This is a genomic window from Streptomyces sp. NPDC089799 (assembly GCF_040684755.1).
GTDB lineage: Bacteria > Actinomycetota > Actinomycetes > Streptomycetales > Streptomycetaceae > Streptomyces.
The window spans coordinates 57,388-139,875 of record NZ_JBFBGR010000022.1 but is presented as its reverse complement, the minus strand read 5'-3'; the positions used below and the strand labels follow the sequence as shown (position 1 = coordinate 139,875).

General features: G+C 72.9%; 77 protein-coding genes and 1 riboswitch (1 of these 78 only partly in view). Of the genes, 52 read left to right on the top strand and 25 right to left on the bottom strand.

The features are described 5' to 3' along the window. Window positions 1–291: 291 nt before the first annotated feature. A complete protein-coding gene (locus AB0O36_RS23960; protein ID WP_365113831.1) occupies window positions 292–2,421 on the top strand; it encodes a primosomal protein N' in 2,130 nt (709 codons plus the stop codon). A 270-nt stretch (window positions 2,422–2,691) separates the two neighbouring features. Here the strand turns inward: AB0O36_RS23960 and AB0O36_RS23955 are convergent, their stop codons facing one another. Then, window positions 2,692–3,204 (bottom strand): hypothetical protein, encoded by a 513-nt coding sequence (locus tag AB0O36_RS23955; protein WP_365113829.1) that lies wholly within the window; start codon window positions 3,202–3,204, stop codon window positions 2,692–2,694. A gap of 321 nt (window positions 3,205–3,525) precedes the next feature. Between AB0O36_RS23955 and fmt the strand changes: the two genes are divergently transcribed. Beyond that, a complete protein-coding gene (gene fmt / locus AB0O36_RS23950; RefSeq protein WP_365113827.1) occupies window positions 3,526–4,455 on the top strand; it encodes a methionyl-tRNA formyltransferase in 930 nt (309 codons plus the stop codon). An 85-nt stretch (window positions 4,456–4,540) separates the two neighbouring features. Continuing rightward, a complete protein-coding gene (locus tag AB0O36_RS23945; protein ID WP_365113825.1) occupies window positions 4,541–5,986 on the top strand; it encodes a transcription antitermination factor NusB in 1,446 nt (481 codons plus the stop codon). Window positions 5,987–6,016: 30 nt separating this feature from the next. Here AB0O36_RS23945 and AB0O36_RS23940 read toward each other — a convergent pair whose 3' ends face one another. Next, window positions 6,017–6,583, bottom strand: a complete 567-nt coding sequence (locus AB0O36_RS23940; protein WP_365113823.1) for a dihydrofolate reductase family protein — start codon at window positions 6,581–6,583, stop codon at window positions 6,017–6,019. Between the two features lie 431 nt (window positions 6,584–7,014). Here AB0O36_RS23940 and rpe point away from each other — a divergent pair, with 431 nt between their 5' ends. From rpe to AB0O36_RS23920, 4 genes are all read left to right on the top strand, one after another. Continuing rightward, entirely contained in the window at window positions 7,015–7,701 is a 687-nt protein-coding gene (gene rpe / locus AB0O36_RS23935; protein WP_365113821.1) for a ribulose-phosphate 3-epimerase, read from the top strand. Window positions 7,702–7,801: 100 nt separating this feature from the next. Then, window positions 7,802–8,848, top strand: a complete 1,047-nt coding sequence (locus tag AB0O36_RS23930) for a sugar-binding domain-containing protein (protein WP_365113819.1) — start codon at window positions 7,802–7,804, stop codon at window positions 8,846–8,848. A gap of 66 nt (window positions 8,849–8,914) precedes the next feature. After that, window positions 8,915–9,340 carry a ribonuclease domain-containing protein gene (locus AB0O36_RS23925; RefSeq protein WP_365113817.1) on the top strand — a complete coding sequence of 142 codons (426 nt, stop codon included), beginning with the start codon at window positions 8,915–8,917 and terminating at the stop codon, window positions 9,338–9,340. Beyond that, complete coding sequence (locus tag AB0O36_RS23920) at window positions 9,337–9,708, top strand: barstar family protein (RefSeq protein ID WP_365113815.1); 372 nt, start codon at window positions 9,337–9,339, stop codon at window positions 9,706–9,708. Before AB0O36_RS23925 ends, AB0O36_RS23920 begins: the two co-directional genes overlap by 4 nt. A 98-nt stretch (window positions 9,709–9,806) precedes the next feature. On the opposite strand, the gene AB0O36_RS23915 is transcribed toward AB0O36_RS23920, so the two are convergent. The 5 genes from AB0O36_RS23915 to AB0O36_RS23895 form a co-directional block, all read right to left on the bottom strand. Further along, entirely contained in the window at window positions 9,807–10,277 is a 471-nt protein-coding gene (locus AB0O36_RS23915) for a group II truncated hemoglobin (RefSeq protein WP_365113813.1), read from the bottom strand. Continuing rightward, window positions 10,274–10,603 carry an antibiotic biosynthesis monooxygenase family protein gene (locus AB0O36_RS23910; protein WP_365113811.1) on the bottom strand — a complete coding sequence of 110 codons (330 nt, stop codon included), beginning with the start codon at window positions 10,601–10,603 and terminating at the stop codon, window positions 10,274–10,276. The genes AB0O36_RS23915 and AB0O36_RS23910 overlap by 4 nt, the downstream gene beginning before the upstream one ends. Window positions 10,604–10,688: 85 nt before the next feature. Further along, window positions 10,689–11,225, bottom strand: coding sequence for a hypothetical protein (locus AB0O36_RS23905; protein ID WP_365113809.1), 537 nt, complete (start codon window positions 11,223–11,225; stop codon window positions 10,689–10,691). Between the two features lie 70 nt (window positions 11,226–11,295). Continuing rightward, on the bottom strand, window positions 11,296–12,960 hold the full coding sequence (locus AB0O36_RS23900; RefSeq protein ID WP_365113847.1) for an FAD-dependent oxidoreductase: 1,665 nt from the start codon (window positions 12,958–12,960) through the stop codon (window positions 11,296–11,298). Between the two features lie 149 nt (window positions 12,961–13,109). Next, window positions 13,110–13,400, bottom strand: coding sequence for a UBP-type zinc finger domain-containing protein (locus AB0O36_RS23895; RefSeq protein WP_365113807.1), 291 nt, complete (start codon window positions 13,398–13,400; stop codon window positions 13,110–13,112). Between the two features lie 223 nt (window positions 13,401–13,623). Here AB0O36_RS23895 and AB0O36_RS23890 point away from each other — a divergent pair, with 223 nt between their 5' ends. The 29 genes from AB0O36_RS23890 to AB0O36_RS23750 all read left to right on the top strand — a co-directional run bounded on the left by AB0O36_RS23890 (window position 13,624) and on the right by AB0O36_RS23750 (window position 43,286). Then, window positions 13,624–14,448, top strand: a complete 825-nt coding sequence (locus tag AB0O36_RS23890) for a type 1 glutamine amidotransferase domain-containing protein (protein ID WP_365113805.1) — start codon at window positions 13,624–13,626, stop codon at window positions 14,446–14,448. 19 nt (window positions 14,449–14,467) lie between these two features. Continuing rightward, window positions 14,468–16,123, top strand: coding sequence for a thiamine pyrophosphate-binding protein (locus AB0O36_RS23885; protein ID WP_365113803.1), 1,656 nt, complete (start codon window positions 14,468–14,470; stop codon window positions 16,121–16,123). A gap of 77 nt (window positions 16,124–16,200) precedes the next feature. Then, a complete protein-coding gene (locus tag AB0O36_RS23880; protein ID WP_365113802.1) occupies window positions 16,201–16,638 on the top strand; it encodes a nuclear transport factor 2 family protein in 438 nt (145 codons plus the stop codon). A 14-nt stretch (window positions 16,639–16,652) separates the two neighbouring features. Continuing rightward, window positions 16,653–17,108 (top strand): nuclear transport factor 2 family protein, encoded by a 456-nt coding sequence (locus tag AB0O36_RS23875; protein ID WP_365113800.1) that lies wholly within the window; start codon window positions 16,653–16,655, stop codon window positions 17,106–17,108. A 10-nt stretch (window positions 17,109–17,118) separates the two neighbouring features. Beyond that, window positions 17,119–17,520, top strand: coding sequence for a nuclear transport factor 2 family protein (locus tag AB0O36_RS23870; RefSeq protein WP_365113798.1), 402 nt, complete (start codon window positions 17,119–17,121; stop codon window positions 17,518–17,520). 14 nt (window positions 17,521–17,534) lie between these two features. Next, window positions 17,535–19,160 carry a GMC oxidoreductase gene (locus tag AB0O36_RS23865; protein WP_365113796.1) on the top strand — a complete coding sequence of 542 codons (1,626 nt, stop codon included), beginning with the start codon at window positions 17,535–17,537 and terminating at the stop codon, window positions 19,158–19,160. Continuing rightward, complete coding sequence (locus AB0O36_RS23860) at window positions 19,153–19,767, top strand: DJ-1/PfpI family protein (RefSeq protein WP_365113794.1); 615 nt, start codon at window positions 19,153–19,155, stop codon at window positions 19,765–19,767. Before AB0O36_RS23865 ends, AB0O36_RS23860 begins: the two co-directional genes overlap by 8 nt. After that, window positions 19,767–20,201: a VOC family protein gene (locus tag AB0O36_RS23855; protein ID WP_365113792.1), complete on the top strand. Its 435-nt coding sequence runs from the start codon at window positions 19,767–19,769 to the stop codon at window positions 20,199–20,201. Before AB0O36_RS23860 ends, AB0O36_RS23855 begins: the two co-directional genes overlap by 1 nt. Further along, complete coding sequence (locus AB0O36_RS23850; RefSeq protein WP_365113790.1) at window positions 20,194–22,008, top strand: AGE family epimerase/isomerase; 1,815 nt, start codon at window positions 20,194–20,196, stop codon at window positions 22,006–22,008. The genes AB0O36_RS23855 and AB0O36_RS23850 overlap by 8 nt, the downstream gene beginning before the upstream one ends. Window positions 22,009–22,042: 34 nt before the next feature. Beyond that, window positions 22,043–22,414, top strand: a complete 372-nt coding sequence (locus AB0O36_RS23845) for an STAS domain-containing protein (protein WP_365113788.1) — start codon at window positions 22,043–22,045, stop codon at window positions 22,412–22,414. Further along, window positions 22,411–24,543: a glycogen debranching protein GlgX gene (gene glgX / locus AB0O36_RS23840; RefSeq protein WP_365113786.1), complete on the top strand. Its 2,133-nt coding sequence runs from the start codon at window positions 22,411–22,413 to the stop codon at window positions 24,541–24,543. Before AB0O36_RS23845 ends, glgX begins: the two co-directional genes overlap by 4 nt. 1 nt (window position 24,544) lies before the next feature. After that, window positions 24,545–24,856, top strand: coding sequence for an STAS domain-containing protein (locus tag AB0O36_RS23835; protein WP_365113785.1), 312 nt, complete (start codon window positions 24,545–24,547; stop codon window positions 24,854–24,856). Continuing rightward, the gene (locus AB0O36_RS23830; RefSeq protein WP_365113783.1) at window positions 24,849–25,334 is read left to right on the top strand and encodes an ATP-binding protein; all 486 of its coding nucleotides are present in this window, start codon (window positions 24,849–24,851) and stop codon (window positions 25,332–25,334) included. The genes AB0O36_RS23835 and AB0O36_RS23830 overlap by 8 nt, the downstream gene beginning before the upstream one ends. Then, the gene (locus tag AB0O36_RS23825; protein ID WP_365113781.1) at window positions 25,316–26,581 is read left to right on the top strand and encodes a PP2C family protein-serine/threonine phosphatase; all 1,266 of its coding nucleotides are present in this window, start codon (window positions 25,316–25,318) and stop codon (window positions 26,579–26,581) included. The genes AB0O36_RS23830 and AB0O36_RS23825 overlap by 19 nt, the downstream gene beginning before the upstream one ends. Beyond that, the gene (locus tag AB0O36_RS23820) at window positions 26,581–27,339 is read left to right on the top strand and encodes a MinD/ParA family protein (RefSeq protein WP_365113779.1); all 759 of its coding nucleotides are present in this window, start codon (window positions 26,581–26,583) and stop codon (window positions 27,337–27,339) included. Before AB0O36_RS23825 ends, AB0O36_RS23820 begins: the two co-directional genes overlap by 1 nt. Before the next feature lie 74 nt (window positions 27,340–27,413). Continuing rightward, a complete protein-coding gene (locus AB0O36_RS23815) occupies window positions 27,414–28,154 on the top strand; it encodes a type 1 glutamine amidotransferase domain-containing protein (protein ID WP_365113777.1) in 741 nt (246 codons plus the stop codon). A gap of 33 nt (window positions 28,155–28,187) precedes the next feature. Further along, complete coding sequence (locus AB0O36_RS23810) at window positions 28,188–29,672, top strand: aldehyde dehydrogenase family protein (protein WP_365113775.1); 1,485 nt, start codon at window positions 28,188–28,190, stop codon at window positions 29,670–29,672. Between the two features lie 9 nt (window positions 29,673–29,681). Continuing rightward, entirely contained in the window at window positions 29,682–30,320 is a 639-nt protein-coding gene (locus AB0O36_RS23805; protein WP_365113773.1) for an NAD(P)-binding domain-containing protein, read from the top strand. Beyond that, the gene (locus AB0O36_RS23800; RefSeq protein ID WP_365113772.1) at window positions 30,305–30,802 is read left to right on the top strand and encodes a (2Fe-2S)-binding protein; all 498 of its coding nucleotides are present in this window, start codon (window positions 30,305–30,307) and stop codon (window positions 30,800–30,802) included. The genes AB0O36_RS23805 and AB0O36_RS23800 overlap by 16 nt, the downstream gene beginning before the upstream one ends. A 3-nt stretch (window positions 30,803–30,805) precedes the next feature. Further along, a complete protein-coding gene (locus tag AB0O36_RS23795) occupies window positions 30,806–33,208 on the top strand; it encodes a xanthine dehydrogenase family protein molybdopterin-binding subunit (protein WP_365113770.1) in 2,403 nt (800 codons plus the stop codon). Continuing rightward, complete coding sequence (locus AB0O36_RS23790; protein ID WP_365113768.1) at window positions 33,205–34,104, top strand: FAD binding domain-containing protein; 900 nt, start codon at window positions 33,205–33,207, stop codon at window positions 34,102–34,104. The genes AB0O36_RS23795 and AB0O36_RS23790 overlap by 4 nt, the downstream gene beginning before the upstream one ends. 92 nt (window positions 34,105–34,196) lie before the next feature. Continuing rightward, window positions 34,197–35,435 carry an MFS transporter gene (locus tag AB0O36_RS23785; protein ID WP_365113767.1) on the top strand — a complete coding sequence of 413 codons (1,239 nt, stop codon included), beginning with the start codon at window positions 34,197–34,199 and terminating at the stop codon, window positions 35,433–35,435. Then, on the top strand, window positions 35,432–36,901 hold the full coding sequence (locus tag AB0O36_RS23780; protein WP_365113765.1) for an ATP-binding protein: 1,470 nt from the start codon (window positions 35,432–35,434) through the stop codon (window positions 36,899–36,901). The genes AB0O36_RS23785 and AB0O36_RS23780 overlap by 4 nt, the downstream gene beginning before the upstream one ends. 53 nt (window positions 36,902–36,954) lie before the next feature. Continuing rightward, window positions 36,955–37,293, top strand: coding sequence for a nuclear transport factor 2 family protein (locus AB0O36_RS23775; protein ID WP_365113763.1), 339 nt, complete (start codon window positions 36,955–36,957; stop codon window positions 37,291–37,293). A gap of 84 nt (window positions 37,294–37,377) precedes the next feature. Beyond that, window positions 37,378–38,034: a TMEM175 family protein gene (locus AB0O36_RS23770; RefSeq protein ID WP_365113761.1), complete on the top strand. Its 657-nt coding sequence runs from the start codon at window positions 37,378–37,380 to the stop codon at window positions 38,032–38,034. Window positions 38,035–38,108: 74 nt separating this feature from the next. Next, window positions 38,109–39,416, top strand: coding sequence for a transposase (locus tag AB0O36_RS23765; RefSeq protein ID WP_365113759.1), 1,308 nt, complete (start codon window positions 38,109–38,111; stop codon window positions 39,414–39,416). An 81-nt stretch (window positions 39,417–39,497) separates the two neighbouring features. Further along, window positions 39,498–40,652, top strand: coding sequence for an XdhC family protein (locus AB0O36_RS23760; RefSeq protein WP_365113757.1), 1,155 nt, complete (start codon window positions 39,498–39,500; stop codon window positions 40,650–40,652). Between the two features lie 129 nt (window positions 40,653–40,781). Beyond that, window positions 40,782–42,233: a GuaB1 family IMP dehydrogenase-related protein gene (locus tag AB0O36_RS23755; protein ID WP_365113845.1), complete on the top strand. Its 1,452-nt coding sequence runs from the start codon at window positions 40,782–40,784 to the stop codon at window positions 42,231–42,233. A 477-nt stretch (window positions 42,234–42,710) separates the two neighbouring features. Beyond that, complete coding sequence (locus tag AB0O36_RS23750) at window positions 42,711–43,286, top strand: sigma-70 family RNA polymerase sigma factor (RefSeq protein WP_365113756.1); 576 nt, start codon at window positions 42,711–42,713, stop codon at window positions 43,284–43,286. On the opposite strand, the gene AB0O36_RS23745 is transcribed toward AB0O36_RS23750, so the two are convergent. From AB0O36_RS23745 to AB0O36_RS23705, 9 genes are all read right to left on the bottom strand, one after another. After that, window positions 43,226–45,844 (bottom strand): AAA family ATPase, encoded by a 2,619-nt coding sequence (locus tag AB0O36_RS23745; RefSeq protein ID WP_365113754.1) that lies wholly within the window; start codon window positions 45,842–45,844, stop codon window positions 43,226–43,228. The two genes, AB0O36_RS23750 and AB0O36_RS23745, sit on opposite strands and share 61 nt — an antisense overlap. A 114-nt stretch (window positions 45,845–45,958) precedes the next feature. Next, on the bottom strand, window positions 45,959–47,164 hold the full coding sequence (locus tag AB0O36_RS23740) for a histidine kinase (RefSeq protein ID WP_365113752.1): 1,206 nt from the start codon (window positions 47,162–47,164) through the stop codon (window positions 45,959–45,961). Then, window positions 47,161–48,954 (bottom strand): cation acetate symporter, encoded by a 1,794-nt coding sequence (locus AB0O36_RS23735; RefSeq protein WP_365113750.1) that lies wholly within the window; start codon window positions 48,952–48,954, stop codon window positions 47,161–47,163. Before AB0O36_RS23735 ends, AB0O36_RS23740 begins: the two co-directional genes overlap by 4 nt. Window positions 48,955–49,069: 115 nt before the next feature. Continuing rightward, window positions 49,070–49,345: a hypothetical protein gene (locus tag AB0O36_RS23730; RefSeq protein ID WP_365113748.1), complete on the bottom strand. Its 276-nt coding sequence runs from the start codon at window positions 49,343–49,345 to the stop codon at window positions 49,070–49,072. A gap of 244 nt (window positions 49,346–49,589) precedes the next feature. Next, window positions 49,590–50,540 carry a LytTR family transcriptional regulator DNA-binding domain-containing protein gene (locus AB0O36_RS23725; RefSeq protein ID WP_365113746.1) on the bottom strand — a complete coding sequence of 317 codons (951 nt, stop codon included), beginning with the start codon at window positions 50,538–50,540 and terminating at the stop codon, window positions 49,590–49,592. Between the two features lie 85 nt (window positions 50,541–50,625). Then, window positions 50,626–51,597 carry an SCO0930 family lipoprotein gene (locus AB0O36_RS23720; protein ID WP_365113744.1) on the bottom strand — a complete coding sequence of 324 codons (972 nt, stop codon included), beginning with the start codon at window positions 51,595–51,597 and terminating at the stop codon, window positions 50,626–50,628. A 115-nt stretch (window positions 51,598–51,712) separates the two neighbouring features. Then, window positions 51,713–52,717 (bottom strand): GDSL-type esterase/lipase family protein, encoded by a 1,005-nt coding sequence (locus AB0O36_RS23715; protein ID WP_365113742.1) that lies wholly within the window; start codon window positions 52,715–52,717, stop codon window positions 51,713–51,715. Then, window positions 52,714–53,748: an SDR family oxidoreductase gene (locus AB0O36_RS23710; protein ID WP_365113740.1), complete on the bottom strand. Its 1,035-nt coding sequence runs from the start codon at window positions 53,746–53,748 to the stop codon at window positions 52,714–52,716. Before AB0O36_RS23710 ends, AB0O36_RS23715 begins: the two co-directional genes overlap by 4 nt. After that, on the bottom strand, window positions 53,745–54,869 hold the full coding sequence (locus AB0O36_RS23705) for an LLM class flavin-dependent oxidoreductase (RefSeq protein WP_365113738.1): 1,125 nt from the start codon (window positions 54,867–54,869) through the stop codon (window positions 53,745–53,747). Before AB0O36_RS23705 ends, AB0O36_RS23710 begins: the two co-directional genes overlap by 4 nt. Before the next feature lie 309 nt (window positions 54,870–55,178). Here AB0O36_RS23705 and AB0O36_RS23700 point away from each other — a divergent pair, with 309 nt between their 5' ends. The 4 genes from AB0O36_RS23700 (at window position 55,179) to AB0O36_RS23685 (ending at window position 60,188) form a co-directional block, all read left to right on the top strand. Then, window positions 55,179–56,654: an amino acid transporter gene (locus tag AB0O36_RS23700; protein ID WP_365113736.1), complete on the top strand. Its 1,476-nt coding sequence runs from the start codon at window positions 55,179–55,181 to the stop codon at window positions 56,652–56,654. A gap of 10 nt (window positions 56,655–56,664) precedes the next feature. Beyond that, on the top strand, window positions 56,665–57,120 hold the full coding sequence (locus AB0O36_RS23695) for an Lrp/AsnC family transcriptional regulator (RefSeq protein ID WP_030027017.1): 456 nt from the start codon (window positions 56,665–56,667) through the stop codon (window positions 57,118–57,120). Window positions 57,121–57,615: 495 nt separating this feature from the next. After that, complete coding sequence (locus AB0O36_RS23690; protein ID WP_365113734.1) at window positions 57,616–58,422, top strand: carbon-nitrogen hydrolase family protein; 807 nt, start codon at window positions 57,616–57,618, stop codon at window positions 58,420–58,422. 59 nt (window positions 58,423–58,481) lie between these two features. Then, window positions 58,482–60,188, top strand: a complete 1,707-nt coding sequence (locus AB0O36_RS23685; protein ID WP_365113732.1) for an NAD(P)/FAD-dependent oxidoreductase — start codon at window positions 58,482–58,484, stop codon at window positions 60,186–60,188. Between the two features lie 170 nt (window positions 60,189–60,358). Here the strand turns inward: AB0O36_RS23685 and AB0O36_RS23680 are convergent, their stop codons facing one another. The 3 genes from AB0O36_RS23680 to AB0O36_RS23670 form a co-directional block, all read right to left on the bottom strand. Continuing rightward, the gene (locus AB0O36_RS23680; RefSeq protein ID WP_365113730.1) at window positions 60,359–61,051 is read right to left on the bottom strand and encodes a DUF5995 family protein; all 693 of its coding nucleotides are present in this window, start codon (window positions 61,049–61,051) and stop codon (window positions 60,359–60,361) included. A 99-nt stretch (window positions 61,052–61,150) separates the two neighbouring features. Further along, window positions 61,151–62,545, bottom strand: coding sequence for a solute carrier family 23 protein (locus AB0O36_RS23675; protein ID WP_365113728.1), 1,395 nt, complete (start codon window positions 62,543–62,545; stop codon window positions 61,151–61,153). Window positions 62,546–62,666: 121 nt separating this feature from the next. Then, window positions 62,667–63,920 (bottom strand): MFS transporter, encoded by a 1,254-nt coding sequence (locus AB0O36_RS23670; RefSeq protein WP_365113726.1) that lies wholly within the window; start codon window positions 63,918–63,920, stop codon window positions 62,667–62,669. A gap of 64 nt (window positions 63,921–63,984) precedes the next feature. Here AB0O36_RS23670 and AB0O36_RS23665 point away from each other — a divergent pair, with 64 nt between their 5' ends. Further along, a complete protein-coding gene (locus AB0O36_RS23665) occupies window positions 63,985–65,172 on the top strand; it encodes an ROK family transcriptional regulator (RefSeq protein WP_365113724.1) in 1,188 nt (395 codons plus the stop codon). A gap of 182 nt (window positions 65,173–65,354) precedes the next feature. Here AB0O36_RS23665 and AB0O36_RS23660 read toward each other — a convergent pair whose 3' ends face one another. From AB0O36_RS23660 to AB0O36_RS23650, 3 genes are all read right to left on the bottom strand, one after another. Next, on the bottom strand, window positions 65,355–66,116 hold the full coding sequence (locus tag AB0O36_RS23660) for an NAD(P)H-binding protein (RefSeq protein WP_365113722.1): 762 nt from the start codon (window positions 66,114–66,116) through the stop codon (window positions 65,355–65,357). A 37-nt stretch (window positions 66,117–66,153) separates the two neighbouring features. After that, entirely contained in the window at window positions 66,154–67,068 is a 915-nt protein-coding gene (locus AB0O36_RS23655; protein WP_365113843.1) for an RNA polymerase sigma-70 factor, read from the bottom strand. A gap of 80 nt (window positions 67,069–67,148) precedes the next feature. Further along, the gene (locus tag AB0O36_RS23650; protein WP_365113720.1) at window positions 67,149–69,506 is read right to left on the bottom strand and encodes a chitinase C-terminal domain-containing protein; all 2,358 of its coding nucleotides are present in this window, start codon (window positions 69,504–69,506) and stop codon (window positions 67,149–67,151) included. Between the two features lie 502 nt (window positions 69,507–70,008). Continuing rightward, window positions 70,009–70,138: riboswitch (FMN riboswitch) on the top strand. Between the two features lie 319 nt (window positions 70,139–70,457). Between AB0O36_RS23650 and ribD the strand changes: the two genes are divergently transcribed. The 10 genes from ribD (at window position 70,458) to AB0O36_RS23600 (ending at window position 79,210) form a co-directional block, all read left to right on the top strand. After that, window positions 70,458–71,525 carry a bifunctional diaminohydroxyphosphoribosylaminopyrimidine deaminase/5-amino-6-(5-phosphoribosylamino)uracil reductase RibD gene (gene ribD / locus AB0O36_RS23645; RefSeq protein WP_365113841.1) on the top strand — a complete coding sequence of 356 codons (1,068 nt, stop codon included), beginning with the start codon at window positions 70,458–70,460 and terminating at the stop codon, window positions 71,523–71,525. Continuing rightward, complete coding sequence (locus AB0O36_RS23640; protein ID WP_365113718.1) at window positions 71,526–72,149, top strand: riboflavin synthase; 624 nt, start codon at window positions 71,526–71,528, stop codon at window positions 72,147–72,149. Further along, window positions 72,146–72,799, top strand: coding sequence for a nicotinamide mononucleotide transporter family protein (locus AB0O36_RS23635; RefSeq protein ID WP_365113716.1), 654 nt, complete (start codon window positions 72,146–72,148; stop codon window positions 72,797–72,799). Before AB0O36_RS23640 ends, AB0O36_RS23635 begins: the two co-directional genes overlap by 4 nt. Continuing rightward, the gene (locus AB0O36_RS23630) at window positions 72,796–74,061 is read left to right on the top strand and encodes a bifunctional 3,4-dihydroxy-2-butanone-4-phosphate synthase/GTP cyclohydrolase II (protein ID WP_365113714.1); all 1,266 of its coding nucleotides are present in this window, start codon (window positions 72,796–72,798) and stop codon (window positions 74,059–74,061) included. Before AB0O36_RS23635 ends, AB0O36_RS23630 begins: the two co-directional genes overlap by 4 nt. Window positions 74,062–74,166: 105 nt before the next feature. Then, window positions 74,167–74,652 carry a 6,7-dimethyl-8-ribityllumazine synthase gene (gene ribH, locus AB0O36_RS23625; protein WP_365113712.1) on the top strand — a complete coding sequence of 162 codons (486 nt, stop codon included), beginning with the start codon at window positions 74,167–74,169 and terminating at the stop codon, window positions 74,650–74,652. A 35-nt stretch (window positions 74,653–74,687) separates the two neighbouring features. Further along, the gene (locus AB0O36_RS23620; protein ID WP_365113710.1) at window positions 74,688–74,957 is read left to right on the top strand and encodes a phosphoribosyl-ATP diphosphatase; all 270 of its coding nucleotides are present in this window, start codon (window positions 74,688–74,690) and stop codon (window positions 74,955–74,957) included. 96 nt (window positions 74,958–75,053) lie between these two features. Continuing rightward, window positions 75,054–75,902 (top strand): ATP phosphoribosyltransferase, encoded by an 849-nt coding sequence (hisG, locus tag AB0O36_RS23615; RefSeq protein WP_365113708.1) that lies wholly within the window; start codon window positions 75,054–75,056, stop codon window positions 75,900–75,902. After that, complete coding sequence (locus tag AB0O36_RS23610) at window positions 75,902–76,375, top strand: PH domain-containing protein (RefSeq protein ID WP_365113706.1); 474 nt, start codon at window positions 75,902–75,904, stop codon at window positions 76,373–76,375. The genes hisG and AB0O36_RS23610 overlap by 1 nt, the downstream gene beginning before the upstream one ends. A gap of 271 nt (window positions 76,376–76,646) precedes the next feature. After that, the gene (locus tag AB0O36_RS23605; protein WP_365113704.1) at window positions 76,647–78,161 is read left to right on the top strand and encodes a hemolysin family protein; all 1,515 of its coding nucleotides are present in this window, start codon (window positions 76,647–76,649) and stop codon (window positions 78,159–78,161) included. Next, window positions 78,158–79,210 (top strand): hemolysin family protein, encoded by a 1,053-nt coding sequence (locus AB0O36_RS23600; protein ID WP_365113702.1) that lies wholly within the window; start codon window positions 78,158–78,160, stop codon window positions 79,208–79,210. Before AB0O36_RS23605 ends, AB0O36_RS23600 begins: the two co-directional genes overlap by 4 nt. A 154-nt stretch (window positions 79,211–79,364) precedes the next feature. Here AB0O36_RS23600 and AB0O36_RS23595 read toward each other — a convergent pair whose 3' ends face one another. The 3 genes from AB0O36_RS23595 to AB0O36_RS23585 form a co-directional block, all read right to left on the bottom strand. After that, window positions 79,365–79,586, bottom strand: coding sequence for a hypothetical protein (locus tag AB0O36_RS23595; protein ID WP_365113700.1), 222 nt, complete (start codon window positions 79,584–79,586; stop codon window positions 79,365–79,367). 164 nt (window positions 79,587–79,750) lie between these two features. Further along, the gene (locus AB0O36_RS23590) at window positions 79,751–80,437 is read right to left on the bottom strand and encodes a response regulator transcription factor (RefSeq protein WP_365113698.1); all 687 of its coding nucleotides are present in this window, start codon (window positions 80,435–80,437) and stop codon (window positions 79,751–79,753) included. Further along, entirely contained in the window at window positions 80,434–81,678 is a 1,245-nt protein-coding gene (locus tag AB0O36_RS23585; protein ID WP_365113696.1) for a histidine kinase, read from the bottom strand. Before AB0O36_RS23585 ends, AB0O36_RS23590 begins: the two co-directional genes overlap by 4 nt. 207 nt (window positions 81,679–81,885) lie before the next feature. On the opposite strand from AB0O36_RS23585, the gene AB0O36_RS23580 reads away from it, so the two are divergent. Further along, on the top strand, window positions 81,886–82,488 hold the 5' portion of the coding sequence (locus AB0O36_RS23580; protein WP_365113694.1) for an ABC transporter ATP-binding protein. Its footprint extends 102 nt past the window's final position; only the first 603 of its 705 coding nucleotides appear in the window; the start codon lies at window positions 81,886–81,888; its stop codon lies off the right edge, out of view.

Genomic DNA, 82,488 nt, shown 5'->3' with positions numbered 1-82,488 from the left:
AGACCGCCGCCTACGGCCACTTCGGCCGCGAGCTGCCGGACTTCACCTGGGAGCGCACCGACCGCGTCGACGCCCTGCGCGCCGCCGCCGGCCTGTAGGCAGCACGGCACACAGCACGTCGCACACAGCACGTCGCACACCGACGGCCCGGACCGAGCACGGTCCGGGCCGCCGGTGCATCCGGGACCCGGCGCGGTCCCTCCGGCGCGCTCCGGCCCCCGGCAGGGTCCGGCACCCCGGTGAGGTCCGGCACCCCGCCGCGTTGTCGGTGCCCTTTGCGAGAATGCAGCTGTGAGCAGCGACAACGAATCCGAGGCGGCGGGCGGACCGCCGGAGCAGCTCGCGCTCATCCGCGAGGTGGTCGCCGAGGCCAAGGCGCGGAACGCGGCCGAGGAGAAGGCCAAACCGCGCACCTGGCGCGGCGCCCCGCTGGCCGAACACCTGCCCGTCGCCCGGATCGTGGTCAACAAGGGCGTCCTCCACCTGGACCGGCTCTTCGAGTACGCCGTCCCCGCCCACCTCTCCGACCAGGCCCGGCCCGGGGTCCGGGTACGGGTCCGGTTCGGCGCGGGCAAGGGGCGGGTCCGCGACGGCCGTCGCGAGGGCGGCGGCCTGGTCGACGGCTACCTCGTCGACCGGGTGGCCCGCGCCGAGTACCAGGGACCGCTGGCCGCACTCGCCCAGGTCGTCTCGCCCGAGCCGGTGCTGGGCCCCCGCATGCTCGACCTCACCCGGGCCGTCGCGGACCGCTACGCCGGCAGCCTGGCCGACGTACTGCAGCTGGCCATCCCGCCCCGGCACGCCAAGGCCGAGGACCGCCCGTCACCGGCCCCCCTGCCCCGCCCCGCCGCGCCCGAGCCCGGCGGCTGGACGCGCTACCAGGCCGGACCGGCCTTCCTGCGGGAGCTGGCGAGCGGTGCCGGTCCGCGGGCCGTGTGGACCGCCCTCCCGGGGCCGGGCTGGCCCGACGAACTCGCCCGTGCCATGGCCTCCACCCTCGCCTCCGGGCGCGGTGCACTCGCCGTGCTCCCCGACGGGCGGGCCGCGGACCGCGTCGACCGCGCCCTCACCGCACTCCTCGGCGAGGGACGGCACGTCCTGCTCACCGCCGAATCCGGCCCCCAGAAGCGCTACGCCCAGTGGCTCGCGGTCCACCGCGGCTCGGTGCGCGCGGTGATCGGCACCCGCGCCGCGATGTTCGCGCCCGTACGCGACCTGGGGCTCGTCGCCCTCTGGGACGACGGGGACTCCAGCCACAGCGACGACCGCGCGCCCTTCCCGCACGTCCGGGAGGTGCTGGAGCTGCGCTCGGTGACCGAGGGCTGCGGGTTCCTGCTGGGTGGCACCGGCTGCACCGTGGAAGCCGCCCAGCTGGTCGAGACGGGCTGGGCGAGGCCGCTGATCGCCGACCGGGCGACCGTGCGGTCGGCCGCCCCCCGGATCCGGACCGTCGGCGACGAACTGCTGGCCCGCGACGAGGCGGCCCGTGCGGCCCGGCTGCCCAGCCTGGCCTGGGAGACCGTACGGGAAGGATTGAAGACCGGGCCGGTCCTCGTCCAGGTGCCCCGCCGCGGCTACGTGCCCCGGCTGGCCTGCGAACGCTGCCGGACCCCCGCCCGCTGCCGCCACTGCTCCGGTCCGCTGCAGGCGCCCGACGAGCGGGACCTGGCCTGCGGCTGGTGCGGTCGGCCCGAGCCGTCCTGGCACTGCGAGGAGTGCGGGGCTTTCCGGCTCCGCGCCAGCGTGGTCGGCGCCCGCCGGACCGCAGAGGAGCTGGGGCGGGCCTTTCCGGCCGTGCCCGTACGCACCTCGGGGCGGGACCACGTACTGGAAGGCGTGCCCGAGCAGCCCGCCCTGGTCGTGTCCACGCCCGGAGCCGAACCGGTGGCCGAGGGCGCCGGTTACGCGGCCGCCCTGCTCCTGGACGGCTGGGCGATGCTCGGCTTCCCCGACCTGCGGGCCGGCGAGGAGGCGCTGCGCCGCTGGATCGGCGCCGCCTCGCTGGTGCGCGGCGACGGGCAGGTGGTGATCGTCGCCGAACCGACCCTGCGGCCGGTGCAGGCGCTGGTCCGCTGGGACCCCGTGGGTCACGCCCTCCGGGAGCTCGCGGAGCGGGCCGAGCTGAGATTCCCGCCGGTGTCCCGGATGGCCTCGGTGGTCGGCCGGGAGGAGGCCGTGGCCGCCTTCCTGGCCGATGTGGCCGGGGACCTGCCCGCGGACGCGGAGGTCCTCGGCCCGGTCCCCGTCCCGGGACGCCGCGGCGAGCCGTCCCCGGGCGTACGCGCCCTGGTACGGGTCCGCCCGGGCAGCGGTGCCGCCCTGGCCCGCGCCCTCAAGGAGGCCCAGGCGGGCCGGCTGGCCCGGGGGGTGTCCGCGGCCGACGCCGTGCGGGTGCGGATCGATCCGCCGGACATCGGGTGACCGGGGGGTGGGGCGGCGCGGGGGCCTGACCCGGGGGCCTGTGTGGCGTGCGGGGCGCGGAAGCCCTGTGGGACCTGTCCAGCCCGTGGAGCCCGTGGAGCACGTGGAGCCCGCCGGGCGCGGCGGGTGCCCGACATGACGGCCGCCCGGCACCCAGGGGTTTCCGGGTGCCGGGCGGCCTGTGGGTCGCGGTGCCGGGCCCTCGTGGGACCCGGCCGTCGTGGAGTCGTGGAGCGGGACGTGGTGGAGCGGGATGCGGTGGGCGGCCGGTCAGCCGTTGCGGGGGCCCGGGAACGCCCCCTGGCGGGGGCCGGCCGCCGCGGACTCCTCGCGCAGCGGCTGCGGCGGTACGGAGCGGGCCGCCGGCACCGTGGGCATGCCGAGCGTCCGCGTGGTCGTACCCTCGGCCACCGGCTCTGCCGCCTCCGCGGCCTGCGCGCGGCGCGCCCCGTAGCGCCGGTGCACCGCCTGCTTGGTCACCCCGAGCGCGGAACCCACCGCGTCCCACGAGAAGCCGAGCGAGCGGTCGAAGTCGACGGCGGCGGTGACCAGCGTCTCGACGCTGTCCCGCAGTTCCTGCGCGAGTCGGACGGTGGGCGCGGGCGCCCGCCCGTAGACGACGAAGCCCGTGGAGGGACCGGAGCGGCGCGGGCGGTAGACGTTGCCGAGCTGCGCGGTGAGGGTACGCAGAGCATCCACCTGCCGGCGGACCCGCTCGATGTCCCGCACGAGGAGGTGCAGACTGGCCCGCGCTTGGGCGTCGTGGGTGGCGTGGTCGGCCATGAACAAGCCTCTCGAACCGGTGCTGAGGAGCGGATCGGGCCGCACATGCCGTTGCCGGACGCGGCCCGTACTGGTCAATCTCTCTTGACCAACGCGCCATGCGGTGAGGAAGTCACGCACCAGGGGCGTGTCGGCATATGCGAGAGGCGCGCGTATGTGCGTACGCCCCCTGTCCGGCGGCCCCATAGGATGGTGCGCTGCTGATCACACAGCCGGGCCGGGCCGGCCCGGGACCGATCCGGCCGCGCCGTCGGCCGAGCCGCCACCGGGCCGCCGCCGCGCTGCCGCCCGGTCGCCGCCGAGAAACGAGGTAGGACCCCAGTGAAGCTCGTCTTCGCAGGCACCCCCGAGGTCGCCGTGCCCGCCCTGGACGCCCTGATCGCCTCCGGGCGGCACGAGGTCGCCGCCGTCGTCACCCGCCCCGACGCGCCCGCCGGCCGCGGCCGGCGACTGGTCGCCAGCCCCGTCGCCGAGCGGGCGGAGGAAGCGGGCATCGAGGTGCTCAAGCCGGTCAAGCCCCGCGACCCCGAGTTCCAGCAGCGGCTGCGCGAGATCGCGCCCGACTGCTGCCCGGTCGTCGCCTACGGCGCGATCCTCCCGCAGAGTGCCCTGGACATCCCCCTGCACGGCTGGGTCAACCTGCACTTCTCGCTGCTGCCCGCCTGGCGCGGCGCCGCCCCCGTACAGCACTCGATCATGGCCGGGGACGAGGTCACCGGCGCGTCCACCTTCCGGATCGTGGAGGGCCTGGACGCCGGACCGGTCTTCGGAGTGCTGACCGAGGACGTCCGCCCCACCGACACCAGCGGCGACCTGCTCACCCGCCTGGCCTTCGCCGGTGCCGGGCTGCTCGCGGCCACCATGGACGGCATCGAGGACGGCACCCTGCGCGCGGTCCCGCAGCCCGGCGACGGCATCTCCCTCGCCCCGAAGATCACCGTCGAGGACGCCCGCGTGGACTGGAAGGCGCCGGCGCTGCGCGTCGACCGCGTGGTGCGGGGCTGCACGCCCGCCCCCGGCGCCTGGACGGTCTTCCGCGGGGAACGCCTGAAGCTGGTCTCGGTGGGCCTGGTCACCGACCGGACCGACCTCGCCCCCGGCGAGATCGCCGTCGCCAAGAACAACGTGTGGGTCGGGACCGGCTCGCACGCCGTGGAGCTGCTGTGGGTCCAGCCGCAGGGAAAGAAGCCGATGAAGGGCGCCGACTGGGCCCGAGGGGTGCGCATCGCGGCGGGCGAGCGGGTGGGCTGAAGGGACACGGCCCGGGGGACCGGGCCCGAAGGGACGTAGGCTGAGGGGGTCAGTGGTTTTTTCTTGATCCCGGAGCACCTTTCCCTTGACTGAGCAGCCTCGCCGCAGCGGCCAGAAGCAGGCCAAGCCGTACCGCCGTCCCAAGAAGGACCCCGTCCGCATCCTCGCCTTCGAGGCGCTGCGCGCGGTCGACGAACGGGACGCCTACGCGAACCTGGTGCTGCCGCCGCTGCTGCGCAAGGCCCGGCAGAACGAGGACTTCCAGGCCCGCGACGCGGCGCTGGCGACGGAGCTGGTCTACGGGACCCTGCGACGCCAGGGCACGTACGACGCGATCATCTCCGCCTGCATCGACCGGCCGCTGCGCGAGGTGGACCCGCCGGTCCTCGACGTGCTCTCGCTCGGCGCGCACCAGCTGCTCGGCACCCGGATCCCGACCCACGCGGCGGTGTCGGCGAGCGTCGAGCTGGCGCGGGTGGTCCTGGGCGACGGGCGCGCGAAGTTCGTGAACGCGGTGCTGCGCAAGATCGCCGCCCGTGACCTCGACGCCTGGGTGGAGCAGGTGGCCCCGCCGTACGAGGTGGACGCCGAGGACCACCTCGCGGTCGTCCACTCGCACCCGCGCTGGGTCGTCTCCGCACTGTGGGACTCCCTGGGCGGCGGCCGGGCCGGCATCGAGGACCTGCTGGAAGCGGACAACGAACGGCCGGAGGTCACCCTCGTGGCCCGCCCCGGCCGCGCCACGACCGCGGAACTCTTCGACGCCGTCGGCGAGGAGTCCGCACTGCCGGGCCGCTGGTCCCCCTACGCCGTCCGGCTGGCGGAGGGCGGCGAGCCGGGCGCGCTGGAGGCCGTGCGGGAGAGCCGGGCGGGCGTCCAGGACGAGGGCAGCCAGCTGGTCGCCATCGCGCTGGCGAACGCGCCGCTGGAAGGCCGCGACGAGCGCTGGATGGACGGCTGCGCCGGTCCCGGCGGCAAGGCGGCGCTGCTCGCCGCACTGGCGGCCGAACGCGGCGCGTTCCTGCTGGCCTCGGAGAAGCAGCCGCACCGTGCGCGGCTGGTGGAGCGGGCACTGGCCGGCAACCCCGGCCCGTACCAGGTCATCACCGCCGACGGCACCCGCCCGGCCTGGCGGCAGGGCTCCTTCGACCGGATCCTGATGGACGTCCCGTGCTCGGGGCTGGGCGCCCTGCGCCGCCGCCCGGAGGCGCGCTGGCGCCGCCGCCCGGAGGACCTGGACGGCTTCGCACCGCTGCAGCGGTCGCTGCTGCGGGAAGCCCTGGCCGCGGTCCGGGTGGGCGGCGTGGTCGGGTACGCGACCTGCTCCCCGCACCTGGCGGAGACCCGCGTCGTCGTGGACGACGTCCTCAAGGGCCGGGGCGGCGCGGAACCGGTGGAGGCGGAACTCATCGACGCCCGCCCCCTGATGCCGGGCGTCCCGGCCCTGGGCGACGGCCCGGACGTCCAGCTGTGGCCGCACCTGCACGGCACGGACGCGATGTACCTGGCACTGCTGAGGCGGGTGGGCTAGGAGGGGGCCGCACCTGGGAGCGGCAGCTGCTCAGCGCCTGGTCTCGTACCTGGTCAGGACCACGCCGCCGGGAAACGTCCGCGTCTCCACCAGGTTCAGGTTCACCCAGCCGTCCAGCGCGGTGAAGAACGGCGTGCCGCCGCCCACCAGGACCGGGTGGGTGGCGATCACGTACTCGTCGATCAGCCCGGCGCGCATGGCGGCTCCGGCAAGCGTCGCTCCGCCGATGTTCATCGGCCCGCCGTCCCCGGCCTTGAGCCGAGTGATCTCGGCGATCGCGTCGCCGGTGACCAGGCGGGTGTTCCAGTCGACCTTGTCGATCGTCGAGGAGAACACCACCTTCGGCGTGTCCCGCCAGTTCCGCGCGAACTCGATCTCCGCCGGGGTGGCGTCGGGCTGCCGGTCGCCCGTCGGCCAGTAGGAGCTCATCGCCTCCCACAGCTTGCGCCCGTAGAGCGACAGGGCACTCGCCCGCTCGTGGTCGAGCCACCACTGGAACAGCTCCCGGCTCGGGGATCCGCTCCAGCCGATGTCGTCGCCGACCGCGGCGATGTAGCCGTCCAGGGTCAGGTTCATGCCGTAGATCAGTTTCCGCATGGCCCAGCCTTCCGTCCGTGGGTGCCCGGCGTACGGACCGCGCGGCGCGGGACACTCACCGGTAGGCGATCCGGGCTCGCCGGTACTCCTCGTGCTCGGGGCTCAGCGTGGTGCAGTCGGAGGCCGCGGGCAAGCGAGCGCTGCCGTTGCGGCCCGCTACAGCAACCGGACTCCTGCCGGGCGGGACCGGCCGGCAGGTGGGGTCGGCCAGCGGGTGGGTCGGGTGTGTGCCGGGGCTTCGCCTGGGCGGAATCGCAGGGGTGCCCGGGGGGCTCGGCGGTGGAGCGGGCCACAACGGCAGCACCGTAGCCCCCGCCCCGCCGGTTCCGAGATCGGTTAGGGGGAGTTATGTGTTCTTCGGGTTGGGTTAAGGGATGATTTGGTGTTGGGGTCGTGGCCGAGAGTCGCCCCCGGCATGGCACGCTTTACGCATGGCCGTTCAGATCAATCCCAGCATCCTGTCCGCGGACTTCTCCCGACTCGCCGATGAGGCGAAGGCGGTGGAGGGGGCCGACTGGCTGCACGTCGACGTCATGGACAACCACTTCGTCCCGAACCTCACGCTCGGCATGCCCATCGTGGAGTCGCTCAGCCGTGCCACGGACACCCCGCTGGACCTGCATCTGATGATCGAGGACCCGGACCGCTGGGCCCCGCAGTACGTGGAGGCCGGTGCCGGGTCGATCACCTTCCACGCCGAGGCGGCCGGTGCGCCCGTGCGGCTGGCGCGGGAGATCCGGGCCAAGGGTGCGCGGGCGGCGATGGCGCTGAAGCCCGCCACGCCCATCGAGCAGTACGAGGACATCCTTCCCGAGCTCGACATGGTGCTCATCATGACCGTCGAGCCCGGCTTCGGGGGCCAGCCCTTTCTCGACGTGATGCTTCCGAAGATCCGCCGGACCCGGGAGCTCATCGCCAAGCACGGGCTGGACCTCTGGCTCCAGGTGGACGGCGGGGTCTCGGCGTCCACCATCGAACGTTGCGCCGAGGCCGGCGCGGACGTTTTCGTGGCCGGCAGCGCGGTCTACGGGGCGGTGGACCCGGCCGCGGCGGTGCGCACCCTGCGCGACCAGGCGGGTGTCGCGATCGCCGCCGCTCCCTGGGCTTGCGACCACTGAGACAACGGAGGCGATCGTTGGTGAACAGCTCGGTGAACGCCTGCTGTCCGGGCTGATCAACCGTCGCCGGATCTGACAGGATGAACGGCGAGTCGAGAGTGTGAACAGCAGGGAGGAGAACGCGGTGTCTGCAATGTCGGCGGGACGGTCAGCCCTGCGGATGGGACCCGCGGAGCTGGTGCAGGCGGCGGCCATGGCCCGCCGCTTCTACCTGGAGGGCAAGTCGAAGATCCAGATCGCCGAGGAGTTCGGCGTGAGCCGCTTCAAGGTGGCCCGGGTCCTCGAAACCGCCCTTGAGCGGGATCTCGTACGGATCGAGATCCGGGTGCCGGCCGAGCTGGACGCGGAGCGCTCGGACGCGCTGCGCGCCCGGTACGGGCTGCGGCACGCGGTGGTCGTCGAGTCGCCCGCCGAGGTGACCGAGGACGCGCCCGACCCGGAGAACCTGGGTGCGGTCGCCGCGGACCTGCTCGGTGAGCTGGTCAACGAGGGCGACGTGCTGGGCCTGGCCTGGGGGCGGTCGACCATCCACATGGCCGCTGCCCTGCACCGGCTGCCCCAGTGCACCGTCGTGCAGCTGACCGGTGTCTACGACGCCGGCACGGCGGAGCGCGGGTCGGTGGAGGCGGTGCGCAGGGCCGCCCAGGTGTCCGGCGGGGACGCGCACCCCATCTACGCGCCGATGCTGCTGCCCGACCCGGCGACGGCGGCCGCGCTGCGCAGCCAGACCGGTATCGCGCGGGCGTTCGAGTACTTCGACAAGGTGACCGTGGCCGCGGTGTCCATCGGGTCCTGGGAGCCGGGCATCTCCACCGTGCACGACATGCTGTCCGACGAGGAGCGCGCGCACTACGCCTCGCTGGGCGTGGCCGCCGAGATGTCGGCGCACCTGTTCGACTCGCAGGGGCGGCGCGTGGGCCGGGACCTCGGTGAGCGGTGCATCACCGTCGAGGCGGACCGGCTGCGGCGGATCCCGGAGGTCGTGGCGATCGCGGGCGGGGTGCGGAAGGCGTCGGCGATCGGGGCGGTGCTGCGGTCGGGGCTGGTGACCAGTCTGGTGACGGACACCGCTGCCGCCGATTACCTGCTGACGGAGTCGGAGCCGGGGCTCCGCCCGGCGCTGGAGCGGGCCGACCCCGATCAGTAGCTCCCGTGTCCGGCCCTGCCGTGTCCGGCCCGCTCGCGGCCGGGTCCGGATGGCAGGATCGGGCGCATGGTCTTCCGGAAGCCGTCGCGGGCGGTGGCGGCCCTGTTCCTGTGCCTGGCCGTGTGGGCCGGGGGCGCGGGGTGCGGGAGTGACGTTCCCGCCCCGGGTGGCGTTTCCGCGCCGAGTGCCGTCGCCACCCCCGGGTGGGCGCAGGGCATGGCGGTCGTCCGGGTGGACCGGCTGCCGCGGCAGGCAAGGGACACCCTGGCGCTGATCGACCAGGGCGGGCCGTACCCGTACCGGCAGGACGGGACCGTCTTCGGGAACTTCGAGAAGGCGCTGCCCCGGCAGAAGCGGGGCTACTACCACGAGTTCACGGTGCGGACCCCGGGGGAGCGGGACCGGGGCGCGCGGCGCCTGGTGACCGGCGGGGGCGGGGAGCTCTACTACACGGACGACCACTACGACACCTTCAGGGCGGTTCTCCGATGACCGAGGATGCGCATCCGCTGGCTCCCGCACTGGCGGCCGCCGAGCAGGCGGGCTGGGCGGTCGTACGGCTGGACCTGGACGGCGTACGGACGAAGGCGCGGCTGATGGACGCGTGCGCGGCGGCCTTCGCGCTGCCGGAGTGGTTCGGGCGGAACTGGGACGCGCTGGCGGACTGCCTGACGGACCTGTCGTGGCTGCCGGGGGCCGGGGGCCGGCTGGTGGCGGTGACCGGGTGGGACGGGCTGGCCCTGGCGCGGCCGGGGGACTGGGAGGTCCTGCAGGAGGTGCTGGAGGAGGCCGCCGCGTACTGGCGGGAGACGGAGGAAGGGCCCGCGCTGGAGGTCGTGGTGGCCGCCGCGCGGGCCTAGCCCGGGTCGGGTCCGGCCCCTGTGCGGGGCCGGGTGGGCCGGCCCCGCCGGTGGGCTCGGGAGTGCCGGCTCAGGACTGGCGGTTCAGGCCGGCCGGCTCAGGACTTCGGGATCCAGGGCGGGGTCTGGCCCCAGCCCCAGACGGGGATCTTGGCCGCGTCCACCGGGGGCGGGTTGTCGCCCGAGTAGATCAGGGCCATGCGGGTGCCCCACTCGATGTAGTAGACGAACACCGCGCGGAACTCCGGGTCCGTCGGGAGGCCCACCTCGTCGGCGGTGTCGAGGAGGAGGTCGACCCAGCGGCGGCGCTGCTTCTCGGTGATGCCGCGGCCCAGGTGCTTGGTGGCCATGTGCTGGTGGCCGCCGTGGTGCGCGGTGTAGTCGGCGGGGCCGCCGAACACCTCGGACAGCCAGACGGCCACGTGCTGCGGGTGTTCCGCGTCCATGCCCGCGAACACCGGGGCCAGGATCTCGTCCCGGAGGGCGTGGCCGTAGAAGGCCTCGGTGAGGCGGGTCATCGCCTCGGCCCCGCCCATCCATTCGTAGATCGTGGGCGTGCTGCTGCTCATGACTGTTCAGGAGCCTTTCCGGTGCCGATGACATCGGTGGGGAGGTAGTGCTGCATTTCCTCGATGGCCGTGACGTACGGGCGGATCGCGGTGAAGAAGGCCGGGAAGTGCTCCCCCTTGCGGAAGCCCTGCAGGTGGTCCTCCACGGAGGTCCAGCGGATCCGCAGGATGTACCGCTCGCGCTCCTCCTGGCAGCGCGTCAGCTCGTAGTCGATGCACTCCGGCGCGGCTGCCAGGGATTCGGCGGCCCGCCGGTAGGCGTCCTCGAACGCCGGCTGGTCGTCTAAGGCGATCCGGTAGCGGATGTACTCGACGGTCGTGGTCATGGTGTGTCTCCCTGTGTTCGGCCGGCGGTGTGTACGCCGACCTGCCCAACCCTTCCCGATCAACGCTTCCCGGGACAGTGATCCCTCATTCGGGTGCGGACTTCTGGGAGTCCGGGTCCGTTACGTCCTGGTTCGGCTCCGCCTCCGGCGTCACGTCGGGGCCCTGGGCCCGGACGCGCTGGACCTGGTCGAGGGAGTCGCGGAGGTCGGCGAGCCAGGAGCCGGTGTTGCGGCCGACCAGGCGGACGCACCAGGCCAGGGCGTCGGCACGGCTGCGCGCCACGCCGCCGGCGACCAGGAGGTCCAGCACCTGGCGTTCGGACTGCCGCAGCCGGGTCATGACGGGGACGGCCAGGTGGGTGAACAGGACGCGCTCGTCACCCGCCTGGACGCCCCAGGCGACCTTGCGGCGGTAGAGCTGTTCGGCCTCGCGGGCCACTTCGATGCGCTGTTCGCGGGTGCGTTCGCGGAACGCCTTCACCGTCTCCTGCGCCGGGATGCGGCCGACGACGGTGATCTCCTCGCGGTCGACCACGACCTCCAGGAGCTCCTCGTAGACGTCCACCGGAAGGCGGTCGGCGAACCAGCCGCGGAGTTCTTCTCGCTGCTCGGCTGTAATCATGTAATCAACGTTGCATCCGTTCTGCCCTTGATCACAACCCTCCGCGGCGGCCGCCGGCCCGTGTTCGCTCTCAGCCCATCGAGCGGTACCGGTGGATCAGGGAGACCGCCATCGCCCCCTCCCCGACGCCCGAGGCGACCCGCTTGACCGAGTGGGCGCGCACGTCACCGGCCGCGAAGACCCCGGGGACGCTGGTCTCCAGCGGGTACGGGGCCCGCTCCAGGCTCCACTCGGCGGGCAGCTCGCCACCGTTGGAGATCAGGTCCGAGCCGGTGAGCACGAACCCGTGGTCATCGCGTTCCACCACGCCGGCCAGCCAGTCCGTGTGCGGGCGGGCACCGATGAAGGTGAACATGAAGCGGCAGGTGACGGTCTTGTCCGTGCCGGCCGCCGCGTCGTGCAGGGTGATGCGTTCCAGGTGGTCGTCGCCGTGCAGCCCGGTCACCGTGGTGCGGACCCTGACCTCGATGTTGGGGGTGCGCTCGATCTCGTCGATCAGGTAGCGGGACATGCTGGCGTCCAGGGAGTCCGCCCGTACGAGGATCGTCACCCGGGCCGCGTACTTGGCGAAGTGCACCGCGGCCTGGCCGGCCGAGTTCGCCCCGCCGACGATGAACACGTGCTGCGAGATGCAGGCCGAGCTCTCCGTGGTGGCCGCGCCGTAGTACAGCCCGGCGCCCTCGAACCGCTCCGCGCCCGCGGCCGGCAGCCGGTTGTACGCCACGCCCGTGGCCAGCAGCACGGTCTCGGCGGAGATCTCCGTGCCGTCGGCCAGGGTGAGGATCTTCGCCGGGTCGTCCCGGGTCAGCGACACCACCTCCACCGGGTGCAGGATCTCCGCGCCGAACCGGGACGCCTGGATGGTGGCCCGGCGGGTCAGGTCGCCGCCGGACAGCCCGGACGGGAAGCCCAGGTAGTTCTCGATCAGGCTGGAGGTGCCCGCCTGGCCGCCCGGGGCGCGGGAGTCCAGCATCAGCGTGGACAGCCCCTCGGACGCGGCGTACACCCCGGCCGCCAGGCCGGCCGGGCCCGCGCCGACGATCACGCATTCGTAGTGCGGGCGGGAGGCGGTGGTGGACAGGCCCAGCTGCCGGGCGAGTTCGGCGTCGGAGGGGGCCGACAGCACGGTGCCGTCGGGGAACCGGACCAGCGGGAGGGCGCCGTCCGGGCGGTCGGCGATCAGGGACAGGGCCTCCGGGTCGCGTTCCACGTTCAGGAAGCGGAACGGCTGCCCGTTGCGGGTGAAGAAGTCCCGTACGGCGTGCGTGCCGGGGGACACGAGGTGCCCGGCGACGATGATGCCGTCGTAGGCGGGGCGGTAGGTGGCGAGCCAGTCCGACAGCAGGTCGTCGAGGACGGGGAAGAGCCGCTCGTGCGGCGGGTCCCACGGCTTGAGCAGGTAGTAGTCCAGCCGCACCCGGTTGATCGCGGTGATCGCCGCGTCCGTCTCGGCGTACGCCGTCAGCAGCACGCGGCGGGCGTCGGGGAACCGGCTGACCGCCTCCAGCAGGAACTCCACGCCGGTCACGTCCGGCATCCGCTGGTCCACCAGGAACAGGGCCGGGTCGTGGCCGCGCTCGTCCAGGGAGTCCAGGATCTTCAGCGCGTCCGCGGCCGAGGAGGCGCCCAGCACCCGGTAGCGGTCGCCGTACGCGCTGCGCAGGTCGCGGCGGACGGCGCGGAGCACCTGGGGGTCGTCGTCCACGGCGAGGATGACCGGCTTGCGGTTCTCCACGGCGGACGCGGCCGGCGCCGCGGACGTGCCGGACGCCGCGGAGGCGGTGGAGGCCGCAGGCGTGGTGGAGGCCGCGGACGTGCCGGATGCCGCAGGGGCGCCGGCTGCCGCGGACGGTGCCCTTCCGCCCCGGGTCCCGGGGGCCGTGCTCACGCCGGCTCCAGCATGAGCTTGTCGGCGTAGCACCAGGCCCAGTCCTCGCCCGGCTCGTGGGACGCGGCGATGGGGTGGGCACTCGCCTCGTAGTGCCGGGTGGCGTGCCGGTTCTTCGACGAGTCGCAGCACCCCACGTGCCCGCAGCTCAGGCACATGCGCAGGTGCACCCAGCCGTCTCCGAGCGCCAGGCACTCCTCGCACCCCTCGGTGCCCGGCGCGACCGGACGTATGTCATCGATGTGCGTGCAGATGCTGTCCACAGGCCCCGTCCTTCCGTGGTCCATGATTCGTGGAGAAGGTAATCACCAGGCACGCGCGACGGTTCAGTGATTCGGCCGATGTCATGAAGTCCGGAGCCGACTTCATGACGTCGCCGGAGACTTCCTGAGGTGCCGCCGCCACCTCGCTTTCTACCTCACGAAGTCGCACACGGGCGCTTTGACGGAGGCCCTCCGCACGACCAGTGTGGACGACGCCAACGACAACAGGCGGCGCCTGGAGGAATCCGTGAGCAGAAAGATTCTGGTCATTGTCTCCGAACACGGTTACTGGGCCGAGGAGCTGATAGGCCCGGTGTCGAAGTTCGATGAGCGGGGCTACGAAGTCGTATTCGCAACCCCGACCGGAAAGCGCGCGCACGCACTTCCGCCGAGCCTCGACGCGAAGTACGTCGACCCCCCGCTGGGCCGCTCGGTGACCACCGAGGAGAACGCCCGGCTGGGCCGGGAGTTCGAGCAGTCGAGCCGGCTGGACTCGCCGCTCGACATCGAGGCATGGGTGCCCGAGCGCCCGTACACGAGCGACGAGGGCTATCTGCGCAAGCTGGAGCAGTACCACCGCGATCTCGACAAACTCGACGCCGACATCGCCGCGTACGACGCGATCCTCATCGTGGGCGGCAGCGGCCCCATCGCCGACCTCGCCAACAACGAGCGCGTGCACGCCCTGATCCTGGCCTTCAGGAAGGCCGGCAAGGTGGTCGCCGCCGAGTGCTACGGCGTGGCCTGCCTGGCCTTCGCCCGCGACTGGGACGACCGCAAGAGCATCATCTGGGGCAAGCACGTCACCGGCCACTGCAAGGAGTACGACTACAAGGACGGCACCGGATTCCTCGGTACCGATTTCAACATGGGCCCGCCGCCGTACCCGCTGGAGTACATACTGCGCGATGCCACCGGCCCGCGCGGGGCGTACCACGGCAATTTCGGAAAGCCCGTATCGGTGATCGTGGACTTCCCGTTCGTCACCGGGCGTTCGACCCCCGACTCCTATCTCACGGGGCAGAAGATCGTGGAAGTCCTGGAGAACGGTCTCACTCGGTACGGGTGGTAGCGGAGGGGAAAGGGAAGTCATGGGAGTCACGCCGAATACGCCGCCCAGTCCCGGACGGGAAAGGCTGATCGAGCAGTTCAAGGCCGACGGCCTGAACGTGATGTTCGGAAATCCCGGCACGGTGGAACAGGGATTCCTCGACGCGGTCGACGCGGCGGAGGACTTCCGGTACGTCCTCGCTCTCCAGGAAACCGTCGCCGCCGGCATCGCCGACGGCTACGCCCGGGCCACCGGCGGTGCCGCCCTGCTCCAGCTGCACTCCGGTGTGGGCCTGGGCAACGGCATCGGCATGCTCTACCAGTCGCTCCGCGGCCACACCCCGCTGGTGGTGGTCGCGGGCGACGCCGGGGTCCGCTACGACGCCATGGACGCCCAGATGGCCGCCGACCTGGTGGCCATGGCCCGCCCGGTCACCAAGTACGCCACCCGGGTCACCGACCCGAACTCGGTGCTCCGCACCGTCCGGCGGGCCGTGAAGATCGCCCTGACCCCGCCCCGCGGCCCGGTGTTCGTGGCCCTGCCCATGGACGTCCTGGACGAGCTCAACTCCGAGCCGGTGCTGCCCGCCACCGTGCCCCTCACCGACGTCGCGCCCTCGCCGGCCTCGGTGGGGCGCGCCGCGGAACTGCTGGGCTCCGCCCGGCGGCCCGTGGTCCTCGTCGGCGACGGGGTCTCCCTCTCCGGTGCCCAGAACGAACTCGTGGCCGTCGCCGAGCTGCTGGGCGCCGACGTGTACGAGGTCGACTCCTCCGAGGTCAACATCCCGGCCTCGCACCCGCTGCGGCGCGGCCAGACGGGCCACATGTTCGGCCCGCACAGCAAGGAGCTCGTCGGGGACGCGGACGCGGTGCTGATCGTCGGCACCTATGTCTTCCCCGAGGTGTTCCCCGAGCTGGTGAGCCCGTTCCGGGAGGACGCCCGGATCGTCCACGTCGACCTGAACGCCTACGAGATCGCCAAGAACCACCCGGTCGACCTCGGCCTGGTCGCCGACCCCAGGTCCGCGCTGCGCGAACTGGCCGCCGTACTGGAGCGCAGGCTCACCCCGCAGGCCAGGGCCGCCGCGGCCGCCCGGCTGGACGTCCGTACCCGCGAGCGGGCGCGCGCCGCGCACACGGCGGTGGACGACGGCAGTCCGATGGCGGTGTTCCTGAAGACCCTTGCCGAGCGGACCGGCGGCGACCTGATCGTCTTCGACGAGGCGCTCACCACCTCGCCCCTGGTCACCGCCCACCTGCCGGCGGAGCGGCCCGGCGACTACCACCTCACCCGGGGCGGGTCGCTCGGCGTCGGCTTCCCCGGCGCGGTCGGGGCCAAACTGGCCCGTCCGGACCGGCTCGTCGTCGGGTTCTCCGGCGACGGCGGCTCGATGTACACCTACCAGGCGCTGTGGACCGCGGCCCGGCACGGCATCGACGCCAAGTTCGTGGTGTGCAACAACCGCAAGTACCGGCTGCTGGACGACAACATCGAGCAGTACTGGCGGGAGCGGGGCATCGCCGCGCACCCCTTCCCCGGGTCCTTCGACCTGTCCCGTCCGGAGATCGACTTCGCCGGCCTGGCCCGCGCCCTGGGGGCCGGCGGGATGCGGGTGGAGAAGCCGGACGAGGCGGCCGCCGCGGTGAGCCGGATGCTCGGCCACCCCGGGCCGTTCCTCGTCGACATCCAGATCTGACCCGGTGCACGACTGGCCCCCACGCATGCGCGACCTGACCCGGCGCGCGACCCGAACCCACGCGAAACGGAGGACCCATGCCCGCCGAGCGGTTGACCGAGGACGCGATCCGCAGCTTCGCCGAACAGTGGTACGTGGCCCTGGACCGGCACGTTCCCCCGGACCAGGTGCTGGCCCTCATCACCGAGGACCTGGAATTCGCGGTCCCCGAGGACACCTTCCTCGGACCCGAGGGCTTCGGACGCTGGTACGCGGCCGTCACCGCCCGGTTCTTCGACGAGGTGCACACCGTCACCAAGGTGGAACCCGTCATCGAGCCCGGCGGGGAACGCGCCACCGTCCGGGTGCTCGTCAACTGGCAGGCCAAGATCTGGGACCCGCCGGCCGCCCGCAGCGAGTGGCTCGGGTTCGACGCCGACCAGACCTGGACCGTGGTGGCCGGCCCGGCCGGCCCCCGGATCTCCGCGTACACGGTCAACGACCTGGCCCCGATGCCCGGTTCGGGCTCGCTCTGAGAGGGGTGCGGACCATGACACGGGTGACACCGCAGCGGGTGCAGGCCGCCTACGCGGCACTGGGATCCGGCGACCGGACCCGGATCCTGGAGTACTACTCGGAGGACCTGCGCTGGCTGGTCCCCGGCAACCACCCGCTGGCCGGCTGGTACGAGAGCCTGGACGCCTTCCTGGAGCTGATGGGGCAGACCCACAAGCTCACCGGCGGCACCTTCCGCATGGACATCGAGGCGGTGCTCGTCGGCGAGGACTGCTCCGCCGACGTCTGCCGCAACACCGGCCTGCGGGCCGGCGCGGCCGAGACGACCGGCTCCCCGTACGAGCGGATGGACTACCAGGTCTTCCACTTCATGCGCTGGCACGACGGGCGGATCGTCGAGGGCCGGGACGGCCTGTTCGGCGACACCGCCGCCGCGTTCAGCCAGTTCTGGGCGCCGTTCGCCCCGGACGGCATCCGCAGGGACCGATAGGGGGAGAGCGATGGACGCCCGACAGATCCTCACGAAGTACTACGAGTACGCCAACGCCGGCGACTGGGACCGCTGGTGCGACCTGTTCGCCGACGACCAGGTCATGGACGAGCAGCTGGCCGGACACATCGAGGGCCTGGACACCCTGCGCTCGATGATGAAGGGCATGGGGACCCTCTACCGGGTCTTCCAGAACACGCCCGTCCACTTCATCGTCGACCGGCCCGCCGCCGGAGCGGAGCAGCCCGGCAGCGTGCAGGCCGCGGCCGTCTCCCACCTGAGCGCGGTCAGCGCCTCCGGCGAGACCATCGAGGCCGAGGTCATGAACTACTTCCGGATCGTGGACGGAAAGATCGCCTACATGGCGAACCACCACGACACGGTCCCCTTCCAGGTCCTGAGCCGGGACTGAGGGGCGGTGATCCGATGGACACCCGTGGAAGCGCCGAGTACGACTACGTGATCGTGGGCTCCGGCACCGCCGGCAGCGTCCTGGCCCACCGGCTCTCCGAGGACCCCGGCGTCTCCGTCCTGGTCCTGGAAGCCGGCGGCCCCCGCATCCCGCCCGAGGTCGACGACCCCTCGTCCTGGTACAAGCTGCTCGGCGGGCCCGTCGACTGGGGCTACACCAGCGTCCCGCAGCCCGGCCTCGACGGCCGCCGTACGTACGAACCCCGCGGCAAGGCCCCCGGCGGCAGCAGCAACCTCTACATCATGATGCACATCCGGGGCCACGCCTCGGACTTCGACAACTGGGCCTACCAGGGCGCGGCCGGCTGGGCGCACGAGGACGTGCTCCCCTACTTCGCCCTGCTGGAGTCCCAGGAGGACGTCACCGCCGCCACCACCGGCACCGGCGGCCCGCAGCGGATCACCCACGCGGGCCGGCACGACCCCAACCCCGTGTCCCGGGCGTTCATCGACGCCGCCGTGGAACTCGGCCACCAGGAGATCGCCGACTTCAACACCGACGGCCCGCGCCGCGGCCTGTTCGGCACCGGCTGGCACCACATCGACGTGGCCGACGGCCGCCGCCAGGGCACCCTGGCCGCCTACCTGGAACCGGCCCTGACCCGGCCCAACCTCACCCTGCGCACCGGCGCGCACACCACCCGGCTGCTGTTCGACGGCACCACCTGCACCGGCGCCGAGTACGTCCAGACCACCCCGCCCGCCGACTTCCCGGGCCGCACCGTGCTCGACGCCGCCGGAACCACCGGCGAACCCGGCACGCACACCGTCCGGGCCCGCCGCGAGGTGATCGTCGCGGCCGGCGCCATCGAGTCGCCGAAGCTGCTGCTGCTCTCCGGCATCGGCGCCCCCGACCGGCTCGCCGAACACGGCATCGCCGTCACCGCCGCGGTCCCGGGCGTCGGCGAGAACTTCCACAACCACGTGCTGACCGGCCTGATGGCCGAGGTCACCCAGGAACTGCCGCCGCCGACGCAGAACCTCTCCGAGAGCGCGCTGTTCCTCTCCTCGCAGCCCGGACTGCCCGCCCCCGACCTGCAGATCGCCTTCGTCCACGTGCCCTTCGACGTGATCGTCGGCCAGGACCACCCCCACACGGTGTCCATCCTGCCGGGCGTCGTCCGGCCCGTCTCCCGCGGCTGGATCCGGCTGGCGAGCGCCGACCCGCTGGCCCACCCGCTGATCCACCCGAACTACCTGGGCGACCGCTGGGACCTGGAGCGGATGGTGCAGGGCATCAAACTGGCCCGGGAGATCTTCGCGACCTCCGCCTTCTCGCCCTGGTACAAGCAGGAGCTCCAGCCCGGCCCGGGCACGGTCACCGACGACGAGCTGCGCGCCTTCGCGAAGCGGAAGTCGGAGAGCTACCACCACCAGGCCGGCTCCTGCCGCATGGGCATCGACGACCTCTCCGTCGTCGACCCGCACCTGCGGGTGCACGGCGTCCAGGGGCTCCGGGTGGTGGACGCGAGCGTGATGCCCGCGGTGCCGTCCGGCAACTGCCACGCCGCCATCGCCATGATCGCCGAGCGGGCGGCGGACTTCATCACCGGCCGGAACAGGGGGAACTCCCGTGTCTGACGGAACGGTCCTGCGCGAAGGCGCCCTCACCGGGACCCGGATCGCGGTCCTGGTCGAGAGCGACTTCTACGAGCCGGAGATCTTCTACTACCAGCGCCGCTTCGCCGAGGAGGGCGCCGAGGTCGACTTCCTGACCCGGCTGTGGGGCAACGACTCCATCACCTTCACCGGCCACGAGTACCGCGCCCCGTTCACCGCCGACCGCTCCCTGGAGGGGCTGTCCGACGGGGAACTGCGCCGGTACGCGGCGCTGATCGTGCCCTCGGGCATGGTCGCCGACCGGCTCCGCTACACCGAGGACGTGGACGTCCTCGCCCCCGCGACCGAACTGCTGCGCCGGGCCTTCGAGGAGCCCACGGTCCTCAAGGGGATCATCTGCCACGGCATGTGGCTGGCCTCCTCCATCCCCGGCAAGATCCGCGGCCGCAAGGTCGTCTGCCACAACAACCTCATCGGGGACGTCCGCAACATGGGCGGGGAGTACGTCGACGAGGACGTGGTGGTCGACGGCGACCTGGTCACCGGCCGCACCGGCGCCCACCACCACCTCTTCGCCCGGCGCATCATCGAGCTGATCGCCGCCGGGCGGGGCCGGGGGGCCGGCTGATGCGCTGGTCGCACGTGGGCCTCAACTGCACCGACCAGAAGACCACCGAGGAGTTCTACACCCGGTACTTCGGGTTCGCCCGGGCCCGGGTGGTGGACCTCGGCGACTCGCAGATCGTCTTCCTGCGCAAGGGGGACGCGTACCTGGAGCTCTTCCCGGCCGGCGCCGAGCCGGCCCGGCAGGCGGAGAACGACGGACCCCCGGCCCCCGGCCGGATCCGGCACCTCGCCTTCCAGACCGACAGCGTCGACTCCTTCCTCGCGGACATCGGGGACGCGGCCGACGTCACGCTCGGCCCCCTGGCCTTCGACGACTTCATCTGCGGCTGGCGGACCGTGTGGCTCCGCGATCCCGACGGGGTGATCGTCGAGGTCAGCCAGGGATACACGGACGACGACAGCTCTCACGACAAGGACGGTGCACAGCATGGCTGAAGGCTTCTCCTTCTCGGACACCATCGCCGGATACATCGACCACTTCGACTCGGAGACCCGGCAGCTGAGGCTGCACACCGCCGACGGCCGCCCGTTCGACGTGTCGCTCGCCTCGGGCCCCAGCGCCGAACTGGTCCGCAACCTGGACGAGCCCTACATCGACGCCTCCGGCCACCTCGACGAGATGCTCTCGCCCGGCCGGTTCCTCTTCGCCTACGGCGTCCACTACCCGGAGCAGGGCGGCCGCTTCGACGCCAAGCGGCTGGTCTTCCTCGGCCGCGGCGCGGAGGATTACCGGTTCGAGGAAGCCGGCTGGTGGGTCAAGCAGATCGAATCCCTCGCCTCCTTCTACCGGAAGGCGCAGTTCGGCGACGGGCCGGTGGACTTCACCGAGTACCGCACCGAGATCCGGCTCGGCGGGGACAAGACCGCCAGCCACATCCAGGAGACCGACACCATCTCCCGCCTCGTCTACGGCATGGCCTCCGCCTACCTGCTGACCGGCAAGGACGAGTACCTGGAGGTCGCCGAGCGCGGCACCGAGTACCTGCGCAAGCACATGCGGGTCGAGGACAGCGAGGAAGACGTCGTCTACTGGTACCACGGCATCAGCGTGGACGGGGACACCGAGAAGAAGCTGTTCACCTCGGAGTTCTCCGACGACTACGACGCCATCCCGATGTACGAGCAGATCTACGCGCTGGCCGGCCCGATCCAGACCTACCGGGTCACCGGCGACGTGAGGATCAAGAACGACGCCGACGCCACCATCCGGCTGTTCGACAGGTTCTTCAAGGACGAGGAACTCGGCGGCTACTACTCGCACATCGACCCGATCCTCTTCAGCGCCGACCACGAGTCCCTGGGCGAGAACGCCGAACGCAAGAACTGGAACTCGGTCGGCGACCACGCGCCCGCGTACCTCATCAACCTGTACCTGGCGACCGGGGAGCAGCGCTACGCCGACTTCCTGGAGTACACCTTCGACACCATCGCCGACCGGTTCCCGGACTACAAGAACAGCCCCTTCGTCCAGGAACGCTTCTTCCGCGACTGGTCGCACGACACCGCGCACAGCTGGCAGCAGAACCGCGCGGTCGTCGGCCACAACCTGAAGATCGCCTGGAACCTGCTCCGGATGAACTCCCTCAAGGCCAAGCCGGCCTACTCCGACCTCGCCAGGAGGATCGGCGAGATCATGCCGCCGGTCGGCAGCGACCTGCAGCGCGGCGGCTGGTACGACGTGGTCGAACGGCTCAGGAGCGGCGACCAGGAGAGCCACCGCTTCGCCTGGCACGACCGCAAGGCGTGGTGGCAGCAGGAGCAGGCGATCCTGGCCTACCTCATCCTGCACGGCACCCTCGGCGGGCAGGACTTCAGGAAGGAAGCCCGCCAGGCGGAGTCCTTCTACAACACCTTCTTCCTCGACCACGACGAGGGGGCCGTCTACTTCAACGTGCTGGCCAGCGGCACGCCGTACCTGCTCGGCACCGAGCGGCTCAAGGGCAGCCACTCGATGTCCATGTACCACTCCGCGGAGCTGTGCTACCTCGCCGCGGTCTACAACAACCTGCTCATCAACGGCCGGGAGATGGACTTCCACTTCAAGCCCGACCCCACCGACCTGCCCGGCCGCGTGCTGCGCGTCTCGCCCGACCTGCTGCCCGCGGGCTCGGTGAGCATCGCTTCCGTCGAGATCGACGAGAAGCCGTGGACGGACTTCGACGCCGGGGCGCTCACCGTCCGGCTGCCCGACGTCCAGAGCCGGGTACGGGTCCGGGTCCGGCTGCGTCCGGAGACCAAGTAGGGGCTGACGGGGGCCCCGCAGAAAGGGGAATGCAATGTCTCTCAACGTCAAGGAACGCCGGAACAAGACGGGCACCGTGGTCGTCGCCACCGGCGAGATCAACAGCGAGACCTCCGGGTCGCTGCTGGAGACCCTGCTGCCGCTGGTCCGCGAGGGCCGGCCGCTGAAGATCGACCTCACGGCGGTCACCTACGTCTCCAGCGCCGGCCTGCGCACCCTCCTCGTGGTGTACCGCGAGGCCCAGCACGCCGGTGTCGCCGTCACCCTGTACGGGGTGAGCGAGGAAGTCCGGTTCGTCATGTCGGCCACCGGCTTCCTGGACTTCTTCGAAACCGGTGAGGCCGCCGCGGCCGAGGCCAAGCGGAAGGCCGCGGCACCGGCCGGCGCCGGCAAGGCCGGCCGATGACCGAGACGCGCACCGAACAGGTCCTGCGCGTGGACGCGTACCCGACCCACGAGGTGGGCGGGTACCGCGTCCGCGCGGGCAAGCCCTTCCCCTTCGGGGCCAACGTGGTCCCCGGCGGGGTCAGCTTCTCCGTCTTCTCCGACCAGGCCACCTCCATGACCCTGGTCATCTACAAGCGCGGGGAACCCGAGCCCATGGCCGAACTGGAGTTCCCCGAGGAATTCCGCATGGGCAGCGTCTTCGCCATGACCGTCTTCGGCCTGGACCACGAGAACATCGAGTACGGGTACCGGGCCGACGGCCCCTTCGACCCGGCCTCCGGGCACCGCTTCGACGCCCGCCAGGTCCTCTCCGACCCCTACGCCCGGCTGATCTCCGGCCGCGACGTGTGGGGCGTACCGCCCGACTACAGCCGCGGCTACCAGTACCGGTCCCGGGTCTGCCTGCAGGACTTCGACTGGGGCGACGACAGCCCGCTGCGGATCCCCGCGGAGGACCTCGTCGTCTACGAGGCCCACGTCCGCGGCTTCACCCGGCACCCCAACTCCCACGTCACCGCCCCCGGCACCTTCGCCGGACTGCGGGAGAAGATCCCGTACCTGAAGGAACTCGGGGTGAACTGCATCGAGCTGCTGCCCGTGTTCGAGTTCGACGAGAGCGACAACCCGCGCAGCAACCCCGAGACCGGTGAGAAGCTCTACGACTACTGGGGCTACAACACCGTCTCCTTCTTCGCCCCCAAGGCCGGCTACGCGGCCACCGGACGCTACGGCATGCAGGGCGACGAGTTCCGCACGCTGATCAAGGACCTGCACGCGGCCGGCATCGAGGTCATCCTCGACGTGGTCTTCAACCACACAGCCGAGGGCAACGAGCAGGGCCCCACCATCAGCTTCAAGGGCCTCGACAACTCGACGTACTACATGCTCACGCCCGAGGGCTACTACTTCAACTTCAGCGGCACCGGCAACACCGTCAACTGCAACCACCCCGTGGTCCGCAACTACGTCCTGGACTGCCTGCGCCACTGGGTCGCCGACTACCACATCGACGGCTTCCGCTTCGACCTCGCGGCCATCCTCGGCCGGGCCCTGGACGGCACCCCGCTGCCCAACCCGCCGCTGCTGGAACTGCTCGCCTTCGACCCCGTCCTGCGGCACACCAAGCTCATCGCCGAAGCATGGGACGCGGCCGGGCTCTACGAGGTCGGCAACTTCCCGGCGTACGGCCGCTGGGCCGAATGGAACGGCAAGTACCGCGACACCGTACGCCGCTTCGTCAAGGGCGACACCGGGGTCGTCGGTGAGCTCGCCACCCGCATCGCCGGCTCGCCCGACCTCTACGCCGGCCGCGGACCCGCCGCCTCGGTCAACTTCCTGACCGCGCACGACGGGTTCACCCTCGCCGACATGGTCTCGTACAACGACAAGCGCAACCACGCCAACGGCGAGGACAACAACGACGGCGCCAACGACAACAACAGCTGGAACCACGGCGCCGAAGGACCCACGGACGACCCGGAGGTCAACCGGCTCCGGCTCCGGCAGATGAAGAACGCCCTCGCCATCCTGCTCGTCAGCCAGGGCATTCCGATGATCCTCTCCGGCGACGAGGTCGGCCGCACCCAGCAGGGCAACAACAACACCTACTGCCAGGACAACGAACTCTCCTGGTTCGACTGGGACCAGGTCGGGCAGAACGCCGAACTGCTCGAATTCACCCGGCAGATGATCGCCTTCCGCAAGCACCACCGGGAGCTCCGCTCCACCGAGCACCCCACCGGCGCCATCCGCACCGGCCTGGGCCTGCCCGACATCAGCTGGCACGGCACCCGCGCCTGGCAGCCCGACTGGTCCGAGGACAGCCGGCTGCTGGCCGTGGCCCGCTGCGGAGCCGGGGACGACGACGTGGTGTACGTCGCCATGAACTCCCACTGGGAGGCGCACGACCTGGAGCTGCCCGCCCTCCCCGGGGGCCGCACCTGGCACCTGTTCGCCGACACCGGGGCGCAGGCCCCGGACGACATCCGCGCCCCGGGCACGGAGACCGAGCTGGAGAACGCCGGCAAGTACCTCATCGGCCCCCGCTCGGTGGTGATCCTCGTGGGCCGTACCAATGAAGGAGACTGACATGCCGCTTTCCGTGTCCCTGAGCATCGAGGGCGACACCACCGTCATCGAGTTGACGGGCGAGCTGGACGCGAGCACCGCCCCGGACTTCCACCGGACCATCGAGAAGGCCGCCGGGCACGGCACCGCCACCGTCGAGATCCGGATGGCCGGCGTCGGCTACCTGGCCAGCGCCGGACTGCGCTCGCTGGTCTTCGCCCAGCAGAAGGTCTCCAGCGAGGTGACCATCAAGGTGGTGGGCGCGATCGAGCCGGTCGCCCGCACCATCCGCACGGCGGGGCTGGACCGCAGCATCGTCCTGGCCGATGAGTGAGAACCACCCACCGCGCAAGGGGTCCCCGCTGACCCAGCCCGCCGCCGGCGAACTGCAGGTTCCGGCCAGCTTCGGCTCGCTCTCCGCCATCGCCTCCTTCGTGCAGGCGGTGGCGGGACGGGCCGGACTGGACCGGCGGGCCGCCTACCGGCTGAGGCTGGCCGTGGACGAACTCGCCACGAACATCGTCATGCACGGGTACCGGGGCGGCGACGGACGGATCACCGTCCGCGGCCGCTCCGGTCCGGGCCGGGCGAGGATCACCGTCGAGGACAGCGCCCCGGAGTTCGACCCGGTGGCCGGCTGCCTCCCGCCGGCCACCGGACTGCCCCCTGAGCAGCGCCGGATCGGGGGCCTGGGCATCCACCTGGCCCTCACCAGTGTCGACGAGTTCAGTTACGTCCGGCACGACGGCCGGAACATCAGCACGCTGACCGTGAAGGCCGAGGGGACGGAGCCATGCCCTCCACGACCGTGATCATCCTCGCCGACCACCCGCCGCCACCGGCGGGCCTGCTGGCCGCACTCCGCACCATGGACGCGGCCCTGGTCGAACGCACCCTGGCGGAACTCCTCTCCGGCCCGCGCGAAGGGCTGCCCGCCGCCGACGTGCTGCTCGCCCCGGCCCGGGCGCCGGGGGAGTCGGTGCGCACGGCCGTGCGCCGGCTGCGCCGCCGCTACGTGGCACCCATCGTGGTGGTCTGGACGGTGGACGACTTCGCCGCCCTGGAGGAACACGTCCGGCTGGGCCACGACTACCTCGTGCCGCCCTTCCTGCCGGCCCTGGTCGGGGCCCGGCTGCACAGCTGCACCGAACGCGCCGAACTCGGCCGCACCCTGCGCGAAGCCGACGCCCGGGCCGAGCTGATGAGCTACGAGAAGGAGCTGGAGATCGGCCGGGAGATCCAGGCCGGCTTCCTCCCGGAGGCACTCCCCGTCCCCGACGGCTGGGAGATCGACGTCCGTTTCCGCCCGGCCCGCCAGGTCGCCGGGGACTTCTACGACGTCTTCGAGCTGGTGCACCGCCGCCGGCTCGCCCTGGTCGTCGCCGACGTCTGCGACAAGGGGGTCGGCGCGGCGCTCTTCATGGCGCTCATCCGCTCCCTGCTCCGGCACACCGCCGAGAACAGCGGACTCCAGCACCTGGTGGCGGCCGGCCGCTCCGGCGGCCGGATCCCCGTCGTCGGGGCCACCCCGCTGCTCAACGCGGTCACCGCCACCAACGGCTACCTCACCCGCAACCACCTCCGGCAGGGCTACTTCGCGACGCTGTTCTTCGGCGTCCTGGACCCGCTCACCGGCAGCCTGGTCTACATCAACGGCGGCCACAACCCGCCCCTGCTGATCGGCGCCGACGGGGGCGCCCCCGTCGCCCTGGACGTCACCGGGCCCGCGGTCGGCGTCCTGCCCGACTGCGTCTACACCCTCGGCTACGCCCAGCTCGACCCCGGCGACACGCTCTTCGTTTTCACCGACGGGGTGCCGGAAGCCCGCTGTCCGGACGGCCGGTTCCTCGGCGACGAGCGGATGCTCGATCTGCTCCGCGAGGAACGCGACGGCCGGCCGCTCACCGGGAAGGCCGTACTGGACCGCATGGACTCGGCGGTGCGCGAGCACACCGGCAGCGCCGAACAGCACGACGACGTCACCATGCTGGCCTTGCACCGGCCCCGTGCGGCGCGGGGGCCGCACGGTGCCGGTGGAGGGTACCGGGAGGTGGCCTGATGGCCCGGACCATCGTGGTGCACTCCCACCGCGGCGGAACCGGGAAGTCCACGCTCCTGGCCAACCTGGCGCTGCTGCTGGCCGCTGGCGGGCGCCGGGTCGGAGTGGTCGACACCGACATCCAGTCGCCCACCCTGGACCTGCTGTTCCGGTTGCCGCCGGGCGGCGGTTCGCTCACCGACTACCTGCTCGGCCGGTGCGAGATCGAAGCCGCGGCCGTGCCGGTGGCGCGGCCCGGGCTGTTCGTCGTACCCGCCCGCAACGGCACCACCGCGCTGCGGGAGATCATGGCCACCGGGTACGACGTCGGGCTGCTGCCCGAGGGCTTCGACCGGTTCGCCGACACCTACGGCCTGGACGTGCTGCTGCTCGACACGCACGCCGGCCTGAACAACGAGTCGGTGACCGCCATGGCCAGCGCCGACGTCCTGGTGCTGCTGGCCCGGGCGGACCGGATCGACCTGTCCGGGGTCGAGGAGACCCTCGCCCTGGCCGGGAGGCTGGCCTGCCGCCGGGCCCTGGTGATGAGCATGGCACCGGACGGCATGGAGCGGGAACGGGTCGCCCGGCGCGTGGAGGAGGTATACGGCGCCCCTCTGGCCGGAATCCTGCCCTATGTGCCGGAAATGGCCGCGCTGTACGGAGAACGCATATTCGCCGACGCCCATCCCGACCATCCGCTGGTCGGTGAATTCCGCACCATCATCTCGGCGCTCGGCATCGCACCGGCCGCACGTGACGAAGTATCACGTGCCTGACGTCATCCCCCTTACGCCGTTTGACACAGGGCGTGTTGAATCGGCAGCGAATCCAGAACAAGGAGATCACGGTCATGAAGATTCTCGTCGTCATGACGGCCAAGGCAACGCTCCATCTGCTGGACGGGGAGCTGCATCCCTCGGGATTCTGGGCCGAGGAATTCGTCGTCCCCTTCTCGATCTTCCGCGCCGCGGGGCACTCCGTCGACGTGGCGACGATCGGCGGCCGGGCCCCCACGGTCGACCGGACCAGCATCGACCCGGACTTCCTCAAGTGGGTCCGCCCGCAGGGCTCCGAGGACGACGACGCCGCCGCGGCGGCCGAGTACGTACGCGTCATCGAGGCCACTCCCGCGCTGAAGAGCCCCATCGCCCTGGAGTCCCTCGGCGAGAAGGACGTCGCCGACTACGACGGCATCTACATCAGCGGCGGCCACGGCGCCATCGGCGACCTGCCCAAGTCGGACGAGCTGGCCCAGCTGCTGCGCTGGGCCATCGCGCAGGACAAGCCGCTGGCCACCGTCTGCCACGGCCACACCTCCCTGCTCGCGCTCCGCGACGGCGAGGGCCGCTGGCCCTTCGAGGGGTACCGGATGACCGCCTTCTCGCACAGCGAGGAACTGGTCACCAACATGGCCGGCCGGCTCCCGTTCATCCTGGAGGCGGAACTGACCCGGCTCGGCGCCCGGTACGAGAAGGCCGAAGCCATCTGGGACTCGCACGTGGTGGTGGACCGCAAGCTGACCACCGGCCAGAACCCGTACTCCTCCAAGGCCCTCGCCGAGACCTTCTTACGCCAGCTCACGCAGGGCTAGACGCCCCGCACTCCCCGACACCGGAAGGCAGCCATGACCAAGCGCGCGCTCAGCGACCAGCCCCTGGCCAATCCCGGCAAGCTGTTCATCGGAGGCAAGTGGGTCGAGGCCAGAGGCGGCGGCACCGAGCCCGACATCAGCCCGGTCGACGGGCAGGAGATCGTGCCGGTGGCGCAGGCGGGCACCGCCGACGCCGACGCCGCGGTGGCGGCGGCCAGGGAGGCGTACGAGTCGGGCCCCTGGAGCAGGCTCTCCGCCCAGGAGCGCGCGCTGAGGCTGAACCGCGTCGGGGAGCTCATCGAGCGGGACCTCGAGGAGATCGCCCTGCTGGAGACCATGGACATGGGCAAGCCGTTCGCGTTCTCCAGCACGGTCGACGCCCCGATGGCCGCCCAGCTGATGCACTACTACGCCGGCGCGGTGACCCGGGTCGACGGCTCCTCCCGGGCGCCGGCCGGCGGCCAGCTCGCGTACACCCTGCGGGAACCGCTCGGCGTGGTCTGCGCGATCACCCCGTTCAACTTCCCGCTGCTGCTGTCCATGACGAAGATCGCCCCGGCACTGGCCGCGGGCAACACGGTGGTGCACAAGCCCTCGCCGGCCACCCCGCTGACCGCCCTGAAGATCGCCGAGCTGTTCCAGGAGGCGGAGATCCCGGACGGGGTGCTGAACGTGGTGACCGGTCCGGGCGTGGAACTGGGGGAGACCCTCACCGACCACCCCGGCATCGACAAGATCGCCTTCACCGGCTCCACCGCCGTCGGCCAGTCCATCATCCGCAGGGCCGCCGGCACCCTCAAGAAGGTCACGATGGAACTCGGCGGCAAGTCCGCCAACATCGTCTTCGCCGACGCCGACCTGGACGCGGCCGAGGAGCTCGCCTTCTTCGGCATCTACTACAACAAGGGCGAGATCTGCACCGCCGGCTCCCGCCTGCTGCTGCAGCGGCCCGTCCACGACGAACTGGTCGAACGGCTGGTCCGGCGGGCCGCCGCGCTCAAGCCCGGCGACCCGCGCGACCCGGCCACCCTCTTCGGGCCGCTGGCCCACCGCGGCCAGTTCGAGAAGGTCGGCTCGTACATCGAGATCGGCCGGAAGGAAGGCGCGGACCTCCGGGTCGGCGGCGAGGGCTGGATCCCCGAGGGCGCCTCCGCCGAAGGCCTGTACTTCCTGCCGACGATCTTCACCGGCGTGGACAACGGCATGCGGATCGCCCAGGAGGAGATCTTCGGCCCGGTCCTGTCGGTCATCCCCTTCGACACGGAGGAGGACGCCGTCCGCATCGCCAACGACAGCGCCTACGGCCTCGCCGCCGGGGTGCACACCAAGGACCTGCGGCGGGCCCACCGGGTGGCGGCGCAGATCAAGGCGGGCACGGTCTGGGTCAACTGCTACAACCAGTACGACCCTTCGGTGCCCTACGGCGGTTACAAGGCCTCCGGCTTCGGCCGCGAGTGCGGACCCGAGTCCCTGGAGAGCTACACCCAGACCAAGTCGGTCTGGATCGGCCTCGACTGAGGAGAGAGCATGAGCACGGGCATCATCGGCACCGGGCGGATCGGGTCCGTCCTGGCCCGCATCCTGGTCGCCGCCGGCCACCGGGTGGTCCTCGCCAACGCGAGCGGCCCGCACACCATCGGCCCGCTGCTGGCCGAACTGGGTCCCGCCGCGCGGGCCGCGACCCCCGCCGAGGCCGCCGGCCTGACCGACGTCCTGGTGCTGATGGTGCCCTTCGACAGCGTCCGGGGGCTGCTCCCGCCGGACACGGTCGGAGGCAAGGTGCTCGTGGACGCGACGAACGCGTTCGGCGGCCGGGGCGAACCCCGCGATCTCGGCGGGCGCGGCTCCAGCGAATTCGTCGCCGACTGGTATCCCGGCGCGCGGCTGGTGAAATCCCTCAACACCATGCATTTCGAAACACTCGCCCGCGGCGGATCCGTCGGTGAACACGGTGCGGGGCGGAACTCCGGCGAACGGCTCGCGCACTACACGGCGGGCGACGACGCGGAAGCGAAGAAAACCGTCGCCGGAATCATCACGGACCTCGGATTCGCCGCCGTCGACACCGGCCCGCTGCACTCCGGCGGAATTCTCCAGCAGCCCGGCGGGCCGCTCTTCAACCGGCCGCTCACGGAAGCGCAGGCAACCGAATGGACATCTCGCTGAACGTCAACGGACTGACCCGTGAATTCGCCGCAGAGGCCAACGAGTTACTCGTCGAACGGCTGCGCGACGGGCTCGGGCTGACCGGCACCAAGGTCGGCTGCGACACCGGGCAGTGCGGCTCCTGCGTGGTCCGCCTCGACGGCCGGTCGGTCAAGAGCTGCCTGATCCTCACCGCCGCCGCGGCCGGCTCCGAGGTCACCACCATCGAGGGCGTCACCGAGCCGGGCGGCGAACTCACCGGACTGCAGGAGGCCCTGCGCCGGGAACACGGCACCCAGTGCGGGTTCTGCACCCCCGGCATGGTCATGGCCCTCGGCGAACTCGTCGACCGGACCGCCGCCCCGGAGACCGAGGACCCCACGGAACCCGAGATCCGCGAGTGGCTCACCGGCAACCTGTGCCGCTGCACCGGCTACCACAGCGTCGTGCGCGGGGTGCAGCGCGCCTGCGCCGCGCGGACCGCCCCGAGACAGGAGGCATGAGCCATGACCGCACAGACGGGGGAGAGCGCCGGCGTGCTCGGCGCACCGCTGGACAGCCGTGAGGACCCGCAGCTGCTGCGCGGCGAGGCCACGTACGTGGCGGACATCAACCTGCCCGGCACCGCCCACATGGCCATCCTGGGCAGCACCGTCGCCCACGCCCGGATCCTCTCCATCCAGACCAAGGCCGCCGAGCAGATGCCCGGCGTGCTCAAGGTGGCCACCGCCGCCGACTTCGCGGACGTCATGCCGCTGCCCTGCATCTGGATCCCCGGCGGGGTGGAGAGCCACTTCCCGCCGCACCCCTACGGACTTCCCGGCGCCCGGCCGGTGCTGACCGGGGACACCGTCCGGCACGTCGGCGACGCGATCGCCGTGGTCGTCGCCGAAACCCCCAGGCAGGCCGCCGCCGCGCTCGCCGCCATCACCGTGGACTACGAGCCGCTGCCCGTGGTCACCCGCGCCGACCAGGCGCTCGCCGAGGGCGCACCGCAGCTCCACGAGGCCGTGCCCGGCAACCTCAACGCGTACTGGACCTGCGGCGACAAGGAGGCGACCGACGCCGCCATCGCAGGGGCCGAGGTCACCGTCGAGCTCGACCTGGTCAACCAGCGGACCATCAACAGCCCCATCGAGCCGCGCGGCGCGGTCGGCGACTACAACCCGGTCACCGGCGAGTACACCCTCTACGCGTCCACCCAGGGCCCGCACAACCACCGGTTCCTGCTCTCGGCCCTGGTGCTCGGCATCCCGTTCAACAAGCTCCGGGTGATCGCCCCGACCGTCGGCGGCAGCTTCGGCACCAAGGGCTACCTGTACCCGGACATGGCGCTGGTCCTGCTGCTCTCCAAGGCCCTGGGCCGCCCGGTGAAGTGGGTGGACACCCGCACCGGCCTGATGAACTCCACCGTGCAGGGCCGCGACCACCGCCAGCACGTCACCCTGGCCGGCACCCGCGACGGCCGGATGACCGCCGTGCGCTGCACCAGCCACGCCAACCTCGGCGCGTACCCCTCCACCATCGGCCCCGGTGTCGCCACCGCCCTGATGGGCCGCTCCATCAGCGGCATGTACGACTTCGACGCCGCCTTCTGCGAGGTCTACGCGGCCTTCACCAACACCGTGCCGCTCGGCGCCCAGCGCGGCAGCGGCCGGGCCGAGGCCGCCTTCCTGATGGAACGCCTGGTCGACCGGTACGCGGCCGAGATCGGCATGGACCCGGCGGAGGTCCGCCGCAGGAACCTGGTGCCGTCCGAGAAGTTCCCGTACGACAACGGGCTCGGCTGGACCTACGACTCGGGGAACTACCGCGAGAACTTCGACAAGGCGCTGGAGCTCGCCGGATACGCGGACATGCCGGCCCGCAGGGCCGAGGCCCGCGCCCGCGGCAAACGGCTCGGCGTCGGCCTGGCCACCTACGTCGCGATCTGCGGCGTCGGCCCGTCCACCCGGATGTCCCAGGAGGGCATGCTCGGCGGCACCTGGGAGAGCGCCAACATCCGGGTCCACCCGACCGGCGAGGTCACCGTCATGGTCGGCTCGGCCTCCACCGGCCAGAGCCACGGCACCGTCTTCGCGCAGGTCGCGGCCGCCGAACTGGGCATCGACCCGGCCACCGTCAGCGTGTACCAGGGCGACACCCTCAAGGCCCCCTACGGACAGGGCACCTACGGCAGCCGCTCCTACAGCATGGCCGCCCCGGCCGTCGCCCTCACCGCCCGGAAGATCAAGAACAAGCTGGTCAAGGCCGGTGCCGTGTTCCTCGGGGTCCCCGAGGAGAAGGTGGTCTACGAAGACGGCAGGGTCCACGAGGACGGCAACCCGGAGAACACCAAGACCTTCGCCGAACTGGCCATGTCCATGTGGTACGGCTGGGGCCTGCCGCCGGAGATCGAGCCGGCCCTCGACGAGACCACCCACTTCGACCCGCCGGACTTCAACTACCCCTTCGGCAGCCACGTCGCGGTCGTCGAGATCGACGAACTCACCGGCGAGACCGAGGTGGTCTCCTACACCGCCGTCGACGACGCGGGGAACATCGGCAACCCGAAGATCGTCCTCGGCCAGATCGAGGGCTCCATCCTGCACGGGCTGGGGCAGGCGCTGATGGAAGCCGCCGAATACGACGCGGACGGCCGGCTGGTCACCTCCGACCTCACCAAGTACGCCCTGCCCAGGGCCGCCGACGCACCCTTCTTCACCCTGGGCAGGACGGTCACGCCGACCCCGCACAACCCGCTCGGCGCCAAGGGCGCCGGCGAGATCGCGACCGTGCCGCCCGCCGCCGCCGTGGTCAACGCGGTCGTCGACGCCCTCTCCGACCTGGGCGTCACCCACATCGACATGCCGGTCACCCCGGAAAAGGTCTGGCGGGCCCTGCAGGGCCAGCAAGGAGGAGCCCGGTGATCCTCGCCGAATTCGACTACGTCCGGCCCTCGGCACTGGACGAGGCGCTCGTCCTGCTCGGCGGGCACCCCGGCGCCCGGGTCCTGGCCGGCGGCCAGAGCCTGCTGCCCGACCTGGGCAGCGGCAGCGCCACCGCCCGCATGCTGGTCGACGTACGCCGGCTGGAGGAGCTGCGCGGCATCGCCCGGACCCCGGAGGGGGCCCTGCGGATCGGCGCCGCCACCACCCTGGCCGAACTCGCCGCGCATCCGCTGGTCCTGGCCGGGGCCCCCGAACTGGCGGCCGCCGCCCGCGCCAACGGCGACCCCCAGGTCCGCAACCTGGGCACCGTCGGAGGCAACCTCTGCGCGGCCGGCCGCCCCACCGACCTGCCGGTGGCAGCCCTCGCCGCCGACGCCCGGCTGGAACTGGCCGGTCCCGGCGGCCGCAGGACCGTCGCCGCGGAGGAGTTCGCCGCTTCCGGGCCGCCCCCGGCCACGGTGGTCACCGCCCTGCTGGTGCCCGCCCCCGGTCCGGCCGCCGCCTTCGAGAAGACCGCCGACCGGGCCACCCGCTACCCGCTGTGCGCGGTGGCGGTCCGGCTCACCGCCGACGGTCCCCGCATCGCCGTCACGGGTGCCACCGCACGCCCGCAGCGGCTGCCGGGGATCGAGGCCCGGCTGGCCGGCACCGCACACGACGGCCCTGCGCACACCGGCCCTGCGCACACCGGCCCTGCGCACAACGGCCCTGCGCACACCGGCACCGCGTACACCACCGAGGCCGTCCTCGCGGCCTTCCGCGCCGAACCCCGGGAGCTGTTCGTGCCCGGGCGCGGCACCTCGGCCGAATACCTCGGCCATCTCGCCGGGGTCCTGACCGCCCGTGCGCTCGCGCGGGCCCAGGCCCCGTCCTGACCACCCGCACCCACGGGTCCACGGGGGAGTGAACGCACGTGGCAGGCAACACCGCGAAACCGACAACGAGCACGCCGACCACAGGGGTTACCGTGCAACCGTCCGCTCCGGGTGCCGGCGGCACCGAGCCCAGACGCCCCGGCTTCCGGGTCGTCGGCGCGGTGCTGGTCCTGCTGATGCTGTCCTCCTCCGTGCCCTCCGCCCTCTACGTGCTCTACCAGCAGCGGTGGGACCTCTCCTCCGGCACGATCACCGTGGTCTTCGCCCTCTACGCGGTGACCGTGCTGGCCGGACTGCTGCTCTTCGGCTCGCTCTCCGACACCCTCGGCCGGCGGCCCGTCCTGGCCGCCGGCCTGGTCCTGGCCATCGCCTCCATGGGCCTGTTCGCCGCGGCCCGGGGCCTGGCCTGGCTGCTCGCCGCCCGCGCCGTGCAGGGACTGGCCGTGGGCCTGGCCACCGGCGCGATGGGCGCCGCCCTGCTGGAGCTGGCCCCCCGCTCCCGGCCCGCACTCGGCGCCCAGGTCAACAGCGCCGGACCCACCGTCGGCATCGGCCTGGGCGGCATCGGCGCCGGACTGCTCGTCCAGTACGGCCCCGCCCCGACCGCCCTCAGCTACCTGCTGCTGATCGGAGCCTTCGCGCTCTGCCTGGCCGGGGTGGCCCGGATGCCGGAGAGCGCGCCCGGCGCGGTGCCCCGGCCCGGCGGCCGGCTCCGCGTCACCCCGCACCGCATCCGGGTGCCCGCCACGGCCCGCGGCCGGTTCGCCGTCCTCATCCTGACCATCGTCGCGGTCTGGTCGGTCGGCGGCTTCTACCTCTCGCTCGGCCCGCACCTGGCGCTCTCCCTGCTGGAGACCACCAACTACCTCGTCGGCGGGGCCACCGTGGCCCTGCTGGCCGGTGCGGCCACCGCCGCCCAGCTGCTGCTCGGCGGCACCGCGGCACTCCGCACGGCCGTGCTCGGGCTGACCGGCCTGCTCGCCGGCCTGGCCCTGGTGCTGCTCGCCCTCGGACTCGGCTCGGCCCCCGTCTTCCTGATCGCCACCGCCGTGCTGGGCAGCGGCTGGGGCGCCGCCTTCCTGGGCTCCTTCCGCGCCCTGAGCGCGCTCGCCGACCCCGAGCACCGGGGCGAACTCACCGCCGCCGTCTACGTCTTCGCCTACCTGGCGATGAGCGTTCCGGCGGTGCTGGCCGGCCTGCTCACCAACGTCCACGGACTGCACCGCACCTCCGTCGGCTTCATGGCGGTCGTGGCCGCCGTGTGCGCGGTCGCGCTGCTGGCGACACTCCGGCTGGCCGCCCGTACCCGGGCAGAGGGGAGCACCGTATGAGCGCCGGAAGCGGACACGGGCCGGGGGAGCCGGCGGGCCGGGAGGACCTGCGGAACGCCCTGCACGGACTGGAGATCTTCGCCGGGCTCACCGGGGACCAGCTGGACTGGCTGGTCTCGGTGTCCGAGCCGCGGGTGATGGCCGACGGGGACGTGCTCTTCCACGACGGGGACGAGGCCGACGCCTTCCACGTCCTGCTCTCCGGCGGACTGGTGGTCACCAAAGTGGTGGACGGCCGGGAGGAGGTGCTCACCCGGCACTCCACCGGGGACGGGGCCACCGAGGAGCACGACGGGAAGCCGTCCGCCGCGCACCGGTTCACCGGCGAACTGCCCCTGCTGACCGACGGCCACTACGTCGCGACGGCCGCCGCCAGCGGGCCGGCGACCACGGTGGTGGCCTACTCGAAACCGGTCTTCTTCGAGATGCTCACCCGGTGCCACGGCGTGGCCGCCGTACTGATCCCCGTCCTGGCCTGGCGCATCAAGTCCTCCGAGGTGCAGGCACGGAAGCGGGCCACCGTGGAGGCCCTGGGAACGCTGGCCGCCGGACTCGCCCATGAACTCAACAACCCGGCCGCGGCCGTGGCGCGGGCCGCCCAGGAACTCGGACCCGCCCTGGAGCGGCTCACCCGGACCGCGTACGCCTGGGGCGCGGCGGCCGCCGGCGGCGAACGCACCGTACTGGACCGGCTCGCCGAGGAGCTCGACAAGGTCCCGCCGCCCGCCGCCACCGATCCGCTCGCCCAGGCCGACGCCGAGGAGGACATCACCGACTGGGCCGAGGACGCGGGTGCGGAGCGGCCCGGACTGCTCGGTGCCGGGGTGGCGGACCTGGGCCTGGAGCTCGACTGGCTGCGCGTCCGGCTGGCCGGGGTGGGCGCGACCGCGCTGCCGCCCGCCCTGGACCACCTGGCGGCCCTGCTGGAGACCCGGGCGCTCGCCGCAGAGCTGTGCGCGGCCGGCCCGCGGATCTCCCAGCTGGTGGCGGCCACCCGGGATTACGCCAATCTCGACCGGGCCCCCGAGCAGCGCTTCGCGGTCACCGAAGGGCTGGAGAACACCCTGGTGGTGCTGCGTTCCAAGCTCGCGGGGATCAGCATCGTGCGCGCGTACGAGCCGGACCTGCCGGAGATGACCGGATATCCGAGCGAGCTGAACCAGGTGTGGACCAACCTGGTCGACAACGCCGCGGAGGCGATGGAGGGCTCCGGCGTGCTCACGCTGCGTGTCCGCACGGAGGGCGGCTGCATGGTCATCGAGATCACCGACACCGGCCGGGGAATCCCCGAAGAGTCGCTGCCCCGGATCTTCGAGCCCTTCTACACCACCAAGGACGTGGGGAAGGGCACCGGCCTCGGCCTGCACCTGAGCTATCGGATCGTCACCCAGCGCCACCGCGGATCCCTCACGGCGCGCTCCCGGCCGGGGGAGACCCGCATGATCGTCCGTCTGCCCGTCAGCTGACCGCCCGAACGGCCGGATCCACCGCCGGCCCACCCGAGAAACGGAGTCGACACATGCCGTACGACATTGCCAAACTGCACCCGGTGTTCGTCCGCCAGATGGACGCCCTCGCCGCGCTCGACATCGACGCGGTGATGAAGAACTACACGGACGACGCGGTACTCCTGCGATTCGAAGGCGTTTCGGTGGGAATCGACGCCGTACGTGAGACCTTCACCGGCTATCTCACTCTGAAGCCCACCCTGGTCGAACTCCAGGAGTACATCGAGACCGAGGACACGATCTTCTACCGGGCGATCATGAACCTCAACGGTGAACCGGAGCACGCGTTCGGGACACTGGTGGTCCGCGATGGCCGGATCTGGCGCCAGACCGCCGGATTCGGCAGCTGAGTGCGGATATCCGGGTAGCGTACGCGGGGAGGGTGGCGCAGCGCCCTCCCCGCTGGCATCCAATCTCACGGCAAAGGGGAGGCCATGGACAAGGAAACCGGCCGGGTCGAGGCATTCAGCGACGGTGTATTCGCGATTGTCATCACGATTCTCGTCCTGGAAATCAAAGTACCCGAAGAGCACGGTTCCGGCCTGTGGCACGGATTATGGGAGCAATGGCCGCATTACGCGGCCTACGTCGTGAGTTTCCTCATCGTCGGTGTGATGTGGGTGAACCACCACACCATCTTCGGGCACCTGCGGCGGGTCGACCGGCCCCTGCTGTTCCTCAACCTCCTTGTCCTGATGGTGGTTTCGGTGATCCCTTGGACCACCTCGGTCCTGGCCGAACACCTCAAGGACGACGACGCGGCCCGCATCGCCGCCATCCTCTACAGCTCCTGGACGGTCGTCTACGCCCTGGCCTTCATCGCCTTCTGGTGGTACGTCACCAAGGTCGGACACCTCTTCCACGACCACGTGGACAAGGCCGGCGCACGCGCCACGCGAATGCGCTTCGGCCTCGGGGCCATCGCCTACCCCGTCACCGTCCTGCTGTCCTTCTTCTCCGCACCCGTCGCACTCGCCGCACACTTCCTGGTCGCCATCTACTATGCGGCGAACCAGATCCCCATCCCCCTCGTGGTAGAGGACGAGGCAGTGGACGAGCGGCTCGATTCTGCCAGCGACCTCAGGAAGTAGCCGCCGGGGCCTACGGGCCGTTCTTGCCGGTCAAGTAGGGTATCGGATCAAGCTGGTCGCGGGGGAGGCAGCAGATGGCGCGCGCAGTCCTGCCGGAGGAATCCGCCAAGGAAGTCTCCGAATTGATCGACGTCCTGATATCTCTGTTCTTCGAATCCTTACCCCGGCGGGACCAGCGAAACTGGGCCCGCGTTTATCTGAACGGCCTCGTGCACACTTCCGGCAAGAAAACCATCCGCAACATCGCCGGCACCGGGGCCAGTTCGGTGGAACAGAGCCTCCAGCAGTTCATCAGCAAGTCCCCCTGGGACTGGACCCCGGTGCGCCGCTCCCTCGCGCGGCACCTCGAAAGCACCGCCCAGCGCCCGCTCGCCTGGGTGGTGCAGCCCATGGTCATAGAGAAGGCCGGGGACCGCTCCGTCGGCGTCGGCCGCCAGTTCGTGCCCCAGCTCGGCCGCACCGCCAACTGCCAGCAGGCCGGCGGGATCTGGCTGGCCTCCAGCGAGGCCAGTTTCCCGGTCGAATGGACCCTCACCCTCCCCGGGCCCTGGACCGGCGAACTGCTGCGCCGCCGCCGCGCCGGCATACCCGACACCGCGCGCTCCCTCAGCCCCGCCCAGGACGCCGTACAGGCCGTCCTGCGGATGGCCGCGAGCTGGCAACTCCAGCGCCGGCCGGTGGTGATGGAGGTCGGCAACGCCGAACTCCCCTACTGCGTGGAGGCCCTGGGCCAACAGGACATCCCCTTCGTGCTCAAGGTGGACGGCTCGGTGCCGGTCTCCTTCGGCGGCGCCGGACGCCACAAGCCCGGGCCCCACACCGCCCCCGCCCGGGAGCTCATCGACTCGCTCCGCTCCCAGCGCCGGGTCGTCGAATGGACCCGCCACGGCCGGGCCGAGGGCGCGGTCACCCTGCTCACCTCCGCCGCCGTCACGGCAGGCGCCGGCGAGGACCGGCCCGTCCCCGGCCCGCCCGTACCGCTGCTGCTGGTCGGTGCCTGGACCGAGGCCGGGATGCTCCCCACCGAGTTCTGGATCACCAACATCGGCGACCGGCCGCTGGCCCAGCTGTTCCTGCTCGCCAAACTGACCGACCGGGTCGCCCTCGACTACGCGGAGGTCTGCGAACCGGTCGGGATCCGCGACTTCGAAGGCCGCTCCTTCCGCGGCTGGCACCACCACGTCACCCTCGCCAGCGTCGCCCACGCCGCCCTGCTCCTCGGCGCCCGCACCCACACCAGGCCACACAGGCCACCGGGCCCGCCGGCCGGAACCGTCGGGCCGGCCGGCGGCGCGCGGGCGCCGTACCCGGCGAACACCCGCCCGGTACCGCCGCCCCGGCCGCTCATCCCCGGCCAGGTCCGCCGCGAGTACATCCGCTGACCCGCTGACCCGCTGACCCGCTGGTCGCTCTGACCTGCTGAAACGCTGACCCGCTCACTGCTGCCGGAGTCGGACACCCCCATGCTGGACATTGCAGAGGAACTGCGTGCCTGGTGCGCGGCCGAACGCCAGTTCGCGCTCGCCACCGTGGTCTCCGTGAGCGGCAGCGCACCGCGCGGCCCCGGGGCCACCCTCGCCGTCGACGACCGAGGCACCGCCCTGGGCAGCATCTCCGGAGGCTGCGTGGAATCGGCCGTGCACGAACTGTGCCTGGAGGCCATCGCCTCCGGCGAGGGCGGGGTGCACCGCTTCGGCTACAGCGACGACGACGCCTTCGCGGTCGGGCTGACCTGCGGCGGGGTCCTCGACGTCCTGGTCACCCCGGTCCGCGCCGGGGACCCGGTGCGCCCCGTGATCGGCTCGGTGCTCCGGGCCACCGCCGGCGGCGGCCGGGCCGCGCTCGCCCGGGTGGTCTCCGGCCCGCCGGAACTCTTCGGCCGGGCCCTGGCCGTCAGGCCCGACGGCTCCTACGAGGGCGGCCTCGGCGGCGGCCCCGGACTGGACCGGGCCGCCGTCCACCGGGTCCGGGACCTGCTGCTCGCCGGGCGCACCGGCACCACCGAGCTGGGCACCGAGGGCGGTCTGTGCGGCCGCCCGCTCACCCTGCTGGTCGAATCGGCCGCCGAACCGCCCCGGCTGCTCGTCTACGGGGCCATCGACTTCGCCGCGGCGCTGGCCCGGATCGGGGCCTTCCTCGGGCACCGGGTCACCGTGTGCGACGCCCGGCCGGTGTTCGCCACCCGGGCCCGTTTCCCGCACGCCGACGAGGTGGTCGTGGACTGGCCGCACCGCCATCTGGCCGCCGAATGGGACGCGGGCCGGCTGGACGCCCGTACCGCCGTCTGCGTGCTCACCCACGACGCCCGGTTCGACGTGCCCCTGCTGGCCCGGGCGCTACGGCTGCCGCTCGGCTACGTCGGCGCCATGGGCTCCCGGCGCACCCACGCCGAACGCACCGCACGGCTGGCCGCCGAGGGACTGGACGCGGCCGACCTCGCCCGGCTGCGCTCGCCCATCGGACTGGATCTGGGGGCCGGCACCCCCGAGGAGACCGCGCTCTCCATCGCCGCCGAGTTCACCGCCGTCCGGCACGCGGCCACCGCAACTCCGCTGACCGGCGGCCGGGAGCCGATCCACCGGGCCCGTTTTCCGGCTCCGGCGAGGGTGCTCCCGTAGGAATCCACCAACCGGCCCGAAATGTGTCGGAGGATCGGCCGGGGCCGTGTAAACCCCCGGACATGGGAGAATGAAGTACGTGCGTTTTCCTCGGCTGCCCTGTCCGAGGGTCACCAACGAACGACTGGGATAGAGCACGTGCGTTTCCTCAATGACCTGAAGCCGCCGTACGACCTCACGTACGACGACGTATTCATGGTGCCGAGCCGCTCCGCGGTGGGGTCCCGCCAGGGCGTCGACCTCTCCTCGCCCGACGGCACCGGGACGACCATCCCCCTCGTCGTGGCCAACATGACCGCCATCGCCGGCCGCCGCATGGCCGAGACGGTGGCCCGCCGCGGCGGCATGGTGGTCATTCCCCAGGACATCCCGATCGACGTCGTCACCGACGTCATCTCCTGGGTGAAGACCCGCCACCACGTGCTCGACACCCCGATCACCCTGGCGCCGACCCAGACCGTGGCCGACGCGCTGGTCCTGCTGCCCAAGCGGGCCCACGGCGCCGGTGTCGTCGTCGACGCCGACAACCGCCCGATCGGCGTCGTCACCGAGCACGACCTGACCGGTGTGGACCGCTTCACCCAGCTCTCCGAGGTCATGTCGAAGGAGCTCCTGCTCATCGACGCCGACATCGACCCCCGCGAGGCGTTCAACACCCTCGACGCCGGCCACCGCAAGCTGGCCCCGGCCGTCGACAAGGACGGCAGGCTGGTCGGCATCCTGACCCGCAAGGGTGCGCTCCGCGCCACCCTGTACACCCCGGCCGTGGACGCGGACGGCGGCCTGCGGATCGCCGCCGCCGTCGGAATCAACGGCGACTACGTGGGCAAGGCCAAGCAGCTGCTCGACGCGGGCGTGGACACGCTCGTCATCGACACCGCGCACGGCCACCAGGAGTCGATGATCAGCGCGATCAAGGCCGTCCGGGCCCTCGACCCGCAGGTCCCGATCGTCGCGGGCAACATCGTCGCCGCCGACGGCGTGCGCGACCTCATCGAGGCCGGCGCGGACATCATCAAGGTCGGTGTGGGCCCCGGCGCCATGTGCACCACCCGCATGATGACCGGTGTCGGCCGGCCGCAGTTCTCCGCGGTGCTGGAGTGCGCCGCCGAGGCGAAGAAGTACGGCAAGCACGTGTGGGCCGACGGCGGTGTCCGCCACCCGCGCGACGTCGCCATGGCGCTGGCCGCCGGTGCGTCCAACGTGATGATCGGCTCCTGGTTCGCGGGCACCTACGAGTCCCCGGGCGACCTGCAGCAGGCCGCCGACGGCCGGCTGTACAAGGAGTCCTTCGGCATGGCCTCCGCGCGCGCCGTGCAGAACCGCACCAGCGACGAGGGCTCCTACGACCGCGCCCGCAAGGGGCTGTTCGAGGAGGGCATCTCCACCTCCCGGATGTTCCTCGACCCGGCCCGTCCGGGCGTCGAGGACCTGATCGACTCGATCATCGCGGGTGTCCGTTCCTCCTGCACCTACGCGGGCGCGGCGTCGCTGGCGGAGTTCGAGGAGCGTGCGGTGGTCGGCATCCAGTCGGCGGCGGGCTACGCGGAGGGCAAGCCGCTGCACGCCAGCTGGAGCTAGGCCGCTCCGCTCGGGTTCTGCCGGGCTTTGCAGTGCCGGGGCCCCGGCGCGTCCCCCCTTTTGCGGGGGCCGTGCCGGGGCCCCGTGCGTTTCCTGAACGGGGTCTGGCCCCGTGAGCGGGGTCGGGGGTGCGGGGAGGCTGCGCGAGCCCTCGCGGGATCGGGGTGCCGTGTGCCCACCCGTGCCGCCCTGCGGCACGCCTGCCCACACGGCGCTGTGGAGCCCCGGTTTCGGGAAGGGGCGGGGAGGGGCAATGCTCCAGCGGGCCCCGCCCCTTGGGGCGGACTTGGCGGGTACTTGGTGAACCCTTGGGGGGCCGTTCGGCCGGTCGGCGCGTCGGCCGCCGCCCGCAGGGCCGCCGCTCGCCCGTCCGGCCACGCCCTCGCCGTTATCCGCCACCTGGCGGATCACTCGCCGCACCCGCTCCGCCACGCTCTGGACATCGACCCGCCCGCCGACGTCCGGAGGAGTGACCCGGTGACGACCCACACCCCCACCCGCCGCACCGACGAGCACGCCCTCGCCCGACTCCAGCACGAACACGGAAAGGCCCTCTACGGCTTCCTGCTCGGACTCACCTACGGCGACCGGCACCGCGCCGAGGACCTCGTCCAGGAAACCCTCGTCCGCGCCTGGCGGCACCCCGAGGCCCTGGAGAGCGACCACGAGTCCATGCGGCCGTGGCTGTTCACCGTCGGCCGCCGCCTGGCCATCGACGCCCGCCGGGCCCGCCTGGTGCGCCCGTCCGAGGTCGGCCCCGACGCCCTGGAGCACTCCCCGCACGCCGACGACGGCACCGACACCTCCGTGGCCGTCCTCGACGTGCGGGAGGCGCTGGGCCGGCTCAGCCGGGACCACCGCGAGGTACTGGTGCAGATCTACTTCCACGGGGCCTCCGTGGCCGAGGCCGGCCGGGCGCTCGGCATTCCCTGCGGCACCGTCAAGTCCCGTACCCACTACGCCCTGCGCGCCCTGCGGGCCGTGCTCCCCGGCTACGGCCCGGGGGCGGCGGCCCCGGCCTGCGCCCTGCCGGCCGCCGCGGAAGCGGCCTGAGCGGCTGCCTGTGCGGCTGCCTGAGCGGCCGCCTGCGCCGCCACCTGCGCCCGCGACCGCACCTGCAGCTTGCCCAGGATGTGCGACACATGGGTCTGCACCGTCCGGCGGGACAGGAACAACGCCGCCGCGATCTCCGGATTGGAGCGGCCCTCGGCGACGAGCAGCGCCACCTTCAGCTCGGCCGGCGTCAGCGCCTCCCAGCCGTTCGACGCCCGGCGGCGGGCGCTGCGGCTGCTCCGGCGCACCCCCAGCCGGCGCAGCCGGGCCTCGGACCGTACGAGGTCCCAGCGCGCGCCCGGCTCCTCGTACGAGGCCGCAGCCCGGGCCAGCGAGGCCCGCGCCCCGGCGAGGTCGCCGTGCCAGGCCTGGGCCACGGCGAGGTCCTCCAGGACCTGGCCCCGCCACAGCGGGCGGGCGCCGACCGCACCGTGGGCCGCCGCCCGGGCCAGCAGCTGCGGGTCCTGGCCGAACAGGCCGCGCCCGCGCAGCAGCGCCACGGCCGGTCCGGGCCGGTCCGGCCGGTCCCGGGCGAGCCCGGCGCACGCGGCCACGGCCGCCCGTGCCGTGTGCGGCTCCCCGGCCTCCAGGGCCAGCCGTACGATCTCGGAGAGCACCCAGGGCCGTTCGTCGCCGAACTCCCCGCCCCCGTCCCCGCCCCGGGCCCCGGCCGGCTCGTCCGCTCCGGACAGGGCCGGCCGCAGGGCGTCGAGGGCCACGGAGAGCAGACCGTCCCGCTCCGCCAGCAGCGAGCGCGCCAGCAGGGCGTACGCGGGCCGGCTCCGGGAGGGCCGCGGGTCCCGCGCCCGCCCCGCCTCCGCCCGGGCCAGTTCCGTCTCCGCCGCAGCCCGTTCGTCCCGGTGCCCCAGGAGCAGCGCCCGCAGCCCGTGCAGCATCCCCGGCAGGGGGTCCGAGTGCTCCGCGGGCCGGAGTGCGTCGGCCCGGGCGCAGGCCGCCAGCGCCGCGTCCCAGTGGCCGAGGTGGAAGCGGAACTCGGCGAGCCGGGCCTCCAGCCGCAGCCGGGTCGCCGTACAGGGGAAGTCCTCGGCCAGTGCGTCCTCCGCCACCGCCAGGGCCGCCGCCGGCTCCCCGCGGTCCCACAGCGCGGCGACCAGCCTGACGGCCAGCCCGGCCCGCCGGTCCGGGTACCGGGCCCGGTCCCGGAGCAGCGCCAGCCGTTCCACCGCCCCGGGCCTGCGGAGCAGCAGCGCGGCGTCCGCGAGGTGCTCCTCCAGCACCTGGGGATCGGCCCCGTCCGCCCGGTCCGGCCCGTCCGCTCCGCCCGCCCCGTCCGGCCACCCGCGCCGGTCCCCGGGGCCGGACGCACGGCTCTGGGCGAGGGCCCGCTCCAGCAGTTCGGCGCCCGGGCCGGGTGCCGCGGCGACCAGGGCCGGTCCGTGCTCCGCCAGCCAGTGCAGCGCCCACGGTTCCAGCGCACCGGCGCCCAGCAGCTGCGCGGCGATCCGGGCGGGCGGCTGCCCGGCCCGCGCCAGGGCCCCCGCGGCCTCCTGGTGCAGTGCGGCCCGCAACGCCCCCGGCACATCGGCGTACAGGGCCTGCCGGACCACCGGGTGCCGGAACCGCAGGCCCTCCCCGGTTCCGTCGAGCAGCCCCGCGGCGAAGGGTTCCTCCAGCCCGCCGAGCAACTCCCGTACCTGCGTGCCCCGTACGAGCGCCAGCTCGCGGGCGGTGAACTCCGTTCCCAGCAACGCCGCATGACGCAGCGTCGCATGGGCCTCGGCGTCGAGGGAGCGGAGGCGGCGCGCCACTTCCTCGGGAGGGTCAGGCAACTCCTCCGGCGGACAGCGCAGTTCGACGGTCCGGACGCCGACGGCCAGCAGCCCCCGCGCGGACCAGTGCCGCAACAGCTCCCGCAGCCACCGCGGATTGCCCCCGGCCAGCCGGGCCGCCTCACGCAGCCGGGGACCGGGCGGTGCGCCCAGCCGCTCCCGTACGGCCCGGGCCGTCTCCGCGTCGTCCAGCGGTTCCAGGCGGAGCGTACGGGCGCCGAGCCGGCCCAGGGCGGCGCACAGCAGGTCCGCCTCGGGGCGGCGCGGAACCCGGCAGCGGGTCGCGGCCAGCAGCAGCGGGAGCCGGCCGCCCGCCGCGGTCCGGGCCAGCCGCTGCCACAGCTGCAGCGTCGCCCGGTCGGCGGCCTGCAGGTCGTCCAGGACCAGGACCAGCGGCCCCTCGGCGCACCACCGCTCCACCTGTGCGACCAGGGAGTCGAGGGCGGCGGGCAGCGCCGCCCAGCGGGGCACGGTGTCGCGCAGCAGCAGGCCCGCCGCGGCCCGCGCCGCCGCAGCCTCCGGTCCGCTGCCGTCCGGGTGAAGGCAGTCCAGCGCCGCCTGCAGCGGGGGACCGTCGGGCGGCCCCCCGGCCGCCGCGTGGCGGACCCGGCAGCCCAGCCGCCCGGCCTCCGTCGCCAGCTCCCGGACCAGCGAGGTCCGCCCGGACCCCGGCTCGCCCTCGACGATCAGGCAGGCCGGGCCGCCCTCCGCCGTGCGGCGCACCGAGTCCCGTACCGCACGAAGGTGTTGATCACGCCCGACCCGCACGCCGGTGCTCTCCCCCTGTCGGTGCCCATCGCGCCCAGGGCAGGTGGACCCCCGTACCCCTCCCCTCCCCGCGCCGGCACCGGTACAACCGGTTCCGCCGGGCCGCGGCGGGGGTCAGCGCTGGGAGTGGACGCCGGCCCGGTACTTGGGGATCCGGGCGGTGATCTTCATGCCGGCGCCCACGCCGGTCTCGATGACCAGGCCGTACTCGTCGCCGTACACCTGCCGCATCCGCTCGTCCACGTTCGGCAGGCCGATGCCCGAGGACGAGCCGGGGCGCTCGCCGGCCAGGATGCGGCGGAGCACCGCCGGGTCCATCCCCACCCCGTTGTCCTCGATGGTCAGCACCGCCTCGGAGCCCGCGTCCCGGGCCGCGATGGTGATCCGGCACTCCCGGGTGGAGTCCTCCAGCCCGTGCTTGACCGCGTTCTCGACCAGCGGCTGCAGACACAGGAACGGCAGCGCCACCGGCAGCACCTCCGGCGCCACCTGGAGGGTCACCTTCAGCCGGTCCCCGAACCGGGCCCCGGCCAGCGCCAGATACTGCTCGATCGACCGCAGCTCCTCCGCGAGCGTGGTGAACTCCCCGTGCCGGCGGAAGGAGTAGCGGGTGAAGTCGGCGAACTCCAGCAGCAGTTCCCGGGCCCGCTCCGGATCGGTCCGCACGAACGAGGCGATCGCCGCGAGCGAGTTGAAGATGAAGTGCGGCGAGATCTGCGCGCGCAGCGCCTTGATCTCCGCCTCCATCAGCCGGGTCCGCGACCGGTCCAGCTCGGACAGCTCCAGCTGTACGGACACCCAGCGCGCGACCTCCGTGGCCGCCCGCACCAGCACCGCCGACTCCTGCGACCCGTAGGCCACCAGCGCGCCCACGATCCCGTCCTCGCCGGTCAGCGGGGCGACCACGGCCCACTTCAGCGGACAGTCCGGCCGCTGGCACTCGGTCCGCACGCTGGCGCTCCGCCCCGAGTCCAGCATCTGCAGCACCCGCTGCATCGCCCGGCGCTCGTGGTGGTCGGCCCCCGGCCCGTCCCAGGCCAGCACCGACACCCGGTCCGTCAGGCACAGCGCCTCGGTGCCCAGCAACGAGCGCAGCCGCCGGGCGGCCTTGCGGGCCGTGTCCTGCGTGAGCCCGGCGCGCAGCGGGGGAGCGGCCAGCGAGGCCGTGTGCAGGGTGTGGAAGGTGGCCCGTTCCACCGGAGTGCCGAGGTCCAGGCCGGACCGTTCGGCGCGGCGGGCCCGCCACCGGCCCAGGCCGTAGCCGGTGCCGAGCAGCAGCGTGCTCGCCGAGCACAGCGCGGCGACCGTGAGCGCGGTCATCGTTCCCCTCCCGCCCGTCCCGCCCGTCCCACCCGTCCTGCCTGTCCCACCCGTCCTGCCTGCTCCACCCGCTGGACGGCCACGTCCTCCGGCAGGTGCAGCCGGGCCAGGACTGCGGCCGTCCCGGCGGGTATCCGGCTCCGCGTGGCCAGCGACACCGTGATCATCGTCAGGAAGCCCAGCGGCACCGACCAGGCAGCCGGCCAGGCCAGCAGCGTGTGCGTCCAGCCCGCCCGGGCCAGCCCCGCCCGGGTCACCAGCACCGCGCTGAGCGCCGCCCCGCCGCCGGTCACCAGCCCGGCCACGGCCCCCGGCGGGGTCAGTCCCCGCCACCAGATGCCCAGCACCAGCAGCGGGCAGAAGGAGGACGCCGACACCGCGAAGGCGAGCCCCACCGCGTCCGCCACCGGCACGTCCGTGGCGGCCAGGCTGCCGCCCAGCGGCACCAGCATCGCCACCACCACGGCGAACCTGAAGCTCCGCGTTCCCGCGGCGGGGGAGGCCGGCAGCACGTCCTGGTGCAGCACCCCGGCCACCGCCATGGTCAGCCCCGAGGCCGTCGACAGGAACGCCGCGAAGGCCCCGCCCGCCAGCAGCGCCCCCAGCAGATCGCCCGCCACCCCGCCGAGCATCCGCTCCGGGAGCACCAGGACGGCCGCGTCCGCGTCCCCGGTCAGCGCGAGTTCGGGGGCGTAGATCCGGCTCAGTGCCCCGTAGACCGGGGGCAGCAGGTAGAAGGTGCCGACCAGCCCCAGCACGGCCAGGGTGGCGCGCCGGGCGGCCCGCCCGTCGGGGCTGGTGTAGAAGCGGACGGCCACGTGCGGCAGCCCCATCGTGCCGAGGAAGGTGGCGAGGATCAGCCCGTACGTGGCGTACAGCCGGAGCTCGGCCCGGTCCCCGGACAGCGGCTCCGACCAGCTGGACACCCCCATGCCCACCTCGGACCGGGTGTCCGGGACCGCGGTGTCCGGCAGGAACACCAGACGGGCCCCCGCCCGTACGGTGTGCCGTCCGGTGGCCAGGGTCACCGGCTGCCGCTCGTACGTCCGGCCGTCCACCTCACCCGTCACCCCGAGGGTGAGCGGCGCGTCCAGCGTGACCCGTACGTCCTCCGCGATCCGTACGTCGGTGTGCTCGCGGAACACCGCCCGCGCGTCGAACGAGGCGCGCGGCGCACCGTCCCCGGCCCAGGCCGCCACCAGGAAGAAGGCGGGCACCAGCAGCGCGGTCAGCTTCAGCCAGTACTGGAACGCCTGGACGAAGGTGATGCTGCGCATCCCCCCGGCCGCCACCGCCGCGGTCACCACGAAGGCCACCACCAGCCCGCCCACCCAGTGCGGGGCGCCGGTCATGATCTCCAGCGTCAGCCCGGCGCCCTGGAGCTGCGGCAGCAGGTACAGCCAGCCGACCCCGACCACGAACAGCACCGCGAGCCGGCGCACCGCCCGCGACTCCAGCCGGGCCTCGGCGAAGTCGGGCAGGGTGTACGCCCCCGAGCGGCGCAGCGGAGCCGCCACCAGGACCAGCAGCACCAGGTAGCCGGCCGTGTAGCCCACGGGGTACCACAGCATCTCCGGTCCCTGGAGGAGCACCAGCCCGGCCACCCCGAGGAAGGAGGCCGCCGACAGGTACTCGCCGCTGATCGCCGCCGCGTTCAGGCGCGGGCCGACGGAGCGGGAGGCGACGTAGAAATCGGAGGTGGTCCGGGAGATCCGCAGCCCCAGCGCGCCGACCAGGACGGTGGCGAGGACGACGACGGTGACCGCGGTCAGCGCGTACGTCTGGTTCACCGGCGGATCCTTCGGGCAGGGGACGGCCGGAGTCTACGCAGCCCCCGGTGGGCACAACAGCGCCTGCCAGGCCATCCGGCGGCCATCGCCTGGCTGTCCGACAGCTGTCCGACGGCTATCCGACGGCGTCCCGGTGCTCCGCGCAGTCGCGGAGGGCGATCTCCAGCTCCACGTACGACTCCTCGGCGCGGCGGAAGGCCAGCCGCAGGGCCGCCTCGGCCCGTGGCGGGAGGTGCCGGCGGGCCGCCTCGTCGGCCTCGTACAGCACGTCGGCCCACCGGGCGGCCGCGCTCCGGAGCCGGGCCAGCAGGGCCGCGGCATCGGCCGGTCCGGCCGGACCGGTGCGGGGCAGTGCCGCCAATTCGTCGAGCAGCGCCTGGATTTCGGACATATCGCTCCTCCCGCGCCCGGCGGGTCCACGATACGGGCGGCCGGGCGGGCGGCGGGGGGATCGGTGGCGCGGGCACGGCCGACGGTCCGGCGGAGCGCCGTACGCGCCCGAGGGCGCGACGAGCGGTCCCGGGGTTGCGCCGAGCGGCACACGTACCGTCCGCCGCGCACCGGCGTCCGCCGTGCAGACCCGGCGGGCCGAGCCCCGGCTCCCGTGGCTCAGCGCGGCGGGTCACCCCAGGGCCTCAGCCCGTCGCGTGACGCATCAGGAGGTCACGCAGCTCTCGTGCGTGCCGTCGGCTGACCTGGAGTTCGGCCGAGCCCACCCGGACGCTGGTGGTGCCGGCGTCCAGCCGCAGTTCGTCGATCCGGCCCAGCGCCACCAGATGGCGCCGGTGGATGCGGACGAAGCCGCGCGCGGCCCACCGCTCCTCCAGGGTGGACAGCGGGATCCGCACCAGGTGGCTGCCCTCGTCGGTGTACAGCCGGGCGTAGTCGCCCTGGGCCTCCACGTACGCGATGTCGGCGATCGCCACGAAGCGGGTCACCCCGCCCAGTTCGACCGCGATCTGTTCCGGCGCCCGCTCGGGGAGGGCGGCCTCGGCCGCCGCCGGGCCCGCCCGGAACGCGGCCGGCCCGTACGTCCCCCGCGCCGGAGCGGATACCGGCACCGACGCCGGGCCTGGCCCCCGCACCCGAGGGGGTGCCTGCGGGGGCACGTGCGCAGACGCCCCCGACGGGGCCGCCCCGGCCCCGGGCAGGCCCGCCCCGGGGACTCCCGGCGGCCCGGCCGGATCCGGGATCCGGCCCAGCTGGTCGCGGACCCGGCGCACCGCCTCCGCGAGCCGCTCCGGGCGCACCGGCTTGAGGACGTAGTCCACCGCCTTCAGGTCGAAGGCCTGCACCGCGAACCCCTCGTGGGCGGTCACGAACACCACCAGCGGCGGCCGGACGAACCCGGCCAGCAGCCGGGCGATGTCCAGCCCGGTCAGCCCCGCCATGTGGATGTCCAGGAACACCGCGTCGATGCCGTCCGGGCCGTCCGGCCCGGACTCCAGCGCCCGGGTGATCCGGCGCAGGGCCTCCGTGGCGTCCGAGGCGCCCTCGGCGCTGTGCACCCGAGGGTCCGAGCGCAGCAGGTAGAGCAGCTCCTCCAGGAGCGGTTCCTCGTCGTCGACCGCCAGTACGCGCACCATGCCCGGGAGTCTAGGGAGCGCCCCGCCGGACGGACAGGGAAACCGCCCCGCCTACTTGACCGCCCCGCCTACCTGACCGCTCCGCCTACTTCACCGTGATGAGCTTGCCGTCGGGGGACACCGCGTACCAAGTGCCGCCGACGCCCTGTCCGTTGGTGTCGCCGGGGTTCTTGTCCCCGGTGAACGTGTAGACCGGCCAGCAGTTCACCGTCTGCTGCTTCCGGCCGTCCGGCCGGTCCAGTACGAGGTAGTTGCGGTCGGTGATCCCCTTGGTGTCGGCCTTCTCCACCGGGGCGACCGCCGGCCACTTCGCCAGGCAGTCGCCGGTGCACTTGGAGACCATCGGCCAGGCCGTGTCCGGCTTGAACCGGTAGACCGTCATGCCGTTCCGGTCGACGATGTGGTCGCCCAGCCGGTCGTCCTTGCGGACGGACAGTCCCGGCTGCCCGGCGGGCACGGCACCGTAGCCCGTACCGCTCCCACCGCCGGTACCGCTCCCACCGCCCGTACCGCTCCCGCCGCTGCCGGCCGCCGCCTTGGCGGCCTTCTTGCCGTCGGCCGCGAGCGCGAACCAGGTTCCGCCGACGCCCTGCCCCTTGGTCTCGCCCGGGGCGGTGTCCTTGGCGAAGTGGTACGCCGGCCAGCCCCCGACCGTCAGCTGCCTGCTGCCGTCGCCGCGCACCACCTCGCCGATCAGCGACGGGTCCTGGCCCGCGGCGGGCTTCACGTCGCCGGCCGGGACCGGCGGCCACGCCTTGGCGCAGTCGCCCTCGCAGGTGGCCTTCGGCGGCTTCGCCGTGTCCGGGTCGAAGCGGTAGAGGGTGAAGCCGGCGCCGTCGGTGAGCAGGGCCCCGATCTTCTCGTCCTGCGCGATCCGCAGCTCGCCCGCCGGCTTGGCCCCGTCACCCGCCGCGGGCGCCTGGGCCGGTGCCGCGGCACCGACGTTGGCCGCGTTGCCCGGGGCACCGGCGTCGTCCTTCTTGGTGCCGCAGGCCGTCGCCGCCAGGACGACGGCCAGCGCGACGGCCGCCAGGGAAGTTCCGCGCTTCGTACCCATGATTGGTCTCTCCCACGTGTGGTCCGTGTCGCCGCCGCAGGGGGCGGGCGACTGTACGGACCACACGCCCCGGACGGCCCGTCCTGTTCAGCCGGGCCGGTGTGGGGAGGCTCACTCACCCCGGGCCGAACCCGGACCGCCGCAGGGCCGTGGCCACAGACAGGCCCAGGACCTCGTGTCCGGCGTCGTTCGGGTGCAGACCGTCGGCCAGGTGCCCGGGCTCCAGCAGGTCCCGTCCGGGGAGCAGGGCCAGCCGGCCGTCGCCGGCCGCGATCCGGTCCCGTACCGCCCGCTCCATGGCGTCGCGCAGCGCGCCCAGGGTGGCTCCCAGCTGGTTGGGCACGCGTTCGGCGTCCGGCCGCAGCACCGGGGACAGCAGCAGCAGCGGGGTGCTCGGGTGTCCCCGGCGGACCAGGTCCAGGAAGGCGCGGGTGGTCTCGTACAGCAGCGGTGCCGAATGCGGCACCCGCGACCAGCAGTTGGTGCCGAAGGCGAGGGTGAGCACGTCGGCGGGCAGGGCGGCGAGCTGCTGGGCGGTGGCGAGTTCGCCGCGCGCGGCGCCCGCGTAGCCGAGGTTGACGGTGTCCCAGCCGAGGTTCCGTCCGGCCACCGCGGGCCAGCCGTGCGCGGGCCGGGTGGACCACCAGCCCTCGGTGATGGAGTCGCCGTGCACCACCCAGCGAGGGGCGGCGGGAGGAGCGGTGAGCGGGCCGCCCATCCCGCGCAGGGCGAGCAACTGCGGGGCCTGGCCCTCCGGCGGGTGGACGGTGTAGGGGCCGCGGCCCGGCGGCAGTCCGATGCGTACGACGGCCTCGGCGGCGGGCTCGGTGAAGACCTCGTCGAGCAGGCCGTCCCGGTTCCAGAGCGCGAACCCGTGCGCGAGGTCGCGCAGCGCGTCCGTCGGGCCGGGTACGGTCGCCCGGTAGCGGATCTCCACGGCGTGGGCGGTGTCCGCGCCGAACTCCAGGCGCACTCCGATGGGCAGGGTGGCCCGCTCCCCGGTGTCCCAGGGCAGTCGCATCGTGTCGGCGGGGTCGGCGCGGACCGGCCGCCCCCCGTCCAGCCAGGCCACCCCGCGCAGGAACGGTCCGGGATCCGTCCACCCTTCGCCTTGGGTCACTCGGCGCCTCCGATCGTCGGGTACGGGAACTTCACCCCGACCCCGCCGTCCACCACCAGGGTCTGCCCGGTGACGTACGAGGACTGGGGTGAGGCGAGGAAGTACAGCGCGGCGGCGATGTCCGGGGTCTCCGCGACCCGGCCGAGCGGGGCGTTCGCCGCGTTGGCGCGCCGCCCCGCCGCACCGAGCAGGGCGGCGATCCGCGGGGTCCACACCACGCCCGGCGCCACCGCGTTCACCCGTACCCCGCGCGGGCCCAGTTCCACCGCGGCGGAGCGGACCAGAGAGACCAGACCCGCCTTGGCGGCGCCGTAGGCGGCGTGGAGCGGAGCACCCGTGAGCCCGGACACCGAGGCGACGAACACCAGCGGGCCCCCGCCGGACGCCGCCACGGCCTCGCCGCCGTACTGCACGGCGAGCCAGGCGTGCCGGAGCACCAGGTCGAAGTGCCAGTCCCAGGTGTCGTCGTCGAGTTCGGCCAGGCCCGCGTACCGGGCCGCGCCGACGATGTCCACCACCCCGCGGACGGGTCCGCCGAGCAGGCCGGGGGCCCGCGCGAAGAGCTCGCGCACGCCCGTGCGGGAGGTCACGTCGACGGTGTGCGGGACTCCGGCCACCTCCGCGGCCACGGCCCGCGCCCGGTCCCCGTCGACGTCCGCGCACAGCACCCGGGCGCCGCCGGCGGCGAGGGCGTGGGCGGTCTGGCGCCCGATGCCGTTGCCGGCGCCGAGCAGCACCATGCCGTGGCCGTCCAGGCGGTGCAGGGCGGCGTAGTCGGGGACGGGCGAGGTGTCGGGCGGCAGCGGCGGGGCGGCGGAGGCATCCCCGCCCGGGGCCGCCCGGCCCGGGGCCGCCCGGCCCGGGGCCTCCCGGCCCGGGTCCCCTCGGCCCGACGCCGCCCGGCCCGCGCGCGGCCCGCCGGGGTCCGGCCCGCCCGGGGCCTCTCCGCTGGGGACCGCCCCACCTGTGCCCGCCCCGCCCGCGCCCGACCCGCTCGCGGTCCGGCCCCCGCCCGGGCCCGGCCCGCTCATGCGCCCGCTGCCCGCGGCCGGTATGCGGCGAGCTCGGGAATGACTTCCTTCCCGAGGATCTCGATGGTCCGCAGGACCTCCTGGTGCTCCAGCCACCCCCACTGCACGTAGCAGATCAGCTGGTCGACGCCGAGGTCCGCGTACCGCTTGGCCTTGGCCACGATGGTCTCGGCGTCACCGATCAGGATCATGTCCCCGTCGTCGAACTCCCGCACCGGGACGTTCCCCCCGAGGATCGGGGCGAGCAGCGGGAAGGCCCGTTCGCGCTCTTCCGGGGCCAGGTGGGGGAGCTCCCACTCCAGCGTGAACTGCGCCAGGTTGGAGTACCACCAGGCCACCGAGTCCCACACCCGGGCGCCCGGGGTGGCGCCCGAGGGGACGGCGTGGACGAGGGTGTAGGCGCTGACCCGGTCCGTGGTCACGTCGGTGATCGGCCGCGGGTTCCGGGCGGCCCCGCGGTACGCGGCCACCTGCCGGGCCATCGCGTCCAGCGGCTGCATGATCGAGAAGGAGAGCAGGCCGAGCCCGGCCGCCCCGGCGACCTCGGCCGAACCGGGGGAGGTGGCCGCCATCCAGGCGGGAGGGTGCGGGTCCTGCACGGGCTTGGGCGTGACCATGCGCCGGGGGAAGCGGAACCGCTCCGAGGCGTACGAGAAGTACTCCTCCCGCCACATCCCGGTGACGATCCCGATCGCCTCCGCCCAGTCCTCCCGGGACCGCTCCCGGTCCACGCCGAAGGCGGCCTGCTCCATGGGGGTGGAGCGGCCGGTGCCCCATTCCACGCGCCCGCCCGACAGCACGTCCACGGTGGCGACCTTCTCGGCGATGCGCTGCGGCGGGGTGAAGCCGAAGGGGGTGAGGGTCACCCCGAAGCCGAGCCGGATGCGCTCGGTGAGCCCGGCCAGGTGCCCGAGGAGCACCTCGGGGGCGGGGCAGTGCGAGCGGCCCTCGCGGAAGTGGTGCTCGACCGCCCACACGGTGCGGAAGCCCATCCGGTCGGCCAGCCGGATCTGCTCCACGGCCTCCCGGTAGGCGCGCTGCTCGGCGGCCCGCTGCCCGTGCGGATGAGCCCCGTGCCACGGCTTCGGCACGTCGATCTCGTAGAGCACGTCCAGGTCCATGGGAGGGCACGCTGCGCCAGATCTGACGAAGTGTCAAGAAAGGTTGCTCAGGGTGACCGACGCACTGATCGAACGTCCATGTGCAACAAACGTCCATCCCGGACAGATCCGCGCAACGATCGTGCGCGAATCTGCAAGGATGGTGCATTACGGGCGGGAACCCTCACCCCCTAGGCTCACTCCCCGTACGTGGAGTGGCGCGACCGCCTCCCCGGCGGTCCCCCATGCCCAGGCCCCCCGCCTGAATCCTGCTCCGGACCGCTGCGGTCGCCGCCCCGTCCCCATCCGCAGTGTCAAAAGGAGTCCCTCGTGCTCGATCACGGCCAGGCGCCCACGCTCCTGAAGGAGCCGCGCAAGCCTGTGAACCCGTTGCTGCGCCGCAAGCCCGTCGAGCAGCTCGTCTCCGAGGGCGGCCAGGGCGAGGGCGGCGTGCTGCGCCGCTCGCTCACCATGTGGCAGCTGACGATGATCAGCATCGGCGCCACCCTGGGCACGGGCATCTTCGTCGTCCTCGGCGAAGCCGCCCCCAAGGCCGGCCCGGCCGTCACGATCTCCTTCGTCATCGCGGGCCTGACCGCGCTGTTCTCGGCCCTCTCCTACGCGGAGCTGGCCGGCTCGGTGCCGGTCTCCGGCTCCTCGTACTCGTACTCCTACGCGACCATGGGCGAGTTCATCGCCTGGATCTGCGGCTGGTGCCTGGTCCTGGAGTACGCCGTCTCCGTCTCGGCCGTGGCCGTGGGCTGGGGCCAGTACCTCAACGAGCTGCTCGACGGGACCATAGGCGTCACGCTCCCCGAGAAGCTCTCCGCCGCCCCGATGGGCGAGGGCGGCTGGATCAACCTGCCGTCGCTGGTCGTCGTCCTGCTCGCCATGGTCTTCCTGATGCGCGGCGCCAAGGAGAGCGCCCGGGTCAACACGATCATGGTCATCATCAAGATCGTCACGCTGGCGCTCTTCATCGGCATCGGCGTCATGGGCATCAAGGCCGGCAACTACGCCCCGCTCGCCCCGCTCGGCGTCACCGGCATCAGCGCCGCCGCCTCCACCCTCTTCTTCTCCTACATCGGCTTCGACGCCGCCTCCACCGCCGGTGAGGAAGCCAAGAACCCGAAGAAGGACCTGCCGCGCGCGATCATGCTCTCGCTGGGCATCGTCACCGTCCTCTACGTCCTCGTCGCGTTCGTCGCCGTCGGCGCCATGCCGTGGCAGGACTTCGAGGGCACCGAGGCCGCGCTCGCCAAGATCATGACCGATGTGACCGGCGGCTCCTTCTGGGGCGTCGTCCTGGCCGCCGGCGCGGTGGTCGCCATCGCCTCCGTCGTCTTCGCCGTCCTCTACGGCCAGACCCGCATCCTCTTCGCGATGTCCCGCGACGGCCTGGTCCCCAAGCTCTTCGCCAAGGTCGACCCCAAGACCGGCACCCCGCGCGCCAACGTGATCGTCGTCTCCGTCTTCTGCGGCGCCCTGGCCGCCTTCATCCCGCTGGGCGAGCTGGCCAACGCCACCAGCATCGGCACGCTCTTCGCGTTCGCCCTGGTCAACGTGGCCGTGGTCATCCTCCGCCGGACCAAGCCGGACATGCCGCGCACCTTCAAGGTGTCCTGGTTCCCGGTCACCCCGATCCTCGGCTTCCTCGCCTGCGGCTACATGATGTACAGCCTGCCGGTGGCGACCTGGGTCGCGTTCGGTGTCTGGATGGCGGTCGGACTCGTGATCTACTTCCTCTACGGAATGCGCCGCTCCACCCTGGCGGTGGCCGCGGCCGAGGTACCGACAGAGAAGTGACCCACGCCCCGTGCGACTGAACGATCTCGACGAACGCATCGTGCACGCCCTCGCCGAGGACGCCCGCCGCTCCTACGCGGACATCGGCTCCGAGGTCGGTCTGTCCGCGCCCGCCGTGAAGCGGCGCGTGGACAGGCTCCGGGCCGAAGGCGCCATCACCGGCTTCACGGTCCGTGTCGACCCCGCCGCGATGGGCTGGGAGACCGAGGGCTTCATCGAGATCTACTGTCGGCACAACACCTCGCCGGACGACATCCGGCGGGGCCTGGAGCGGTACCCCGAGGTGGTGTCCGCGTCGACCGTCACGGGCGACGCGGACGCCCTCGTCCAGATCTTCGCCTCGGACATGCGGCACTTCGAGCGGGTGCTGGAACGGATCGCGGGCGAGCCCTTCGTGGAGCGCACCAAGTCCGTCCTGGTCCTCTCCCCCCTCCTCCGCCGCTTCACGTCGGGCGCCCCGGCGTAACCCTGCGGGGCCGGGCGGCCTGAGCGGACCTCCGTCCGGGCCGGGTACGGCTGCCGGGCAGCGGTGTCCCGTGTGCCCACCCGCCCACACCGAGCCCCCGGGGGCGCGGGGAACTGCGCGCTCAGCCCCCACCGGCCCGCAGGCGAAGAGGGGGTCCGGGGCGGAGCCCCGGTTTCGGGATGGGGTCCCCCGGACGGAGTCCGGGGGAGGCGGGGTGGGGCAATGGCCCCGCGCAGCGGAGCCGGACCCGTGGCGGGGCCACGCAACGATTCGCCGCCCCGCGGCACCCGCCCCACAGCCGGGCGGGGCCGGGGCGGAGCCCCGTAGAAGCGGGGCCGGGCGAATGCCCTGCGCAACGAATCGCCGCTGCACAGCGAAAACACGCAACGAATCGCTCATCGGCACGCAACAGTCGCGCCTTGTTCCACCCAGATGCCAAAACGTACGGTCGTAGCACCGCATCTCACCCACCCCACCTTCCACAGAGGTACGCCCATGCCCCCGCTGCGCACCGCCCTCCTCCAGAGCTCCGGCCGGCTCGGCGACGTCGCCGAGAACCTGAAGGCGCTCGACGAGGCGGCCGAGCGCGCCGCACAGGCGGGGGCCGGGCTCCTCGTGACCAACGAGATGTTCCTCACCGGGTACGCCCTGGAGGTCGAGGACGTCGCACGCCTCGCCGAGCAGGCGGACGGCATGTCCGCCCGCGCCATCGGCGAGATCGCCCGCCGCCACGGCCTGGCCGTCCTCTACGGCTACCCCGAGCGCGACGGCGAGACCGGCGCGGTGCACAACTCGGCCCAGCTGATCGCCCCCGACGGCACCCCGCTCGCGAACTACCGCAAGACCCACCTCTTCGGCTGCTTCGAGCAGGAGGCCTTCACCCCCGGCGCCACCCCCGTCGTCCAGGCGGACTACGCGGGCCTGCGCATCGGCATCATGATCTGCTACGACGTGGAGTTCCCCGAGAACGTCCGCGCCCACGCGCTCGCCGGCACCGACCTCCTCCTGGTGCCGACCGCCCAGATGCACCCGTTCCAGTTCGTCGCCGAACAGCTGGTCCCGGTCCGGGCCTTCGAGAACCAGATGTACATCGCGTACGTCAACCGCACCGGTCCGGAGGGCGAGTTCGAGTTCGTCGGCCTCAGCTGCCTGGCGAGCCCCGACGGAACCACCCGTACCCGCGCCGGCCGCGGCGAGGAGATGGTGTTCGGCGAGGCCGACCCCGAGCGCCTTGCCGCCTCCCGGGAGAACAACCCGTACCTGCGCGACCGCCGTCCGGGCCTGTACGCCTCCCTGATCTGACCCGCCCCCGCCCCCACCGCTCCACCCCCTGAGCCCTGCCCGCAAGGAGACGTACCCCCATGACGTCCACGGTGCCCACCACCGCCGTCCCGCACAGCGACGGACAGCCGCCGATGCCGCCGATCACCATGTTCGGCCCGGACTTCCCGTACGCCTACGACGACTTCCTCGCCCACCCTGCGGGCCTGGGCCAGATACCGGCGACCGAGCTCGGCACCGAGGTCGCGATCATCGGCGGCGGTCTCTCCGGCATCGTCTCCGCCTACGAGCTGATGAAGATGGGCCTCAAGCCCGTCGTCTACGAGGCGGACCAGATCGGCGGCCGGCTCCGCACCGTCGGCTTCGAGGGTCCGGAGGCCGAGGGTCTGACCGCGGAGATGGGCGCCATGCGCTTCCCGCCCTCCTCCACGGCGCTCCAGCACTACATCGACCTGGTCGGCCTGCAGACGCAGCCCTTCCCGAACCCGCTCGCCGAGGCCACCCCCTCGACGGTCGTGGACCTCAAGGGCGAGACCCACTACGCCGAGACCATCGCCGACCTCCCGCAGGTCTACCGCGACGTCGCCACCGCGTGGAACGCCTGCCTCGACGAGGGCGCCGACTTCTCCGACATGAACCAGGCCATGCGCGAGCGCGACGTCCCGCGCATCCGCGAGATCTGGGCCAAGCTCGTCGAGAAGCTCGACAACCAGACCTTCTACGGCTTCCTGTGCGAGTCGGAGGCCTTCCAGTCCTTCCGCAAGCGCGAGATCTTCGGCCAGGTCGGCTTCGGCACCGGCGGCTGGGACACCGACTTCCCGAACTCCATCCTGGAGATCCTCCGCGTCGTCTACACCGAGGCGGACGACCACCACCGCGGCATCGTCGGCGGCTCCCAGCAGCTGCCGCTGCGCCTGTGGGAGCGCGAGCCGGAGAAGATCGTCCACTGGGCGCAGGGCACCTCGCTGTCCTCCCTCCACGACGGCGCCCCGCGCCCGGCCGTGACCCGCCTGCACCGCACCGCCGGCAACCGGATCACCGTCACCGACGCCTCCGGCGACATCCGCACCTACCGTGCCGCGATCTTCACCGCGCAGTCCTGGATGCTGCTGTCGAAGATCCAGTGCGACGACTCGCTGTTCCCGATCGACCACTGGACGGCGATCGAGCGCACCCACTACATGGAGTCCAGCAAGCTCTTCATCCCCGTGGACCGGCCGTTCTGGCTGGACAAGGACGAGGAGACCGGCCGTGACGTCATGTCGATGACGCTGACCGACCGGATGACCCGCGGCACCTACCTGCTGGACAACGGCCCGGACCAGCCGGCCGTCATCTGCCTGTCGTACACCTGGTGCGACGACAGCCTGAAGTGGCTGCCGCTGTCCGCGAACGAGCGGATGGAGGTCATGCTGAAGTCCCTCGGCGAGATCTACCCCAAGGTCGACATCCGCCGCCACATCATCGGCAACCCGGTGACGGTCTCCTGGGAGAACGAGCCCTACTTCATGGGCGCGTTCAAGGCGAACCTGCCGGGCCACTACCGCTACCAGCGCCGCCTGTTCACGCACTTCATGCAGGACCGCCTGCCCGAGGACAAGCGCGGCATCTTCCTGGCCGGAGACGACATCTCCTGGACGGCCGGCTGGGCGGAGGGCGCGATCCAGACCGCGCTGAACGCCGTCTGGGGCGTCATGCACCACCTCGGCGGCTCCACGGACGCCGGCAACCCCGGCCCGGGCGACGTCTACGAGGAGATCGCCCCGGTCGAGCTCCCCGAGGACTGATCCCCCCGAGGACTGATCCCCCCCAGGGCTGCTCCTGCGAAGGACTGTTCCTCCCCCGAACCCGGGTCGTCACCGCGCCACTCCCCTGAGCGCGGTGGCGGCCCGTTTTCACGTACCCGGCCCCGGGCAGTGGAGTCCACCCGTGCCCGCCCCGCAGCCGGTCGCGCCCGTCAGGCCAGGGCCGTCCGGCAGGACGGACGCGGGTGGGGGACGGGCAGGGGGGTCAGCAGGCAGCGGCCCACCAGGCCGACGCCGGCGTCCAGGGACTCGGTGAACTCCCCGGCCAGGTCGGGGGACCGGCGCAGGGTCCACAGCAGCCGGGCCGCCGCCCAGGCGCCGTCGCGGGCCCGCTGCAGGCTCCACGAGCCGATCAGGTGGGTGACCGGGTCCGCGACCTCCAGCAGGTCCGGACCGGGCATCAGGTCCTCGCGGATGCGCTCCTCCAGGGCGACCAGGGTGTCGCCGACCCGGTCGAAGTCGCCCTCCAGCGCGCCGGGGGAGCAGTCCTGGGCCCGGCAGCTGGCGACCACCGCCAGGGCCAGGTCATGGCCGATGTGCGCGTTGATCCCGGCCAGCGCGTACTGCAGGGGCCGGATGCCGGGATGCCGGCGGTACTGGAACAGCGGACGCCAGCAGGCGGGGCTCCGGCGGCCCTCGGCCGCGGACTCCACCGCCGAGAGGTAGCGCCGGGCGAACCGCACGGTGAGGTCCCCGGCGCGGCGGGGGTCGGGGAAGGCCCCGCCCTCGATCCGGCCGTGCAGGGTCTCGGTGACCGTCAGATAGACCCGGTTGAACACCGCCACGCCGTCGTGCGGGGGCAGCCGCCGGTCCAGGTCGCGCATCCGCGCGAGTACCGCTTCCATGCGTGCAGGTTCCCAGCCGCCGCCCGCGAGCGGGGTGACTTGGCCGCGGGCTTCCCCGGTTCGGGCGAAGGAGAGCCGGAAGCCTTCCCTCCGGCGGTGTCAGCCGCGCGTGTCCGGGCCGTCCTCCTCGTCGTAGGCCGAGGTGCCCGAATCCAGCAGCGGCTCCTGCACCCTGAGGTGCGCCGGGGCGAGGAAGCGCAGGGCGTGGTAGCCGGTGATGACCACGATCGTGCCGAGCGCGATGCCGCTCAGCTGGAAGTTCGCGGTGAACTCCAGGCTGACGTTGCCCACGCCGATGATGATGCCCGCCGCGGCCGGCACCAGGTTCAGCGGATTGCGCAGGTCCACCCGGCCGCTGATCCAGATCTGGGCGCCGAGCAGGCCGATCATCCCGTAGAGGATGACGGTGATGCCGCCGAGCACCCCGCCGGGGATCGCCGCCACCACCGCACCGAACTTCGGGCACAGGCCGAAGAGCAGCGCGAAGCAGGCGGCCGCCCAGTACGCGGCCGTCGAGTAGACGCGGGTGGCCGCCATGACCCCGATGTTCTCGGAGTACGTCGTGTTCGGCGGGCCTCCCACGGCCGTGGACAGCATCGAGGCCGCGCCGTCCGCCGCGATCGCCGTGCCCAGCCGGTCGTCCAGGGCGTCCCCGGTCATCTCCCCGACCGCCTTCACGTGCCCGGCGTTCTCCGCGACCAGCGCGATGACCACGGGCAGCGCGACCAGGACCGCCGACCACTCGAAGACCGGGGTGTGGAGGGAGGGGAGCCCGATCCAGTCCGCCGTGCCCACCCCCGACAGGTCCAGCCGCCAGTGGTCCACCGCCTCCGGGCCGCCCGCGGGGGAGTGGATCTTCCCGAAGACGCGGTCGAAGAGCCAGGAGACGGCGTACCCGAAGAGCAGCCCGAGGAAGATCGCGATCCTCGACCAGAAACCCCGCAGGCAGACCACCGCCAGCCCGGTGAACAGCATCACCAGCAGCGCCGTCCACTGGTCCTGCGGCCAGTACGTCGAGGCCGTCACCGGCGCCAGGTTGAAGCCGATCAGCATCACCACCGCGCCGGTGACCACCGGCGGCATCGCCGCGTGGATGATCCGGGCCCCGAACCGCTGCACCGCCAGCCCGGCCAGGAACAGCGCCACACCCACCGTGAACACCGCGCCGGTCACCACCGCGCTGTCCCCGCCGCTCGCCCGGATCGCGGCCGCGACCCCCACGAAGGACAGCGAACAGCCCAGGTAGGAGGGGATCGTGCCGCGCGTGGCGAGCAGGAACACCATCGTCGCGATACCGGACATCATGATGGCCAGGTTGGGGTCCAGGCCCATCAGGACCGGCGCGACGAAACTCGCGCCGAACATGGCCACCACGTGCTGGGCGCCGAGCCCGGCGGTGCGCGGCCACGACAGCCGCTCGTCGGGCCGGACCACGGCTCCGGGGGCGGGGGTGCGCCCGTCGCCGTGCAGGGTCCAGCGCACGCCGAGGCCCATGTGCTGCTCCGTTCCGCCGTTTCGCCGGCCGGTGGGTGAGTGGGTGGGAAGGATCGTCCGCTTCGGCGGCGGCACGGTCACGGCCGCGCCGGCGGTCAGTTTACGGCCGGGCAACCGACTTTCACGGCCGGATTGCTGACGGTTCGTCCCGTTCCGCGGACGTGGTGCCCGGAGCGCCCTTCCGCGGGCGCAGCACCGCCGCCCCGGGCACCAGCGCGAACGCCAGCACCGTCACCAGGCCGAAGGACACCACCAGCGAACTCGCATCGGCCACCGCCCCGATCGCCGACGGCGCGATCAGCCCCGCCGTGTACGTGATCGTCGCGACCCCGGCGATCGCCTGCGCCGGAGCCGGACCGCTGCGCCCCGCCGCCGCGAACGCCAGCGGGACCACCACCGCGATGCCCAGCCCCAGCAGCCCGAACCCGGCCAGAGCACCCGCGGGATGCCGTACGAGCACCACCAGCAGCCCGCCGGCGGCGGCCAGCACCCCGCCCGCCCGGACCGTGCGCACCGCGCCGAACCGGTCCACCACCCGGTCCCCGGCCAGCCGCGCCACCGCCATGGTCAGCGCGAAGGCCGTGGTCGACGCGGCCGCCAGGCCCGCGTCCGTGTCCAGTACGTCCCGCAGGTAGACCGCGGACCAGTCCAGGCTCGCCCCCTCGGCGAACACCGCGCAGAAGCCCACCGCCCCGATCAGCAGGGCCGATTTCGGCGGCAGCGCGAAGTGCGGCGGCGCCTCCTCGTCCGGCGGGCTGCGCAGGTCCAGCACCCCGCGTACGGCGACCAGCCCGGCCGCCGTCAGCACCAGGGCGGCGACCAGGTGGTGCACCCGGGCATCGGTGCCGGCGTGCGCGGCGAGGGTGCCGGCCGCGGAGCCGAGCAGCGCGCCCACGCTCCACATGCCGTGCAGCGAGGACATGATCGAACGGCCCAGCCGGTTCTCGGTCTCCACGCCCAGCGCGTTCATCGCCACGTCGGACATTCCGGCGGTGGCGCCGTAGACCAGCAGGGCCGCGCAGAGCGCGAGCAGTCCCGGGGCCAGGCTGGGCAGCGCCAGCGACAGGGTCCACAGCACCAGCAGCACGCGCAGTGCCGTGCGGGCGCCGAGCCGGTGGTTGACCCGCCCGGCGAGCGGCATCGCGAGCGCGGCGCCGAGCGCGGGGAAGGCCAGGGCCAGGCCCAGGCCGCCGGCACCCAGCCCGGTGTGCTCCTGGATCCACGGGATGCGGGTGGCCAGGCTGCCGGTGACCGCGCCGTGCACGCAGAAGACGGCGGCCACGGAGCGGCGGGCGCGGCGCAGCCGCCGCGGCGAGAGGTCGGTTTCCCCGGTCGCGGGTTTTCCGGTCGTCGGTTCCCCGGTCGTTGGCGTCATGCGCGCTAAACTATCAGGAAGCCTGCCTGATAAAACTTGATTTCCGGCTCCTTAGGATGAGCGAGTGACTGCTGCCCGCCCCCCTGCCACCCCCGCCGCCGCCCCCGCGTCCCCGAGCACCGCCCGGGTGATCAACGACCGGCTGGCCCTGAACCTCCTCCAGGACGAGGGCCCCCTGACGGCCGGCCAGCTCAAGACCAGGACCGGCCTGTCCCGCCCCTCCGTCGCCGACCTCGTCGAACGCCTCACCGGCGCCGGGCTGATCGAGGTCGTGGGGGAGTCCGGCGCACAGCGCCGCGGACCCAACGCCAAGCTCTACGGGATCGTCGCCCGCCGCGCCCACCTCGCAGCCCTCGACGTCCGCACGGACAGCGTCACCGCCGTGGTCACCGACCTGCTCGGCAACCCGCTCGCCCGCACCGCGCTCCCGGTGGCGGCACCCGCCGACGCGGTCACGGCGCTGCGCCGCGCCACCCGGGAGGCCGGGGCCGACGCCCTGCACACCGTGATGATCGGCGCACCCGGCCTGGTCGCCCCCGACACCGGAGAACTCCGCGACAGCACCGGACTGCCCTCCTGGCACCGGGACCTGGTCGCCCTGCTCCAGCGCGAACTGCCCGCCCGGGTGCTGGTGGAGAACGAGACCAACCTGGCGGCCCTGGCCGAGCAGCGCCTGGGCGCCGCCCGCGACCTGGACTCCTTCGTGCTGCTGTGGCTGGGCGCCGGCGTCGGCGCGGCCGTGGTCCTGGACGGCCGACTGCGCCGGGGTGCCTCCGGGGGCGCCGGCGAGATCGGCTTCCTGCCGGTGCCGGGGACGGCCGGCCTGCCCTCCGCCACGGACTGCGGGGGTGGTTTCCACGCCCTGGCGGGCCGGGCCGCCGTGGCCGGGCTCGCGGCCGGACACGGCTTCGCCGGCAGCCCGGAGGAGGCGGTCGCGGGCGCGGCCGGCCCGGCCTTCCTCGACGCGCTCGCGGAACGGCTCGCCCTCGGCGCGGCCGCCGTGGCCGCCGTGGTCGACCCGGGCTGCGTCATCCTGGGCGGCGAACTCGGCCTGGCCGGCGGCTCCGGCCTCGCCGACCGGGTCGCCGCCCGCCTCGCCGCCCTCACCCCCGTCCCCACCTCCGTCCGCGCCTCCTCCCTCGGCGGCGCGGCCGTCCTCTCCGGCGGCCGCCTGGCCGCCCGCGAAGCCGCCCAACAGGTCCTCTTCGCCCCGCCGGCCCCACCCCGCCCGGGGGAGCCGCGAGGGGCGTGACGGACCGGGCGCGGCACGCCGCCCGGCCGGCGGCGGCTGACGGCGGGGGCGGGTGGCAGCCGGGCCCGCCGGGCCGGACCCCCGTGCCGGTCCGGCGGGCCGGGCCATACGTCCGCCCGCTCATCACCCGCCCGGTCGCCCGATCGTCGGGTCGCCCGGCCGGCGGGTGCTCGGGCGACCGGTCAGGCCCGGTGCCCGGTCGCCGCGCGGATGCCCTGCCGGTCCAGGAACTCCGTGAAGCGGACCGTGCCGACCGCGTGCGCCGGGGCGAGATGGCCGCCCCGGCGGAACGCCGCGAAGGTCTTCCCCGGCAGCCGTACCCCCAGCACCGGCCGGCGCCGCCCCGCGGCCCGCAGGTAGACACGGGCCAGGTCCGCCACGAGGCGCGTCTCCGGACCGCCCATGTCCGCCACCCGCCCGGCCGGCGGGGCGACCGCCAGCTCCGCCAGCCGGGCGGCGACCTCCTCCACCTCGACCGGCTGGTCCGACACCCCCGCCGGAACCAGCAGCACCGGCAGCTTCCCCACCGCCCGGAAGTACCCCAGCACCAGGTCGTGGAACTGGGTGGCGCGCAGCACGGTCCAGCCCAGCCCCGACTCCTCCACCAGCCGCTCGACCCCGTACTTCGCCTTGTAGTACGGCAGCGGCACCCGGTCCACCCCCACGATCGAGATGTACACCAGGTGCCGGACCCCCGCCGTCCGGGCCGCCGCGACCAGCCGGGCGGCCGCCTTCCCGTCCCCGCCCCTGGGACTGCTCGCGCAGTGCACCACCACCTCGGCGCCCGCCAGCGCCGCGTCCAGGCCGGTACCTTCGGCCAGGTCCACGGGGTACTCGGCCGAGCTCCTGCTCAGCACCCGGACCTCGTGGCCCGCATCCCGCAGCAGCCGTACGAGCGGCCTGCCGAGGGTGCCGGTGCCTCCGGTGACGACGATGGTGGTCATGGTGTGCCTGCTTTCCGTCTTCCGTGTGCCCGTACGGTCACCTGCCTGGACCGGACGGCCCCCCGGAACGTGACAGCTGCTCCCGGAAGAACTTCAGCTTCTCCGGGTTCAGGATGCTCCGCACCCCGGTGACCAGGCCGTTCTCGAATTCGAACTGCACCACCGCGGTGTTCTCGAAGCACAGCGCGAGCAACCCGTTGACCTCGACCACGCCGACCGGGACCCGTCCGACGGACCGGTCCATCAGCCCCAGGACCAGCCGCGCCACGTTCTCCCGGCCCAGCACGGGCTTCCGCGCCGCGCTGACCACGCCACCGCCGTCCGACACGAACACCACGTCCGCGGCGAGCAGCCGCTCCAGCCCGGCCAGGTCCCCCTGCTGCGCGGCCGCCATGAAACCGGACATCAGGCTCTGCCACTCCTCCGGGTCGGGCCGGAAGCGCGGCCGGGGCGCGGCCACCCGCCCGGCGGCCCGCCGGTACAGCTGACGGCAGTTGGCCTCCGAGAGCTCCAGCAGCTCCGCGATCTCCCGGTGGCCGTACCCGAACGCCTCCCGCAGCACGTACACCGCGCGCTCGGTCGGGGTGAGCTGCTCCAGCAGCACCAGCAGGGCGAGCGACACCCCTTCCCGCTGCTCGGCGGACTCCAGGGGGCCCAGCGCACCGTCGCCGGTGAACACGGGCTCCGGCAGCCACGGGCCGGTGTACTGCTCGCGGCGGACCCGGGCCGAGTCGAGGTGGTTCAGGCAGAGCCGGGTGACCGTCCTGGCCAGCCAGGCGCCCGGGTGGACCACGTCGTCCCGGTCGTCCGCGTCCCAGCGCAGCCAGGCATCCTGGACCATGTCCTCGGCCTCGGTGGCGGAGCCCAGCATCCGGTAGGCGATGCCGAACATCCGGCCCCGCTGCTCCTCGAACACGGCAGTCGTATCACGGGTGTTGATCGGTGGATTCATCACGGCCGGAGCATGGCAGAGGGCCCGGCGGCCACCGGCCGCCGGGCCCTCCCCTCAGGTCACCTGATCACCGCCCGGACTCAGCAGGCTCCCTGGTCCTTCCAGACTCCCCATTCACCGGTGGTGCCGGGCTCCTCGTTCTGCGTCCACCACTGGGCCTTCCAGTGGTGTCCCTTGTGCGAGACCACGGTGCCGCCCGTGTAGGTCTGGCCCGCCACGTACGCCGGGCCGGTGCAGGTGCCGCCCGGCGGGGTGGTCGGGGGAGTGGTGGGCGGGGTGGTCGGAGGCGTGGTGGGCGGGGTGCTGCCGCCGCCCGGCTCGCCGACCGTGGTGCCCCGCGCCAGGTCGCCGGCCAGGGCGTACGTCGTACCGGAGATGTTCACCGTCCAGTTGGAGGGGGTGGACACCGGCAGGTAGTAGTTGAACGCCAGGTCGACCGAGGTGCCGGGGGCCAGCGACTGCCAGGCCGGGAGCTTCAGCGAGACCCGGTGGAAGTCGCCCTTCAGCCCGCCCACGTTGTTCCCGGTGTGACCGCTGCTGATCACCTTCGTGCCGAAGCCGGACTGGTCGGAGGCGTTGTTCGGGGCCGAGGTCGAGTAGTCGAACTGGAACTCGGTGCCGCCCGGCAGTGCGGTCTTCGTGTTGTTGGTGATCTTGATCTTCGGGGTGATCGGGTAGTTCGAGTCGCCGAGCTTGAAGTCGGTGAACTCCGTCTTGATGTCGACCGCCTGCGCCGGCAGGGCGGTCGCGCCGGCCTTCTTCGCCCCGTACGGCGAGGCCGCCCTGAACTTGTCGTACATCAGCGAGGTGAGCGTGGAGCCCATCTCGTACTGGCCCTTGGCGGCGTTCCAGGCGTAGTCGCCCGCCATCTCCCACACCATGGTGCCGCCGATGCCGCGGTCGACCACGTAGTCGGCCTTGGCGGCCACCGACTGCTCGTCCTCGGTGGAGAGGAAGACCTTCTTCTGCGCGTTCCACAGCCACGGCGCGACCAGGGTCGGGTCGTACTTGCGGGCGTAGGTGCCGGTCAGCGTGGTGTTCGCGGGGAAGCCGTACTGGGAGACGTAGTCGCCGACGATCCCCTTCTCCAGGTTCTTGGCGTGCCACATCGGGTTCGAGCCCGCCGGGGACTCGTTGCCGTTGTCGTCCTTGTCGTGCCACAGGTTGTCGATGCCGACCGCGCCGTCACCGCACTTGGCCAGGCCGGACCCGGCCGGGCAGCTCGTCGCCGCCGCCTTGCCCCACAGGCCGTCGGTGCCGCCCTGCACGTTCTTGTGGCCGCGGGTGTAGTACGGCAGGCCGATGTTGATCCGGCCGGCCGGCATGGAACCGCGGAAGTAGTGGTACGCCCAGTCGGTGTTGAGGTAGCCGATGCCGCCGTACTGCTGGGAGCCGTAGACCCCGGCGGCGGCCAGCTCGGCGTCCTTGCCGTCGTCGAAGAGGGAGGCGTTCGGGCCGACGTACTCGTTCCAGGCGCCGTGCAGGTCGTAGGACATGATGTTGACGTAGTCCAGGTACTGCTGCATCTGGAACGTCTCCATGCCGCGCAGCAGGTAGCCGGAGGAGGGGGCGGCGACGGTCAGCATGTAGTGCCTGCCGTCGGCGGCGCCGGCCGTGTCCAGCTTCCGGCGCAGGGACTTCATCAGGGCGTCGTAGCCCTTGACCAGTCCGGCGCGGCGGGCGTTGGCGAGCTGCCAGTCCAGCGGGTTGCCCGCGTCCTTCATGGTGGTCGGGTACTCGTAGTCGATGTCGACGCCGTTGAAGCCGTACTTCTTGATGAAGGCGACGGCGGAGTCGGCGAAGGTGTCGATGCCGGCCTGGTTGACGGAGCCGTCCGCGTTGGTGGCCATGGAGTAGAAGCCGCCGGAGGCGACGCGCTTGCCGTCGGGGCCGAAGTAGCCGCCGGTCTCGGCCCAGCCGCCCACGGAGATGAGGGTCTTCACGTCCGGATGCTGCTTCTTGAACTTGTTGAGCAGGTTGAAGTGGCCCTTGTAGGGGAGCGCGGGGTCCATCTCGGCGCCGGCCACGCCCGGCCAGGTCATCCCGGTGGCCTCGTTGGCCGGGCCGTCGGCACCCACGGAGATCTTGTTGTCTCCGCTGACGTGCGCGAACGCGTAGTTGATGTGGGTGACCTTGTCCCACGGGATGTTGTTGACCAGATAGGCGGGCTGGCCGTTCTTCCCGGTGCGCCAGCCGGTGAAGTAGCCGATGACGCGCCGCTGGTGGTCGGCGCCCATCTTCTCGCGGCCCTCGGTGTCGTAGACCGAGCAGTACGGCACGTCGACGCCGGGGGTCTTGTACAGCCCGTCCGGGCGACAGGACTCGTGCTCGGCGGCGTGCGAGACGCCGGCCGAGAGGCCGCCGACCAGCAGTCCGGCGATCGCCGCGCCGGATGCGAGCAGCATCGCTCTGGTGCGTGTGGGGGAGGGGGACGGCATCGTGCCTCCTGGGGAGGGGAGGTGTGGCAGGACACGGCGTGCTCGGGGTAACGCGAATTGCCCGTGATGTGCGCACATCTGACGGGCTGTCTCCCTGGGAATGTGAAGCAGACATTAAGAGGACTAGACCACCCCGTCAATAGGTCTGGACCAAAGCCGATACGGCGCTCCCGCCGCAGCGCGTGCGCGCGCCTCCGCCGCGCCGCGCACACGCGTCGCGCGGGGCTCCGCCCCGGCCGGGGTGACAGCCGGTGCACACGGCGGCGCCGTGCGGCAGCGACGCCCCGCCCGGCCGAGGTGACGGCCGACACGCGCGGCCGCGGCGTACGGCCGCCGGGCCTCGTCCGCGCGGCGGCGCCGTACGGCCGCCCGGCTTCGCGAGGGCGGGCCCCGCAGCGCGGGCGCCGAGCCCGCACGGCAGTGCGACGTTGTGAGCCAGGCCACACCACTTCACCCGCATGGCCGTCGATCGGCCATGGCACACTGGCAGGAGTACCAGTAGCAGCGCACTCCGGGGTCGGTGTAATTCCGAACCGGCGGTATAGTCCGCGACCCGTCCGCAGCCAGCGGCCGGTTGACCAGGTGAAATTCCTGGACCGACGGTTAAAGTCCGGATGGGAGGCAGTGCGCGGCGGGCCAGTCACCGGTACGCCGCCGTCGGCGGTTCGCCGTATCCGTACCCGCATCACCCCGCCCCACCCGTGGTTCCACGGCACGGGGGCGGACAAGCGGAAACACGGACGGACGAACGAACCGCTCATCCGGCCTCGGCGTCCCGTGTGCGCTTGTCCCGTTTGCTCTGTCGTCTTCTGTCGACGGCAGCCCCGGAGTCCGTGCCCGATGAGGCAGGAGGACCCGGTGGACCCCGTGGACCCGGTGGCGTTCCACGCCGACGCGCGTAGCGAAGCGCTTACCGACGCGACCCCCGCATACGAGGCCGACGCCCGCGCCATGCGGCGCGCCGTCGAGCTCGCGGCCCGCGGCCTCGGCTCCACCAGCCCCAACCCCGTCGTCGGCTGCGTCATCACCGACCCCGCCGGCACCGTCGTCGGCGAAGGCTGGCACCAGCGGGCCGGCGGCCCGCACGCCGAGGTCCACGCCCTGCAGGCGGCCGGCGGGGCCGCCCGGGGCGGCACCGCCTACGTCACCCTCGAACCCTGCAACCACACCGGCCGCACCGGCCCCTGCGCCCAGGCCCTGACCGATGCCGGCATCGCCCGTGTCGTCTACGCCGTCCCCGACCCGAACCCGCAGGCCGCGGGCGGCGCCGCCACTCTCCGCGCGGCCGGCGTCGAGACCACCGGCGGGCTCCTCCGCGACGAGGCCGAGACCGGCAACGCCGCCTGGCTGACCTCCGTGCGCCTGGGCCGCCCGTACGTCACCTGGAAGTACGCCGCCACCCTCGACGGCCGCAGCGCCGCCGCCGACGGCTCCAGCCGCTGGATCACCTCCGCCGAGTCCCGCGCCGACGTGCACCGGCTGCGCGCCGAGGCCGACGCCGTGCTCGTCGGCGGCGGCACCCTCCGCGCGGACGACCCGCACCTGGCCGTACGCGGCGTCGAGGGCGCCACCCAGCCCCTGCGGATCGCGCTCGACACCCGGGCCGGCCTGCCCCCTACCGCCCGCATCCTCGACGACGCCGCGCCCACCCTGCTGGTCGTGGGCGAGGACGCCGAGACCGGGCACCTGCCGGCCGCCGCGGACCTGCTCCGGCTGCCGCTGTACGACGGCCGGATCGACGTGCACGACCTGCTCGCCCGGCTCCACGACCGGGGCGTCCGCTCCCTCCTCCTGGAAGGCGGACCCGCCCTCGCGGGCGCCTTCCTGGAGGCCGCGGCCGTCGACCGGGTCATCGGATACATCGCCCCGGCACTCCTCGGCGCGGGCCCCGCCGCCCTCGCCGACGCCGGAGTCACGAACATCTCCCGGGCCCTGCGCCTGGACATCACGGAGGCCGTCCGCATGGGCCCCGACCTCCGGATCACCGCCGTTCCCACCACCGCCCCCAAGGAGCACTGAGTGTTCACCGGAATCGTCGAAGAACTGGGTGAGGTCACCGAGGTCGAGCAGCTCGCGGACGCCTCCCGCTTCCGCCTGCGCGGCCCCGTCGTCACCGAGGGCGCCAAGCACGGCGACTCCATCGCCGTCAACGGCGTCTGCCTGACGGTGGTGGAGACCGCCGACGGCGAGTTCACCGCCGACGTCATGCGCGAGACCCTCGACCGCTCCAGCCTCGGCGCGCTCGCCAAGGGCTCCCGGGTCAACCTGGAACGCCCCATGGCCCTCGGCGGCCGGCTCGGCGGACACCTCGTCCAGGGCCACGTGGACGGCACCGGCGAGATCCTCTCCCGCACCCCGTCCGAGCACTGGGAGATCGTCAAGGTCTCGCTGCCCGCCGCCCTTTCGCGGTACGTCGTCGAGAAGGGCTCCATCACCGTCGACGGCGTCAGCCTCACCGTGGTCGAGGCCGCCGCCGACTACTTCACCGTCAGCCTCATCCCGACCACGCTCGCGCTGACCACGCTCGGCATCAAGCAGAGCGGCGACCCGGTCAACCTGGAGGTCGACGTCCTCGCCAAGTACGTCGAGCGGCTGCTCGGCGACAAGGGCGCGGCCGGCGACGACGCGGAGGCCGGCAAGTGAGCGCCCTCGACTGGCTGAACTCCGAGGCGTTCACCGCCTTCGACCAGCACATCAAGTGGTCCGACATGATCGGCAACACGATCGGTCTGATCGCCCTCGCCCTGGGCTGGCGCCGCTCCATATGGACCTGGCCCGCCCAGTTCGCCTCCGGGCTCATCCTGTTCGCCGCCTTCGCCGCCGGCCACCTCTCCGGCAGCGCCGGCAAGCAGGTCGTCGTCATGGTCGTCGCCGCCCTGGGCTTCTGGCAGTGGAACCGCGGCCGGCAGCAGGCCCAGGACGGCAGCATCGCCGTCCGGTTCGCGAGCTGGACCGAGCGCGGGGTGCTCCTCGCCGCCGCGGCGGCCGGCACCGTGGCCGTCGCCCTGCTGTTCAAGGCCTACCCGTGGATGTCCTGGGACCCGTGGCCCGACGCCTACATCTTCGTCGGCACCATCGTCGCCATGTACGCCCAGTCCCGCGGCATGGTCGAGTTCTGGTTCGCCTGGCTCCTGGTCGACCTGGTCGGCGTCCCCCTCAACTTCGCCAACGGCTACGCCTTCTCCGGCTTCGTCTACGTGATCTACGGCGCGCTCGTCCTGTGGGGCATGCGCGACTGGTGGCTGCGTTCCCGTACCCAAACCGCCCCGGCCCTCGAAGGAGCAACGGCATGACCACCGACGAGTTCTTCGTGCTCGACCCCATCGAGCAGGCCATCCGGGACATCGCCGCCGGCCGCCCGGTCGTCGTCGTGGACGACGAGAACCGGGAGAACGAGGGCGACCTGGTCGTCGCCGCCGAGATGATCACCCCGGAGATCGTCGCGTTCATGATGAGCGAGTGCCGCGGCCTGATCTGCGCCCCCATGGAGGGCCCGGAGCTGGAGCGCCTGGAGCTCCCGCAGATGGTGCAGAACAACACCGAGTCGATGAAGACCGCCTTCACCGTCTCCGTGGACGCCACCGCCGAACACGGCGTCTCCACCGGCATCTCCGCGGCCGACCGCGCCACCACCCTGCGCCTGCTGGCGAACGGCACCTCCGAGGCGTCCGACTTCGTCCGGCCGGGCCACATCTTCCCGCTGCGCGCCAAGCCCGGCGGCGTCCTGGTCCGCAACGGCCACACCGAGGCCGCCGTCGACCTCGCCCGGCTCGCGGGCCTGCGCCCCGTCGGCGCCATCGTGGAGATCGCCGGCGAGGACGGCGTCATGCTGCGCCTGCCCGAGCTGATCCCGTTCGCCCGCAAGCACGGCCTGACGATCATCTCCATCGAGGACCTGGTCGCCTACCGCCGCTCCGCCGAACCCACCGTGCGCCGCGAGGCCGAGGTGAACCTGCCGACCTCCTTCGGCGAGTACACCGCCTTCGGCTACCGCTCCACCGTGGACGGCGTCGAGCACGTCGCCCTGGTCCACGGCGAGATCGGCGACGGCGAGGACGTCCTGGTCCGCATGCACTCCGAATGCCTGACCGGCGACATCTTCCACTCCCTGCGCTGCGACTGCGGGCCCCAGCTGCACGCCTCCATGGAGCGCATCCGGGAGGCCGGCCGCGGCGTCGTGGTCTACCTCCGCGGCCACGAGGGCCGGGGCATCGGACTGGTGTCCAAGCTCCGCGCCTACGAGCTCCAGGAACGCGGCCGCGACACCCTGGACGCCAACCTCGAACTCGGCCTGCCCGCCGACGCCCGCGACTACGGGGCCGGCGCCCAGATGCTCACCGATCTGGGTGTCCGCAGCGTACGGCTGATGACGAACAACCCCGACAAGTCCGCCGCCCTGGTCGGCCACGGCATCGTGGTGACCGGCCGCGAGGCCATGCCCACCCCGGCGGGCGAGCACAACCTGCGCTACCTGCGCACCAAGCGGGACCGGATGGGGCACGACCTGCCCTGGCTGGACACGGCGGTGACCACCTCCGCCTGCGGCAACCAGTAGCACCGGACGCCGGACACCGGGCACCACAGCAGCCCCGGCACCGGCACCGGCTCCAAGTACGGCACCAGCACAGCACCAGCACCAGCACCGAGGAGAGCAGGAACAGTGAGCGGCAAGGGCGCACCCGAACTCAGCGTGAAGAACTGCGGCGACCTGCGGGTCGCGGTCATCGCGGCGCAGTGGCACGAGAAGGTCATGGACGGCCTCGTGGACGGCGCCCTGCGCGCCCTGCACGAGCTCGGCATCGACGAGCCGACCCTGCTCCGGGTCCCCGGCAGCTTCGAGCTCCCGGTGGTGGCGAAGGTACTCGCCGGTCGCGGTTACGATGCCATCGTCGCCCTCGGCGTGGTCATCCGCGGCGGCACCCCCCACTTCGACTACGTGTGCCAGGGCGTCACCCAGGGCCTGGTGCAGGTGTCGGTCGAGACCGGAGTCCCCGTCGGCTTCGGCGTTCTGACCTGCGACAACGACGAGCAGGCGCTGGACCGCGCCGGACTCGAAGGGTCGAACGAGGACAAGGGGCACGAAGCGGTCACCGCCGCCGTCTCCACCGCGATGACCCTGCGGACGGTCAGCGAACCCTGGCGCTGAGTCGCGGCGGGGGAACCCGTATTCTGAGGACCATCATGGCGAACAAGACATTCGAGGAGCTCTTCGCGGAGCTCCGGGCCAAGGCCGACGGCGACCCCGGCACCTCCCGCACCGCAGAGCTGGTCGGCAAGGGCGTCCATGCCATCGGCAAGAAGGTCGTCGAGGAGGCCGCCGAGGTCTGGATGGCCGCCGAATACGAGAGCAAGGAAGCCGCCGCCGAGGAGATCTCGCAGCTGCTGTACCACGTCCAGGTGATGATGGTCGCGCGCGAGATCTCCCTGGACGACGTCTACAAGTACCTCTGATCCGGTACGAGCACCTCCGGCCGGCCCAGCCGCCGGCCACCCCCTCACCCCCGCTCCGCACAGCACCACTCTCACGCGAACAAAGGAACCGTCCTCATGCTGCGCATCGCCGTCCCCAACAAGGGTTCACTCTCCGGACCTGCGTCGGAGATGCTCCATGAGGCCGGTTACCGGCAGCGCAAGGAGTCCAAGGAACTCGTCACCGTCGACCCCGAGAACGAGGTCGAGTTCTTCTACCTGCGCCCCAAGGACATCGCGATCTACGTCGCGTCCGGCAAGCTCGACATCGGCATCACCGGTCGCGACCTGCTGCTGGACTCCGGAGCCAACGCGGAGGAGATCCTCCCGCTGAACTTCGGCCGCTCCACCTTCCGCTACGCCACCCGCCCCGGCACCGCCAAGGGCCCGCAGGACTTCCACGGCATGACGATCGCCACCTCCTACGAGGGCATCGTCGCCAAGCACCTCGCGGACCAGGGCATCGACGCCTCCGTCGTCCACCTCGACGGAGCCGTCGAGACGGCCATCCAGCTCGGCGTCGCCGAGATCATCGCGGACGTGGTCGAGACCGGCACCAGCCTGCGCAACGCCGGCCTGCAGGTCATCGGCGAGCCGATCCTGAAGTCCGAGGCCGTCGTCATCCGGCGCAACGGCGCCGACGCCGACCACCCGCAGGTCCAGCAGTTCCTGCGCCGCCTCCAGGGCGTCCTGGTGGCCCGCTCGTACGTGATGATGGACTACGACTGCCGCGCCGAGCACCTGGAGCGCGCCGTCGCCCTCACTCCCGGCCTGGAGTCGCCGACCGTCTCCCCGCTGCACAACGAGGGCTGGGTCGCCGTCCGAGCGATGGTCCCCGCCAAGGACGCCCAGCGGATCATGGACGACCTGTACGAGCTCGGCGCCCGCGCGATCCTGACCACCTCGATCCACGCCTGCCGCCTCTGATGGCCGCGCACACGAGCACGGGCACGGGCACCGACCTGCCGGCCCTCCCCGTCACCTTCCGGCCCACCCGCACCCGGATCGTCCTGCTCACCACAGGAGCGGCGATGTTCGCCACCATCACGGCGATCGCGCTGCTCCTGGAACGGCTCTCCGCCGGGGAGCGGATCAGCTTCGTCTTCACGGCGGCGCTGCTCACCTCCGTCCTGGTGCTGCTGTCCCGGCCCAAGGTGGTCGCCGACGACGAGGGCGTGACGGTGGTGAACCTGACCACCAGGCGCCGCCTGGCCTGGGCGCAGATCCTCCGGGTCAACCTCCGGCCGGGCGACCCCTGGGTGTTCCTCGACCTCAGCGACGGCACCAGCCTGCCCGTCCTCGGCATCCAGCCCGGCATCGCCAGGCAGCAGGCCATCACCGACGCCCGGGCCCTGCGCGGCCTCGCCGAGACCCGCGGCACGGGCGCGCACGAGGGCTGACCCGCAGCCGGCACACCGCCGCCGCCCGCCGACGCACCGCCGCCGCCCCCCGACGCACCGGGTGACGCCGGGGCACACGGCGGGCGTCCCCATTGCGGGGACGATCTCACTGACTACTCTGGTGGCGGGGCGCACGAGCGCGCCCTGCCACCGGCCCCGGTTCCGACCAGGCCCGTGGGCACCTGCGACTCGAGGAGTGACTCCCTCCAGCAATGGACGGATCGTCCGGTAGTACCCGCGCCGCCCTCTCCCCGGAGGAGGCGGCGGCATCATGACCATCCCGCTACTCCTGCTCGGGGCGGCCTTCGTCCTCATCCTCGCCAACGGCTTCTTCGTGGCTGCCGAATTCGGCCTGGTCACCGTGGAGAAGCCGGAGGCCGAACGCGCCGCCGCCGAAGGCGACCGGCGCGCCCGTACCGTCGTCGAGGCCCTCCGCGAGCTGTCCTTCCAGCTCTCCGGCACCCAGCTCGGCATCACGATCACCTCCCTGGTGGTCGGCATGCTGGCCCAGCCGGCCCTCGCGGCGCTGCTGTCCGGCCCGATCGCCGCCACCGGCCTGCCCCGCGGGGCCGTCCCCGGCATCGCCGTGGTCATAGGCATGCTGCTGGCCTCCGCCGTACAGATGGTGGTCGGCGAACTCGTCCCGAAGAACTGGGCGGTCTCCCGGCCGCTCCAGGTCGCCCGGTTCGTGGCCGGCCCGCAGCAGGTCTTCTCCCGTCTCTTCCGGCCGGTCATCGCCGGCCTGAACTCCGTCGCCAACCGGCTCGTCCGGGCACTCGGCGTCGAACCGGCCGAGGAGCTGGCCTCCGCCCGCACCCCCGGCGAGCTGGTCTCCCTGGTCCGCCATTCGGCCCAGGCCGGCGCCCTCGAACAGGACACCGCGGACCTGTTCGTCCGTACCCTCTCGCTCGGCGAGCTCACCGCGCAGCACGTGATGACCCCCAGGGTGAAGGTCAGCGCCCTCCAGTCCACCGCCACCGCGGCCGACGTGGTCAACCTCACCCGCGCCACCGGGCTCTCCCGCTTCCCCGTCTACCGCGACCGGATCGACGAGATCACCGGCGTGGTCCACCTCAAGGACGCGCTCGCCGTGCGGGAACCGGAGCGCGCCCGGACCGGCGTCGCCCTGATCTCCGTACCGCCGCTGCTGGTCCCGGGCACCCTGCCCGTGCAGCCGCTGCTGGAACTGCTCCGCAGCGAGCAGCCGATGGCCGTGGTCGTCGACGAATACGGCGGCACCGCCGGGGTGGTGACCCTGGAGGACATCGTCGAGGAACTCGTCGGCGAGGTCCGCGACGAGCACGACCACACCGAGGCCGGGCCCGAGCTGGCGCCCGTACCCGCCGAGGACGGCAAGCCCTCCTGGGAGGCGGACGGCAGCTGCCGCGTGCACACCCTGCGCCGGATAGGCCTGGAGGTGCCCGAAGGCCCGTACGAGACCGTGGCCGGACTGGTCGCGGACCTGCTGGGCCGCATCCCGGCCCCGGGAGACCGTGCGGAACTGCCCGGCTGGCGGCTCTCGGTCCGCCGGGTCGGACGCAACCGGGCCGAACGGGTCCGGCTGGTCCGCCTCCTGCCGGCGCCGATCCCCGGCCCCGGTACCCCGGCCGGCACCGGGTCCGGCACGTTGTCCGGGTACGGCACCGGACCGATCGTGGCTCCGGCCGCCTTCGGCGTCAGCGCCGTCGCCGAGCCGGACCGGACGCCCGCCCTGGTCCCGGGCGGCCCCGCCCCGGACCGTCCCGCCGCGGACCGCACCGCCGGAGCAGGGGCGGTCGGCCGGTGAACGCGCTGCAACTCGTCTTCGCCCTGGTCCTCGTCCTCGCCAACGGGTTCTTCGTCGGTGCCGAGTTCGCCCTGGTGTCGGTCCGCCGCAGCCAGATCGAACCGCTCGCCGCGACCTCCAAGCGGGCCCGCCAGGTGCTGCACGGCCTGGAGAACCTGCCCCGGATGATGGCCGCCGCCCAGTTCGGCATCACCATCTGCTCCCTCACCCTGGGCGCGGTCGCCGAACCTACGGTGGCCCGCCTGCTGGAACCGGTCTTCCACGCCGCGCACGTCCCGCACGGCCTCGTCCACCCCCTCGGCTACGCCGTCGCGCTCGCCGCGGTGGTCTTCCTCCACCTGGTCATCGGCGAGATGGTCCCCAAGAACCTCGCCATGGCCGCGCCCGAGCGCACCGCGCTCTGGTTCAGCCCCGGCCTGGTCGCCTTCGCCCGCGTCTGCGGGCCGGTCACCGCCGCCCTGGGCGCCTGCGCGCACTTCGTGCTCCGCCTGTTCGGCGTGGAACCCAAGGACGAGGTGGAGGCCGTCTACGACAGCTCCCAGCTGGGCCGGCTGGTGGAGGACTCCCGCCAGGCCGGACTGCTGGAACCGGACGAGCAGCAGCGGCTGGAGGACGCCCTGGAACTGGGCAGCCGCCCGGTCACCGACGTCCTGCTGGCCCGCGACCGCCTGGTCACGGTCGGCCCGTCGGCCACGCCCCGGCAGATCGAGCAGCTCACCGTCCGCACCGGCTACTCCCGCTTCCCGGTCCGCTCCCACACCGGCGCCTTCATGGGCTACGTCCACGTCAAGGACATCCTCGACCTGGAGGAACGGGAACGGGCCGTGCCGCAGCGGATCTGGCGGCGCATGCCCACCCTGTCGGCGACCCTGCCGCTGGACGACGCGCTGACCGTGATGCGCCGCTCCGCCACCCATCTGGCGCAGGTCGCCGACCAGACCGGCCGGGTCCTGGGCCTGGTCGCCCTGGAGGACGTCCTGGAAACCCTGGTCGGCGAGGTCCGCGACCCGTCCCACCGCGTCCACCGCGTCCCGGCCGCCCGCCCGTAGCACGGCGGCGGGCCGCAACGCTCCCGGAGACGTCGGGCCGGCCCCGCGGGAACACCCCGCGGGGCCGACCGGTCCGGCGGGCGACCCTCCCGGGGGCACGCCCGCCGGCGGATCACCCTCCTGAGGTCACGCCCGGCGGATCACCCTCCCGCGGTCACGCGCCGCCGGAGCGGTCCCGTACGACGTGCTCGGCGGCCTCGTGCTCCGACATGGGCGGATCGATCTCGTCCACGGTCAGCAGGCTGGTGTCGTTCCGGAGGTAGCCCTCCCACGCCTCGGCCATCTCCGCCAGCTCCTCGCGCGACAGCCCCTCGGCCTCCTCCCGGCTGGCCGGGCTCAACGCGTGGAGGAACCGCGTCACGGGGTCGGTGTCCATGGGTCTGCCTCCTGCTGGGGGAGCGGTGCGGGCCGGCCCGGGTGGGGGCACGCCGCGACGTCGCCTCCTCCCTTCCACCGACCCCGCACGAGGACACCCCCCGGACGTCCGTACGGCCCAACGCCCGACACCCGCGGTGGCCGCCACGGCCGCGTGACCGGGCATCAGGCCGGGGCGCCGTTCCCGCGGCCGGCCGGGGTGATCAGGCCCGTCTCGTAGGCGGCGATCACCGCCTGGGCCCGGTCGCGGAGCCCGAGCTTGGCCAGGATCCGGGCGACGTGCGTCTTGACCGTGGCCTCGCCGAGATGGAGGCGGTCGGCCAGCTCGGCATTGCTCAGGCCCCGTGCGAGGGCTTCCAGCACCTCCAGCTCGCGCGGGGTGAGGGCCGACAGATCACGGTGGAGGGACACCGTCCGGTCGTCGGCGGAGGCGAAGCGCTCCACCAGCCGCCGGGTGATGGCCGGGGCCAGCAGGGCGTCCCCGGAGCGGACCAGGCGGACGGCGGCGGCCAGGTGCTCGGGGGTCACGTCCTTCAGGAGGAACCCGCTGGCGCCCGCGGTCAGGGCGGCGTACACGTACCGGTCCAGGTCGTAGGTGGTGAGGATGATGATCCGGGGCGCCGGTCCGCCATCCCGCAGGATGCGGCGCGTGGCCTCCAGTCCGTCGGTGCCGGGCATCCGAACGTCCATCAGGACCACGTCCGGCAGGGTGCGCCGGACCGTGTCCACCGCGGCGTCGCCGTCGGGAGCCTCCCCGACCACCTCGATGCCGTCGGCCGTGAGGATCATGCGGAACCCGGTGCGTACCAGCGCCTGGTCGTCGACGATCACCACTCGGGGTGCCCCGGTCACGGCTCCTCCACCGGAATCACCGCGCGGAGCCGGAAGCCCCCACCGGGGCGCCCGCCCGCGTCCAGCGAACCGCCGTACACCGCGAGCCGTTCCCGCAGCCCGGCCAGACCGTGCCCCGTGCCCCCGCCGCGGGGTGCCCGCGGCCGGCCGCCGTCGTCCGTGACCTCCACCCGCAGCTCTCCGGGCGCGTACTCCACCGACACCGACACACTCGCCCCCTCGGCATGCTTCACCGTGTTCGTCAGCCCCTCCTGCACCACCCGGTAGGCCGCCAGGTCCACCCCGGCGGGCAGTCCCACCGGGGCGCCCCGCACCTTCAGCCCGACCGGAACGCCGGTGCCCCGCACCCGGTCGGCGAGCTCCTCCAGCCGGTCCAGCCCCGGCTGCGGAGCCAGGTCCGCCCCGGCGGCCGGGTCGGGGCCGCCGGCCGCCATGGTGAGCAGGCCCATCACGTGGCGCAGCTCCGACATCGCCGACCGGCCGGCCGACTCGACCGCCATCATCGCCTCCCGCGCCTGCCCGGGTGCCGTGTCCAGGACCTTGCGCGCCGCCCCCGCCTGGATCGTCATCATGCTCACGTTGTGGGTGACCACGTCGTGGAGCTCCCGTGCGATCCGCGACCGCTCCTGGTCCACGGCCCGCCGCAGCGCCTCCCGTTGCTCCTCCTCCAGCCTCCGCGCCCGCTGCCGCCAGCTGTGCAGGCTGTGAGCGGCGAGGGTCACCGGGAGCAGCACGAGCACCGGCACCAACCCCTGGTCCACCTCGGGGGCCAGGGGGAAGGCCGCGTACAGTGCCACCCCGGCGAGCAGCGAGACCGCGACGGCCTTGCGGTGCGGGCTGTGCACCGCCGCGCTGTACCCCGCGATCAGAACGGCGGCGAAGGTACAGGCCGTGGCATCGTCCGAGGCGGAACCCCGGTGCAGCAGCAGCGTCGCGGCCGTCACCGCCCAGAGGACGCCGAGCGGGAAGCGGCGGCGCAGCACCAGCGGCAGCGCGGTCAGGACGGCGACCGCCAGCTCCCAGGGCTCCACGGGAGGCAGGACGTGCACGACGGCCGGCCCGGGCGGCCACTCGACAGGGGGCGGACCGAGTCGTCCGGGGCCCGGTGACGGGAGCTCGTACGGCGGCGGGTGGGCGTCGACGTACGACCGGTTGAGGTCGGCGATCACCGTCCACACCGCGAGGGCCACGGCGATCAACGCGTCGGCGGCCCATCGCAGGACTGCCTCTCTTCGGCTCATCGGATCAGTGTGCCCGCGACCGGCCGGCAGTGGATCAGCCGCAGGGAGCAGTGCCCCGCACCCGGCGACTACGCCGAGCGGATGACGCCCGCGGCCCTCCGTAGGACACGGTACGGATTGTCCCCACCGGGGCCGACGCGGATCCCGCACGGCCGCTCCTAGCGTCGGGGCCGAAGAACACCCCGACCCCATGACCGTGGAGGACCTGTGACCGACCCCCGGAACGACGACCCGCTCATCGACGTGCACGACGTCACCAAGGCTTACGGCGAGGGCCCGCACGCGCTGGCCGGACTGACCCTGCGGGTCCGGGCGGGAGAGGCGCTCGCCGTGCTGGGCCCCTCCGGGAGCGGCAAGTCGACCCTCCTCAACCTGATCGCCGGACTCGACCGGCCGACCTCGGGCAGCGTCACCGTCGACGGGGTGCGCGTGGACCGGCTGAACGAGACCGCGTCCGCCACGTACCGCCGCTCCCGCATCGGGATGGTCTTCCAGTTCTTCAATCTGCTCGACGATCTCACCGTCATGGAGAACGTCCTGCTGCCCGCCCAGCTGTCCGGCACGCCCCGGGCCCGGGCCACGGCCCGGGCCGGCGAACTCCTCGCCCGCCTCGGCATCGAACGCCACGCGCGGAACCGTCCTGGCAGCCTCTCCGGCGGCGAACGCCAACGCGTCGCGGTGGCCCGCGCCCTGATGAACCGTCCGCCGCTGCTCATCGCCGACGAGCCGACCGGCGCCCTGGACAGCGCCTCCGGCGCGGGCGTCCGTGACCTGCTGCGCGAGCTGAACGCGGACGGGCAGACCATCCTC

Bases quoted from the DNA above. Each gene is read 5' to 3' on its own strand.
- hisG (WP_365113708.1), top strand. From the start codon at position 75,054: ATGCTGCGCATCGCCGTCCCCAACAAGGGTTCACTCTCCGGACCTGCG.
- AB0O36_RS23870 (WP_365113798.1), top strand. From the start codon at position 17,119: ATGGACGCCCGACAGATCCTCACGAAGTACTACGAGTACGCCAACGCC.
- AB0O36_RS23650 (WP_365113720.1), bottom strand. From the start codon at position 69,506: ATGCCGTCCCCCTCCCCCACACGCACCAGAGCGATGCTGCTCGCATCC.
- AB0O36_RS23605 (WP_365113704.1), top strand. From the start codon at position 76,647: ATGACCATCCCGCTACTCCTGCTCGGGGCGGCCTTCGTCCTCATCCTC.
- ribD (WP_365113841.1), top strand. From the start codon at position 70,458: ATGCGGCGCGCCGTCGAGCTCGCGGCCCGCGGCCTCGGCTCCACCAGC.
- AB0O36_RS23670 (WP_365113726.1), bottom strand. From the start codon at position 63,920: ATGACGCCAACGACCGGGGAACCGACGACCGGAAAACCCGCGACCGGG.
- AB0O36_RS23800 (WP_365113772.1), top strand. From the start codon at position 30,305: ATGGACATCTCGCTGAACGTCAACGGACTGACCCGTGAATTCGCCGCA.
- AB0O36_RS23795 (WP_365113770.1), top strand. From the start codon at position 30,806: ATGACCGCACAGACGGGGGAGAGCGCCGGCGTGCTCGGCGCACCGCTG.
- AB0O36_RS23955 (WP_365113829.1), bottom strand. From the start codon at position 3,204: ATGGCCGACCACGCCACCCACGACGCCCAAGCGCGGGCCAGTCTGCAC.
- AB0O36_RS23610 (WP_365113706.1), top strand. From the start codon at position 75,902: ATGGCCGCGCACACGAGCACGGGCACGGGCACCGACCTGCCGGCCCTC.
- AB0O36_RS23820 (WP_365113779.1), top strand. From the start codon at position 26,581: ATGGCCCGGACCATCGTGGTGCACTCCCACCGCGGCGGAACCGGGAAG.
- AB0O36_RS23585 (WP_365113696.1), bottom strand. From the start codon at position 81,678: ATGAGCCGAAGAGAGGCAGTCCTGCGATGGGCCGCCGACGCGTTGATC.
- AB0O36_RS23855 (WP_365113792.1), top strand. From the start codon at position 19,767: ATGCGCTGGTCGCACGTGGGCCTCAACTGCACCGACCAGAAGACCACC.
- AB0O36_RS23685 (WP_365113732.1), top strand. From the start codon at position 58,482: ATGACGTCCACGGTGCCCACCACCGCCGTCCCGCACAGCGACGGACAG.
- AB0O36_RS23850 (WP_365113790.1), top strand. From the start codon at position 20,194: ATGGCTGAAGGCTTCTCCTTCTCGGACACCATCGCCGGATACATCGAC.
- AB0O36_RS23780 (WP_365113765.1), top strand. From the start codon at position 35,432: ATGAGCGCCGGAAGCGGACACGGGCCGGGGGAGCCGGCGGGCCGGGAG.
- AB0O36_RS23885 (WP_365113803.1), top strand. From the start codon at position 14,468: ATGGGAGTCACGCCGAATACGCCGCCCAGTCCCGGACGGGAAAGGCTG.
- AB0O36_RS23760 (WP_365113757.1), top strand. From the start codon at position 39,498: ATGCTGGACATTGCAGAGGAACTGCGTGCCTGGTGCGCGGCCGAACGC.
- AB0O36_RS23655 (WP_365113843.1), bottom strand. From the start codon at position 67,068: ATGAATCCACCGATCAACACCCGTGATACGACTGCCGTGTTCGAGGAG.
- AB0O36_RS23705 (WP_365113738.1), bottom strand. From the start codon at position 54,869: ATGGACCTGGACGTGCTCTACGAGATCGACGTGCCGAAGCCGTGGCAC.
- AB0O36_RS23630 (WP_365113714.1), top strand. From the start codon at position 72,796: ATGACCACCGACGAGTTCTTCGTGCTCGACCCCATCGAGCAGGCCATC.
- AB0O36_RS23770 (WP_365113761.1), top strand. From the start codon at position 37,378: ATGGACAAGGAAACCGGCCGGGTCGAGGCATTCAGCGACGGTGTATTC.
- AB0O36_RS23740 (WP_365113752.1), bottom strand. From the start codon at position 47,164: ATGACCGCGCTCACGGTCGCCGCGCTGTGCTCGGCGAGCACGCTGCTG.
- AB0O36_RS23815 (WP_365113777.1), top strand. From the start codon at position 27,414: ATGAAGATTCTCGTCGTCATGACGGCCAAGGCAACGCTCCATCTGCTG.
- AB0O36_RS23940 (WP_365113823.1), bottom strand. From the start codon at position 6,583: ATGCGGAAACTGATCTACGGCATGAACCTGACCCTGGACGGCTACATC.
- AB0O36_RS23775 (WP_365113763.1), top strand. From the start codon at position 36,955: ATGCCGTACGACATTGCCAAACTGCACCCGGTGTTCGTCCGCCAGATG.
- AB0O36_RS23710 (WP_365113740.1), bottom strand. From the start codon at position 53,748: ATGAGCGGGCCGGGCCCGGGCGGGGGCCGGACCGCGAGCGGGTCGGGC.
- AB0O36_RS23595 (WP_365113700.1), bottom strand. From the start codon at position 79,586: ATGGACACCGACCCCGTGACGCGGTTCCTCCACGCGTTGAGCCCGGCC.
- AB0O36_RS23925 (WP_365113817.1), top strand. From the start codon at position 8,915: ATGGTCTTCCGGAAGCCGTCGCGGGCGGTGGCGGCCCTGTTCCTGTGC.
- AB0O36_RS23805 (WP_365113773.1), top strand. From the start codon at position 29,682: ATGAGCACGGGCATCATCGGCACCGGGCGGATCGGGTCCGTCCTGGCC.
- AB0O36_RS23620 (WP_365113710.1), top strand. From the start codon at position 74,688: ATGGCGAACAAGACATTCGAGGAGCTCTTCGCGGAGCTCCGGGCCAAG.
- AB0O36_RS23730 (WP_365113748.1), bottom strand. From the start codon at position 49,345: ATGTCCGAAATCCAGGCGCTGCTCGACGAATTGGCGGCACTGCCCCGC.
- AB0O36_RS23725 (WP_365113746.1), bottom strand. From the start codon at position 50,540: ATGGTGCGCGTACTGGCGGTCGACGACGAGGAACCGCTCCTGGAGGAG.
- AB0O36_RS23835 (WP_365113785.1), top strand. From the start codon at position 24,545: ATGCCGCTTTCCGTGTCCCTGAGCATCGAGGGCGACACCACCGTCATC.
- AB0O36_RS23830 (WP_365113783.1), top strand. From the start codon at position 24,849: ATGAGTGAGAACCACCCACCGCGCAAGGGGTCCCCGCTGACCCAGCCC.
- AB0O36_RS23880 (WP_365113802.1), top strand. From the start codon at position 16,201: ATGCCCGCCGAGCGGTTGACCGAGGACGCGATCCGCAGCTTCGCCGAA.
- AB0O36_RS23895 (WP_365113807.1), bottom strand. From the start codon at position 13,400: ATGGACCACGGAAGGACGGGGCCTGTGGACAGCATCTGCACGCACATC.
- AB0O36_RS23865 (WP_365113796.1), top strand. From the start codon at position 17,535: ATGGACACCCGTGGAAGCGCCGAGTACGACTACGTGATCGTGGGCTCC.
- AB0O36_RS23910 (WP_365113811.1), bottom strand. From the start codon at position 10,603: ATGACCACGACCGTCGAGTACATCCGCTACCGGATCGCCTTAGACGAC.
- AB0O36_RS23875 (WP_365113800.1), top strand. From the start codon at position 16,653: ATGACACGGGTGACACCGCAGCGGGTGCAGGCCGCCTACGCGGCACTG.
- AB0O36_RS23905 (WP_365113809.1), bottom strand. From the start codon at position 11,225: ATGATTACAGCCGAGCAGCGAGAAGAACTCCGCGGCTGGTTCGCCGAC.
- AB0O36_RS23825 (WP_365113781.1), top strand. From the start codon at position 25,316: ATGCCCTCCACGACCGTGATCATCCTCGCCGACCACCCGCCGCCACCG.
- AB0O36_RS23765 (WP_365113759.1), top strand. From the start codon at position 38,109: ATGGCGCGCGCAGTCCTGCCGGAGGAATCCGCCAAGGAAGTCTCCGAA.
- AB0O36_RS23845 (WP_365113788.1), top strand. From the start codon at position 22,043: ATGTCTCTCAACGTCAAGGAACGCCGGAACAAGACGGGCACCGTGGTC.
- AB0O36_RS23915 (WP_365113813.1), bottom strand. From the start codon at position 10,277: ATGAGCAGCAGCACGCCCACGATCTACGAATGGATGGGCGGGGCCGAG.
- AB0O36_RS23680 (WP_365113730.1), bottom strand. From the start codon at position 61,051: ATGGAAGCGGTACTCGCGCGGATGCGCGACCTGGACCGGCGGCTGCCC.
- AB0O36_RS23690 (WP_365113734.1), top strand. From the start codon at position 57,616: ATGCCCCCGCTGCGCACCGCCCTCCTCCAGAGCTCCGGCCGGCTCGGC.
- AB0O36_RS23920 (WP_365113815.1), top strand. From the start codon at position 9,337: ATGACCGAGGATGCGCATCCGCTGGCTCCCGCACTGGCGGCCGCCGAG.
- AB0O36_RS23720 (WP_365113744.1), bottom strand. From the start codon at position 51,597: ATGGGTACGAAGCGCGGAACTTCCCTGGCGGCCGTCGCGCTGGCCGTC.
- AB0O36_RS23660 (WP_365113722.1), bottom strand. From the start codon at position 66,116: ATGACCACCATCGTCGTCACCGGAGGCACCGGCACCCTCGGCAGGCCG.
- AB0O36_RS23810 (WP_365113775.1), top strand. From the start codon at position 28,188: ATGACCAAGCGCGCGCTCAGCGACCAGCCCCTGGCCAATCCCGGCAAG.
- rpe (WP_365113821.1), top strand. From the start codon at position 7,015: ATGGCCGTTCAGATCAATCCCAGCATCCTGTCCGCGGACTTCTCCCGA.
- AB0O36_RS23675 (WP_365113728.1), bottom strand. From the start codon at position 62,545: ATGGGCCTCGGCGTGCGCTGGACCCTGCACGGCGACGGGCGCACCCCC.
- glgX (WP_365113786.1), top strand. From the start codon at position 22,411: ATGACCGAGACGCGCACCGAACAGGTCCTGCGCGTGGACGCGTACCCG.